The 89,880-nt window shown below is 70.5% G+C and carries 94 protein-coding genes; 74 read left to right on the top strand and 20 right to left on the bottom strand.

Going from position 1 to position 89,880, the window contains the following annotated elements:
- Window positions 1–61 precede the first annotated feature (61 nt).
- Window positions 62–2,536, bottom strand: coding sequence for a YfhO family protein (locus ACFWBF_RS16570; RefSeq protein WP_385601523.1), 2,475 nt, complete (start codon window positions 2,534–2,536; stop codon window positions 62–64).
- 456 nt (window positions 2,537–2,992) lie between these two features.
- Here ACFWBF_RS16570 and rpsL point away from each other — a divergent pair, with 456 nt between their 5' ends.
- The 4 genes from rpsL to tuf all read left to right on the top strand — a co-directional run bounded on the left by rpsL (window position 2,993) and on the right by tuf (window position 7,348).
- A complete protein-coding gene (gene rpsL / locus ACFWBF_RS16565) occupies window positions 2,993–3,364 on the top strand; it encodes a 30S ribosomal protein S12 (RefSeq protein WP_007265893.1) in 372 nt (123 codons plus the stop codon).
- Between the two features lie 2 nt (window positions 3,365–3,366).
- The gene (gene rpsG / locus ACFWBF_RS16560; protein ID WP_385601519.1) at window positions 3,367–3,837 is read left to right on the top strand and encodes a 30S ribosomal protein S7; all 471 of its coding nucleotides are present in this window, start codon (window positions 3,367–3,369) and stop codon (window positions 3,835–3,837) included.
- 39 nt (window positions 3,838–3,876) lie between these two features.
- Window positions 3,877–6,006: an elongation factor G gene (fusA, locus tag ACFWBF_RS16555; protein ID WP_385601517.1), complete on the top strand. Its 2,130-nt coding sequence runs from the start codon at window positions 3,877–3,879 to the stop codon at window positions 6,004–6,006.
- 148 nt (window positions 6,007–6,154) lie between these two features.
- Window positions 6,155–7,348, top strand: coding sequence for an elongation factor Tu (gene tuf, locus ACFWBF_RS16550; RefSeq protein ID WP_385601514.1), 1,194 nt, complete (start codon window positions 6,155–6,157; stop codon window positions 7,346–7,348).
- 115 nt (window positions 7,349–7,463) lie between these two features.
- Here the strand turns inward: tuf and ACFWBF_RS16545 are convergent, their stop codons facing one another.
- A complete protein-coding gene (locus ACFWBF_RS16545) occupies window positions 7,464–8,051 on the bottom strand; it encodes a Uma2 family endonuclease (protein ID WP_385601511.1) in 588 nt (195 codons plus the stop codon).
- Window positions 8,052–8,100: 49 nt separating this feature from the next.
- Entirely contained in the window at window positions 8,101–9,069 is a 969-nt protein-coding gene (locus ACFWBF_RS16540) for a helix-turn-helix domain-containing protein (protein ID WP_385601508.1), read from the bottom strand.
- Window positions 9,070–9,870: 801 nt separating this feature from the next.
- On the opposite strand from ACFWBF_RS16540, the gene rpsJ reads away from it, so the two are divergent.
- The 36 genes from rpsJ to glmM all read left to right on the top strand — a co-directional run bounded on the left by rpsJ (window position 9,871) and on the right by glmM (window position 32,720).
- The gene (gene rpsJ, locus ACFWBF_RS16535) at window positions 9,871–10,179 is read left to right on the top strand and encodes a 30S ribosomal protein S10 (protein WP_003948644.1); all 309 of its coding nucleotides are present in this window, start codon (window positions 9,871–9,873) and stop codon (window positions 10,177–10,179) included.
- A gap of 14 nt (window positions 10,180–10,193) precedes the next feature.
- The gene (rplC, locus tag ACFWBF_RS16530) at window positions 10,194–10,838 is read left to right on the top strand and encodes a 50S ribosomal protein L3 (RefSeq protein WP_215015311.1); all 645 of its coding nucleotides are present in this window, start codon (window positions 10,194–10,196) and stop codon (window positions 10,836–10,838) included.
- 4 nt (window positions 10,839–10,842) lie between these two features.
- Entirely contained in the window at window positions 10,843–11,493 is a 651-nt protein-coding gene (rplD, locus tag ACFWBF_RS16525; protein ID WP_030710344.1) for a 50S ribosomal protein L4, read from the top strand.
- The gene (rplW, locus tag ACFWBF_RS16520; protein WP_037792012.1) at window positions 11,493–11,816 is read left to right on the top strand and encodes a 50S ribosomal protein L23; all 324 of its coding nucleotides are present in this window, start codon (window positions 11,493–11,495) and stop codon (window positions 11,814–11,816) included. The genes rplD and rplW overlap by 1 nt, the downstream gene beginning before the upstream one ends.
- A 39-nt stretch (window positions 11,817–11,855) precedes the next feature.
- Window positions 11,856–12,692: a 50S ribosomal protein L2 gene (rplB, locus tag ACFWBF_RS16515; protein ID WP_008739715.1), complete on the top strand. Its 837-nt coding sequence runs from the start codon at window positions 11,856–11,858 to the stop codon at window positions 12,690–12,692.
- 12 nt (window positions 12,693–12,704) lie between these two features.
- On the top strand, window positions 12,705–12,986 hold the full coding sequence (gene rpsS, locus ACFWBF_RS16510) for a 30S ribosomal protein S19 (RefSeq protein ID WP_008739713.1): 282 nt from the start codon (window positions 12,705–12,707) through the stop codon (window positions 12,984–12,986).
- A 43-nt stretch (window positions 12,987–13,029) separates the two neighbouring features.
- A complete protein-coding gene (rplV, locus tag ACFWBF_RS16505; protein ID WP_037792011.1) occupies window positions 13,030–13,377 on the top strand; it encodes a 50S ribosomal protein L22 in 348 nt (115 codons plus the stop codon).
- The gene (rpsC, locus tag ACFWBF_RS16500) at window positions 13,377–14,219 is read left to right on the top strand and encodes a 30S ribosomal protein S3 (RefSeq protein ID WP_030230639.1); all 843 of its coding nucleotides are present in this window, start codon (window positions 13,377–13,379) and stop codon (window positions 14,217–14,219) included. Before rplV ends, rpsC begins: the two co-directional genes overlap by 1 nt.
- 5 nt (window positions 14,220–14,224) lie before the next feature.
- On the top strand, window positions 14,225–14,644 hold the full coding sequence (gene rplP / locus ACFWBF_RS16495) for a 50S ribosomal protein L16 (RefSeq protein WP_243629930.1): 420 nt from the start codon (window positions 14,225–14,227) through the stop codon (window positions 14,642–14,644).
- Window positions 14,644–14,868 carry a 50S ribosomal protein L29 gene (gene rpmC / locus ACFWBF_RS16490; protein ID WP_008739703.1) on the top strand — a complete coding sequence of 75 codons (225 nt, stop codon included), beginning with the start codon at window positions 14,644–14,646 and terminating at the stop codon, window positions 14,866–14,868. The genes rplP and rpmC overlap by 1 nt, the downstream gene beginning before the upstream one ends.
- Window positions 14,868–15,149, top strand: a complete 282-nt coding sequence (gene rpsQ / locus ACFWBF_RS16485) for a 30S ribosomal protein S17 (protein WP_136229680.1) — start codon at window positions 14,868–14,870, stop codon at window positions 15,147–15,149. Before rpmC ends, rpsQ begins: the two co-directional genes overlap by 1 nt.
- A 106-nt stretch (window positions 15,150–15,255) precedes the next feature.
- Window positions 15,256–15,624, top strand: coding sequence for a 50S ribosomal protein L14 (gene rplN, locus ACFWBF_RS16480; protein ID WP_008739701.1), 369 nt, complete (start codon window positions 15,256–15,258; stop codon window positions 15,622–15,624).
- Window positions 15,625–15,626: 2 nt separating this feature from the next.
- Window positions 15,627–15,950 carry a 50S ribosomal protein L24 gene (rplX, locus tag ACFWBF_RS16475; protein ID WP_214946845.1) on the top strand — a complete coding sequence of 108 codons (324 nt, stop codon included), beginning with the start codon at window positions 15,627–15,629 and terminating at the stop codon, window positions 15,948–15,950.
- Window positions 15,950–16,501 carry a 50S ribosomal protein L5 gene (gene rplE, locus ACFWBF_RS16470; protein WP_030008469.1) on the top strand — a complete coding sequence of 184 codons (552 nt, stop codon included), beginning with the start codon at window positions 15,950–15,952 and terminating at the stop codon, window positions 16,499–16,501. Before rplX ends, rplE begins: the two co-directional genes overlap by 1 nt.
- 5 nt (window positions 16,502–16,506) lie before the next feature.
- Window positions 16,507–16,692 carry a type Z 30S ribosomal protein S14 gene (locus ACFWBF_RS16465; protein ID WP_003956452.1) on the top strand — a complete coding sequence of 62 codons (186 nt, stop codon included), beginning with the start codon at window positions 16,507–16,509 and terminating at the stop codon, window positions 16,690–16,692.
- 223 nt (window positions 16,693–16,915) lie between these two features.
- Window positions 16,916–17,314 carry a 30S ribosomal protein S8 gene (gene rpsH / locus ACFWBF_RS16460; protein WP_007265911.1) on the top strand — a complete coding sequence of 133 codons (399 nt, stop codon included), beginning with the start codon at window positions 16,916–16,918 and terminating at the stop codon, window positions 17,312–17,314.
- A 20-nt stretch (window positions 17,315–17,334) separates the two neighbouring features.
- On the top strand, window positions 17,335–17,874 hold the full coding sequence (rplF, locus tag ACFWBF_RS16455) for a 50S ribosomal protein L6 (RefSeq protein WP_385601504.1): 540 nt from the start codon (window positions 17,335–17,337) through the stop codon (window positions 17,872–17,874).
- A gap of 2 nt (window positions 17,875–17,876) precedes the next feature.
- Window positions 17,877–18,260, top strand: a complete 384-nt coding sequence (gene rplR, locus ACFWBF_RS16450) for a 50S ribosomal protein L18 (protein WP_030008471.1) — start codon at window positions 17,877–17,879, stop codon at window positions 18,258–18,260.
- A 45-nt stretch (window positions 18,261–18,305) separates the two neighbouring features.
- Window positions 18,306–18,908, top strand: a complete 603-nt coding sequence (rpsE, locus tag ACFWBF_RS16445; RefSeq protein WP_053682615.1) for a 30S ribosomal protein S5 — start codon at window positions 18,306–18,308, stop codon at window positions 18,906–18,908.
- Window positions 18,908–19,090: a 50S ribosomal protein L30 gene (rpmD, locus tag ACFWBF_RS16440; RefSeq protein ID WP_053682614.1), complete on the top strand. Its 183-nt coding sequence runs from the start codon at window positions 18,908–18,910 to the stop codon at window positions 19,088–19,090. The genes rpsE and rpmD overlap by 1 nt, the downstream gene beginning before the upstream one ends.
- A 1-nt stretch (window position 19,091) precedes the next feature.
- Window positions 19,092–19,547, top strand: a complete 456-nt coding sequence (gene rplO / locus ACFWBF_RS16435) for a 50S ribosomal protein L15 (protein WP_053682613.1) — start codon at window positions 19,092–19,094, stop codon at window positions 19,545–19,547.
- A gap of 187 nt (window positions 19,548–19,734) precedes the next feature.
- Complete coding sequence (gene secY, locus ACFWBF_RS16430) at window positions 19,735–21,048, top strand: preprotein translocase subunit SecY (RefSeq protein WP_385601501.1); 1,314 nt, start codon at window positions 19,735–19,737, stop codon at window positions 21,046–21,048.
- On the top strand, window positions 21,048–21,695 hold the full coding sequence (locus ACFWBF_RS16425; RefSeq protein WP_385601497.1) for an adenylate kinase: 648 nt from the start codon (window positions 21,048–21,050) through the stop codon (window positions 21,693–21,695). Before secY ends, ACFWBF_RS16425 begins: the two co-directional genes overlap by 1 nt.
- Before the next feature lie 120 nt (window positions 21,696–21,815).
- A complete protein-coding gene (map, locus tag ACFWBF_RS16420; RefSeq protein WP_385601494.1) occupies window positions 21,816–22,667 on the top strand; it encodes a type I methionyl aminopeptidase in 852 nt (283 codons plus the stop codon).
- Between the two features lie 140 nt (window positions 22,668–22,807).
- Window positions 22,808–23,029: a translation initiation factor IF-1 gene (gene infA, locus ACFWBF_RS16415; protein WP_003956442.1), complete on the top strand. Its 222-nt coding sequence runs from the start codon at window positions 22,808–22,810 to the stop codon at window positions 23,027–23,029.
- A 71-nt stretch (window positions 23,030–23,100) separates the two neighbouring features.
- Complete coding sequence (gene rpmJ / locus ACFWBF_RS16410; RefSeq protein ID WP_003956441.1) at window positions 23,101–23,214, top strand: 50S ribosomal protein L36; 114 nt, start codon at window positions 23,101–23,103, stop codon at window positions 23,212–23,214.
- A 200-nt stretch (window positions 23,215–23,414) separates the two neighbouring features.
- Window positions 23,415–23,795, top strand: a complete 381-nt coding sequence (gene rpsM, locus ACFWBF_RS16405; RefSeq protein ID WP_008739674.1) for a 30S ribosomal protein S13 — start codon at window positions 23,415–23,417, stop codon at window positions 23,793–23,795.
- A 54-nt stretch (window positions 23,796–23,849) separates the two neighbouring features.
- Window positions 23,850–24,254, top strand: a complete 405-nt coding sequence (gene rpsK, locus ACFWBF_RS16400) for a 30S ribosomal protein S11 (protein ID WP_006376016.1) — start codon at window positions 23,850–23,852, stop codon at window positions 24,252–24,254.
- A 150-nt stretch (window positions 24,255–24,404) separates the two neighbouring features.
- On the top strand, window positions 24,405–25,427 hold the full coding sequence (locus tag ACFWBF_RS16395; RefSeq protein ID WP_008739666.1) for a DNA-directed RNA polymerase subunit alpha: 1,023 nt from the start codon (window positions 24,405–24,407) through the stop codon (window positions 25,425–25,427).
- A gap of 139 nt (window positions 25,428–25,566) precedes the next feature.
- Entirely contained in the window at window positions 25,567–26,031 is a 465-nt protein-coding gene (rplQ, locus tag ACFWBF_RS16390) for a 50S ribosomal protein L17 (RefSeq protein ID WP_215023458.1), read from the top strand.
- Window positions 26,032–26,134: 103 nt separating this feature from the next.
- Window positions 26,135–26,986, top strand: a complete 852-nt coding sequence (gene truA / locus ACFWBF_RS16385) for a tRNA pseudouridine(38-40) synthase TruA (protein WP_385601490.1) — start codon at window positions 26,135–26,137, stop codon at window positions 26,984–26,986.
- A 53-nt stretch (window positions 26,987–27,039) separates the two neighbouring features.
- On the top strand, window positions 27,040–28,659 hold the full coding sequence (locus tag ACFWBF_RS16380) for an ABC-F family ATP-binding cassette domain-containing protein (protein ID WP_385601487.1): 1,620 nt from the start codon (window positions 27,040–27,042) through the stop codon (window positions 28,657–28,659).
- Between the two features lie 67 nt (window positions 28,660–28,726).
- Window positions 28,727–29,983 carry a glycosyltransferase family 87 protein gene (locus tag ACFWBF_RS16375; RefSeq protein WP_385601484.1) on the top strand — a complete coding sequence of 419 codons (1,257 nt, stop codon included), beginning with the start codon at window positions 28,727–28,729 and terminating at the stop codon, window positions 29,981–29,983.
- A 235-nt stretch (window positions 29,984–30,218) separates the two neighbouring features.
- The gene (gene rplM / locus ACFWBF_RS16370; protein WP_073912858.1) at window positions 30,219–30,662 is read left to right on the top strand and encodes a 50S ribosomal protein L13; all 444 of its coding nucleotides are present in this window, start codon (window positions 30,219–30,221) and stop codon (window positions 30,660–30,662) included.
- Window positions 30,663–30,704: 42 nt separating this feature from the next.
- The gene (rpsI, locus tag ACFWBF_RS16365) at window positions 30,705–31,226 is read left to right on the top strand and encodes a 30S ribosomal protein S9 (RefSeq protein ID WP_361312420.1); all 522 of its coding nucleotides are present in this window, start codon (window positions 30,705–30,707) and stop codon (window positions 31,224–31,226) included.
- Window positions 31,227–31,361: 135 nt separating this feature from the next.
- The gene (gene glmM / locus ACFWBF_RS16360) at window positions 31,362–32,720 is read left to right on the top strand and encodes a phosphoglucosamine mutase (RefSeq protein ID WP_385601480.1); all 1,359 of its coding nucleotides are present in this window, start codon (window positions 31,362–31,364) and stop codon (window positions 32,718–32,720) included.
- Window positions 32,721–32,845: 125 nt separating this feature from the next.
- On the opposite strand, the gene coaA is transcribed toward glmM, so the two are convergent.
- Window positions 32,846–33,889, bottom strand: coding sequence for a type I pantothenate kinase (coaA, locus tag ACFWBF_RS16355; RefSeq protein WP_385601477.1), 1,044 nt, complete (start codon window positions 33,887–33,889; stop codon window positions 32,846–32,848).
- Window positions 33,890–34,186: 297 nt separating this feature from the next.
- Between coaA and ACFWBF_RS16350 the strand changes: the two genes are divergently transcribed.
- The 8 genes from ACFWBF_RS16350 to ACFWBF_RS16315 all read left to right on the top strand — a co-directional run bounded on the left by ACFWBF_RS16350 (window position 34,187) and on the right by ACFWBF_RS16315 (window position 42,008).
- Window positions 34,187–34,924, top strand: coding sequence for a hypothetical protein (locus ACFWBF_RS16350; protein ID WP_385601474.1), 738 nt, complete (start codon window positions 34,187–34,189; stop codon window positions 34,922–34,924).
- Between the two features lie 121 nt (window positions 34,925–35,045).
- The gene (gene glmS, locus ACFWBF_RS16345; RefSeq protein ID WP_385601471.1) at window positions 35,046–36,896 is read left to right on the top strand and encodes a glutamine--fructose-6-phosphate transaminase (isomerizing); all 1,851 of its coding nucleotides are present in this window, start codon (window positions 35,046–35,048) and stop codon (window positions 36,894–36,896) included.
- Between the two features lie 22 nt (window positions 36,897–36,918).
- A complete protein-coding gene (locus ACFWBF_RS16340) occupies window positions 36,919–37,287 on the top strand; it encodes a holo-ACP synthase (RefSeq protein WP_385601468.1) in 369 nt (122 codons plus the stop codon).
- An 85-nt stretch (window positions 37,288–37,372) separates the two neighbouring features.
- Window positions 37,373–38,764 (top strand): NAD(P)H-hydrate dehydratase, encoded by a 1,392-nt coding sequence (locus ACFWBF_RS16335; protein ID WP_385601466.1) that lies wholly within the window; start codon window positions 37,373–37,375, stop codon window positions 38,762–38,764.
- A gap of 52 nt (window positions 38,765–38,816) precedes the next feature.
- Window positions 38,817–39,956, top strand: coding sequence for an alanine racemase (gene alr, locus ACFWBF_RS16330; protein ID WP_385601463.1), 1,140 nt, complete (start codon window positions 38,817–38,819; stop codon window positions 39,954–39,956).
- 32 nt (window positions 39,957–39,988) lie between these two features.
- On the top strand, window positions 39,989–41,179 hold the full coding sequence (locus ACFWBF_RS16325) for an alpha/beta fold hydrolase (RefSeq protein WP_385601460.1): 1,191 nt from the start codon (window positions 39,989–39,991) through the stop codon (window positions 41,177–41,179).
- A complete protein-coding gene (gene tsaE, locus ACFWBF_RS16320; protein ID WP_385601457.1) occupies window positions 41,118–41,684 on the top strand; it encodes a tRNA (adenosine(37)-N6)-threonylcarbamoyltransferase complex ATPase subunit type 1 TsaE in 567 nt (188 codons plus the stop codon). Before ACFWBF_RS16325 ends, tsaE begins: the two co-directional genes overlap by 62 nt.
- Window positions 41,685–41,828: 144 nt before the next feature.
- Entirely contained in the window at window positions 41,829–42,008 is a 180-nt protein-coding gene (locus tag ACFWBF_RS16315) for a hypothetical protein (RefSeq protein ID WP_385601453.1), read from the top strand.
- 46 nt (window positions 42,009–42,054) lie between these two features.
- On the opposite strand, the gene ACFWBF_RS16310 is transcribed toward ACFWBF_RS16315, so the two are convergent.
- Window positions 42,055–42,618 (bottom strand): hypothetical protein, encoded by a 564-nt coding sequence (locus ACFWBF_RS16310; protein ID WP_385601450.1) that lies wholly within the window; start codon window positions 42,616–42,618, stop codon window positions 42,055–42,057.
- A 135-nt stretch (window positions 42,619–42,753) separates the two neighbouring features.
- On the opposite strand from ACFWBF_RS16310, the gene tsaB reads away from it, so the two are divergent.
- The 5 genes from tsaB (at window position 42,754) to ACFWBF_RS16285 (ending at window position 46,077) form a co-directional block, all read left to right on the top strand.
- Window positions 42,754–43,431, top strand: a complete 678-nt coding sequence (tsaB, locus tag ACFWBF_RS16305) for a tRNA (adenosine(37)-N6)-threonylcarbamoyltransferase complex dimerization subunit type 1 TsaB (protein ID WP_385601447.1) — start codon at window positions 42,754–42,756, stop codon at window positions 43,429–43,431.
- Window positions 43,432–43,457: 26 nt separating this feature from the next.
- Entirely contained in the window at window positions 43,458–43,955 is a 498-nt protein-coding gene (gene rimI / locus ACFWBF_RS16300; protein WP_385601526.1) for a ribosomal protein S18-alanine N-acetyltransferase, read from the top strand.
- Window positions 43,948–45,105 carry a tRNA (adenosine(37)-N6)-threonylcarbamoyltransferase complex transferase subunit TsaD gene (tsaD, locus tag ACFWBF_RS16295; protein ID WP_385601443.1) on the top strand — a complete coding sequence of 386 codons (1,158 nt, stop codon included), beginning with the start codon at window positions 43,948–43,950 and terminating at the stop codon, window positions 45,103–45,105. Before rimI ends, tsaD begins: the two co-directional genes overlap by 8 nt.
- Entirely contained in the window at window positions 45,102–45,374 is a 273-nt protein-coding gene (locus ACFWBF_RS16290; protein WP_385601440.1) for a hypothetical protein, read from the top strand. Before tsaD ends, ACFWBF_RS16290 begins: the two co-directional genes overlap by 4 nt.
- Window positions 45,375–45,450: 76 nt before the next feature.
- Window positions 45,451–46,077, top strand: coding sequence for a hypothetical protein (locus tag ACFWBF_RS16285; protein WP_385601437.1), 627 nt, complete (start codon window positions 45,451–45,453; stop codon window positions 46,075–46,077).
- Here ACFWBF_RS16285 and ACFWBF_RS16280 read toward each other — a convergent pair.
- On the bottom strand, window positions 46,067–47,278 hold the full coding sequence (locus tag ACFWBF_RS16280) for a methyltransferase domain-containing protein (protein ID WP_385601434.1): 1,212 nt from the start codon (window positions 47,276–47,278) through the stop codon (window positions 46,067–46,069). The genes ACFWBF_RS16285 and ACFWBF_RS16280 overlap by 11 nt on opposite strands.
- Before the next feature lie 170 nt (window positions 47,279–47,448).
- Between ACFWBF_RS16280 and ACFWBF_RS16275 the strand changes: the two genes are divergently transcribed.
- The 3 genes from ACFWBF_RS16275 to ACFWBF_RS16265 all read left to right on the top strand — a co-directional run bounded on the left by ACFWBF_RS16275 (window position 47,449) and on the right by ACFWBF_RS16265 (window position 49,845).
- Window positions 47,449–48,312 carry a polysaccharide deacetylase family protein gene (locus ACFWBF_RS16275; protein ID WP_385601431.1) on the top strand — a complete coding sequence of 288 codons (864 nt, stop codon included), beginning with the start codon at window positions 47,449–47,451 and terminating at the stop codon, window positions 48,310–48,312.
- Window positions 48,313–48,326: 14 nt separating this feature from the next.
- The gene (locus tag ACFWBF_RS16270; protein WP_385601427.1) at window positions 48,327–49,181 is read left to right on the top strand and encodes a polysaccharide deacetylase family protein; all 855 of its coding nucleotides are present in this window, start codon (window positions 48,327–48,329) and stop codon (window positions 49,179–49,181) included.
- Window positions 49,182–49,266: 85 nt separating this feature from the next.
- Window positions 49,267–49,845 carry a maleylpyruvate isomerase N-terminal domain-containing protein gene (locus ACFWBF_RS16265; protein WP_385601424.1) on the top strand — a complete coding sequence of 193 codons (579 nt, stop codon included), beginning with the start codon at window positions 49,267–49,269 and terminating at the stop codon, window positions 49,843–49,845.
- A gap of 15 nt (window positions 49,846–49,860) precedes the next feature.
- On the opposite strand, the gene ACFWBF_RS16260 is transcribed toward ACFWBF_RS16265, so the two are convergent.
- From ACFWBF_RS16260 to ACFWBF_RS16240, 5 genes are read right to left on the bottom strand one after another with little or no spacing between them, the layout of a single operon-like run.
- Entirely contained in the window at window positions 49,861–51,255 is a 1,395-nt protein-coding gene (locus tag ACFWBF_RS16260; protein ID WP_385601421.1) for an FtsW/RodA/SpoVE family cell cycle protein, read from the bottom strand.
- Complete coding sequence (locus ACFWBF_RS16255; protein ID WP_385601417.1) at window positions 51,243–52,484, bottom strand: LCP family protein; 1,242 nt, start codon at window positions 52,482–52,484, stop codon at window positions 51,243–51,245. The genes ACFWBF_RS16260 and ACFWBF_RS16255 overlap by 13 nt, the downstream gene beginning before the upstream one ends.
- 57 nt (window positions 52,485–52,541) lie before the next feature.
- Window positions 52,542–53,903: a sensor histidine kinase gene (locus tag ACFWBF_RS16250; protein WP_385601414.1), complete on the bottom strand. Its 1,362-nt coding sequence runs from the start codon at window positions 53,901–53,903 to the stop codon at window positions 52,542–52,544.
- The gene (locus ACFWBF_RS16245) at window positions 53,896–54,597 is read right to left on the bottom strand and encodes a response regulator transcription factor (RefSeq protein WP_385601411.1); all 702 of its coding nucleotides are present in this window, start codon (window positions 54,595–54,597) and stop codon (window positions 53,896–53,898) included. The genes ACFWBF_RS16250 and ACFWBF_RS16245 overlap by 8 nt, the downstream gene beginning before the upstream one ends.
- Before the next feature lie 10 nt (window positions 54,598–54,607).
- Complete coding sequence (locus tag ACFWBF_RS16240) at window positions 54,608–55,111, bottom strand: hypothetical protein (protein WP_385601408.1); 504 nt, start codon at window positions 55,109–55,111, stop codon at window positions 54,608–54,610.
- Between the two features lie 259 nt (window positions 55,112–55,370).
- Here ACFWBF_RS16240 and groES point away from each other — a divergent pair, with 259 nt between their 5' ends.
- Together groES and groL are read left to right on the top strand one after the other, a co-directional pair.
- On the top strand, window positions 55,371–55,679 hold the full coding sequence (groES, locus tag ACFWBF_RS16235) for a co-chaperone GroES (RefSeq protein WP_008739621.1): 309 nt from the start codon (window positions 55,371–55,373) through the stop codon (window positions 55,677–55,679).
- A 133-nt stretch (window positions 55,680–55,812) separates the two neighbouring features.
- Window positions 55,813–57,441 carry a chaperonin GroEL gene (gene groL / locus ACFWBF_RS16230; RefSeq protein WP_385601405.1) on the top strand — a complete coding sequence of 543 codons (1,629 nt, stop codon included), beginning with the start codon at window positions 55,813–55,815 and terminating at the stop codon, window positions 57,439–57,441.
- 66 nt (window positions 57,442–57,507) lie between these two features.
- Here groL and ACFWBF_RS16225 read toward each other — a convergent pair whose 3' ends face one another.
- The 3 genes from ACFWBF_RS16225 to ACFWBF_RS16215 form a co-directional block, all read right to left on the bottom strand.
- The gene (locus ACFWBF_RS16225; RefSeq protein WP_385601402.1) at window positions 57,508–58,197 is read right to left on the bottom strand and encodes an ester cyclase; all 690 of its coding nucleotides are present in this window, start codon (window positions 58,195–58,197) and stop codon (window positions 57,508–57,510) included.
- 74 nt (window positions 58,198–58,271) lie between these two features.
- The gene (locus tag ACFWBF_RS16220) at window positions 58,272–59,045 is read right to left on the bottom strand and encodes an SDR family NAD(P)-dependent oxidoreductase (protein WP_385601399.1); all 774 of its coding nucleotides are present in this window, start codon (window positions 59,043–59,045) and stop codon (window positions 58,272–58,274) included.
- 9 nt (window positions 59,046–59,054) lie between these two features.
- Window positions 59,055–59,828, bottom strand: coding sequence for an MOSC domain-containing protein (locus ACFWBF_RS16215; protein ID WP_385601396.1), 774 nt, complete (start codon window positions 59,826–59,828; stop codon window positions 59,055–59,057).
- Window positions 59,829–59,916: 88 nt separating this feature from the next.
- Between ACFWBF_RS16215 and ACFWBF_RS16210 the strand changes: the two genes are divergently transcribed.
- The gene (locus ACFWBF_RS16210) at window positions 59,917–60,825 is read left to right on the top strand and encodes a LysR family transcriptional regulator (RefSeq protein WP_385601391.1); all 909 of its coding nucleotides are present in this window, start codon (window positions 59,917–59,919) and stop codon (window positions 60,823–60,825) included.
- A gap of 228 nt (window positions 60,826–61,053) precedes the next feature.
- Here the strand turns inward: ACFWBF_RS16210 and ACFWBF_RS16205 are convergent, their stop codons facing one another.
- Entirely contained in the window at window positions 61,054–61,380 is a 327-nt protein-coding gene (locus ACFWBF_RS16205; RefSeq protein WP_385601388.1) for a WhiB family transcriptional regulator, read from the bottom strand.
- A gap of 381 nt (window positions 61,381–61,761) precedes the next feature.
- On the opposite strand from ACFWBF_RS16205, the gene ACFWBF_RS16200 reads away from it, so the two are divergent.
- The 4 genes from ACFWBF_RS16200 (at window position 61,762) to ACFWBF_RS16185 (ending at window position 66,286) form a co-directional block, all read left to right on the top strand.
- Complete coding sequence (locus tag ACFWBF_RS16200; RefSeq protein WP_003948568.1) at window positions 61,762–62,373, top strand: response regulator transcription factor; 612 nt, start codon at window positions 61,762–61,764, stop codon at window positions 62,371–62,373.
- Between the two features lie 367 nt (window positions 62,374–62,740).
- The gene (locus tag ACFWBF_RS16195) at window positions 62,741–63,370 is read left to right on the top strand and encodes a sigma-70 family RNA polymerase sigma factor (protein WP_356870938.1); all 630 of its coding nucleotides are present in this window, start codon (window positions 62,741–62,743) and stop codon (window positions 63,368–63,370) included.
- Window positions 63,371–63,505: 135 nt separating this feature from the next.
- Window positions 63,506–65,014 (top strand): IMP dehydrogenase, encoded by a 1,509-nt coding sequence (gene guaB, locus ACFWBF_RS16190; protein ID WP_385601385.1) that lies wholly within the window; start codon window positions 63,506–63,508, stop codon window positions 65,012–65,014.
- A 147-nt stretch (window positions 65,015–65,161) separates the two neighbouring features.
- A complete protein-coding gene (locus ACFWBF_RS16185) occupies window positions 65,162–66,286 on the top strand; it encodes a GuaB3 family IMP dehydrogenase-related protein (RefSeq protein ID WP_385601381.1) in 1,125 nt (374 codons plus the stop codon).
- A 133-nt stretch (window positions 66,287–66,419) separates the two neighbouring features.
- Here ACFWBF_RS16185 and ACFWBF_RS16180 read toward each other — a convergent pair whose 3' ends face one another.
- The gene (locus tag ACFWBF_RS16180; protein WP_385601378.1) at window positions 66,420–66,893 is read right to left on the bottom strand and encodes a hypothetical protein; all 474 of its coding nucleotides are present in this window, start codon (window positions 66,891–66,893) and stop codon (window positions 66,420–66,422) included.
- A gap of 118 nt (window positions 66,894–67,011) precedes the next feature.
- Window positions 67,012–68,241, bottom strand: a complete 1,230-nt coding sequence (locus ACFWBF_RS16175; protein ID WP_385601375.1) for a nucleotide sugar dehydrogenase — start codon at window positions 68,239–68,241, stop codon at window positions 67,012–67,014.
- 309 nt (window positions 68,242–68,550) lie between these two features.
- Between ACFWBF_RS16175 and ACFWBF_RS16170 the strand changes: the two genes are divergently transcribed.
- The 7 genes from ACFWBF_RS16170 to ACFWBF_RS16140 all read left to right on the top strand — a co-directional run bounded on the left by ACFWBF_RS16170 (window position 68,551) and on the right by ACFWBF_RS16140 (window position 83,790).
- Window positions 68,551–70,257 (top strand): glycerol-3-phosphate dehydrogenase/oxidase, encoded by a 1,707-nt coding sequence (locus ACFWBF_RS16170; RefSeq protein ID WP_385601372.1) that lies wholly within the window; start codon window positions 68,551–68,553, stop codon window positions 70,255–70,257.
- Between the two features lie 162 nt (window positions 70,258–70,419).
- Window positions 70,420–73,080: a serine/threonine-protein kinase gene (locus ACFWBF_RS16165; protein WP_385601369.1), complete on the top strand. Its 2,661-nt coding sequence runs from the start codon at window positions 70,420–70,422 to the stop codon at window positions 73,078–73,080.
- Between the two features lie 139 nt (window positions 73,081–73,219).
- Window positions 73,220–76,528, top strand: a complete 3,309-nt coding sequence (locus ACFWBF_RS16160; RefSeq protein ID WP_385601366.1) for a hypothetical protein — start codon at window positions 73,220–73,222, stop codon at window positions 76,526–76,528.
- A gap of 125 nt (window positions 76,529–76,653) precedes the next feature.
- Window positions 76,654–78,288 carry a serine/threonine-protein kinase gene (locus ACFWBF_RS16155; RefSeq protein ID WP_385601363.1) on the top strand — a complete coding sequence of 545 codons (1,635 nt, stop codon included), beginning with the start codon at window positions 76,654–76,656 and terminating at the stop codon, window positions 78,286–78,288.
- A gap of 161 nt (window positions 78,289–78,449) precedes the next feature.
- On the top strand, window positions 78,450–80,078 hold the full coding sequence (locus ACFWBF_RS16150) for a succinic semialdehyde dehydrogenase (RefSeq protein WP_385601360.1): 1,629 nt from the start codon (window positions 78,450–78,452) through the stop codon (window positions 80,076–80,078).
- A gap of 32 nt (window positions 80,079–80,110) precedes the next feature.
- Complete coding sequence (locus tag ACFWBF_RS16145; RefSeq protein ID WP_385601357.1) at window positions 80,111–81,961, top strand: GMC oxidoreductase; 1,851 nt, start codon at window positions 80,111–80,113, stop codon at window positions 81,959–81,961.
- Between the two features lie 179 nt (window positions 81,962–82,140).
- On the top strand, window positions 82,141–83,790 hold the full coding sequence (locus ACFWBF_RS16140; protein WP_385601354.1) for a peptidase: 1,650 nt from the start codon (window positions 82,141–82,143) through the stop codon (window positions 83,788–83,790).
- A 326-nt stretch (window positions 83,791–84,116) separates the two neighbouring features.
- Here ACFWBF_RS16140 and ACFWBF_RS16135 read toward each other — a convergent pair whose 3' ends face one another.
- Window positions 84,117–84,380 carry a chorismate mutase gene (locus ACFWBF_RS16135; protein WP_385225922.1) on the bottom strand — a complete coding sequence of 88 codons (264 nt, stop codon included), beginning with the start codon at window positions 84,378–84,380 and terminating at the stop codon, window positions 84,117–84,119.
- Between the two features lie 298 nt (window positions 84,381–84,678).
- Here ACFWBF_RS16135 and guaA point away from each other — a divergent pair, with 298 nt between their 5' ends.
- The 4 genes from guaA to ACFWBF_RS16115 all read left to right on the top strand — a co-directional run bounded on the left by guaA (window position 84,679) and on the right by ACFWBF_RS16115 (window position 89,044).
- The gene (gene guaA, locus ACFWBF_RS16130) at window positions 84,679–86,265 is read left to right on the top strand and encodes a glutamine-hydrolyzing GMP synthase (protein ID WP_385601350.1); all 1,587 of its coding nucleotides are present in this window, start codon (window positions 84,679–84,681) and stop codon (window positions 86,263–86,265) included.
- Window positions 86,266–86,388: 123 nt separating this feature from the next.
- On the top strand, window positions 86,389–87,183 hold the full coding sequence (locus tag ACFWBF_RS16125) for a class II aldolase/adducin family protein (RefSeq protein WP_385601347.1): 795 nt from the start codon (window positions 86,389–86,391) through the stop codon (window positions 87,181–87,183).
- A gap of 88 nt (window positions 87,184–87,271) precedes the next feature.
- On the top strand, window positions 87,272–88,534 hold the full coding sequence (locus tag ACFWBF_RS16120) for a hypothetical protein (RefSeq protein WP_385601343.1): 1,263 nt from the start codon (window positions 87,272–87,274) through the stop codon (window positions 88,532–88,534).
- Window positions 88,535–88,552: 18 nt separating this feature from the next.
- Window positions 88,553–89,044: a DoxX family protein gene (locus tag ACFWBF_RS16115; protein ID WP_385601340.1), complete on the top strand. Its 492-nt coding sequence runs from the start codon at window positions 88,553–88,555 to the stop codon at window positions 89,042–89,044.
- Here ACFWBF_RS16115 and ACFWBF_RS16110 read toward each other — a convergent pair.
- Window positions 88,990–89,214, bottom strand: coding sequence for a hypothetical protein (locus tag ACFWBF_RS16110; RefSeq protein WP_385225930.1), 225 nt, complete (start codon window positions 89,212–89,214; stop codon window positions 88,990–88,992). The two genes, ACFWBF_RS16115 and ACFWBF_RS16110, sit on opposite strands and share 55 nt — an antisense overlap.
- The coding region (locus ACFWBF_RS16105) for a LiaF domain-containing protein (RefSeq protein WP_385601337.1) at window positions 89,201–89,880 on the bottom strand (680 nt) is incomplete at its 5' end. The genes ACFWBF_RS16105 and ACFWBF_RS16110, both read right to left, overlap by 14 nt.

The raw sequence follows: 89,880 nt of genomic DNA, 5'->3' as shown, positions 1-89,880 counted from the left end.
CCGCCGCTCCGAGAGGAGCGGCGGGGGGCTTCTTCGTCTTCCCCCGAGGGGGCCGGGCCGGTCAGGCGCGGCGGCGGCGACGGACGGCGGTGAGGGAGACCCCGATGAGGAGCATCAGGCCGAGGGTGCCGCCCGCGAGGCCGGCCTTGAGGCCCTTCGGGGTGAAGGTGCAGGAGATCTTGTCGGTGCCCGGGGTCAGGGGGAGGGCCAGGAGGCCGTGGAAGTCCGCGGTCGGGGTCGAGCACTGCCAGCCGGGGACGGCCGTCGTGGCGATGACCGCGGTGCCCTTGGCGTCCTTGGGGAGGGTGGCCTCGATGGTGTGGCCGCCCGTGGTGACGTGGGTGGCGCCGGTGGCCTTGAGGGCGGAGACCGCCGCGTCGAGCTTGGCGGGGGCCAGGCAGCCGACGGGGTGTTCGCCGGCCGTGGCGCCCTGGGTGGCGGTCCTGACCGTGATGTCGAGCCTGCCCGACGCCGGGACCGGGCCGAGGCGCAGGACGCCCGTCATCCGGTCCTGGAGGGCCTGCTCGGGGCCGTCGCCGACGCGCAGGCTGCCGTAGACGGCGGGGGAGAACCAGAACGCCTCGGAGCCGGGGGAGCACTGGGCGGCGTACGTCTGCTCCGCGGCGGCGGTGCCGCGGGTGACCGGCGGGACCTGGTAGACGGTGGCGCCGAGGACGTTCTCCTGGCGGGCGTAGACGCTGTCCGCGGGGTTGGGGGAGGTGTACGGGCCGGGGCGGACCGTGACCAGGGGCGGGGCCGGGAACCTGCGGGCCGTCCAGCTGTTCTTCGCCGGGCCGGGCTCGACCCGCGCGCCGATGGAGAAGATCGCGTCGAGCACCGGGTTGTCGGCGCCGAAGAAGGTCCGGCCGTCGTTCTTGAAGCCGTAGCCGAGCGGCTCCAGGGCCTGGTAGGTGACCTCCGGCAGGTAGCTGCTGTAGTACTGCGGGCCCTCCGCGCGAAGCGCCAGGGCGTCGTTGTACGAGGACTGGGGCGCGCCCGAGTCGGTCCGGTATGCGGGCCAGCCGTCCACGCCTCGGACGGCATTGAAGTGTTCGGTGATCGACTTGCTGGACGTCACCGCCGGCTGCGCCCAGCGTTCGCGGGCGCGGCGCGAGTCCGCGCCGGCCGCGGCGACCGTGGACTCGGCGAAGACGACGCCGATCATGAGGACGGCCGCGAGGGGGATCAGGTGGCGATGCTTGTCCCCGTGGAAGAGCAGCACCAGCGCCAGCAGCGAGACCGCCCCGCCGCCGAGCACGGCGGGCCAGGTCCAGCCGCCGAAGTCGTTGGTGTGCCGGAGCACGAAGGTGGCGGCGACCAGCAGGGCGGCGACCAGGGCCAGGTGCAGCGGGCGCGGCCGGTTGGCCAGCGACAGCCAGGCGACGATGACGACCATCCCGCTGAAGACGAAGGCCTCGCGGTAGGGGTTGCCGTTCGGCACCGCCAGCCCGTGCCACACGTACTGGGTGGGCGGGAACTGGAACGAGGCGACCACGAGCACGGTCGCCGCCGCCCACACCAGGCGGGTCTTCTTCGCGATGCCCGAGTTGAGCACGAAGGCGCCGGCCAGGATCAGCCCGAGCGAGGCCACGTACAGCCGCGGCCGGCCGCCCCACAGGTAGGTCGCCGGGAGCATGCCGGTCAGGAAGATCTCGATCCGCACCGGGTCGAAGGCGCCGGCCTGGGTGGGCTGCGCGGAGCCGCTGGAGAGGAACGACGGCAGCAGGAGGGGAAGGGTGAGCAGGATGCCCGTCCCCGTGGCCGTCGAGGCCCGCCACAGGGCCCGCAGCCGCTGTGCGCCGGTCATGTCGCGGGTGATGAGGCGGATGGCGAGCAGGACGCAGGCGGCCATCGTGGCCATCATCGCGGTGTAGAAGTTCCCGAACCACGCGAGCGCCACGAGCGCGGCCACACCCGGCCAGCGGCGCCCTTCCAGGCACCATTCGACGGCGATGCCGAGGAGGGGGAGCGCGACGAGGCCCCACAGCCACATGGGGATGTACGAGGCGTCGCTGAGCGCCCAGCCGCAGAGGCCGTACGTGGCTCCCAGCACGCCCCGCTGCCACCACGGGCCGGGCTTCAGCTTCCCGAGGTACACGGTCATCACGGCGGCGGCGGTGCCCATGGTGATCGGGGTGATCGCGAAGACCGCGAGGTCGACGTGGGCGCGCGGGACGATCACGGCGAGCCAGGAGAAGGGGTTGCCGAGGTACGTGTAGTAGTCGGACAGGAACTGCTGTCCGAAGCCGCCGCGCCAGGTGAAGAGCACGTCGCCGGCGGCCTGGCCGTGGACCAGGTCCCACAGGGCGCGGTGGAAGGGCACGTACTGGTTGGCCTGGTCGTTGACGGCGCGGCCGGTGTTGCCGAAGGGGAACGTGCCGCGCAGCACCCAGGCGGCGCAGAAGGCGCCCGAGGTGATGAGGAAGGCGAGCAGGGGCCCGTACAGCCGGGAGAGCCGACGGCGGCGCCGGGCTGCGGGCCGGGGCGGGCGGGGCGGGCTGTCCGTGGCCGCCGGCTCGGTCGTGACCGTCCCCAATGTCCCGCTCCCTGATGTGCTCGTGCCGTTTGGGTTGAATCGTGGGCTGAATCGCAGGGCAGTGTAGTTCGCCGGGGGCGCGGCCCGGCCCGTGCGAGGGGTTCCCGTACTCCCGCGCGAGGTGTCCCCGTACCACATGTGCGCGTCGGCGGGACATCGGCGGGGCCACATGGGGGCCTCGCCCGTGCGGCGCATGGCCTGCGCGGGTCTGCCGGGGCCGGGGCCGGGGCTTTTGTTTTGACCGGAGTGGATGCGGTAGGTACGCTCAGACCTTGTGCCTGGGGTGTGCCTGGGCTCCCGTGCGTGTCCATCAACCGCAATGGAGCCCGTATCAGCCACCGCGATCCATGCGTTTCCGTGCTTGCGCGGAGGTCCGCCGGATCCGACACACCCGACCGCGTGGGTCGGCAAAGTTCCAGGTTAGCTCCACTACGGCACACAGAAACCGGAGAAGTAGTGCCTACGATCCAGCAGCTGGTCCGGAAGGGCCGGCAGGACAAGGTCGAGAAGACAAAGACCCCCGCGCTTGAGGCTTCGCCCCAGCGTCGCGGCGTCTGCACGCGTGTGTTCACGACCACCCCGAAGAAGCCGAACTCGGCGCTGCGCAAGGTCGCGCGTGTGCGTCTGACCTCTGGCATCGAGGTCACCGCTTACATTCCGGGTGAGGGACACAACCTGCAGGAGCACTCGATCGTGCTCGTGCGTGGTGGCCGTGTGAAGGACCTGCCGGGTGTTCGTTACAAGATCATCCGCGGTGCGCTTGACACCCAGGCTGTCAAGAACCGCAAGCAGGCCCGCAGCCGCTACGGCGCCAAGAAGGAGAAGTAAGAATGCCTCGTAAGGGCCCCGCCCCGAAGCGCCCGGTCATCATCGACCCGGTCTACGCATCTCCTCTGGTGACGTCGCTCATCAACAAGATCCTCCTGAACGGCAAGCGCTCCACCGCCGAGCGCATCGTTTACGGCGCCATGGAAGGCCTCCGCGAGAAGACCGGCAACGACCCGGTCATCACGCTGAAGCGCGCGCTGGAGAACGTCAAGCCGTCCCTCGAGGTCAAGTCCCGCCGTGTCGGTGGAGCCACCTACCAGGTGCCGATCGAGGTCAAGCCCGGTCGCGCCTCCACCCTCGCGCTGCGCTGGGTCGTGGGTTACTCCCGCGCCCGCCGCGAGAAGACCATGACCGAGCGCCTCATGAACGAGCTGCTCGACGCCTCGAACGGTCTTGGCGCTGCCGTCAAGAAGCGTGAGGACACGCACAAGATGGCCGAGTCCAACAAGGCCTTCGCGCACTACCGCTGGTAGTCCCAACCCACATCGAGACCGAGAGAAGACTGAGCCGATATGGCTACCACTTCGCTTGACCTGGCCAAGGTGCGCAACATCGGCATCATGGCTCACATCGACGCGGGCAAGACGACCACCACCGAGCGCATCCTGTTCTACACCGGTGTGTCTTACAAGATCGGTGAAGTCCACGACGGCGCTGCCACGATGGACTGGATGGAGCAGGAGCAGGAGCGCGGCATCACGATCACGTCTGCCGCGACGACCTGCCACTGGCCGCTCGAGGACGTCGACCACACCATCAACATCATCGACACCCCGGGTCACGTGGACTTCACGGTCGAGGTGGAGCGTTCGCTCCGCGTCCTCGACGGTGCCGTCACCGTGTTCGACGGTGTCGCCGGTGTGGAGCCGCAGTCCGAGACCGTTTGGCGTCAGGCCGACCGCTACGGCGTGCCGCGCATCTGCTTCGTCAACAAGCTGGACCGCACCGGCGCCGAGTTCCACCGCTGTGTCGACATGATCAAGGACCGCCTCGGTGCGGTTCCGATCGTCATGCAGCTCCCCATCGGCTCCGAGATGGACTTCCAGGGCGTTGTCGACCTGGTCACCATGAAGGCGTTCGTCTGGTCCGCCGAGGCGACCAAGGGCGAGATGTACGACATCGTCGACATCCCGGACACCCACAAGGAAGCCGCTGAAGAGTGGCACGCCAAGCTGGTTGAGACGGTCGCCGAGAACGACGACCAGATCATGGAGCTGTTCCTGGAGGGCGTCGAGCCCACCGTCGAGCAGCTGCACGACGCCGTGCGTCGCATCATCATCGGTTCCGGCAAGGGCACGGGCGCCACGATCACCGCGGTGTTCTGTGGCACGGCGTTCAAGAACAAGGGCGTTCAGCCCCTGCTCGACGCCGTCGTCCGCTACCTGCCGTCGCCCCTGGACATCGAGGCCATCGAAGGCCACGACGTCCGGGACGCGGAGCTCGTCGTGAAGCGCAAGCCGTCTGACGAGGAGCCCCTCGCGGCGCTCGCGTTCAAGATCATGCGCGACCCGCACCTCGGCAAGCTCACCTTCGTCCGGGTTTACTCGGGCCGCCTGGAGGCCGGCACTGCGGTGCTGAACTCCGTCAAGGGCAAGAAGGAGCGCATCGGCAAGATCTACCGCATGCACGCCAACAAGCGTGAAGAGATCGAAGCGGTGGGCGCCGGTGACATCGTCGCCGTCATGGGCCTGAAGCAGACCACCACCGGTGAGACGCTGTGTGACGACAAGGCACCCGTGATCCTGGAGTCCATGGACTTCCCGGCTCCGGTCATCCAGGTCGCCATCGAGCCCAAGTCCAAGGGTGACCAGGAGAAGCTGGGTGTCGCCATCCAGAGTCTCGCGGAGGAGGACCCCTCCTTCCACGTTCACTCGGACGAAGAGACCGGCCAGACCATCCTCGGCGGTATGGGCGAGCTGCACCTCGAGGTGCTGGTCGACCGTATGAAGCGCGAGTTCAAGGTCGAGGCCAACGTCGGCAAGCCGCAGGTCGCTTACCGCGAGACGATCCGCCAGACGGTGGAGCGTCACGACTACACCCACAAGAAGCAGACCGGTGGTACCGGTCAGTTCGCCAAGGTGCAGATCGCGATCGAGCCGATCCTCGAGGCCGACGGTCCGGCGTACGAGTTCGTGAACAAGGTCACCGGTGGCCGCATCCCGCGGGAGTACATCCCGTCGGTCGACGCCGGTGCGCAGGAAGCCATGAAGTTCGGCATCCTCGCGGGCTACGAGATGACTGGCGTCCGCGTCATCCTTCTCGACGGTGGCTACCACGAGGTCGACTCCTCCGAGCTCGCGTTCAAGATCGCCGGCTCGCAGGCCTTCAAGGAGGCCGCGCGCAAGGCTTCTCCCGTGCTCCTCGAGCCGATGATGGCCGTAGAGGTCACCACGCCGGAGGAGTCCATGGGTGACGTCATCGGTGACATCAACTCCCGCCGTGGCCAGATCCAGGCCATGGAGGAGCGTCACGGAGCTCGCCTCGTGAAGGGCCTCGTACCCCTTTCGGAGATGTTCGGCTACGTCGGAGACCTCCGCAGCAAGACCTCGGGTCGCGCCAGCTACTCGATGCAGTTCGACTCCTACGCCGAGGTTCCCCGGAACGTCGCCGAGGAGATCATCGCGAAGGCCAAGGGCGAGTAACTCTTCCGAGTACACGCTTTAGGCTTGTCACCGGAGCCTCTGGGGCAACAGGAGTAACCCTCCGTTGCCCCGGAGGGGCCGGCTATCCAGCAAAGATCACCTGGCGCCGATGAGTAAGGCGTACAGAACCACTCTCCAGGAGGACCCCGTGGCGAAGGCGAAGTTCGAGCGGACTAAGCCGCACGTCAACATCGGCACCATCGGTCACATTGACCACGGTAAGACGACCCTCACGGCCGCCATTACCAAGGTGCTGCACGACGCGTACCCGGACCTGAACGAGGCCTCGGCCTTCGACCAGATCGACAAGGCTCCTGAGGAGCGCCAGCGCGGTATCACCATCTCCATCGCGCACGTCGAGTACCAGACCGAGGCGCGTCACTACGCCCACGTCGACTGCCCGGGTCACGCGGACTACATCAAGAACATGATCACCGGTGCCGCGCAGATGGACGGCGCGATCCTCGTGGTCGCCGCCACCGACGGCCCGATGCCGCAGACCAAGGAGCACGTGCTCCTGGCCCGCCAGGTCGGCGTTCCCTACATCGTCGTCGCCCTGAACAAGGCCGACATGGTGGACGACGAGGAGATCCTGGAGCTCGTAGAGCTCGAGGTCCGTGAGCTGCTCTCCGAGTACGAGTTCCCGGGCGACGACCTTCCGGTCGTCCGCGTCTCCGCGCTGAAGGCCCTCGAGGGCGACAAGGAGTGGGGCGAGAAGCTTCTCGGCCTCATGGCTGCCGTCGACGAGGCCATCCCGACCCCGCCGCGTGACACCGAGAAGCCGTTCCTCATGCCCGTCGAGGACGTCTTCACGATCACCGGTCGCGGTACGGTCGTCACCGGCCGTATCGAGCGTGGTGTCCTGAAGGTCAACGAGACCGTCGACATCATCGGTATCAAGGAAGCCAAGACCACCACCACGGTCACCGGCATCGAGATGTTCCGCAAGCTGCTCGACGAGGGCCAGGCGGGCGAGAACGTCGGTCTGCTCCTCCGTGGCATCAAGCGCGAGGACGTCGAGCGCGGCCAGGTCATCATCAAGCCCGGTTCGGTCACGCCGCACACCGAGTTCGAGGCCCAGGCCTACATCCTGTCGAAGGACGAGGGTGGCCGTCACACCCCGTTCTTCAACAACTACCGCCCGCAGTTCTACTTCCGTACCACCGACGTCACGGGTGTTGTCACCCTGCCGGCCGGCACGGAGATGGTCATGCCGGGCGACAACACCGAGATGACCGTCTCGCTGATCCAGCCCGTCGCCATGGAGGAGGGCCTGAAGTTCGCCATCCGTGAGGGTGGTCGTACCGTGGGCGCCGGCCAGGTCATCAAGATCACGAAGTAATTTCGTGCTCTGACCTGGTAGCTCGCGCGAGCGGGCACCATGTTTGACAGAGGGGCCCCTGCCTTGTCGCTTCGGCGACGGGGGAGGGGCCCTTTGTCGTACCCGCGCGTCGCGGTCACGCGTAGCGGGGGAGCCCCTCGGTGGAGATGGTCCAGTCGGCGATGGTGACGTCCTCGCCGTAGAGGAAGTCCTTGCGGGTGGCGTAGCGGGGGCCCTCGGGCGTCTGGTGGATCTCGGTCATGACGGCGCCTGTGCCGGTGCGCGGGTCGAAGATCGCGTAGACCGGGATGCCGACCAGGGGGTAGTCCCGCATCTTGCTCACCCAGTCGTTGTCCGGGTTGGAGCGCGAGACGATCTCGACGGCCGCGATGAGGGTTCGCGGGTCGAACGAACCTGGGACTTCCATGTCCGCTTCGGCGATCACCATGATGTCGGGCAAGCGCAGGATGCCCTCGGAATCGTCCTCGACGTCGGGGGATCCGGTGTGTGCCACAAGTTCGTCCGGCATCACCTTCTCCATGCGCTTTCGCACCCGCAGCGCTGTCAATTCGTGGGGGCCGACGGGTGCCGTCATGTCGTGGACGAGGCCTTCCTTGGTGATCTCGATCTTGCCGGGAACGGTGTCTTCCAGCCGCTGCACGACGTCGCGCATCTGCTGGTAAAGGAGGGTCCCTTGCCGTTCGTCGTCCGGGGCGATGGTCATGGTGGCGGCTCCTCGTCCGTGCCCGTGGGCCCGAGTCATCACCTTCATGCTAGGCAGCCTCCGTCGTATTGGTGCGGCAGTCGCGGCAGTGGCCCGGGGTGGGGGCACGGAAGGCGAGGTCGCACTTCTCGCAGGTCTGGAAGGGGTCCGGCGGGACGTAGGCGGGTCTGACCGGTACGGGGAGCAGCTCGGGCGGCAGCTGGGCGGTGAGCCGGTGGGCGAGCAGGCCGGCCGGGTTGCGTGGCTGTGGGGGAAGGTTCGCGGTGAGGGCCGCGGTGATGGCGGCGGGGGAGGCCCCGCGCTCCAGCCAGGCCTCCACCGCGGGGGTGAGGCGTTCGATGTCGCGGGCGCTGAGGAGGAGGCGGGAGTCGATGCGGCGCAGCTCGGCGAGGAGCTCACGGGCGGCGAGGGTCCGCCAGGGGTTGGCGGTGTTCACGGGCCGGGGGAGCGGCGGCGAGACCGGCGGCGTCGGGGCCGCGGGCTCGGGCGGGGGAGCGGGCTCTGCCTCGGGCGGGACCTCGGGCGGGACCTCGGGCGGGGCGTCGGGCGGGGCGTCGGGCGGGACCTCGGGCGGGGTCGCAGGCTCGGCCGGGGGCGGCGGCTCGGGGGCGCGGGAAGGGCGCGGGTGGGCGGCCTCTTCGGCGGGGGACAGGAACCCGGGCCGGTTGTAGGAGACCGTACGGGTCACCACCTGGCCGCCGGGCAGCCGCTCGCGGGTGCGCTTGAGGTAGCCGTGCACCTCCAGCTCGCGCAGGGCGCGGGCGATGCGGTGCTCGCTCTCGGGGAAGAGGGGGGTCAGGTCCTTGATGCCGATGCGGACACCGGCCGGGACCGACTGGATGTAGAGGGCCAGACCGCGGGCGACGAGCGACAGCTCGGGGTGCTGGGCGAGGTGGTTGCCGATCACGGTGAAGCCGCGGGTGTGCCGCACGTTGAAGTGAACTACACCGGATCGGGGGGTCTCGGCGCGATTGCGGACCGAGGCGCGCGCGAGCACGCTAGGCTGCTGAACATCCATCGGGAAGCGGCTTTCTTCCTTGTTGGTAGGCCCTCGGCCGGGATTGCGAGTCCCGTCGGGGGCCGACGTATTTCTGGGGGTGGACGCGGCGAGCATATGCCAGCGAACCCCCTTGAAAGCCAGCCAAGTTGGCGCTGTTCACCCGTCCGAGGTACGGGCCCGCCGTGGCCGCCGGCGGGAGGCTGGAGGGGTCTGGCAAGGGTTCTTTGCTTCCCGAGTACTTAACCCAATACCCCCAGGACGACCGCGCCGCCGAAGACCGCGACGCGGCTGCCGCGTCCCGGTGTTTCCCCCGGGGCGCCGGGGTTTCCCCTGGGCGCGGACAGTGACCGCTCGGCCACGGCGCGAGGGCGGCACCCCCGGTGCCGGGCGTGGTGCGGTTTGACCACTCTGCGTGGCGGGGTATTGTCTTCGGCCCGATTAGCCAGGTACGTGCCTCGTATGGCAGACTACTCAAGTTGCTCGGCTGAGTGCCGATGCTGCGCGCCTCCCGCCGGGAGGACCGGAAGCGAGTCCCACAGTACTCGTCGCCCTATCTGCCTCTCGGGGCAGCAATGGGGCGGACGTACGGGAATCTTCTGGGAAGCGTCAGCACGGTCCCTGCCAGGCATTCGGTGGGTGTTTTCCCCCGAAGCGCGGTCTTGGGACCGCACCCCCTTGGAGAGGGAATTTCCGTATGGGAATTTTCTGTAGAGGGAGTGCGACACGCCCGACCGCGTGGGTCGGAGGAAAGCGGCGGAGTGATCCGCAGCCGACCGATTGCCAGAGCGTTTCCACAACAGACAGGACTACGGAGTAGCCATGGCGGGACAGAAGATCCGCATCCGGCTCAAGGCCTACGACCACGAGGTCATCGATTCGTCGGCGAAGAAGATCGTCGAGACGGTGACGCGCACTGGTGCGTCGGTCGCGGGCCCGGTGCCGCTGCCCACTGAGAAGAACGTGTACTGCGTCATCAAGTCGCCGCACAAGTACAAGGACTCGCGCGAGCACTTCGAGATGCGCACGCACAAGCGCCTGATCGACATCCTCGACCCGACCCCCAAGACCGTTGACTCGCTGATGCGCCTGGACCTTCCGGCCGGCGTTGACATCGAGATCAAGCTCTGAGAGGCGTCGAGAAGATGGCAAAGCAGATCAAGGGCGTCCTGGGCGAGAAGCTCGGCATGACCCAGGTCTGGGACGAGAACAACCGTGTCGTCCCGGTCACCGTGGTCAAGGCCGGACCCTGCGTCGTTACCCAGGTCCGTAAGAACGACATCGACGGCTACGAGTCGGTCCAGATCGCCTTCGGCGAGATCGACCCGCGCAAGGTGAACAAGCCCCTCAAGGGCCACTTCGCCAAGGCCGACGTGACCCCGCGCCGCCACCTGGTGGAGCTCCGCACCTCCGACGCCAGCGAGTACACGCTCGGCCAGGAGATCACTGCCGCTGTGTTCGAGTCGGGCGTCAAGGTTGACGTCACGGGCAACAGCAAGGGCAAGGGCTTCGCCGGTGTCATGAAGCGTCACAACTTCAAGGGCCTCGGTGCCGGACACGGCGTCCAGCGCAAGCACCGCTCCCCCGGTTCGATCGGTGGCTGTGCCACCCCTGGGCGTGTCTTCAAGGGCATGCGCATGGCCGGTCGTATGGGCAACGAGCGCGTCACCACCCAGAACCTGACCATCCACGCGGTTGACGCGGAGAAGGGTCTGCTCCTCATCAAGGGCGCAGTCCCCGGTCCGAACGGCGGCCTCGTCCTGGTCCGTACCGCGGCCAAGGGGGCTTGAGGTAATGAGCACCATTGACATCCTTTCGCCGGCAGGCGACAAGGCCGGTACCGTCGAGCTCCCCGCGGAGATCTTCGACGCGAAGACCAGCGTTCCGCTGATCCACCAGGTCGTTGTCGCCCAGCTGGCAGCTGCCCGTCAGGGCACGCACAAGACCAAGCGTCGTGGCGAAGTCCGTGGTGGTGGCCGCAAGCCGTACCGCCAGAAGGGCACCGGCCGCGCCCGTCAGGGTTCGACCCGCGCTCCGCAGTTCGTCGGCGGTGGCGTTGTCCACGGCCCGCAGCCGCGTGACTACTCCCAGCGGACGCCGAAGAAGATGAAGGCCGCCGCTCTCCGCGGTGCCCTCTCGGACCGCGCGCGTCACTCCCGCATCCACGTCGTCACCGGCGTGGTCGAGGGTTCCGCCTCCACGAAGGCCGCCAAGACGCTGTTCGGCAAGATCTCGGAGCGCAAGAACCTGCTCCTGGTCGTCGAGCGCGCCGACGAGGCCGCGTGGCTGTCCGCCCGCAACCTGCCCCAGGTTCACATCCTGGAGCCGGGCCAGCTGAACACGTACGACGTGATCGTCTCTGACGACGTGGTCTTCACTCAGGCCGCTTTCGAGTCCTTCGTGTCTGGCCCCAAGGCCGATGAGACCGAAGGGAGCGACGCCTGATGTCTGAGGCGACCGTTACCAGCAAGACCTTCACTGACCCGCGCGACCTGCTGATCAAGCCGGTTGTCTCGGAGAAGAGCTACGCGCTGCTGGACGAGAACAAGTACACGTTCATCGTCGCGCCCGGCGCCAACAAGACCCAGATCAAGCAGGCCGTCGAAGCGGTCTTCTCGGTCAAGGTCACCGGGGTCAACACGATCAACCGTCAGGGTAAGCGCAAGCGCACCAAGACCGGTTTCGGCAAGCGTGCGAACACCAAGCGCGCCATCGTGACCCTCGCTGAGGGCGACCGAATCGACATCTTCGGCGGCCAGGCCTCCTAACGGAGGTCTAGTCGTCCGGAATCGGACGAGGACTGAGAAATGGGTATCCGCAAGTACAAGCCGACGACCCCGGGCCGTCGTGGCTCCAGCGTCGCCGACTTTGTCGAGATCACGCGGTCCACGCCGGAGAAGTCGCTGGTTCGCCCGCTGCACAGCAAGGGCGGCCGTAACAACACCGGTCGGATCACTGTTCGCCACCAGGGTGGTGGACACAAGCGCGCCTACCGCGTGATCGACTTCCGTCGTCACGACAAGGACGGCGTGCCGGCCAAGGTCGCGCACATCGAGTACGACCCCAACCGCACTGCGCGCATCGCGCTCCTGCACTACGCAGACGGCGAGAAGCGCTACATCATCGCGCCGAAGGCTCTGAAGCAGGGCGACCGGATTGAGAACGGCCCCACGGCCGACATCAAGCCCGGCAACAACCTGGCCCTCCGTAACATCCCGGTCGGTACCACGATCCACGCGATCGAGCTCCGTCCCGGTGGTGGCGCCAAGTTCGCCCGTTCCGCGGGTGCCTCCGTGCAGCTGCTGGCGAAGGAGGGCACGATGGCCCACCTTCGTATGCCTTCCGGTGAGATCCGCCTGGTCGACGCGCGCTGCCGCGCCACCGTCGGCGAGGTCGGCAACGCCGAGCAGTCGAACATCAACTGGGGCAAGGCCGGCCGCATGCGCTGGAAGGGCGTTCGCCCGTCCGTCCGCGGTGTCGCGATGAACCCGGTTGACCACCCGCACGGTGGTGGTGAGGGCAAGACCAGTGGTGGTCGCCACCCGGTCTCCCCGTGGGGTCAGAAGGAGGGTCGTACTCGCTCGCCGAAGAAGGCTTCGAGCAAGTACATCGTCCGCCGCCGCAAGACGAACAAGAAGCGCTAGGAGCGGGTTTAGATGCCGCGCAGTCTCAAGAAGGGGCCCTTCGTCGACGACCACCTCGTAAAGAAGGTGGACGTCCAGAACGAAGCCGGCACCAAGAACGTCATCAAGACCTGGTCCCGTCGCTCGATGATCATCCCCAGCATGCTGGGTCACACCATCGCGGTGCACAACGGCAAGACCCACGTCCCGGTGTTCGTCACCGAGTCGATGGTCGGCCACAAGCTCGGCGAGTTCTCGCCGACTCGCACCTTCCGCGGCCACGTCAAGGACGACCGGAAGTCGAAGCGCCGCTAAAGGCGGGGTGGTTACGACTATGACTTACACCGAAGGGACAACCATGGAAGCCAGGGCCCAGGCGCGGTACATCCGCGTCACGCCCATGAAGGCCCGCCGAGTGGTGGACCTTATCCGTGGCATGGATGCCACGGAGGCTCAGGCGGTCCTGCGTTTCGCCCCGCAGGCCGCGAGCGTGCCGGTTGGCAAGGTGCTGGACAGCGCCATTGCCAATGCCGCACACAACTACAACCACCCGGACGCCTCCACGCTGGTCATCAGCGAGGCGTTCGTGGACGAGGGCCCGACCCTGAAGCGGTTCCGTCCGCGTGCGCAGGGCCGTGCCTACCGGATCCGCAAGCGGACCAGCCACATCACCGTGGTCGTCAGCAGCAAGGAAGGTTCCCGGTAATGGGCCAGAAGGTAAACCCGCACGGGTTCCGGCTCGGCATCACCACCGACTTCAAGTCGCGTTGGTACGCCGACAAGCTGTACAAGGACTACGTCAAGGAAGACGTCGCCATCCGTCGGATGATGACGTCCGGCATGGAGCGCGCCGGCATCTCGAAGGTTGAGATCGAGCGCACCCGTGACCGCGTGCGTGTGGACATCCACACCGCTCGTCCGGGCATCGTCATCGGCCGCCGTGGCGCCGAGGCCGACCGCATCCGCGGTGACCTCGAGAAGCTCACGGGCAAGCAGGTCCAGCTGAACATCCTCGAGGTCAAGAACCCCGAGCTTGACGCTCAGCTGGTTGCCCAGGCCGTTGCCGAGCAGCTCTCCTCCCGCGTCTCCTTCCGTCGCGCCATGCGTAAGAGCATGCAGGGCACGATGAAGGCCGGCGCCAAGGGCATCAAGATCCAGTGTGGCGGCCGTCTCGGCGGCGCCGAGATGTCCCGCTCCGAGTTCTACCGCGAGGGTCGTGTGCCGCTGCACACGCTGCGCGCGAACGTGGACTACGGCTTCTTCGAGGCCAAGACCACCTTCGGCCGTATCGGTGTGAAGGTCTGGATCTACAAGGGCGATGTCAAGAACATCGCCGAGGTTCGCGCCGAGAACGCTGCGGCCCGTGCGGGTAACCGCCCGGCCCGTGGTGCTCAGGGCGCTGGCGACCGTCCCGCCGGCCGTGGTGGCCGTGGTGGCGAGCGCGGCGGCCGTGGTGGCCGCAAGCCGCAGCAGGCTGCTGGTGTCGAGGCCCCCAAGGCCGACGCTCCCGCCGCCGCTCCGGCTGAGAGCACCGGAACGGAGGCCTGACCGACATGCTGATCCCTCGTAGGGTCAAGCACCGCAAGCAGCACCACCCGAAGCGCCGCGGTATGGCCAAGGGCGGTACTGAGGTCACGTTCGGCGAGTACGGCATCCAGGCGCTCACCCCGGCGTACGTGACGAACCGCCAGATCGAGGCGGCTCGTATTGCGATGACCCGCCACATCAAGCGTGGCGGCAAGGTCTGGATCAACATTTACCCGGACCGTCCGCTCACCAAGAAGCCTGCCGAGACCCGCATGGGTTCCGGTAAGGGTTCTCCCGAGTGGTGGATCGCCAACGTGCACCCGGGCCGGGTCATGTTCGAGCTGTCCTACCCGAACGAGAAGATTGCTCGTGAGGCGCTCACCCGCGCTGCTCACAAGCTTCCGATGAAGTGCCGGATTGTTCGGCGCGAGGCAGGTGAGTCGTGATGGCGACGGGAACCAAGGCGTCCGAGCTGCGTGAGCTCGGCAACGAGGAGCTCGTTGGCAAGCTGCGCGAGGCCAAGGAGGAGCTGTTCAAGCTCCGCTTCCAGGCGGCCACGGGTCAGCTGGAGAACAACGGCCGGCTCAAGTCCGTCCGTAAGGACATCGCTCGCATCTACACCCTGATGCACGAGCGTGAGCTCGGTATCGAGACGGTGGAGAGCGCCTGATGAGCGAGAACAACGTGACTGAGAAGACCGACCGCGGTTTCCGCAAGACCCGTGAGGGTCTGGTCGTCAGCGACAAGATGGACAAGACCGTCGTCGTCGCTGTCGAGGACCGCGTGAAGCACGCCCTGTACGGCAAGGTCATCCGCCGTACGAACAAGCTCAAGGCGCACGACGAGCAGAACGCTGCCGGCGTCGGCGACCGCGTCCTCATCATGGAGACGCGTCCGCTGTCGGCGAGCAAGCGCTGGCGCATCGTCGAGATCCTCGAGAAGGCCAAGTAATTATCTGAGGGGTTTCCCTCAGGTTCGTTCCGCCAGGCTCGGTGGGGGCGGTAGCTCTTCGGAGTGAGGCCCCCGCCGGGAACCGGCAGACAAACAGGAGATACACGTGATCCAGCAGGAGTCGCGACTGCGTATCGCCGACAACACTGGTGCCAAGGAAATCCTTTGCATCCGTGTTCTCGGTGGTTCCGGTCGCCGCTACGCGGGCATCGGTGACGTCATCGTCGCCACCGTCAAGGATGCGATCCCCGGTGGCAACGTGAAGAAGGGTGACGTCGTCAAGGCGGTCATCGTTCGCACCGTCAAGGAGCGTCGCCGCCAGGACGGCTCGTACATCCGCTTTGACGAGAACGCCGCCGTCATTCTGAAGAACGACGGCGACCCTCGCGGCACCCGTATCTTCGGCCCGGTGGGCCGTGAGCTGCGCGAGAAGAAGTTCATGAAGATCATCTCGCTCGCGCCGGAGGTGCTGTAAGCATGAAGATCAAGAAGGGCGACCTGGTTCAGGTCATCACCGGTAAGGACAAGGGCAAGCAGGGCAAGGTCATCATGGCCATCCCTACTGAGAACCGTGTCCTCGTCGAGGGTGTCAACCGGGTCAAGAAGCACACCAAGGCCGGTCAGACCGCTGGTGGTTCGCAGACCGGCGGCATCGTGATCGTCGAGGCGCCGATCCACGTCAGCAACGTTCAGCTGGTTGTGGAGAAGGACGGCCAGAAGGTCGTTACCCGCGTCGGTTTCCGCTTCGATGACGAGGGCAACAAGATCCGCGTTGCCAAGCGGACGGGTGAGGACATCTGATGGCTACCACTCCGCGTCTCAAGACGAAGTACCGCGAGGACATCGCGGGCAAGCTGCGTGAGGAGTTCTCCTACGAGAACGTCATGCAGATTCCCGGCCTCGTGAAGATCGTGGTCAACATGGGTGTGGGCGACGCAGCCCGCGACTCCAAGCTGATCGACGGCGCCATCAAGGACCTGACGACGATCACCGGTCAGAAGCCGGCCGTCACGAAGGCCCGCAAGTCCATCGCGCAGTTCAAGCTGCGCGAGGGTCAGCCGATCGGCTGCCACGTCACCCTCCGCGGTGACCGCATGTGGGAGTTCCTGGACCGTACGCTGTCGCTCGCGCTGCCGCGTATCCGCGACTTCCGTGGTCTGTCGCCGAAGCAGTTCGACGGCCGTGGCAACTACACCTTCGGTCTCACGGAGCAGGTCATGTTCCACGAGATCGACCAGGACAAGATCGACCGTACCCGGGGTATGGACATCACCGTGGTCACCACGGCGACCAACGACGCTGAGGGCCGCGCGCTCCTTCGTCACCTCGGCTTCCCCTTCAAGGAGGCGTAAGCGAGATGGCGAAGAAGGCTCTCATCGCGAAGGCTGCCCGCAAGCCCAAGTTCGGTGTGCGTGCGTACACCCGCTGCCAGCGCTGCGGTCGCCCCCACTCCGTGTACCGCAAGTTCGGCCTGTGCCGCGTCTGCCTTCGTGAGATGGCTCACCGTGGCGAGCTGCCGGGCGTGACCAAGAGCTCCTGGTAAATCCCCCTCGTCCGCAAGGACTTGGGAGCTACCAGGCACTCTCGGTAAGCATCTGGTCGGCGGATGCCCGGCCGCGCATGCCTTAGGCTTGTGTGGTTGGGCGTCCGCCGCCCATAACGACTTACTACGCCGTAGGTCCCCGCACCGCACCCGTCCCGCCACTGAGTGGGGAGAGGGATGGCGCATACAGGAAACCCCGGCGAGAGAGGCCGAAGGCCACTTCATGACCATGACTGACCCGATCGCAGACATGCTGACCCGTCTGCGTAACGCTAACTCGGCGTACCACGACACTGTCGTGATGCCGCACAGCAAGATCAAGTCGCACATCGCGGAGATCCTCAAGCAAGAGGGTTTCATCACCGGCTGGAAGGTCGAGGACGCCGAGGTCGGCAAGAACCTCGTCCTCGAGCTGAAGTTCGGGCCGAACCGTGAGCGCTCCATCGCGGGCATCAAGCGGATCTCGAAGCCCGGTCTGCGCGTGTACGCAAAGTCCACCAACCTGCCGAAGGTCCTCGGCGGCCTGGGCGTGGCGATCATCTCCACGTCCCACGGTCTCCTGACCGGCCAGCAGGCAGGCAAGAAGGGCGTAGGTGGGGAAGTCCTCGCCTACGTCTGGTAGTCGGGAACGGAGGAAAAGCAATGTCGCGAATCGGCAAGCTCCCCATCCAGGTTCCCGCCGGTGTGGACGTCACCATCGACGGCCAGACGGTCGCTGTGAAGGGCCCCAAGGGTTCCCTCGCGCACACCGTCAAGGCGCCGATCGAGATCGTCAAGGGTGAGGACGGCGTTCTGAACGTCACCCGCCCCAACGACGAGCGTCAGAACAAGGCCCTGCACGGCCTGTCCCGCACGCTGGTGGCGAACATGATCACCGGTGTGACCGCGGGATACGTCAAGGCTCTCGAGATCAGCGGTGTTGGTTACCGCGTCGCCGCGAAGGGCTCCAACCTGGAGTTCCAGCTTGGTTACAGCCACCCGATCCTGATCGAGGCGCCCGAGGGCATCTCCTTCAAGGTCGAGTCGCCCACCAAGTTCTCGGTCGAGGGCATCGACAAGCAGAAGGTCGGCGAGGTCGCCGCCAACATCCGCAAGCTGCGGAAGCCCGACCCGTACAAGGCCAAGGGTGTCAAGTACGCCGGCGAAGTCATCCGCCGCAAGGTCGGAAAGGCTGGTAAGTAGCCATGGCATACGGTGTAAAGATCGCCAAGGGTGACGCGTACAAGCGCGCTGCCAAGGCTCGCCGCCACATCCGCATCCGCAAGAACGTCTCGGGTACGGCGGAGCGTCCGCGCCTCGTCGTGACGCGTTCCAACCGCAACATCGTTGCTCAGGTCATCGACGACCTCCAGGGTCACACCCTGGCGTCGGCGTCGACCCTGGACGCTTCGATCCGCGGTGGCGAAGGCGACAAGAGCTCGCAGGCCCAGGCTGTCGGCGCGCTCGTCGCCGAGCGTGCCAAGGCTGCGGGTGTCGAGACCGTCGTGTTCGACCGCGGTGGCAACCGATACGCCGGGCGCATTGCCGCTCTGGCTGACGCCGCCCGCGAAGCCGGGCTGAAGTTCTAAGCCCCGGTTCCGGGACTCACGGACGTAACAGAGAGAGGTAATCCAATGGCTGGACCCCAGCGCCGCGGAAGCGGTGCCGGTGGCGGCGAGCGGCGAGACCGGAAGGGTCGCGACGGTGGCCCTGCCGCCGAGAAGACCGCTTACGTTGAGCGCGTTGTCGCGATCAACCGCGTCGCCAAGGTTGTCAAGGGTGGTCGCCGCTTCAGCTTCACCGCGCTGGTCGTGGTGGGCGACGGTGACGGCACCGTAGGTGTCGGTTACGGCAAGGCCAAGGAAGTTCCCGCGGCCATCGCCAAGGGTGTCGAGGAAGCCAAGAAGAACTTCTTCAAGGTTCCGCGCATCCAGGGCACCATTCCTCACCCGATCACGGGCGAGCGTGCCGCGGGCGTCGTGCTCCTGAAGCCGGCTTCCCCCGGTACCGGTGTTATCGCCGGTGGCCCGGTGCGCGCCGTTCTGGAGTGCGCCGGCGTTCACGACATCCTGTCGAAGTCGCTCGGCTCTTCGAACGCGATCAACATCGTGCACGCAACCGTGGCGGCCCTCAAGGGCCTGCAGCGTCCCGAGGAGATCGCGGCTCGCCGTGGTCTGCCCCTCGAGGACGTCGCCCCCGCGGCTCTGCTTCGTGCACGTGCTGGGGCGGGTGCGTAATGGCTCGCCTCAAGATCACGCAGACGAAGTCGTACATCGGCAGCAAGCAGAACCACCGCGACACTCTGCGTTCGCTCGGGCTCAAGCGCCTGAACGACGTGGTCGTCAAGGAGGACCGCCCCGAGTTCCGCGGAATGGTGCAGACCGTCCGCCACCTCGTGACGGTTGAGGAGGTTGACTAACATGGCTGAGAACAGCCCGCTGAAGGCCCACAACCTCCGTCCCGCCCCCGGCGCCAAGACCGCGAAGACCCGTGTCGGTCGTGGTGAGGCGTCGAAGGGTAAGACGGCCGGTCGTGGTACGAAGGGCCAGAAGGCCCGTTACCAGATCCCGCAGCGCTTCGAGGGCGGGCAGATGCCCCTCCACATGCGTCTGCCGAAGCTCAAGGGCTTCAAGAACCCGTTCCGCACCGAGTTCCAGGTCGTGAACCTGGACAAGCTCGGCGCTCTCTACCCCGAGGGTGGAGAGGTCACGGTGGCCGACCTGGTCGCCAAGGGCGCGGTTCGCAAGAACAGCCTCGTCAAGGTCCTGGGCCAGGGCGAGATCTCCGTGGCGCTGCAGGTTTCGGTTGACGCCGTCTCCGGCTCCGCCAAGGAGAAGATTGCTGCCGCAGGCGGCACTGTCACCGAGCTCGTCTAAGACGAACTCAGTGATTAAATAGCTGAAACCCGACCGGGGATGCCTCACATTTGGGGCATCCCCGGTTGGTCGTTCCACGGGGGGCAGTATCGCCGGTAAGGTGGCCTGCACCTTTAGCTTTGTCGTATACGTCGATCCCTCAGACCGTCACCTCTGACGCAGTAGCGCGGGGGTCGCAGGAGGCACCGTGCTCACCGCGTTCGCCCGGGCGTTCAAGACGCCCGACCTGCGCAAGAAGCTGCTCTTCACGCTCGGCATCATCATGCTGTTCCGGCTCGGGTCTCACATCCCGGTACCCGGCGTGAGCTACAAGAACGTTCAGATCTGTGTGGACCAGGCCGGGAGCAGCAACAGCCTCTTCGGTCTCGTCAACATGTTCAGCGGCGGTGCGCTGCTGCAGATCACGATCTTCGCGCTCGGCATCATGCCGTACATCACGGCGAGCATCATCCTGCAGCTGCTGACCGTGGTCATCCCGAAGCTGGAGAACCTCAAAAAAGAGGGTCAGTCCGGCACGGCGAAGATCACTCAGTACACCCGCTATCTGACGGTCGCCCTCGCGATCCTGCAGGGCACCGGCCTCGTCGCCACGGCCAAGAGCGGTGCACTCTTCCAGGGCTGCCCGGCCGCCACTCAGATCGTCCCCGACCGTTCGATCTTCACCATGGTCGTCATGGTCCTCACCATGACCGCCGGTACCTGCGTCGTCATGTGGCTCGGTGAGCTCATCACCGACCGCGGCATCGGCAACGGCATGTCGATCCTGATGTTCATCTCGATCGCCGCCGGCTTCGTCGGCGCCCTGTGGACCATCAAGCTCCAGGGCAAGATCGCCGACGGCTGGGTCGAGTTCGGCGTGGTCATCCTCGTCGGCCTCGCGATGGTCGCCCTGGTGGTCTTCGTCGAGCAGGCGCAGCGCCGGATCCCGGTCCAGTACGCGAAGCGCATGATCGGCCGCCGTGCCTACGGCGGTACGTCCACCTACATCCCGCTCAAGGTGAACCAGGCCGGTGTCATCCCGGTCATCTTCGCCTCGTCGCTGCTGTACATCCCGGCGCTGATCGTTCAGTTCAGCGGTTCGCAGGCCGGCTGGGCCGTCTGGATCCAGAAGCACTTCGTCAAGGGCGACCACCCGTACTACATCGCGGCCTACTTCCTCCTGATCGTCTTCTTCGCGTTCTTCTACGTGGCGATTTCCTTCAACCCCGAGGAAGTTGCAGACAACATGAAGAAGTATGGTGGGTTCATCCCGGGTATCCGCGCCGGTCGACCCACGGCCGAGTACCTGAGCTACGTACTCAACCGGATCACCTGGCCGGGGTCGCTGTACCTGGGTCTCATCGCTCTTGTGCCGACGATGGCGTTGGCGGGCTTCGGAGCGAACCAGAACTTCCCGTTCGGCGGGACGAGCATCCTGATCATCGTGGGTGTGGGTCTGGAAACCGTGAAGCAGATCGAGAGCCAGCTCCAGCAGCGTAATTACGAAGGGTTCCTCCGCTGATGCGAATCGTCCTCGTCGGACCGCCCGGTGCGGGCAAGGGAACGCAGGCCACCGTCCTTGCCAAGACCCTGTCCATCCCGCACATCTCCACGGGCGACCTGTTCCGGGCCAACATCAGCCAGGGCACCGAGCTGGGCCGCCGCGCGAAGGCGTTCATGGACGCCGGTGACCTCGTCCCCGACGAGGTCACCATCGGCATGGCCAAGGACCGCATGGAGCAGCCGGACGCCGTGAACGGCTTCCTGCTCGACGGCTTCCCGCGCAACGTCTCGCAGGCCGAGGCCCTCGACGTGATGCTCCAGGCCGCCGGCATGAAGCTCGACGCCGTCCTCGACCTGGAGGTCGAGGAGGACGAGGTCGTCAAGCGCCTCGCCGGCCGGCGTACGTGCCGCAATGACGGCGCGCACGTCTTCCACGTCGCGTACCACCCGCCGAAGGTCGAGGGTGTCTGCGACGTCTGCGGCGGCGAGCTGTACGTGCGCGAGGACCAGTCCGAGGACGCGGTCCGCAACCGGCTGGACGTCTACCACACGCAGACCGAGCCGATCATCGACTACTACAAGGCCCAGGGCCTCGTGTCGACGATCCCGGCGCTCGGTGAGGTCGCGGAAGTCACGCAGCGTGCGATGGACGCCCTCAAGAAGTAGTTCCCTCCTGCTGTGAAAGTTCGGCCGCGGTGTCCTTCGGGCGCCGCGGCCGTACTGTTGAAACGGCCCAGAAGACCCACAAGACCCAGAAGACCCAGTTCCGAAGGTGGAAGGCACGGCATGGTGCAGCTCAAGACCCCCGAGCAGATCGCGAAGATGCGTGAGGCGGGGCTGGTCGTCGCGGCGATCCACGCGGCGACCCGTGAGGCGGCCGTTCCGGGTGCCACGACGCGCGATCTGGACATGGTGGCCCGCAAGGTCATCGCGGACGCCGGAGCCAAGTCGAACTTCCTCGGCTACGGCGGCTTCCCCGCCACCATCTGCACCTCGGTGAACGAGGTCGTCGTCCACGGCATCCCCGACGACAAGACGGTCCTCAAGGACGGCGACATCATCTCGATCGACGCCGGTGCGATCATCGACGGCTGGCACGGCGACGCCGCGTACACCGCCTTCGTGGGCACCGGGCACGCGCCTGAGCTCGTGGAGCTCTCCCGGGTGACCGAGGAGTCCATGTGGGCCGGCATCGCCGCCATGAAGCTCGGCAACCGCCTCGTGGACATCTCGAAGGCGATCGAGACGTACATCAAGCGCCAGCCGAGGCCGACCACCGGTGAGCACAGCCTCGGCAAGTTCGGGATCATCGAGGACTACGGCGGTCACGGCATCGGGTCCGAGATGCACATGGACCCCCACCTGCTGAACTACGTCTCGCGCAAGCGGGGCAAGGGGATCAAGCTCGTCCCGGGCGTCTGCCTGGCGATCGAGCCGATGGTCTCCCTGGGCACGGCCCAGACCGAGGTCCTGGCGGACGACTGGACGGTCATCACGACGGACGGCACCTGGTCCTCGCACTGGGAGCACTCCATCGCGCTGACGGAGGCGGGACCGATCGTCCTGACCAGCCCGGACTGCGGCAAGGCGAAACTGGCGGAGTACGGAGTCACCACGGCTCCCGACCCTCTAGCTTAATGATCTAGTCTGTGGGGCACACTTTCCGGATTCGTCTTTCTGGGTGCCCTGACGTAGACTGACTCGTCGGCTCCTTTGCACCCGCATGTCCTCGTGCGAAGCGGGGAGCTGATCAAGGTAGCCGATTCGAAAGGCGAAGCGTGGCCAAGAAGCAAGGTGCCATCGAAATCGAGGGCACCGTGATCGAGTCCCTCCCGAACGCGATGTTCAAGGTGGAACTCCAGAACGGTCACAAAGTCCTCGCGCACATCAGTGGCAAGATGCGCATGCACTACATCCGCATCCTGCCCGATGACCGGGTTGTCGTGGAGCTCTCCCCGTACGACCTGACGCGTGGCCGGATCGTCTACCGATACAAGTAGATCTTGTCTTCACTCCGTCTGGGCGTCTTGTCCCGGCGGGTGGTGGCACTGACCCGGAGAACCTCACCAACATGAAGGTCAAGCCGAGCGTCAAGAAGATCTGCGACAAGTGCAAGGTGATCCGCCGTCACGGCCGGGTCATGGTCATCTGCGACAACCTGCGCCACAAGCAGCGCCAGGGCTGACGCACGCCGACCGACCTGCACTACGCAGTTCTTCGCGCGACGTAAGAAAACGTACATACGCAGAACCCGCCCAGCCCTGACCGGGGCCGGCGGCACCTCCGGCGGGGGCCGGGGACCCGGACGTACCATCACCCATCAGGCGTGGTCGGCGGCCGGGGTTCGGTTCTGCGGAAGACCCCCGAACACACAGGAGCCATTGAATGGCACGCGTTTCCGGTGTTGACATCCCGCGCGAAAAGCGTGTGGAGATCGCACTTACCTACGTCTTCGGTGTCGGTCGCACCCGGTCCAAGGAAATCCTTGCGGCCACCGGTGTGAACCCCGACACCCGCGTTCGTGACCTGGCCGAAGAGGACCTCGTCAAGATCCGCGAGTACGTGGACGCCAACCTCCGCACCGAGGGTGACCTCCGCCGCGAGATCCAGGCCGACATCCGTCGCAAGGTCGAGATCCAGTGCTACCAGGGCATCCGCCACCGTCGTGGCCTGCCGGTGCACGGTCAGCGCACCAGCACGAACGCGCGTACCCGCAAGGGCCCGCGTCGCGCGATCGCCGGTAAGAAGAAGCCGGGCAAGAAGTAGTCCTGTTCAGCGGTCTTGCGCTGTAGGACCGACCACCTCCCGTAGGAGATTTAGATGCCCCCCAAGGGTCGTCAGGGCGCTGCCAAGAAGGTGCGCCGCAAGGAAAAGAAGAACGTCGCTCATGGGCACGCCCACATCAAGAGCACGTTCAACAACACCATCGTCTCGATCACGGACCCCGCGGGCAACGTGATCTCCTGGGCCTCCGCCGGCCACGTCGGCTTCAAGGGCTCGCGCAAGTCCACCCCCTTCGCCGCGCAGATGGCCGCCGAGTCGGCCGCCCGTCGCGCGCAGGAGCACGGCATGCGCAAGGTTGACGTCTTCGTCAAGGGTCCGGGCTCCGGCCGCGAGACCGCGATCCGCTCCCTCCAGGCCACCGGCCTCGAGGTCGGCTCGATCCAGGACGTCACCCCCACCCCGCACAACGGCTGCCGCCCGCCGAAGCGCCGCCGCGTCTGACGCAGCGGACGCACCTGTGCGTTCTTGAGTGTCCGGGCGGTACGACCCCTTCGGGGGCCGTGCCGCCCGTACCCTTGCAGTAGCCGTACTCCGGTACGGCGTCCCGTCGGGCGTCAAATAGTGGGCGTCCACGAATGAAGGAACACAGACATGCTTATCGCTCAGCGTCCTTCGCTGACCGAAGAGGTCGTCGACGAGTACCGCTCGCGGTTCGTGATCGAGCCGCTGGAGCCGGGCTTCGGCTACACCCTCGGCAACTCCCTGCGCCGCACGCTCCTGTCCTCGATCCCGGGTGCCGCTGTCACCAGCATCCGCGTGGACGGCGTCCTGCACGAGTTCACCACCGTGCCGGGTGTCAAGGAAGACGTCACCGACATCATCCTCAACATCAAGCAGCTGGTCGTCTCCTCGGAGCACGACGAGCCGGTCGTGATGTACCTGCGCAAGCAGGGTCCCGGCCTGGTCACCGCTGCCGACATCGCGCCCCCGGCCGGTGTCGAGGTGCACAACCCGGACCTGGTCCTCGCCACGCTCAACGGCAAGGGCAAGCTGGAGATGGAGCTGACCGTCGAGCGCGGTCGCGGCTACGTCTCCGCCGTGCAGAACAAGCAGCTGGGCCAGGAGATCGGTCGCATCCCGATCGACTCCATCTACAGCCCGGTCCTCAAGGTCACCTACAAGGTCGAGGCGACCCGAGTCGAGCAGCGCACCGACTTCGACAAGCTGATCGTCGACGTCGAGACCAAGCAGGCCATGCGCCCGCGTGACGCCATGGCGTCCGCAGGCAAGACCCTGGTCGAGCTGTTCGGTCTGGCGCGCGAGCTCAACATCGACGCCGAGGGCATCGACATGGGCCCCTCGCCGACGGACGCGGCCCTGGCCGCCGATCTGGCGCTGCCGATCGAGGAGCTCGAGCTCACGGTCCGCTCGTACAACTGCCTCAAGCGCGAGGGCATCCACTCCGTGGGTGAGCTCGTGGCGCGTTCCGAGGCCGACCTGCTCGACATCCGCAACTTCGGTGCGAAGTCGATCGACGAGGTCAAGGCGAAGCTGGCCGGCATGGGCCTGGCCCTCAAGGACAGCCCGCCCGGATTCGACCCGACCGCCGCCGCCGACGCGTTTGGCGCCGACGACGACGCCGACGCCGGTTTCGTCGAGACCGAGCAGTACTGATTCATCCCGCCGCCGGCGGCCGAGGCCCCTTGGCCTCGACCGCCGGCCGGGCTTGATCTGATCTTTCCCGCGGCATCCGCCTCGGGGGAACTGACACCGGTACCTGACACGGCCGGTGCAGATATGAAGGAGTAACACCATGCCGCGTCCCGCAAAGGGTGCCCGCCTGGGCGGCAGCGCCGCGCACGAGAAGCACCTCCTCGCGAACCTCGCGAAGGCGCTCTTCGAGCACGGCCGCATCACCACGACCGAGGCCAAGGCCCGTCGCCTGCGTCCCTACGCCGAGCGTCTGGTCACCAAGGCGAAGAAGGGCGACATCCACAACCGTCGCCTGGTGCTGCAGACGATCACGGACAAGAGCATCGTGCACACGCTGTTCACCGAGATCGCCCCGCGCTACGAGAACCGCCCCGGTGGTTACACGCGCATCACCAAGATCGGCAACCGTCGTGGCGACAACGCCCCGATGGCCGTGATCGAGCTGGTCGAGGCCCTTACGGTCGCCCAGCAGGCCACTGGTGAGGCCGAGGCCGCCACCAAGCGCGCCGTGAAGGAGGCGGAGGCCGCCGAGGCTCCCGCCGCCGAGGAGACCAAGGAGGCCTGATCCCCTCCGGGATCACGCTGAACGGCTCTGAACGGGCCCGCCCCTCTCCGGGGCGGGCCCGTTTGCCGTTCGTCGGAAAGACGCAGCTGAGAGGATCGGTCACGTGAGTGACGAGGTGGAGCCCGGGCACGTCCGGGTGCGGCTGGACCTGAGCTACGACGGCAAGGACTTCTCCGGCTGGGCGAAACAGCGCGTGCTGCGGACCGTGCAGGGCGAGCTGGAGTCGGCCCTGCAGACCGTGATGCGGCTGCCGGACCCCGTCGAGCTGACCGTCGCCGGGCGCACCGACGCCGGCGTGCACGCGCGCGGGCAGGTCGCACAGTTCGACCTGGCCGAGGAGGTGTGGGCCGAGCACCACGACAAGCTGCTGCGCCGCCTCGCCGGCCGGCTGCCGCACGACGTACGGGTGTGGAGGGCCGCCGAGGCCCCCGAGGGCTTCAACGCGCGGTTCTCCGCCATCTGGCGCCGCTACGCCTACCGCGTCGGCGACCACCAGGCCGGGGTGGACCCGCTGCGCCGCGGGCACGTCCTGTGGCACCAGTGGCCGCTCGACGTCGACGCCATGAACGAGGCGGCCGCGGCCCTGCTCGGCGAGCACGACTTCGCCGCGTACTGCAAGAAGCGCGAGGGCGCCACGACCATCCGTACGCTCCAGCAGCTCAGCTGGGAGCGCGCCGAGGACGGGATCATCACCGCGACCGTCCGCGCCGACGCCTTCTGCCACAACATGGTCCGCTCGCTGGTCGGCGCCCTGCTGCACGTCGGCGACGGCCACCGGCCGACCGACTGGCCCGGGAAGGTGCTGGCCGCGGGCGTACGGGACTCCTCGGTGCACGTGGTCAAGCCGCACGGGCTGACCCTGGAGGAGGTCGGCTACCCGGCCGACGAGCTGCTGGCCGCCCGCAGCAAGGAGGCCCGGAACCTGCGCACCCTGCCGGGCGCGGGCTGCTGCTGAACCCCGGCTGATCCGTTTGGGCGGATCGCGGCCGGACCTGGACAATGCCCCGCATGGGACATCTCGAAGCCAGCCACCTGGAGTACTACCTTCCCGACGGGCGGGTTCTGCTCCCCGACGTCTCCTTCCGGGTGGGGGAGGGGGCGGTGGTCGCCCTGGTGGGGGCGAACGGGGCCGGCAAGACCACCCTGCTGAAGCTGATCTCCGGCGACCTCCAGCCGCACGGCGGCGGGGTCACCGTCAGTGGCGGGCTGGGCGTGATGTCGCAGTTCGTGGGCTCGGTCCGGGACGAGACGACCGTACGGGACCTGCTGGTCTCGGTCGCCCAGCCGCGGATCAGGGAGGCCGCGAAGGCCGTGGACCGCGCCGAGCAGCTGATCCTCACGGTCGACGACGAGGCCGCGCAGATGGCGTACGCGCAGGCGCTCAGCGACTGGGCCGACGTACAGGGCTACGAGGCGGAGACCCTGTGGGACGTCTGCACGATGGCCGCGCTGGCCATCCCGTACGACAGCGCGCAGTTCCGCGAGGTGCGCACGCTGTCGGGCGGTGAGCAGAAGCGGCTGGTCCTGGAGGCGCTGCTGCGCGGGCCGGACGAGGTGCTGCTGCTCGACGAGCCGGACAACTACCTCGACGTCCCCGGCAAGCGGTGGCTGGAGGAGCAGCTGAAGGCGACCCGCAAGACCGTGCTGTTCGTGTCGCACGACCGGGAGCTGCTGTCCACGGCCGCCGAGAAGATCATCAGCCTGGAGCCGAGCCCGATGGGCACGGACGTGTGGGTCCACGGCGCGGGCTTCGCCACCTACCACGACGCCCGCAAGGAGCGCTTCGCGCGCTTCGAGGAGCTCAAGCGGCGCTGGGACGAGGAGCACGCCCGCCTGAAGGCCCTGGTGCTGCGGCTGCGCAACCAGGCGGCGTCCAGCCCCGACATGGCCTCGCGCTACAAGGCGATGCAGACCCGCTTCCAGAAGTTCGAGGAGGCCGGTCCGCCGCCGGAGCCGCCGCGCGAGCAGGACATCCGGATGCGGCTCAAGGGCGGGCGTACCGGCGTGCGCGCGCTGACCGTGGAGAACCTGGAGCTCACGGGGCTGATGAAGCCCTTCTCGCTGGAGGTCTTCTACGGGGAGCGGGTCGCGGTGCTGGGCTCGAACGGTTCCGGCAAGTCGCACTTCCTGCGGCTGATGGCGGGCGAGGACGTCAAGCACAGCGGCACCTGGAAGCTGGGCGCCCGGGTGGTTCCCGGCCACTTCGCGCAGACGCACGCGCACCCCGAGCTGTTCGGGCGCACGCTCGTCGACATCCTGTGGACGGAGGCCGCCAAGCCGCTCGGCGCGGCCATGGGCGTGCTGCGCCGCTACGAGCTGGAGCGCCAGGGCGACCTGGCGTTCGAGAAGCTCTCGGGCGGCCAGCAGGCTCGTTTCCAGATCCTGCTGCTGGAGCTGGCCGGTACCACGGCGCTGCTGCTGGACGAGCCGACGGACAACCTCGACCTGGAGTCGGCGGAGGCGCTGCAGGACGGCCTGGAGGCCTACGAGGGCACTGTGCTGTGCGTCACGCACGATCGCTGGTTCGCGCGCACATTTGACCGTTACCTGGTCTTCGGTTCGGACGGTGTTGTGCGGGAGACTCAGGAACCCGTCTGGGACGAACGTAGGGTCGAACGCAAGCGCTAGGGGAGACCGCCTCCGGCGTGCGGAGCGAGGGGGAGGCGTCGTGGGGCTGCGGCCTAGCATCTGGCTCATGAAGTGGGACAGCCCGTCCTCGGGGAACCGGCTGGTGGACTGGCTGCTCCGGCCGGCGTCCCGCTCGTGGCGGGCGGTGTCCCTCGCCGTCCTCCTCGCCATCGCCGTCTCCACGAGCCTGCGGGCCAACTGGGGCTCGGACAACGCCTTCGTCGTGAAGGCCGCGGACTCGCTGCTGGCGGGCGTCTCCCCGTACGACGACAAGCGCTTCCTCTACCTCCCCAGCGCCGTGCTCATGGCGATCCCTGAGGCGCTGCTGCCGACGACCCTGCTGCGGTGGGTGCTCCCGCTGGGGATGACCGGGCTCGTGGGCATCGGCTGGTGGGCCTCGCTGAAGCTCTTCTCGGTGCCGCTGCGCTCACGCTTCGCGGTGGGCGGCTTCGCACTGTTCGCGCTGCTCTACAAGCCGTACCTGAACCTCGTGCTCATCGGGAACTGGACCGCCATCTCGGCGGCCGCGCTGCCGGTGGCGCTGCTGCTGGCGCACCGGCGGCACTGGGTGGCGGCCGGGCTGGTGGTGGGGCTGGCCATCGCCTGCAAGCCGATGCTGGTGCCGGTCGCGGTGCTGTTCGTCCTGGCCCGGCAGTGGCGGGGGCTGGGCGCGGCGGTGCTGGTGCCGCTGGGGTTGTCGCTGGCCGGCGCGCTGATAATGCCGAGCCCGACGCTGTTCTTCACCAAGACCCTGCCCTTCCTGCTCCAGGGGCAGGACGCGTACGCCCTGCCCTGGGACGCCTCGCCGATCGCGGTGCTGCCCCGGCTGGGGATGGCGCAGCCGCTGGCGGTGCTGCTCGCCTTCGGCGGGGCCGCGGTCGGGCTGTGGGGGGCCTGGCGGCGGTGGCGGCGCAGCGGGGCGGACACGGACGGGGGCGAGCTGCGGCTCGTCGAGACGGCCTGCATGGTGATGCTCGCCGCATTCCTGGTGTCGCGGCCGTCCTTCGACCACTACCTGCTGGTGGTGCTTCCGCTGCTGCTGGCGTCGGGGGTGCGGGCGGGTTCGATGCCGCGCTCGCCCTGGTTCTGGGCTGCCGTGGTGCCTCAGATGGCGGGGGTTCCGTGGCCCTCGGAGTTGGCGGCCAAGCGGCGGGCATTCAGGGACATGGTGACCCTCTGCGCGCTGGCCGGGCTGCTGGCGCGGCGGTGTTTGCGGCCGAGCCGGGTTACGCTGGAGCTCGTACGAACTGCGGGGTCCCCACCCAGGACCGATCCGGAGTGCACCGCGAAGCCAGTCGAGACGGCATCGCGGACCGCGTTTTGACCCTTCCAGGTCTTCACGGGTATCCTGCTGGTTCGTTATGCGTATTGGCTTGCTCATTCTCACGTGAATTGGCCTTACGCCGGTCCACCGGGCCGATGACCAGCGGTACACACGGGTTGCGTCCCCGATGTGAACCAGGGCTGTCGTGATCGTCCGTGGTGACCCATGTCAGGACCCGTCCCTTCGGGCTCACCCCCCGGGGATGACCCACCACTGAAGAAGCGAAGGCATACGCGTGCGTACGTTCAGCCCCAAGCCCGGCGACATCTCGCGCCAGTGGCTCGTCATCGACGCCCAGGACGTTGTCCTCGGCCGTCTGGCGACCCAGGCCGCTGCCCTCCTGCGGGGCAAGCACAAGCCGACTTACGCCCCCCACATGGACATGGGCGACTTCGTCATCATCGTCAACGCCGACAAGGTTCACCTGTCCGGCAACAAGGCGACCCAGAAGATGGCGTACCGCCACTCCGGCTACCCGGGTGGTCTCCGCTCGGTCCGTTACGACGACCTCCTGGCGAACAACCCGGAGAAGGCCGTCGAGAAGGCCATCAAGGGCATGCTCCCCAAGAACACCCTGGGCCGTCAGATGCTCTCGAAGCTGAAGGTCTACTCGGGCGACCAGCACCCCCACGCTGCCCAGCAGCCGGTGCCGTTCGAGATCACCCAGGTCGCGCAGTAGTTCCGGCCACCCCCTAAGACGTAGAAAATTCTGAGGAGCATCGTGGCCGAGACCACCGCCGAGACGACCCCCGTCGAAGAGTTCGAGGGCAACGTCGAGGAGTACACCAGCGAGTCCGAGGTTGTCGTCGAGGGCGACTACACCTCCGAGTCCCTTGCCGGTCGCTTCGGCGACCCCCAGCCGGCCGCCGGCCTGGGCCGTCGCAAGAACGCCATCGCCCGCGTCCGGATCGTTCCGGGCACCGGCAAGTGGAAGATCAACGGTCGCACCCTTGAGGACTACTTCCCCAACAAGGTGCACCAGCAGGAAGTCAACGAGCCGTTCAAGCTCCTTGAGCTGGACAACCGCTACGACGTCATCGCCCGCATCGCGGGTGGCGGCGTCTCCGGCCAGGCCGGCGCCCTGCGCCTCGGTGTGGCCCGTGCGCTGAACGAGGCGGACGTGGACAACAACCGCCCGGCGCTGAAGAAGGCCGGCTTCCTCTCGCGCGACGACCGTGCGGTCGAGCGCAAGAAGGCCGGTCTCAAGAAGGCCCGTAAGGCTCCGCAGTACAGCAAGCGTTAATCTGCGCCTGCTGTTCTGCAACGAAACCGCCCCGGCAGCACTCTCCGTGCTGTCGGGGCGGTTCGTTTACCGCCACAAGCGGCAAATTACTGTCACAAGCGGTCACAAGCGAAGTGTGAACTCGGGAGGACAACAGTGGGACGACTCTTCGGGACGGACGGTGTACGAGGCGTCGCCAACGCGGATCTGACGGCTGAGCTCGCGCTCGGCCTCTCCGTGGCGGCCGCACACGTACTGGCCGAGGCGGGAACCTTCGCGGGCCACCGCGCGACCGCGGTGGTCGGCCGTGATCCCCGGGCCTCCGGCGAGTTCCTCGAGGCCGCGGTCGTCGCGGGTCTCGCGAGCGCGGGCGTGGACGTCCTGCGCGTCGGTGTGCTGCCCACCCCGGCGGTGGCGTATCTCACCGGTGCGCTGGGCGCCGACCTCGGCGTGATGCTCTCGGCCAGCCACAACGCCATGCCCGACAACGGCATCAAGTTCTTCGCGCGCGGCGGCCACAAGCTCGCCGACGAGCTGGAGGGCCGGATCGAGGCCGTCTACGAACAGCACCGCACCGGTGCTCCCTGGGACCGGCCCACCGGCTCCGGCGTCGGCCGGGTCTCCGACTACACCGAGGGCTTCGACAAGTACGTCGCCCACCTCATCGGGGTCCTCCCCAACCGCCTCGAAGGCCTGAAGGTCGTCCTGGACGAGGCGCACGGCGCCGCCGCGTACGTCTCGCCCGAGGCCTTCACCCGGGCCGGCGCCGAGATCGTCACGATCGGTACGGAGCCGGACGGCCTCAACATCAACGACGGCTGCGGCTCCACCCACCTCGAACTGCTCAAGGCGGCCGTGGTCGAGCACGGCGCCGACTTCGGAATCGCGCACGACGGCGACGCCGACCGCTGCCTGGCCGTGGACGCCACCGGCGCCGAGGTCGACGGCGACCAGATCCTCGCGGTGCTGGCCCTGGCCATGCGCGAGGCCGGGCAGCTGCGCGAGAACACCGTGGTCGGCACCGTGATGTCGAACCTGGGCTTCAAGCTGGCGATGGAGTCCGAGGGCATCCACGTCGTGCAGACCGGGGTCGGCGACCGCTACGTGCTGGAGTCGATGAAGGAGAACGGCTACGCGCTGGGCGGCGAGCAGTCCGGCCACGTGATCATCCTCGACCACGCGACCACCGGTGACGGCACGCTGACCGGCCTGCTGCTGGCGGCGCGGGTCGCGGCCACCGGCAAGTCGCTGGCGGAGCTGGCCGGGGTCATGCGGCGGCTGCCGCAGGTGCTGATCAACGTCCCCGACGTGGACAAGTCCCGGGTCGGGACCTCGGCCGAGCTGGCCGCGGCGGTCGTCGACGCGGAGCGCGAGCTCGGCAGCACCGGACGGGTGCTACTGCGTTCGTCCGGTACGGAGCCGCTCGTTCGGGTGATGGTGGAGGCCGCCGACATCGAGCAGGCCCGCGCGGTGGCGGGGCGCCTCGCGGACGTCGTGAAGGCGGCGCTCGGCTAGGCCGTCCCTTTCGGGTCTTGCCTCGCACGAACCCCAGGAACCCCACGGCCCCGTCGCCCCGGACCCCATCCGGGACGGCGGGGCCGTCGTCGTCGGTTTCTGGCCGAGCAGCTCCGGTCACAGCACTAGAGCTTGCGCAGGCTCAGCTTCTGCACCTTGTGGTCCGGTCCCTTGCGTACGACGAGCGTGGCGCGGCCGCGGGTGGGGGCGACGTTCTCCAAGAGGTTGGGCTTGTTGATGGTCCGCCACATCGTCTGCGCGTACTCCAGGGCCTCCTCCTCGGAGACCTGGGTGTACTTGCGGAAGTAGGAGAAAGGATTCTGGAACGCCGTCTCGCGCAGCTTCCGGAACCGGTTGAGGTACCAGCGCTCGATGTCCTCGGGGCGCGCGTCCACGTACACGCTGAAGTCGAAGTAGTCGGCGAGGCCGACGCGGGTACGGCCGTCCTTGCCGGGCATGGCCGGCTGCAGGACGTTGAGGCCCTCGACGATCAGGATGTCCGGGCGGCGTACGACGAGCTGCTCGCCCGGGACGATGTCGTAGATCAGGTGCGAGTAGACGGGGGCCGTGACCTCGTCCTTGCCGGCCTTGATGTCGGCGACGAACCGGGTGAGCGCGCGGCGGTCGTACGACTCCGGGAAGCCCTTGCGGGCGGTGAGCCCGCGCCGCTGGAGCTCCTTCATCGGGTAGAGGAAGCCGTCGGTGGTCACCAGCTCCACGCGCGGGTGCTCGGGCCAGCGGGCGAGGAGGGCCTGGAGCAGACGGGCCACGGTGGACTTGCCGACGGCGACGGAGCCGGCGACCCCTATGACGAACGGGGTGCCCTGCTGAGCGCCGTGGCCGTTGCCGGCGTCGCCGAGAAAGGTGTTGAGGGTGCCGCGGAGGTTGCTGGTGGCGCCGACGTAGAGGTTGAGGAGGCGGGAGAGCGGCAGGTAGACGTCGCGGACCTCGTCGAGGTCGATGACGTCGCCGAGGCCGCGCAGCCGCTCCACCTCGTCGGCGGTCAGCGGCAGTGGCGTCCGCTCGCGCAGGGCGCTCCACTCGGCGCGGGTGAGGTCGACGTAGGGGGAGGCGTCGGCCTTGCGGTGGGCCGGGCGCCCGGTCCGGTCGGTCCGGTCGGTGCGCTCCGTTGCGCTGTCCGACGTGCTTCGTGGCGGCGAAGTGATCACACCGCCATTGTCGGGGGTCGCGGTCGGTTGTGGGTGGTGTGGTCGGTCACGTGGGGAGTGCCCGTATGTCCCGCGGCGGGCGGGTTGTACGCGGGGCGGTCTCGATTGGGGGCCTCCGGGGTCTCGTGGCGGTCACGATGCGTGGTGCGCGCAGATAATCCGGAGCCGATGGTTTCAGCGGCCCGTACATTGATGATCACCGCAGCTCGGCGATGCCGCTGCGCTCCTTTCGCTCCTTTCGCTCCTTTCGCTTGTTTCGCTTCTTTCGTTGATCATTTTCCTGTGGGGGGAACCATCGTGCGCACCGCACTCGTCCGCCGTACCGTCCTGACCGCCTCCGCGGTGTCCCTGGCGCTGCTCGCCACGGCCTGCGGCTCGGACACGTCCGACAAGAACGTGGACGGCGCCAAGCCGGCTCCCTCCGCCCCGGCGGCGTCGGCCGCGCCCGCCGCGAAGGCCAAGACGGACGCCGAGCTGGCCGCGCTGCTGGTGACGCAGGCCGACCTGCCGACCCACGGGGTCAAGGCGGCCACCCCGGCCGAACTCGCGGCGGCGGCCGGTGCCGGCTCCGACAAGCCCGAGTGCCTGCCGCTCGCCAAGGCACAGTCCACGGCCCCGGTCGGCACCGCCGTGGGGAAGGCCGGCACCAAGGCGGTCGCCAAGCCGAAGTCCGTGGACGAGGTCCTGGGCGCCACCGTCACCTCCGTCGCCCTCGCCTCGTACGAGGGCAAGGGCGCCGAGGAGGCCTTCGCCGCCATCAAGGCCGCGGCCACGGCCTGCGCCGGCGGTTACACGGGCAGCCAGGCCGGCGACTCGCTCAAGATCACCAAGGTGATCCCGGGCACCCCCGTCACCGCAGGCGACGCGGCGCTCGCCTACACCGAGCTGGGCGACGTGGACGGCGAGACGGCCGGCATGGAGCTCGTGGTCGTCCGCAAGGGCAACATCCTCGCCACCTTCTCGGCCGTGAGCCCGAGCGGCACCGCCGAGCAGCCGAAGGCCATCGTCGAGATCCAGGCCAAGAAGCTCGGCTGAGTCCCGGCCCGCTCGGGCGTTCGAGCACGCGTCAACCCCGCTCCGGCGCGTTCGCCGGGGCGGGGTTTTCGTCTGGTTCAGGTACGGGGCAGAGCGCCAACCACGGCGTACGCTGCGGCGTATGTGCGGAATTGTGGGTTACGTGGGAGCGCAGTCGGCGCTCGATGTGGTCATCGCCGGACTCAAGCGGCTGGAGTACCGCGGCTACGACTCGGCGGGTGTCGCCGTCCTCGCCGACGGGGAGCTCGTCTCCGTCAAAAAGGCCGGCAAGCTGGTCAACCTGGAGAAGGAACTGGTCGGGCATCGGATGCCCGCCGGCTCCACCGGACTCGGGCACACCCGGTGGGCGACCCACGGCGGGCCCACCGACGTCAACGCCCACCCGCACCTGGACAACACGGGGCGCGTGGCCGTCGTACACAACGGCATCATCGAGAACTTCGCCGTGCTGCGCGCCGAACTCACCGAGCGCGGGCACCGGCTGGAGTCCGAGACGGACACCGAGGTCGTGGCCCACCTGCTCGCCGAGCACTTCGCCTCGTCGGCCGGGGACCTCGCGGAGGCCATGCGGCGGGTGTGCCGGCTGCTGGACGGGGCGTTCACGCTGGTCGCGGTGCACGCCGACCAGCCCGATGTGGTCGTCGGCGCCCGCCGGAACTCCCCTCTGGTGGTGGGCGTTGGGGAAGGTGAGAACTTCCTCGCCTCGGACGTGGCCGCGTTCATCGCCCACACCCGGTCCGCGATCGAGCTGGGGCAGGACCAGGTCGTCGAGCTCCGCCGCGACGGTGTCTCGGTGACCAACTTCGACGGTTCGGCCGCGTCGGTGCGGGCGTACCACGTGGACTGGGACGCCTCGGCGGCCGAGAAGGGGGGCTATGACTACTTCATGCTCAAGGAGATCGCCGAGCAGCCGAAGGCTGTGGCCGACACCCTCCTGGGCAGGATCGACGCGAGCGGCTCGCTGACCCTGGACGAGGTGCGCATCCCCACCTCGGTGCTCAGGGAGGTCGACAAGGTCGTGATCGTGGCGTGCGGTACGGCGTACCACGCGGGCATGATCGCGAAGCTGGCCATCGAGCACTGGACCCGCATCCCGTGCGAGACGGAGCTGGCGAGCGAGTTCCGCTACCGCGACCCGATCCTGGACCAGCGGACGCTGGTGGTCGCGATCTCGCAGTCCGGCGAGACCATGGACACCCTGATGGCGCTGCGGCACGCGCGCGAACAGGGTGCGAAGGTGCTGGCCATCTGCAATACGAACGGGTCGACGATCCCGCGCGAATCGGATGCGGTGCTGTACACGCATGCCGGTCCGGAGGTCGCCGTCGCCTCGACCAAGGCCTTCCTGACGCAGCTGGTGGCCTGCTACCTGGTCGCCCTCTACCTCGGGCAGGTACGGGGCACGAAGTGGGGCGACGAGATCCAGGCGGTCATCCGGGAACTGTCCGAGATCGCCGCGGCCGTGGACACCGTCCTGGAGACCATGGAGCCGGTCCGGCAGCTGGCGCGCTCTCTGGCCGACAAGAACACCGTGCTGTTCCTGGGGCGGCACGTCGGCTACCCGGTGGCGCTGGAGGGCGCGCTCAAGCTCAAGGAGCTGGCGTACATGCACGCCGAGGGCTTCGCGGCGGGCGAGCTCAAGCACGGCCCGATCGCGCTGATCGAGAAGGACCTGCCGGTGGTGGTGGTCGTACCGTCGCCGCGCGGCCGGTCGGTGCTGCACGACAAGATCGTGTCGAACATCCAGGAGATCCGGGCGCGCGGGGCCCGCACCATCGTCATCGCCGAGGAGGGCGACGAGGCGGTCGTCCCGTACGCCGACCACCTGATCCGGATCCCGGCGACGCCGACGCTGCTCCAGCCGCTGGTGGCGACGGTGCCGCTGCAGGTGTTCGCGTGCGAGCTGGCGACCGCGCGGGGCAACGAGGTGGACCAGCCGCGTAATCTCGCCAAGTCCGTGACCGTGGAGTAGTGGCGTAGCTGGAGCTGTGGTTGTGATTATCGGCGTCGGGATCGACGTGGCGGAGATCGAGCGGTTCGGCGCCGCGCTGGAGCGTACGCCGGGCCTGGGCGGGCGGCTGTTCGTCGATGCCGAGTTGACGCTGCCGAGCGGCGAGCGGCGCGGGACCGCCTCGCTCGCCGCGCGGTTCGCGGCCAAGGAAGCGCTGGCCAAGGCGCTCGGCGCGCCCGGCGGGATGCTGTGGACCGACGCCGAGGTGTACGTCGAGGACAGCGGGCAGCCCCGGCTGCGGGTGTCGGGGACGGTGGAGGCGCGGGCGCTGGCGCTGGGGGTGAAGTCCTGGCACGTCTCGCTGAGCCACGACGCCGGGGTGGCCTCCGCCGTGGTGATCGCCGAGGGATAGCCGGCACACGAACGGCCTCGACGGCCTCGACGGCCTCGACGGCCTCGGACCGCCTCGAACGGCCCTCGTCGGGCAGGCTGGTGCCATGCGTACTGCTTACAGCGTGGAGACCGTACGGGCCGCCGAGCGGGAGCTGATGGCCCGGCTGCCCGAAGGCGCCCTGATGCAGCGGGCCGCGGCCGGGCTGGCCGCCGTCTGCGCCGGGTTGCTCGGGAAGGTCTACGGGGCGCGCGTCGTGCTGCTGGTCGGGCCCGGGGACAACGGCGGTGACGCGCTGTACGCCGGTGCGCGCCTGGCGCGGCGCGGGGCCGGGGTGACCGCGGTCCCGATGGATCCGCAGCGGGTGCACGCGGGCGGGCTGGCGGCGCTGCGGGCCGCCGGGGGGCGCGTGGCGGCGGCCGTACCCGAGCGGGCGGACCTCGTACTGGACGGGCTCGTCGGGATCGGCGGGCGGGGCGGCCTGCGGCCGGCGGCCGCCGCGCTGGTGGAGCGGATCCCCCCGGGTGCGGTGGTGGTCGCCGTGGACCTGCCGAGCGGGGTGGACGCGGACACCGGGGAGGTGGCGGGGGCGGCCGTACGGGCCGACGTCACGGTGACCTTCGGGGCGTACAAGCCGGGGCTGCTGGTCGACCCGGGGGCGTCGCGGGCGGGCGCGCTGCGGCTGGTGGACATCGGGCTGGCGCTGGGCGCGCCCGACGCGGAGGCCTTGCAGCACGCCGATGTGGCGGGGCTGCTGCCGGTGCCGACGCCGTCGAGCGACAAGTACCGGCGGGGCGTGGTCGGGGTCGTCGCCGGGTCGGCGCAGTATCCGGGGGCGGCGGTGCTGGCGGTGGCCGGGGCGCTGCGGGGCGGTGCGGGGGCGGTGCGGTACGTGGGGCCGGCGGCGGAATCCGTACTCGCCCGGTACCCCGAGACGCTGATCGGGCGGGGCCGGGTGCAGGCGTGGGTGGTCGGGCCGGGGCTGGGCGAGGGGCGGGGCGACGAGGTCGCGCGGTGCCTGGCGGATCCGGTGCCGGTGCTGGTGGACGCGGACGGGCTGCGCGGGCTGGACGCCGCCGGGCTGCGGGTGCGCTCGGCGCCGACGGTGCTGACCCCGCACGCGGGGGAGGCGGCGGCGCTGCTGGGGGTGCCGCGGGAGTCCGTGGAGGCGGGGCGGCTGGCCGCGGTGCGAGGGCTGGCGGAGCGGTACGGGGCGACGGTGCTGCTGAAGGGGTCGACGACGCTGGTCGCCTCCGGCGGGGGGCCCGTTCGGGTGAACCCGACGGGTACGCCGTGGCTGGCCACCGCCGGCAGTGGCGATGTCCTGTCCGGCCTGGGCGGCTCCCTCCTGGCGGCGGGTCTGTCCGCGGTGGACGCCGCGTCCGTGGCGGCGTACCTCCACGGCCTGGCGGCCCGCCGTGCGGCCTCGGGTGCGCCCCTCCTGGCCCATCAGGTCGCGGAGGCCCTCCCGGCCGCGTGGCGTGACGTCCCCCGCTGACACCGCGCGGCCCCGCCGGGCCCGGGCGGCGGGTTCTGAGAGACTGTGGGGGATGAACGAGACACCGACGCGCGTGTACGCCGAGATCGACCTGGACGCCGTCCGGGAGAACGTGCGCGCCTTGCGCGAGCGCGCCCCCCGGGCCGCAGTGATGGCCGTGGTCAAGGCGGACGCCTATGGGCACGGGGCCCTGCCCTGCGCCCGGGCGGCCCTCGACGCCGGTGCCACCTGGCTGGGAACCGCCACCCCCGAGGAGGCGCTCGCGCTGCGCGCCGCCGGGATCGGCGGCCGGATCATGTGCTGGCTGTGGACCCCCGGAGGGCCCTGGCGGGAGGCCGTCGAGGCCGATCTGGACATTTCCGTGAGCGGGATCTGGGCCCTGGAAGAGGTCCGCGCGGCCGCCCGCGCGACCGGCCGTACGGCCAGGATCCAGCTCAAGGCCGACACCGGCCTCGGCCGCAACGGCTGCCAGCCCGCCGACTGGGCCGACCTCGTCGGCGCGGCCGTCGCCGCGCAGGCCGAGGGCACGGTCGTCGTCACCGGGGTCTGGTCGCACTTCGCGTGCGCCGACGAGCCCGGCCACCCCTCCATCACGCTCCAGCTCGCCGCCTTCCGCGACATGCTCGCGTACGCCGAGAAGGAGGGCGTGGAGCCCGAGGTCCGGCACATCGCCAACTCGCCCGCGACCCTGACCCTGCCCGAGAGCCACTTCGACCTGGTGCGCTGCGGGCTGGCCGTCTACGGGGTCTCGCCGGCCCCCGAGCTCGGCACCCCCGAACAGCTCGGACTGCGGCCGGCCATGACCCTGAAGGCCTCAGTGGCCCTGGTCAAGGGCGTGCCGGCCGGGCACGGCGTCAGCTACGGGCACCACTACGTCACCGAGTCCGACACCCGTCTCGCGCTCATCCCCGCCGGCTACGCCGACGGCGTCCCGCGGCACGCCTCCGACCGCGGCCCGGTCCTGGTCGGCGGCACGATCCGGCGGGCCGCCGGACGCGTGGCGATGGACCAGTTCGTCGTCGACCTCGACGGAGACGACCGGGTACGGGTCGGCGACGAGGCCGTCCTCTTCGGCGACGCCCGCCGCGGCGAGCCCACCGCCGAGGACTGGGCTCAAGCGGCACACACGATCGCGTATGAGATCGTCACTCGTATCGGGAGTCGCGTACCCCGGGTGTACCGAAACGGCTGAAACGGCCCGGTCGACGGCTGAGTGAGGACGGCGTGAGCGAGAACTGGCGCAAGGCGGGCTGGGCCGGCGCCGCCATCGGCGTGATAGCCGCGGGCGCGGCCGCCGGTGTCGCGGTAGAACGGATCACGGTCGGGAGGGGCATGCGGATGAAGGCGCGTCTCGCACTGGACTCCACCGGGGACTACGGGTCCCTGCGCGGCACCGAGGGCTCCGCGTGGGCCGAGGACGGCACCGAACTCCACTACGAGGTCGACGAGCTGCCCGAGGAGGGCAAGCGCAGCCGGCTGCGCCGCAAGGCCCCCGCCCCGGCGACCGTGGTGTTCTGCCACGGCTACTGCCTCGGCCAGGACGCCTGGCACTTCCAGCGGGCGGCCCTGCGCGGTGTGGTCCGCGCCGTCTACTGGGACCAGCGCAGCCACGGCCGCAGCGCGCGCGGCCTCGGTCAGGCCGACGGCGAACCGGTGAGCTTCGAGCTGCTGGGCCGCGACCTGAAGACCGTCATCGACGCCGCCGCCCCGGAGGGTCCGCTGATCCTGGTCGGTCACTCGATGGGCGGTATGACCATCATGGGATTTGCCGAGCAGTTTCCCGAGCTCGTACGTGACCGCGTGGTCGGGGTGGCGCTCGTCGGCACCTCCAGCGGCCACCTCGACGAGGTGACGTACGGGCTGCCGGCCGTCGGGATGGGTGCCGTACGACGCTTCCTGCCCGGCGTGCTCAAGGCGCTCGGCTCGCAGGTGGAGCTGGTGGAGAAGGGCCGCCGGGCCACCGCGGACCTCTTCGCCGGCATGATCAAGATGTACTCGTTCCGCTCGCGCGACGTGGACCCGGGCGTCGCCCGCTTCGCCGAACGGCTCATCGAGGCCACCCCCATCGACGTCGTCGCCGAGTTCTACCCGGCCTTCCAGGCGCACGACAAGACGGCCGCGCTCCAGCGGTTCGCGGACATCCCCGTCACGGTGATCGCCGCCGACCACGACATGGTCACCCCGGCCGCCCACAGCCAGGCCATCAAGGAAGCGCTGCCGTCCGCCGAACTGGTCGTCCTGGAGAACGCCGGGCACCTGATGATGCTGGAGTACCCGGACACCGTGACACGGCTGCTGGCCGAGCTGCTGGCGCGCACCGGGGCGGTCTCCGTACCGGCTAACGTTGGCGGGCATGGAAGAAGTACCGCGGGAAGCACAGCCCAGCCCGGCTCCGGAGCAGGGTCAGAGGCCTGACGCCGAGGCCCACATCACCGTCGACTCTCCCGATGCCATGCGGGAGCTCGGCCGCAGGATCGCCGGCCTGCTGCGCCCCGGCGATCTCGTCCTGCTGACCGGCGAGCTCGGCGCGGGCAAGACCACCCTGACCCGCGGCCTGGGCGAGGGCCTCGACGTGCGCGGGGCGGTGACCTCGCCGACCTTCGTCATCGCCCGGGTCCACCCGCCCCTGGGCGGCGGACCGGCACTGGTGCACGTGGACGCGTACCGGCTGGGCGGCGGCCTGGACGAGATGGAGGACCTGGACCTCGACGTCTCGCTGCCCGAGTCCGTGGTCGTCGTGGAATGGGGCGACGGCAAGGTGGAGGAGCTGTCCGACGACCGTCTGCACGTGGTGATCAAGCGTGCGGTCGGCCACGAGGAGGTCTTGGACGACGTACGCGAGGTCGTGGTGCGCGGGGTCGGCACGCGCTGGTCGGGTGCGGGGGCTCTGGTGGCCCTGGCTCCCGCACAGGCGGAGTAGCGCGTACCGGCAGGACGTACCGGCAGGACGTACCGACAACTCGTCGGCAAGACATTGCGCTGACAGAGGCACACGTGGTGACATGGTACCGAGGGCTGGTTAGGCCTACCTAAGTGCAGGCCGGCCCGGGCCAGGAGGCACATCATGTCGGCAGCCGCAGGAGTAGAGCGCGACCCCCGCCCGTCCGCCGTGTCCATGGGGGCGCTGCTCGCCGCCGGCGTGGCCGCCACCGCGGTGTCGACGCCGCCCGTGCGCGCACGCCTCGACGAGCCGGCGGATGAAGACGACACGGATCAGGCGGCCTCGGGATCCGAGGCCGCCTGAGGTCCCACGTCCGGGTGAAGTCCGCTGTGCGGTGCCGGTCAGGGCGTCAGGGGACGACGACGACCTTCGAGTTGATCGTGGCGAAGTTCCACATCGCGTCGCCGTCCGCGCGCGCCATGCGGATGCCACCGGTCTTCTTGGCCGGGTCGGGCTGCGGAATCTGGCCGTCCACCCGGGCGCTGAAGCCGACCGAGACCCCGTCCGTGCTGGCGAAGCGGACGACGTGCTCGATCGGCACCCCGTCCGAGCCGGTGACCGCGCCCGAGCGCGAGCCGACCGCGTAGGTACCCGCCTTCGGGTGCACGGTGCTCGGCGTCACCGCGAACGACTTCGGCTCCTGCCCGGCGGTGTCGCTGACCAGCCAGACCCGCTTGAGGCCCACGGAGTAGACGACGCGCACACCGGTGCCGGATCCGGCCGGCAGCGGTACCGCCTTGGCCGGCTCCTGCTTGGCGGGGGCGGGCTGGCTGGGGGCCGGGACCGGGCTCTGCGCGGCGGCCTTCGGCGGGTGCGCGGGCGCGGTGGCGGAGGCCTGGTAGCCGAGGAAGCCGACCGCTGCGATTGCCGCGGCGGTGAGCCCGGCCACGATTCCCGAGCTGCTGCGTGCCACCTTGCTCCACCTCTCCGCGCTTCCCCTGGAAACACCTGTCGGATCACCTGAGGATCACCTGCGTCGAAGGTAGCAGCCGGGTCGCCCGGACACCGGCCGCAAGGCTGCCCGCCCCCGGAGTCGTAGGCTGTTCGCGTGCTCTTGCTCGCTGTAGATACCGCCACGCCCGCCGTCACCGTCGCCCTGCACGACGGCGAGTCCGTCCTCGCCGAGTCGAACCAGGTCGACGCCCGCCGCCACGGGGAGCTCCTGCTGCCCTCCGTGGACAAGGTGCTCGCCGAGGCCGGGCTGAAGCTCGACGCCGTCACCGGCATCGTCGTCGGCGTCGGCCCCGGCCCCTACACGGGGCTGCGGGTGGGCCTCGTGACCGCCTCCACCTTCGCCGCCGTGCTCGGCGTACCCGTGCACGGACTGTGCACCCTCGACGGGCTCGCGTACGCCGCGGGCCTCGCCGGGGTCGAGGGCCCCTTCGTCGTCGCCACCGACGCGCGGCGCAAGGAGGTCTACTGGGCGCGCTACGAGGACCCGCGCACCCGGGTCGACGGGCCCTCGGTGGACCGCCCGGCCGAGATCGCCGAGCGGGTCGCCGGCCTGCCCGCCGTGGGGCAGGGCGCGCTGCTCTACCCGGACGTCTTCCCGGACGCGCGGAGCCCCGAGCACCAGTCGGCGGGGGCTCTGGCCGCTCTCGCCGCGGAGCGACTGGCGGCGGGGCAGGCCTTCGAGAACGGCGACGGTCTGCCCCCGACGCCCCTCTACCTGCGCCGGCCCGACGCCGAGGTGCCCAAGAACTACAAGGTGGTCACCCCCAAGTGACCTCCTCGCCCGTGGTCCTGCGCGAGATGCGCTGGTGGGACATCGAGCCGGTGCTGGAGCTGGAGCACGAGCTGTTCCCGGAGGACGCATGGTCGGCCGGGATGTTCTGGTCCGAGCTCGCCCACGCCCGCGGCCCGCAGGCCACCCGCCGCTACGTCGTCGCCGAGGACGCTGCCGGACGCATCGTGGGCTACGCCGGGCTGGGCGCCGCCGGCGACCTGGCCGACGTACAGACCATCGCGGCCGCCCGCGACCAGTGGGGCACCGGGCTCGGCGCCCGGCTGCTGACCGATCTGCTGCGCGCGGCCACCGCGTTCGAGTGCGCCGAGGTGCTGCTGGAGGTGCGGGTGGACAACACCCGGGCCCAGAAGCTCTACGAGCGCTTCGGCTTCGAGCCGATCGGCTTCCGGCGCGGCTACTACCAGCCCGGCAACGTCGACGCGCTCGTGATGCGCCTGTCCGACCCCGCCACTTCCCTGCCCCCGACCTTCCAACACGCCGTAAGAAGTGAGACCCATGGCTGACGAACCCCTCGTCCTCGGCATCGAGACCTCCTGCGACGAGACCGGCGTGGGCGTGGTCCGCGGTACGACCCTGCTCGCGGACGCGATCGCGTCGAGCGTGGACGAGCACGCGCGCTTCGGCGGAGTCGTGCCCGAGGTGGCTTCCCGCGCGCACCTGGAGGCGATGGTCCCGACCATCGAGCGCGCCCTGAAGGAGGCCGGGGTCAGCGCCCGCGACCTCGACGGCATCGCCGTCACCGCGGGCCCGGGGCTCGCGGGGGCGCTGCTGGTGGGCGTCTCGGCGGCCAAGGCGTACGCGTACGCGCTCGGCAAGCCGCTGTACGGGGTGAACCACCTGGCCTCGCACATCTGCGTCGACCAGCTGGAGCACGGGCCGCTGCCCGAACCGACGATGGCGCTGCTGGTGTCGGGCGGACACTCGTCGCTGCTGCTGGCGCCGGACATCACGAGTGACGTACGGCCGCTGGGCGCGACCATCGACGACGCGGCGGGCGAGGCCTTCGACAAGATCGCTCGCGTGCTTCAGCTGGGCTTCCCGGGCGGTCCGGTCATCGACCGGCTCGCGCGCGAGGGCGACCCGAAGGCGATCAACTTCCCGCGCGGGCTGACGGGGCCGCGCGACGCGGCGTACGACTTCTCCTTCTCCGGGCTCAAGACGGCGGTCGCCCGCTGGATCGAGGCGAAGCGGAAGGCCGGCGAGGAGGTGCCGGTGCGCGATGTGGCGGCGTCCTTCCAGGAGGCGGTGGTGGACGTGCTGACGCGCAAGGCGATCCGCGCGTGCAAGGACGAGGGCGTCGACCACCTGATGATCGGCGGCGGTGTGGCGGCCAACTCCCGGCTGCGCTCGCTCGCGCAGGAGCGCTGCGACGACGCGGGGATCATCCTGCGGGTGCCGCGGCCGGGGCTGTGCACGGACAACGGCGCGATGGTGGCGGCGCTGGGTGCGGAGATGGTCAAGCGGAACCGGGCGGCCTCGGACTGGGACCTGTCGGCGGACTCCTCGCTGCCGGTGACGGACCCGCATGTTCCGGGCACCGCGCATGCGCACGGCCACGATCACGATCACGATCACGATCACGGCGACGGTCATGGCCACGCGCACGACCACGACCACGTGCATGAGCTGAGCAAGGACAACCTGTACTCATGAGCACCGTCGCGCTGATGTGGGAGGCCCGGGCGGTGCCGGGCCGGGGCAACGAGCTGCTGGAGTGGGCCCGTTCGCAGGTGCTGGCCCGGGAGCCGCAGCGTCGCGAGGTGTTCCGGGCCCCGCAGGACCGGGTGCTCGTGATCACCTGGTGGCAGGCGCCCGAGGGGGTGGCGGCCGAGCTGCCCGAACTCCCCGAGCCCGCCGCCGACTTGATCACGCGGGCCGTGCACCGCTGGCGGTTCGAGTCGGTGGAGGCCGACGGAGGCTGAGCCCGCGCGGCGGCCGTCCGCCGCCCGGAGCAGGGCCTCAGGCGAATCTCGACGCCCTGCCGCTATGGTCATGCACATGCCTCGCCGTGACCTGCCGCCGCCGCCACCTCCCGCGCACCTGCGCGACTGGATGGACGAGACCGTCGTGCGGGCCGACCGGGCCCGCTTCCTGCGGGACCTCGGCCAACGCAGCCTGGGGCTGGGGCGGTTGCTGCTGCTCTGGGCCGTCTCGGCGGTCTTCGCGCTCGGCTGGTCCTTCGTCGGCATGGCCCTGATGGCCTTCGAGGAGGAGGACCCGGTCTCCTTCCTCCTCGGCCTCGTCTTCGTCGTGCTCGGGGCCGGCGTACTGGTGCCGGCCGGGTTCTGGCTCGCCTCCGGCGCCCGGCGCGACCGCCAGGTCCGCCAGCTGATGTGCGCCTGGGCGGAGTGGGACCGGGATCCGGCCGCCGACTCCCGGGTGCGCGCGCCGGGGCGGAGCCTGACCTGGCTGCTGGCCTCCTTCGTCCTGGGCGCGCTCGGGCTCTGGGTGACCTTCGGGGTCGCGGTGTCGGCGCGGCCGGGCGAGGACACGTACGGCGAGGTCGCGTACTACATGGGCCTCGGCCTGATCCTGTGGATCACGGGCCTGCTGGGGCTGGGCAAGGCGGGCGCGCACTACCGGTGGGCGCTGCGCGCCTTCCGCGGCCGCCGCCCTACGGCGTAGAGGTGGGCGCCGGGGCCGGGGCGGGCGCCGGCGAGCCGATCAGCATCGAGGGGGCCCCGGCCACCCGGGTCAGGAAGACGGTCGCGGAGTTCGGCCCCTGCGGTTTGACCTTCCTGCGCAGTTCCTCCGGCTCGATCGCGGAGCCCCGCTTCTTCACGGTCAGGATGCCGACCCCGCGCTCGCGCAGCAGGGCCTTGAGCTTCTTCAGGCCGAAGGGCAGCACGTCGGTGATCTCGTACGCCGTCGCGTACGGCGTCGCGCGCAGCTCGTCGGCGGTGACGTAGGCGATGGTCGGGTCGATCAGCCGGCCGTCGAGCTGCTCGGCGACCTCGGCGACGAGGTGGGCGCGGATGACGGCGCCGTCGGGCTCGTAGAGCCAGCGGCCCACGGGTCCGGCCTCCGGGTCGGGCAGCGGATCGGTGGTGTGCAGGGCCCGTGGGCCGGGCAGCAGGGTGGCGCGGATCTCGCCCGGCGCGGTGCCGAACCAGAGCACGGCCTCCTTGACGTCCCCCTGGTCGGAGATCCACTCGGCCTCGGCCTCCTCGGGGACGGCCTCGTGCGGGATCCCCGGGGCGATCTTGATGGCGGCGTACTTGGCGCCGCGGGCGGTCTCGACGGCCCACGACAGCGGGGGCGAGTAGCTCTCCGGGTCGAAGATCCGGCCGCGTCCGCCGCGCCGGGCCGGGTCGATGAAGACGGCGTCGTACGAGGACACGTCGACCTCGGTCACGTCCGCCTCCCGGACCTCGATCAGGTCCGCGAGCCCCAGCGCCTCGGCGTTGGCGCGCGCGACGGCCACGGTCAGCGGGTCGTGGTCCACCGCCAGCACCCGGATGCCGAGCCGGGCCAGGGCGAGGGCGTCGCCGCCGATGCCGCAGCACAGGTCCGCGAGGTTCCGTACGCCGAGGGCCGCGAGCCGCTCGGCGCGGTACGAGGCCACCGACGCGCGGGTGGCCATCTCGCCGCCGCCGGGGGTGAAGTACATCCGGAACGCGTCCTCGGCCCCGAACTTCGCCACCGCGCGCTGCCGCAGCCGGGCCTGCCCGAGCGCGGCGGAGACCAGTGCGGCGGGGTGCTCGCGGCGCAGCCGGGTGGCGAGGGCGAGCTCCTGGGCGGGGTCGTGGTCGCGGAGCGAGTCGAGGAGGGCGAGGCCCTCGGGGGTGAGGAGTGCGGCGAAGTCTTCGGGGGTCACGGGGTCCATTGTCGTCCCCTGTGGGCCACTCGGAGGAAGGTCGGATTCCGTTCGCGGTGTCGGCCCTGACGGGGGCGTGTCGGATGCCAGGATGCGCTGCTATGCAGCTAGTCGGACAAAAGGAACATAAGACGCTACAGGGTCACCGGTTCGCGGCGGGTCCGCGCGGCCGGTTCGGGGTGGCACTGGCCGCACTGCTGGTCGCCGCCCTCACGGCGGCGTGCGGCGGGCAGTCGGGGGCGCCGGACAAGGCGGCCAAGGCGAAGGGCGCCGACGCGGGCGCGGCCGGCGCGCTCGCCAACCACGCCGAGAAGATGAAGGCCGCCCGGCAGGCGCGGATCGTCGCCGCCAAGAAGTGGGGCCTGGTCAAGCCGCCGCTGATGGCCCCGGCGGCACCGAAGGCCAAGCCCGAGATCACCACCCGCGAGGGCTTCGAGGTGGAGGACCAGGAGAACCTGCCCCCGGTCTTCACCACCGTCCCGACCGAGGACAAGGTCGTCTTCCTGACGATCGACGACGGTGCGGAGAAGGACCCCGAGTTCCTGAAGATGATGCAGGAACTGAAGATCCCGTACACGGCGTTCCTCAGCGACTACCTCGTACGGGACAACTACCCGTACTTCAAGCAGATGCAGGCCGCCGGCGTCACCCTGAACAACCACACCCTCAACCACCGGTACATGCCGGCGCTCTCGTACGAGAAGCAGCGCCAGGAGATCTGCGGCCAGCAGGACACCATCCAGAAGGAGTTCGGCAAGCGGCCGACGCTCTTCCGGCCGCCGTACGGGAACTACAACGAGGACACGCTGCGCGCGGCCAAGTCCTGCGGCATCAAGGCCGTGCCCCTGTGGAACGAGGAGGCCTTCCCGAACCGCATGGACTGGCGGGAATGGGACCGCGATCTGCACGCCGGTGACATCATCCTCACGCACTTCCGGGGGCGGGAGGACTGGAAGGGCACCATGCCTGACATGATCCGGCATGTCATGAAGACCGTCACGGACAAGGGGTATGCCGTGGCCCGCTTGGAGGACTACTTGTGAGGTACGCGCGCCGGTTGGTAGCCGGAACGCTGGCGGCCGGCGCGATCGCGCTGTCCCTGTCGGGGTGCGGGGACAGCGTCGAACCAACCGAGAGGCTGGGCCGCAAGACGGCCGAGGAGAAGCCGGCTTCGCCGTCCCCCTCGGCGCCGGCCTCGTCCTCGGCGGCGACTGCGGCTGACGAGGCGTACAAGAAGTGGGGGCTGACCGGCCCCGTTCAGTACGCGCCCAAGCCTGCCGTCAAACCCCAGCTTCCGCCGGGCAAGCCGGGCAAGGTCCCGGTGACGGACCGAATACCCGTGCCGGGCGGGGAGAAAACAGTCTTCCTGACCTTCGACGACGGCGCCGAGAAGAACCCCGAGTTCCTGAAGATGGCGGCCGATCTGAAGCTGCCGATCAGCATGTTCCTGACGGACAACATCGCTTCGTCGGACTACGGCCACTTCGAGAAGCTCCGCGACAACGGCTCCGGCAGCACGATAAACAACCACACCCTGACGCACCCGAACCTCCGGACCCTGCCCTTCGCGGCGCAGAAGAAGGAGATATGCGGCCAGCAGGAACGCCTGGAGAAGCGCTTCGGCACGAAGCCGCAGTGGTTCCGCCCGCCGTACGGCAACTACAACGACGACACCCTCAAGGCCGCCGCCGAGTGCGGCATATCGCACCTGGTCCTGTGGCGCGTGTCGATGCAGATCAACAACTTCCAGTACGCCGAGGGCTCCGCCCTCAAACCGGGCGACATCATCCTGGCCCACTTCCGCGGCCCCGCCGAGCTCAAGGGCGCGACGGAGATCGAGATGACGACGCGCATGCTCCAGCGGATCCAGGAGCAGGGGTACAAGATCGGGCGGCTGGAGGACTACCTCTAGTACTGCGACCAGTACTGCGACCGGATGGCCATCGCGGTGACGTCTCACCACCACGATCCCCGGGCCACGGCATTAGCATCCCGGGATGCGCTACCTGGACGCACGAGACGTTGACAAGGCCGTGGCCGAGATGGCGCGGGTACTCGGCGCGCACGACACGGCGGACTGGTCGGTTCCGGCGGGTTCGCTGGAGTGGAGCTGCTGGACGACGGCCGCCCACATCGCGCACGACCTCCTGGCCTACGCCGGGCAGGTGGCGGCTCGCCCCACCGACGCGTACCTCCCCTTCGACCTGGCCGTCCGCCCAGGCACCGCCCCGCATGAGGTGCTCCAGGTGGTGACCGCCTGCGCAGGGCTGCTCGGCAGCGCTCTGGACGCGGCCGATCCGGGGCTGCGGGCCTGGCACTGGGGGCCGTGCGACCGGGCGGGTTTCGCGGCCATGGGCGTCGCCGAGGTTCTCCTGCACACCTACGACATCACCCAGGGGCTGGGCGTGCCCTGGCTGCCACCGGCGCCGTTGGCCGCGGCGGTGCTCCACCGTCTCTTCCCCGACGCCCCGCCCGGCGACCCGACCCAGGTCCTGCTTTGGTGCACCGGCCGGGGTGAGCTGGACGGCCGCCCCCGTCGTACCTCGTGGAACTGGCAGGCAGCAGTGCCCAACTGACCGGGCGGGCACCCCTCAGACCGTCACCGCCGGCGTGATCGTCGTTTCCACCGGGTCCCGTGCGTCCGCCTCGCGTTGGCGTTCGGCGCTGTCGCTGATGCGCAGGAGCAGGGCGATCATGATCCAGTTGGCCAGCAGGGACGAGCCGCCCTTCGCCAGGAAGGGCAGGGCCTTGCCCGTCAGGGGGATCAGGCCCGTCACGCCGCCCGCCACCACGAAGACCTGGAGGGCCAGCGCCGAAGCCAGGCCCACCGCCAGGAGTTTGCCGAAGGGGTCGCGGGCGCCGAGTGCCATCCGCAGGCCCCGCTGCACGAGGAGCGCGTACAGGAGCAGGACGGCCATGACCCCGGCCAGGCCGAGCTCTTCGCCGACCGTGGTCAGGATGAAGTCGCTGCGCCCCGCGAACGCGATCAGCTCGGGGTGGCCCACGCCGAGGCCCGTACCGGAGATGCCGCCGGTGCCGAAGCTGAACAGCGCCTGCGCCGACTGGTCCGAGGTGACCCCCGGCGGACGGTCCTTCCAGTAGTACGACAGCGGCTCCAGCCAGGCGGCCACGCGGGCCTTGACGTGCGGTTCGGTCGAGCCGACCGCGAAGGCGCCCACCGCCGCCATGAACACGCCGAAGACCACCCAGCTGGTGCGCTCGGTCGCGACGTACAGCATCACCACGAAGACGCCGAAGAAGATCAGCGAGGTGCCGAGGTCGCGCTCGAAGACCAGCACGAGCATCGAGACGATCCACACCGTGACGATCGGGCCGAGCTGGCGCATCGGGGGCAGCCGCATGCCCATGAACTTCCGGCCGGTCAGGGCCAGCGAGTCCCGGTGGACGACCAGATAGCCGGCGAAGAAGACCGCGATCGTCAGCTTCACGAACTCGCCGGGCTGGAAGGAGAGCGCGCCGAGTTTGATCCAGCGCTTGGCGCCGTACGCGTCCGCGCCGAAGAGCGCGGGCGCGATCAGCAGCACCAGCGAGACGGCCATCGTGATGTAGATGAACCGCTGCAGCAGCCGGTGGTCACGCAGCAGCGCCACCACCACGATGCAGGCGGCGACCCCGACCACCGTCCACAGCAACTGCCCCGGCGCGTTCGCCACCGACCCGTACCGCTCGATGTACCCCTGGTCGAGGCGGTGCAGCAGCACCAGCCCGAGCGAGGTCAGCAGCATGGCCAGGGGGAAGATCAACGGATCCGCGTACGCCGCGAACCGGCGGATGCCCAGGTGACCCACCAGCGCCAGCAGCGCCAGGCTCACCGTGAAGCCGGCAAGGTTGGGCGGCAGCGCGTTGTTCATCGCCAGGCCCGCGGCGACATGGCCGAAAACGGCTATGGCGACGACGAAGACCAGCAGCAGTGCTTCGGTACGGCGGCGGGCGCCCGACGCCGTCTCGGGCCTCAGTCCACGCACGGGATGCCGCCGCCGTCAATCGCGGGGCTCGGCTTGCCCGCGGGCGCGGGCGCGGGCGGTGCGGTCGTCCCCGGGGCGGCCTTCCCCGGTGTGGTCGTCCCAGGTGAGGAGGGAGCGGCGCCCGGTGCGCTCGGGCTCGCAGTGCCCTTGGGTCCTATCTGCTCGGCAATGAGGCGCTTTATCTTCATATCGTCTACGACGTTTATCTCGGCGCCATGGTTCCTCGCGAACCCCTCGATGGGCAGTGTCGTGAAGTCCACATTGCCCCCGGACAGGTTCTTCGCCTGCTTGATGAAGGACAGCAGATCCCATCCCTTGTCGGTCACCACGTCCTCCTTCGCCGTGTTGACCAGCTTGAGCAGCTTCACCGGATCCGCGAAGGTCCCGGCCTGGTTCAGCTTGTACGTCGCCCCCGCCAGGAAGGCCTGCTGGCGCTTCGTCCGGTCCAGGTCGCCCATGGTCAGACCGTGCCGCTGCCGTACGAAGGCCAGTGCCTGCGCGCCGTCGAGGGTCTGCTTGCCGGCCGGGAAGTCGGCCCCCGAGAACGAGTCCTTCGTCGCCTTGTTCAGGCACACCGGTACGCCGTCCAGGGCGCCCGCCAGGTGGTAGAAACCGGCCAGGTTCAGCTCGGCGAAGTGGTCGATCGGGACGCCCAGGAAATTGCGCACCGTCTCGATCTCGGCCCTGCGCCCCGCCTCGCGGCCCTCGTGTTCCAGCTCCTGCTTGTCCTTGACCCCCTGGGCGGTGAGCTGGTCCTCGCGCTTGGCCTTGGCCAGCCCGTACGCCTCCTTGATCTTGCTCTTCCCGGTGAACCCGGGCACGCCGTACAGCGTCACGAAGTTGTCGCGCGGCACCGAGAAGGCCTTCGCCTTGCCGCCGTCGCCGGGGACGTGCAGGAGGATCAGGGTGTTCGTGTTGTACCCGCCGACGGCCGAGCTGTTGCCGGCGTGCAGCTTCTCGAGGATCTCCTTCGGCAGGTCCTCGCCGTTCTGGCCGCGGCGGCTGTCCAGGCCCATCAGCAGGATGTTCGTATCGCCGTGCTTCGACTTCTCGGCGCCCTCCAGCGCCTTGGAGCTGCCGATGCTGGAGACGAGGTCCTTGTACACGTACCAGGCGCCGCCGCCCGCCATCACGGTCAGCGCGCACCCGGTGATCAGCAGCGTGCGCATGAGCCTGCGGCGGCGTGTCGGCGGCTTGCGGCGGCTGGTCTTCCTCCGTTGCGCAGTCATGCCTGTCGATGCTGGGGGCGTGGGGCTGAAGGAGACCTGAAAGTCCTGAATCCGCCTTCAGGTCCGCGCACGCCCCGGCAGGCGCAGCACCATCCGCGCGCCCCCGGCGGGCGCCGGCAGCGCCCGTACGTCGCCCCCGTGCGCCCGCGCGATCTCCCGGGCGATGGCCAGGCCCAGCCCGCTCCCGCCGCTGGCCCGGCCCCGGTCCGCGTCCAGCCGCACGAACCGCTCGAAGACCCGGCCCCGGTCGTCCTGCGGGATGCCCGGGCCGTCGTCCACGACCTCCAGCACCGCCCAGCCGTCCTCGGCGGCGGCCCGTACGACCACCTCCGCACGGGCGTACCGCAGGGCGTTGTCCACCAGGTTGGCCAGCGCCCGCTCCAGCCGCGCCGGATCCCCGGCCACCGGTACGGGCGCCCGCGCGTCCAGCCGCAGCGCGACCCGGGGGTGCGGGCGCCGCGCCGCGTCCTCGGCGGCCAGCAGCGCGAGGTCCACCGGCTCGGTGCGCGGCGCCGGACCGCCGTCGAGCCGGGCCAGCAGCAGCAGGTCCGCCGCGATGCGCTGGAGCCGCTCGGTGTCGGCCAGCGCGGCCGCCACCGACTCCCGGTCGGGGCGGTCCATGGCCAGCGCCACCTCCAGCCGGGACCGGACGGCCGCGAGGGGGTTGCGCAGCTCGTGCGAGGCATCGGCGGTGAACTGCCGCTGCCGGGCGTCGCTGCGCTCCAGCCGGTCGAGCGTGTTGTTGACCGTGCGGGCCAGCTGTGCGATCTCGTCGGCGCCGCCCGGGTCCGGAACCCGCCGGTCCAGCTCGCTCGCGGTGACCGCCGCCAGCTCGGTGCGGATCGCGGTGACGGGGCGCAGCGCGTGCCCGGCCACCCACCAGGCCAGGGCCGCCGCGAAGGCGATCAGCGGGGGCGAGCCCGCGAGCAGCCCGACGGCGACGGCCCGGGTCGCGTCGTCGACGTCGCCGAGCACCGTCATGGCGTACACGAAGTGCGGGTCGTGCGCCCCCGGCGGGCCGGGCGACTCGACCACGACCACCACGCGCCGTTCCGCGCCGGGGCGCGCGGCAGGCAGCACCGCCGAGCGGGAGTCCTGCCCGGGCCCGGGGCGCAGCTCCCCGAGGTCGGGGGAGTCCTTGGGCGCGCCCGCCGTGCTGTTGACGGTGCGGCCCTGCCCGTCCCGTACGAGGACCAGGTCCACCCCGCTCTCGGGCGCGGGCAGCCGGGCGCCGGGCGGGAGGGCGCGGGTGTCGAGCTGGGCGGCGACCTTGCGGGCGGCGAGCTCGGTGCGGCCGGTGGTGTTCTCCAGCAGGTTGGCCCGCAGCAGGGCGTGGAGCCACAGCCCGCCTGCGGCCAGGACGGCGGCCATCGCGAGGGCGGCGGCCGCGGCGGCGCGGGCGCGGACGGTCCTAACCACCGTCGGGCGCCATCCGGTAGCCGGTGCCGTGGACGGTGAGGATGGAGCGGCGGCCGAAGGGGGCGTCGATCTTCTTGCGGAGCGAGGAGACGTAGACCTCGACGATGTTCGGGTCGATGCCGTGCGGGGTGTCCCAGACCACGTCGAGGATGTCCTGCTTGGCGACGGCCCGGCCGGGCTGCTCCATCAGGCAGGCGAGGACGCCGAGCTCGCGGGCGGTCAGCTCGATCTCCTGCGCGCCGCGGCGGCAGCGGCGCCCCTGGGGGTCGAGGACGAGGTCGCCGGCCTGGAGGGTGGCGCCGCGGTCGGGGGCGCCGGCGCGGCGGGCGAGTGCGCGCAGGCGCGCGGCGAGGACGACGAAGGAGAACGGCTTGGTGAGGTAGTCGTCGGCGCCGGAGTCCAGGCCTTCGGCCTCGTCGTACTCGCCGTCCTTGGCGGTCAGCATCAGGACGGGGGTGGGGTCGCCCTGGGCGCGCATGCGGGTGCAGATCTCGTAGCCGGTGAGGCCGGGGAGCATCAGGTCGAGGAGGACGACGTCGTACCCGGCGCCGCCGCCCGTGGCTCCGCCGGCGAGGGCGAGTTCCAGGCCGCGGTGGCCGTCGTGGGCGACCTCGACCCAGTGCCCCTCGGCGGACAGGCCGCGCCGCAGGGATTCGGCGAGGCCGACTTCGTCTTCGACCACGAGGATGCGCATCGCTCCAGCGTCACATATCGGACGCGTCCCCTGCCTTCGCCCCGATCGGCGGGGCCGGAAGCGGCGCCGGTCCGGCGGCGGTCCGGCGCCGGGCGAGGGCGTCACGGGTGGCCGCGGTCAGGGCCCAGGCCGGGAAGGCGAAGCCTGCCAGGCCCAGGCCCATGGGGGCCAGCGAGCCGGCTATGCCCGGGCGTACGGCCTTGTCGGCCGACGGGCCGCTGACCCGGGAGGCGACCGGTCCGGTCGGCGGGGTGTCGAACGGGGTCTCGGCCTCGATCCGGCGGATCGTGAACGATCCGTCGGACGCGGTGAAGGACCCCTCGCACGCCGCCTGCCGGTCCCCGTGCGAGGCCGTCTCCCACGTGCACCGCTCCGCGCGGAAGGTGCCCTCCACCCCCGACAGCTGGGTCACGAGCCGCGGTACGGCCAACGAGAACGCGTAGATCCCGCAGGCGAGGCCGACGGCGATCGGAATGGCGTGCACCCAGCGCACACCGGAGTTTTTCCTGGTCATGGGGCGGACAGTAGCGCCCACGAACCGCCCGCGCGCGCGGATTTGCGCGGGCCGCGGGGCTCGCTCCGCGCAACGCCGACGGTCGTGAATTGGCACTCCGCTTGACCGAGTGCTAATCGCCGGAATAGTCTCGCGTCTGGCACTCGCCCCTGGTGAGTGCCAACACAGCGACAGGCAGATCCGGCACCCGCGACGACGGATCGACCTGGTCGCCACCTCAGACAGTTGACCCCGGATCTCCGAAGGGGGAGGTCGGATCGTGACGACCACCAGCTCCAAGGTTGCCATCAAGCCGCTTGAGGACCGCATTGTGGTCCAGCCGCTCGACGCCGAGCAGACCACGGCCTCTGGCCTGGTCATCCCGGACACCGCGAAGGAGAAGCCCCAGGAGGGCGTCGTCCTCGCGGTGGGCCCGGGTCGCTTCGAGGACGGCCAGCGTCTCCCGCTGGACGTCACCGTCGGCGACGTCGTGCTCTACAGCAAGTACGGCGGCACCGAAGTGAAGTACAACGGCGAGGAATACCTCGTCCTCTCGGCCCGCGACGTGCTCGCGATCGTCGAGAAGTAAGTCACTTCTGCAGTTTTGTTTTGAGCTACGCCCCTGGTCACCCCTGCTGATGCCGGGCGGCGAGGGGCGTAGTTCGTTCTAGGCGGTCGCGGTGAGCGGCCGGGGATCGCAACGAGAGGGCTGAACCGCTCCCATGCCGAAGATTCTCAAGTTTGACGAGGACGCCCGTCGCGCCCTCGAGCGCGGCGTCAACAAGCTTGCCGACACGGTCAAGGTGACGATCGGCCCCAAGGGCCGCAACGTCGTCATCGACAAGAAGTTCGGCGCACCCACCATCACCAACGACGGTGTCACCATCGCCCGCGAGGTCGAGCTGGACGACCCGTACGAGAACCTTGGCGCTCAGCTCGTGAAGGAGGTGGCGACCAAGACCAACGACATCGCGGGTGACGGCACCACCACCGCCACCGTGCTGGCCCAGGCGCTGGTCCGCGAGGGTCTGCGCAACGTCGCCGCGGGTGCTTCCCCGGCCGCCCTGAAGAAGGGCATCGACGCCGCGGTCAAGGCCGTGTCCGAGGAGCTCCTCGCGACCGCCCGCCCGATCGAGGACAAGTCCGACATCGCCGCCGTCGCCGCGCTCTCCGCGCAGGACCAGCAGATCGGCGAGCTCATCGCCGAGGCGATGGACAAGGTCGGCAAGGACGGTGTCATCACCGTCGAGGAGTCCAACACCTTCGGCGTGGAGCTGGAGTTCACCGAGGGCATGGCCTTCGACAAGGGCTACCTCTCCCCGTACATGGTCTCCGACCAGGAGCGTATGGAGGCCGTCCTCGACGACCCGTACATCCTGATCAACCAGGGCAAGATCTCCTCGATCCAGGACCTCCTGCCGCTGCTGGAGAAGGTCATCCAGGCCGGCGGCACCAAGCCGCTCCTGATCATCGCCGAGGACGTCGAGGGCGAGGCGCTCTCCACCCTCGTCGTCAACAAGATCCGCGGCACGTTCAACGCGGTGGCCGTCAAGGCCCCCGGCTTCGGTGACCGCCGCAAGGCGATGCTCCAGGACATGGCCACCCTCACCGGTGCCACCGTCATCGCCGAGGAGGTCGGCCTCAAGCTCGACCAGGCCGGTCTGGACGTGCTGGGCACCGCGCGCCGCGTGACCATCACCAAGGACGGCACCACCATCGTCGACGGTGGCGGCAACTCCGAGGACCTGGTCGGCCGCGTCAACCAGATCAAGGCCGAGATCGAGTCCACGGACTCGGACTGGGACCGCGAGAAGCTGCAGGAGCGCCTGGCGAAGCTCGCCGGCGGCGTCTGCGTCATCAAGGTCGGCGCCGCCACCGAGGTGGAGCTCAAGGAGCGCAAGCACCGCCTCGAGGACGCCATCTCGGCGACCCGCGCCGCGGTCGAGGAGGGCATCGTCTCCGGCGGTGGCTCCGCGCTCGTCCACGCCGTCAAGGTCCTCGAGGGCAACCTCGGCCTGACCGGCGACGAGGCCACCGGTGTCGCGGTCGTGCGCCGCGCCGCCGTCGAGCCGCTGCGCTGGATCGCCGAGAACGCCGGTCTCGAGGGTTACGTCATCACCGCGAAGGTCGCCGAGCTCGACAAGGGCCAGGGCTTCAACGCCGCCACCGGCGAGTACGGCGACCTGGTCAAGGCCGGCGTCATCGACCCGGTCAAGGTCACCCGCTCCGCGCTGGAGAACGCCGCTTCCATCGCCTCCCTGCTGCTCACGACCGAGACCCTGGTCGTCGAGAAGCCGGCCGAGGACGAGGGCGACGCCGGTCACGGCCACGGCCACGGTCACAGCCACTGATCGCGTACCGCACTGGGGAAGGCCCCGTTCCGCATCTGCGGAACGGGGCCTTCCCGTGTGTGAGGGCTACATCGCGCCCAGTTGACGCATCAGGCCCATGGCGTCGTAGTGCCACCAGCCTTCCTTGATCATTCCGTCCTCACACCGGAAGACCGTCGTGCCGGTCATCGTGCAGGTCTTGCCGGTCGGGGCGATGCCCATGAACTCGCCCTTGTGCTTGCCGGTCCAGGTCCACAGGGTGGTGACGTAGTCGTCCTGTGCCATCTGGGCGTCCCGCTTGAAGTTGAAGTCGAAGCCGGACCGCCACCCCTCCACGTCCTCGCGGATGCCCGCGCGGCCGAGCTTGTCCTCGGGGTTGCCGATGTCGTGATCGCGGTAGTCCTCCGCGAAGATCTCCTCGATGACGGACATGTCGCCCTTCATCGCGACGTCCTCGTACATCCGGTTCACGAGCAGGGTGTTGAGGTTCTCGTCCCGGACGACGTCCAGGTTGGTGAAGCTGGGCATCCCGTCGCAGAGGGCCATCATCTCTTGGAACATCTTGTCCGTTTCCGGGAGATGGGAGTTCTTCATGGCGTCTTCGTACGAGGGGAATTCGACCAAGTCCATGTAGTGGTTCTCGTCGTCGCGGTCCTGGCCCACGATGCTGTGGGTAACGGTGCGCTTGCCCTGGCTCTGCGAGACATACCGGTCGAGCAGCTCGTTGAGGGCGTCCTGCTGACTGGTCTTGTAATCGATTATCTGTACGAATGTCATGGCGGTCTCCCGGGCTGGATGCGGACATGTCCATTTTAGGGAGATTTCACCCACTTGGCCGATCGGGCGGCGCGTTACTGAGGCCCGTACTTGCGGCCCGTACGCGAGGACACCCCGCCCAGCAGCCCGCGCGGCGTCAGCTTCACCACGCCCATCAGCGCCTTGTACCGGGGATCCGGGATCGACACCGTCTTCCCGCGCGCCAGATCGGCCAGCGCCGCCGCCACCAGCTTGTCGGCGTCCAGCCACAGCCAGCCGGGGATGTTGTCCGTTCCCATACCCGCCCGCTGGTGGAACTCGGTGCGCACGAAGCCCGGGCACAGCGCCATCAGCCGCACCCCGGACCCGGCCAGGTCCTTCGCCGCACCTTGCGTGAACTGCACGACCCACGCCTTGCTCGCCCCGTACGTACCGCGCGGTACGAAGGCGGCCACCGACGCCACGTTGATCACGCCGCCGCGCCCGCGCGAACGCATGGACCCGGTGGCCGCCGAGGTCAGCCGCAGCACGGCCTCGATGTGCACCTTCAGCATGGTCAGCTCGTCGGCCATGGAGACTTCCAGGTACCGGCCCTTGTTGCCGAAGCCCGCGTTGTTGACCAGCAGGTCCACCGGGTGCGTGCGGTCGCCGAGGCGCGCCTCGACCGCCGCGATGCCCTCGTCGGTGGAGAGGTCGGCGGCCAGCACCTCGGCCTCGATGCCGTGCCGGTCGTGCAGTTCGGTGGCCTGCTCACCGAGCCGCTTGGTGTCGCGGGCCACCAGCACGAGGTTGTGGCCCTGGGCGGCGAGCCGCCGGGCGAAGGCGGCGCCGATGCCCGCCGTGGATCCCGTAATCAACGCAGTCGTCATACGCGCAACCTAGCTGCCCCGGGTGACGGCCCCGCGCGGTGTCCCGCCACCGGCCCCGTCGGGTGGCTGCTTCCCGTCCGGCGCACCGTACTTCTCCACGTACGTCCGTACGATCTCGTGCCCCTCCGGCTCCATCGCCGCGCCCGCCGCCAGCGTGCGCGGGAGCAGTGCGCGCTCGGTGGTGAAGGCCCGGAACCAGAACCCCACCGTCACCTCGTGGTCCGGACGGTGGATCACCTCGATGGTGTCGCCGGGGGTGATCGACCCCTCCTCGATGACCCGCAGGTACGCGCCCGGGCGGGCGGCCCGCGTGTACCGCTTGACCCACGCCTTCTCGCCGACCGCGCCCTGGAAGGTCCGGCAGGGGATGCGGGCCGAGGCCACCTCCAGGACCAGGTCCCCGCCGATGCGCCAGCGTTCGCCGAGCAGCGCGCCGTTCACGTCGAGGCCCGAGGTGGTGAGGTTCTCGCCGAAGATCCCGCCGGGCAGGTCGCGTTCCAGCTCGCGCTCCCACCAGTCCAGGTCCTCGCGGGCGTACGCGTACACGGCCTGGTGGTCGCCGCCGTGGTGGCGCAGGTCGCAGACGTCGTCGCCCTCGACACCGCTCGCCGCGATGCCCTTGGGGCCCGGGGCGAAGACGCGGACCGGGCCGGGCGCGGGGCGCTTGCCGATACCCGTCAGTCCGCCCTTGGCGTCGGTGTGCTCGGACGGGGTCGCGCGGCCGACGTTGACGGAGATGAGGTGCGTGGAGGGCATGGAGGGCATGGAGGGCACGGATGGCATCGGTGGCATGGTCCGACGCTAACCCAGCCGCCTCAAAGTGGCACTGGAGTATTCGCTCCCCGGTCAAAGCAGGCCTTATGCTCAGAGGGTGATCGAGGCACGTCATCTCCGGGTTCTGCGCGCTGTCGCCGGGACCGGGTCCTTCTCCGCCGCCGCCCGCGAGCTCGGCTGCACCCAGCCCGCCGTCTCCCAGCAGATGAAGGCGCTGGAGCAGTCGGCCGGCACCCCGCTGCTCATCCGCACCGGACGCGAGATGCGGCTCACCCAGGCCGGTGAGGCGCTGGTCCGGCATGCCGCCGGGATCCTCGCGGGGCTCACCGCCGCGGAGGAGGAGGTCGCGGCCATCGCCGGGCTGCGCGCGGGCCGGGTGCGGCTGGTGTCCTTCCCCAGCGGCAGTTCCACCCTCGTGCCGACCGCGCTGGCGGCGATGCGCGCCGCGCACCCGGGCACCCGGATCTCGCTGGTCGAGGCGGAGCCGCCGCGTTCGGTGGAGATGCTGCGCGAGGGCGACTGTGACGTGGCGCTGGCCTTCCGGTACGGCGGGGACGGTGACGGACGGGGCTCCGCGGCCGAGTGGGAGGACCTCGTGGTCCGGCCGCTGCTGACCGACCGGCTCGTCGGCTTGGTCCCCGAGGGCCACCGGCTGGCCGGGGCCGGGCGGGTGGGCATGGCGGAGCTGGCGGACGAGCCCTGGATCGCGGGCTGCCCGCGGTGCCGCCGCCACCTGGTGGAGGTGTGCGAGGGGGCGGGCTTCACCCCGCGCATCGACTTCGCCACCGACGACTACCCGGCCGTGGTCGGGCTGGTCGGCGCCGGGCTCGGGGTCGCGGTGCTGCCGGAGCTGGCGGTGGAGTCCGTACGGGCCAAGGGCGTGAGCACCCTGGTGGTGGAGCCGGCCGTGGAGCGCGAGGTGGTCGCGCTGACCCTGCCCGACCTGGCCCGGGTGCCGGCCGTGGCCGCGACCGTGGCCGAGCTGGAGCGGGCCGCGACGCGCTGAAGCCGACCGGCGGCCCGCCGCACGGGCGGGCTCGCCGGGCGCCACGCCGGGCGAGGTGCGCCCGTACGAGTGAGGCGTACGGGTGATGCGTACGGCCGGAGCGGGTGCGAGCGCCGGGGCGGGCCGCCACGCGGGAGACCGTACGGCGGTACGGCCGATCGGGTGGCGCCCCGGGCCCGGGACGCGCGACGACGGGGAGAAACGTTCCTTCGGACGTTTCGGCGGCGGCTACTGCGGAGCGATCGGTCCGATCGCAGTCGACGCGGGGATCAGGCGGTGCCGGGCGCGGCCCATCAGCTCTTCGCGCTCGTCCTCGGTGAGGCCGCCCCACACCCCGTAGGGCTCGCGGACGGCGAGTGCGTGCGCGGCGCATTCCGAACGCACCGGGCAACGCATGCAGACCTCTTTAGCCGAGGCCTCGCGCGCGCTCCTGGCCGCACCCCGCTCGCCTTCCGGGTGGAAGAAGAGGGAGCTGTCGACCCCGCGGCAGGCAGCCAGCAGCTGCCAGTCCCAGAGGTCGGCGTTCGGTCCGGGGAGGCGGGAGAAATCTGCCATTGGTAGTCCTCTTGGTGCCGGTACTGAGGCGGATACGGTCCATGTCTCCACACCTACTGTCGGAGTAGATGTAAATATGACTCATTGGGAATCTAGCCTCAGACACATGCCAAACGGAAGAAAAGCCGCCAAATAGGGCATAGCTCCAGATGGAGGACACCTGCCGAGCGCGGCATCTGCGCCGTGATCGCTTCCTCACGTAGAGTGCCGAAGGTGTCCGTCCGACCCGTAACTCTTTCGAGTGACCATCGTTGAGAGAGCGAGTGCGGTTGAACCAAGAAGTTCTCGGACAGGTGTCCGGGGGCATCGATCGCACAGGTGACGATACGTACCAGCCTGGAGGCTCAAGGTGACGCGCATCAGCAGCTGCGGAGGGCGGTCATGACATCCGTCCTCGTCTGCGACGACTCCCCGCTTGCCCGAGAGGCGCTCCGTCGCGCGGTTGCCACCGTGCCCGGCGTCGAGCGTGTGACGACGGCTGCCAACGGCGAGGAAGTCCTCCGCCGCTGGGGTGCCGACCGCTCCGACCTGATTCTGATGGATGTACGGATGCCCGGACTCGGCGGTGTGGAGACGGTTCGCCGGCTGCTCTCGGCCGACCCCGGCGCCCGCATCATCATGCTGACGGTCGCCGAGGACCTGGACGGCGTGGCCCTCGCGGTCGCCGCCGGCGCCCGGGGCTATCTGCACAAAGACGCCTCGCGCGCCGAACTGCGGGCCACGGTCACCCAGGCCCTCGCCGACCCGACCTGGCGGCTGGCCCCGCGCCGGCTGCGCTCGGCCGAGATGGGCGCCGCGCCCACGCTCACCGCGCGCGAGATCCAGGTGCTGGAGGGCATGAGCCACGGCCGGTCCAATGCGGAGATCGGGCGCGAGCTCTTCCTCTCCGAGGACACCGTCAAGACGCACGCCCGCCGGCTCTTCAAGAAGCTGGGCGCCTCGGACCGCGCGCACGCGGTGGCGCTCGGGTTCCGCTGGGGCCTGGTCCGCTGAGGGTCCGCTGATCCGGGGCCCGTCCGCCCCGGCCCCGTCGTCCCCCTCCGCTGATCACCGGCCGCCCGGAGCAGTCCCGTCCGCCATCGGCGGGCGGGGCGGCGAGCTGGTGCCGTACTCGGGTCCGCCCGGTGTCGCCCGGCGGTCCTGTCGTACCCGGTGCGCACCCGGGATCGGCGGGGCACAATCCAAGGGGCGTGTCGCTTCGTGCGCGATGCCGCATCCTTGAGGGTGTGGCGACAGTTCGGCCGAGCGGGAGGGGAGGGCGCAGACGATGAGTACCGGCGCACCCGCTCCGCATAACGCTTCGATGCACAACACGGGCCGCAGTGCCGCGAATGCTCCGGCGCCAAGGCACCATGGATTGATGCGCGACGACGAGGCCCTGGGGTCACCCGCGGCCACAGGCCCCACCGGCGCCGCCAAAGGCGGCAGTGCCGGGGCTGTCAGCGCGCTCGTACGCCGTGCGGTGGACGGCGACGAGCAGGCCACGCACGACCTGCTCGCCTTCGTGCACCCCCTCGCCATCCGCTATTGCCGTACGCGGCTGTCGCGACTTCCGGGTGATGCTCGTCACTTCGTCGAGGACCTGGCGCAGGAAGTCTGCGTCGCCGTCCTGATGGCCCTGCCGCGCTACCGCGACACCGGGCGCCCCTTCGAGGCCTTCGTCTTCGCCATCGCCGCGCACAAGGTCGCGGACCTGCAGCGGGCCGCCATGCGGCATCCGGGCAGTACGGCCGTGCCCTCCGACGAGATGCCCGAGCGGCCCGACGACTCGCTGGGGCCGGAGGAGCGGGCGCTGCTGAGCAGTGACGCCGCGTGGGCCAAGAAGCTGCTGGCCAACCTGCCGGAGAACCAGCGCGAACTCCTCGTACTGCGGGTGGCCGTCGGGCTGACCGCCGAGGAGACCGGGCAGATGCTCGGGATGTCGCCCGGGGCGGTGCGAGTGGCCCAGCACCGGGCTCTCAGCCGGCTCCGCGCGCTCGCCGAGCAGTAGGCTCGACGCAGGGAGTGTCGTAGAGCGTCGTAGGAAACTACGAAACTTCCGGTTGACCTTGGTCGTGGAATGAGACGCTTCGGGATCCCGTTAGCATGGACATCCGCGCTGAGCAAGACCATTTGGGAAGGTGTCATGACTGACAGCGGTTCGACTGGAGTGCCCGACAAATTCGCCACGCTCGGACTGACCTACGACGACGTGCTGCTGCTGCCGGGCGCGTCGGACATGTCGCCTGACGCCATCGACACCTCCTCCCTCATCTCGCGCAACGTCCGTGTGAACGTTCCGCTGCTCTCCGCCGCCATGGACAAGGTCACCGAGGCCCGCATGGCCATCGCGATGGCCCGCCAGGGCGGCGTCGGCGTCCTGCACCGCAACCTCTCCATCGCCGACCAGGCCAACCAGGTCGACCTGGTCAAGCGCTCCGAGTCCGGCATGGTCACCGACCCGATCACGGTGCACCCCGACGCGACGCTGCGCGAGGCCGACGAGCTCTGCGCGAAGTTCCGCATCTCCGGCGTCCCGGTCACCGACCCGGCCGGCAAGCTGCTCGGCATCGTCACCAACCGCGACATGGCCTTCGAGTCGGACCGCAGCCGCCAGGTGCGCGAGGTCATGACCCCGATGCCGCTGGTCACCGGCAAGGTCGGCATCACGGGCGTGGACGCCATGGAGCTGCTGCGCCGGCACAAGATCGAGAAGCTTCCGCTGGTCGACGACGCGGGCATCCTCAAGGGCCTCATCACGGTCAAGGACTTCGTCAAGGCCGAGAAGTACCCCAACGCCGCCAAGGACAAGGACGGCCGGCTGCTCGTCGGCGCGGCCGTCGGCGTCGCCGGCGACGCGTACGAGCGCGCCCAGGCCCTGATCGAGGCGGGCGCCGACTTCATCGTCGTCGACACCGCCCACGGCCACTCCCGCCTGGTCGGCGACATGGTCGCCAAGATCAAGTCGAACTCCACGGTGGACGTCATCGGCGGCAACGTCGCCACCCGCGACGGCGCCCAGGCGCTCATCGACGCCGGCTGCGACGGCATCAAGGTCGGCGTCGGCCCCGGCTCCATCTGCACCACCCGCGTCGTCGCCGGCATCGGCGTCCCGCAGGTCACCGCCATCTACGAGGCCGCGCTGGCGGCCAAGGCCGCAGGCGTCCCGGTCATCGGCGACGGCGGCCTGCAGTACTCCGGCGACATCGCCAAGGCCCTGGTCGCGGGCGCCGACACGGTGATGCTCGGCTCGCTGCTCGCGGGCTGCGAGGAGTCCCCGGGCGAGCTGCTCTTCATCAACGGCAAGCAGTTCAAGTCGTACCGCGGCATGGGCTCGCTCGGCGCGATGCAGTCCCGCGGCGACCAGCGCTCCTACTCCAAGGACCGCTACTTCCAGGAGGGCGTGGGCGGCGACGACAAGCTCATCCCCGAGGGCATCGAGGGCCAGGTGCCCTACCGCGGCCCGCTCTCCGCGGTCGTGCACCAGCTCATCGGCGGCCTGCGGCAGTCGATGTTCTACGTCGGCGGCCGCACGGTGCCGGAGCTCCAGGACCGCGGCCGGTTCGTCCGGATCACCTCCGCGGGCCTCAAGGAGAGCCACCCGCACGACATCCAGATGACCGTCGAGGCCCCGAACTACTCCCGCAAGGGCTGAACGGTGTGATCGTATGAAGGGGCGGGTCCGCTTCGGGCCCGCCCCTTCGCCGTGCCCGCGCGTGCGTCCGTACAGCGGTCACCGGAACGCGAGCCGCCGGGGTTCGGGGATACTGGACGGGCAGACCCAGAGGAAAGGCCACCACACGTGACTGAGATCGAGATCGGGCGCGGCAAGCGCGGCCGCAGGGCGTACGCGTTCGATGACATCGCCATCGTCCCCAGCCGCCGCACGCGAGACCCGAAGGAGGTCTCGATCGCCTGGCAGATCGACGCCTACCGCTTCGAGCTCCCGTTCCTGGCCGCCCCCATGGACTCGGTCGTCTCCCCGCAGACCGCCATCCGCATCGGCGAGCTCGGCGGCCTCGGCGTGCTGAACCTCGAAGGCCTGTGGACCCGGTACGAGGACCCGCAGCCGCTGCTCGACGAGATCGCGGAGCTGGAGGAGGAGTCCGCCACCCGTCGGCTCCAGGAGATCTACGCCGCCCCGATCCAGGCGGACCTGATCCGCCAGCGGATCAAGGAGGTGCGCGACGCCGGCGTCGTCACCGCCGCGGCGCTCTCCCCGCAGCGCACCGCCGAGTTCTCCAAGGCCGTCGTGGACGCGGGCGTGGACATCTTCGTGATCCGCGGCACCACCGTGTCGGCCGAGCACGTCTCCGGCGCCGCCGAGCCGCTGAACCTCAAGCAGTTCATCTACGAGCTCGACGTCCCGGTCATCGTCGGCGGCTGCGCCACCTACACCGCGGCCCTGCACCTGATGCGCACCGGCGCCGCGGGTGTCCTGGTCGGCTTCGGCGGCGGCGCCGCGCACACCACGCGCAACGTCCTCGGCATCCAGGTCCCGATGGCCACCGCAGTCGCGGACGTGGCCGCGGCCCGCCGCGACTACATGGACGAGTCCGGCGGCCGCTACGTGCACGTCATCGCCGACGGCGGCGTGGGCTGGTCCGGCGACATCCCCAAGGCCGTCGCCTGCGGCGCGGACGCCGTGATGATGGGCTCCCCGCTGGCCCGTGCCACCGACGCGCCCGGCAAGGGCAACCACTGGGGCATGGAGGCCGTCCACGAGGACGTGCCGCGCGGCAAGAAGGTCGACCTCGGCACGGTCGGCACCACCGAGGAGATCCTCACCGGCCCGTCGCACATCCCGGACGGCTCGATGAACATCTTCGGCGCGCTGCGCCGCTCGATGGCCACCACCGGCTACAGCGAGCTCAAGGAGTTCCAGCGGGTCGAGGTCACGATCGCGGACTCGCAGCACAGCCGCTGACCGTCCGTCCGAACGCGCGTACGCCGGAGGGCCGGCACCCACTCGGGGTGCCGGCCCTCCGGCGTAGCGGCGCAGGTACTCGGCGCAGGGACCCAGCGCAGAGCCTGCGGGGCCTGTCGCGGCGAGCTGCGGCTCAGGCTGCGATCTTGCGGGCGGTCTGGAAGGCCGTGTAGCCGCCGATGGCGAGGAAGAGGAAGGTGAGCGGGTCCGAGTCTTCCTTCCAGGCGTCGAAGAGCAGCGAGACGCCGAGGTTCAGCACGTCGAGGGTGCCCACGCCGAGTTCGTCCGCGCCGATCATGGCGATGCCGAGGATCTGACCCGCGAGGACGGCGACCAGGGAGAGCAGGGCGCCGACGACCGGCAGGAGCGGGTTGCGGCCGCCCAGCTTGCCCGCGGCGAAGCCGATCACGAAGCCGACACCGACGGCGGCGTAGCCGATCTGGTACTTCGTGGCACCGATGATCGCGCCGTAGATGCCGGCGGTGACCAGGGCCGCGACGACGGCGGCGACGAGGCCGAGGCCGATGTTGCCGGCGCGGGCGGGGGCCGGGGCCGCGGGGGCCTCGGTGTAGGAGCTGGGCGCGGGCGGCTGGAAGTTCTGGCTCATGTGGGAAATCCCCCCCAGGGATTTGAGACGCACGTGTGCCCGTAGGTCATAAGTGCGAGATAAGTGACGCCGCAGGCTAGCAGCCGGGTCGGACATCCACAGGGGGTATTTCCCGGCTTCAGAGCCGGTGGGCCGCGCCCGCGGGGCTGGCGCCGCGGGTGTCGAGCAGCAACTGGGCCTTCACCGCGAGGCCTTGGAGGTCGTACGTGCGGTGGTGCTGGAGCAGGATCGTCAGGTCGGCATTGGCCGCGGCCTCGTACAGCGACTCGGCGCGGGGGACGGGCCGGTCCCGTACGCGCCATCCGGCGATGAAGGGGTCGTGGTAGCTGACCAGGGCCCCGAGGTCGAGCAGGCGGCTGGCGATCTCGCTCGCCGGGGAGCCCTCCTGGTCGGCGAGGTCGGGCTTGTACGTGACCCCGAGCAGCAGGACCCGGGCCCCGCGGGCGGATTTGCCGTGCTCGTTGAGCAGGGTGGCGGAGCGCTGGATGACGTACTGCGGCATCCGGTTGTTGATCTCCTGGGCCAGACCGACCATGCGCAGGGGGTGACCGGGGGTGCGGGTGGTGTGGGGGAGGTAATTGGGGTCGAGCGGGACGCCGTGGCCGCCGACCCCGGGGCCGGGGCGGAAGGCCTGGAACCCGTACGGCTTGGTCTCGGCGCAGCGGATGACGTCCCACAGGTCCACGCCGAGGTCGTGGCAGAGCACGGCCATCTCGTTCATGAGGGCGATGTTGACGTGCCGGTAGTTCGTCTCGAGGAGCTGTACGGTCTCCGCCTCGCGCAGGCCGCGGGCGCGGACCACCTTCTCGGTGAGCCGGGCGTAGAAGGCGTGCGCGGACTCGGTGCAGGCGGGGGTGAGGCCGCCGATGACCTTGGGGGTGTTGGCGACGCCGTGGGTGCGGTTGCCCGGGTCGAGGCGGCTGGGGGAGTAGGCCAGGTGGAAGTCCCGGCCGGCGAGCAGTCCGGAGCCGCTTTCGAGGATGGGCCGCAGGTAGTCCTCGGTGACCCCCGGGTGGGCGGCCGATTCGAGGATGACGGTGGTGTGCGGGCGCAGCCGTGCGGCGAGCGTGCGGCCGGCCTCGCCGACCGAGGAGAGGTCGAGCGCGCGGTCGGCGCCGAGCTGGGTCGGGGCGCAGATGACGGCGGTGCGGACCCGGCCGAGTTCGGCGGGGTTGGTGGTGATCCGGAAGCCGGCCGCCGACATGCGGCGGATCTCGGCGGCGGTGAGGGTGGAGTCCGTGGCCGGACCGCTGTCGTAGCCGACCGTCTCGATCCCGGCGGCGACGGCTGCCTGGGCGAGCGGGAGACCGAGATGGCCGAGTCCGATGACGGCGAGATCTGCGGGCATGGGGGTGCCGTCCCTTCCCTTCCCTGACATGCACGAGGGGGCGGTGCGCGCAAGTCCTGTGGATGCGTGGAGCTGGCGCAATGTCAGACTAGGCGTATATATGACAGATATGTCGCATTGCGCGGTGGTGGCCACTGTTGTGTTGTCCACAGGCGGTGGCTGATGTCGGTGCGGCCGGTCAGAATCATGAACGGGCGATGTGAGCGGGATCACCCGCAGCGGGCGGGAACACCTGTATCGAGCGGGACATCCGCATCAGGCAGGACATCTGCATCAGGCGGGACACATCCGCATCAACGGGAGGCAGCCGTGAGGACAGCGACACTGGGGCCCGCGCAGCGCGCGGAGGCGCTCGCCGCGATGGCCGAGCGGGAATTGGACGTGCTGGTGGTCGGCGCGGGCGTGGTGGGGGCCGGCACCGCCCTCGACGCCGTGACCAGAGGTCTCGCGACGGGGCTGGTGGAGGCGCGGGACTGGGCGTCCGGCACCTCCAGCCGCTCCAGCAAGCTGATCCACGGCGGGCTGCGCTATCTGGAGATGCTCGACTTCGCCCTGGTGCGGGAGGCGCTGAAGGAGCGCGGCCTGCTGCTCGAGCGGCTGGCCCCGCACCTGGTGAAGCCCGTGCCCTTCCTCTACCCGCTCCAGCACAAGGGCTGGGAGCGCTTCTACGCCGGCTCGGGCGTCGCGCTGTACGACGCGATGTCGGTGTCCAGCGGCCACGGGCGGGGGCTGCCGACGCACCGGCACCTGTCACGGGCGCGCGCGCTGCGGATCGCGCCGGCGCTGCGCAAGGACGCACTGGTGGGCGCCCTGCAGTACTACGACGCCCAGATGGACGACGCGCGGTACGTCGCGACCTTGGTCCGTACGGCCGCGGCATACGGGGCACACTGCGCCAACCGGGCGAGGGTGGTCGCCTTCCTGCGCGAGGGCGAGCGGGTGGTCGGGGCGCGGGTGCAGGACGTCGAGGGCGGCGGAGAGTACGAGATCCGCGCGAAGCAGGTCGTGAATGCGACGGGCGTGTGGACGGACGACACCCAGGCGCTGATCGGGGAGCGCGGGCAGTTCCACGTACGCGCCTCGAAGGGCATCCACCTGGTCGTGCCGAAGGACCGGATCCATTCGAGCTCCGGGCTGATCCTGCGGACCGAGAAGTCGGTGCTGTTCGTCATCCCGTGGGGCCGGCACTGGATCGTGGGCACCACCGACACCGACTGGGACCTCGACAAGGCGCACCCGGCGGCGTCGAGCGCGGACATCGACTACCTGCTGGAGCACGTGAACTCGGTGCTGGCGGTGCCGCTGACGCGGGACGACGTCCAGGGGGTGTACGCGGGCCTGCGGCCGCTGCTGGCCGGGGAGTCGGACGCGACGAGCAAGCTCTCGCGCGAGCACACGGTGGCCCACCCGGTGCCGGGGCTGGTGGTGGTCGCGGGCGGCAAGTACACGACGTACCGGGTCATGGCCAAGGACGCGGTGGACGAGGCCGTGCACGGGCTCGACCAGCGGGTGGCGCCGTGCGTGACCGAGGACGTGCCGCTGGTGGGCGCCGAGGGGTACCGGGCGCTGTGGAACGGGCGGGCGAGGACCGCGGCGCGGACGGGCCTTCATGTGGTGCGGCTGGAGCACCTGTTGAACCGGTACGGGTCGCTGACGGAGGAGTTGCTGGACCTGATCGCGGGGGACCCGGGGCTGGGCGAGCCGCTGACGGGCGCGGACGACTACCTGCGGGCGGAAGTGGTGTACGCGGCGTCGCACGAGGGGGCGCGGCACCTGGACGACGTGCTGACGCGGCGGACGCGGATCTCGATCGAGACCTTCGACCGGGGGACGCGGTCGGCGCGGGAGTGCGCGGAGTTGATGGCGCCGGTGCTGGGGTGGGACAAGCAGCAGATCGAGAAAGAAGTGGAGCACTACGAAAAGAGGGTGCAGGCGGAGCGGGAATCGCAGCGCCAGCCCGACGACCAGACGGCGGACGCGGCCCGGTTGGGGGCACCTGACATCGTTCCGTTGTAACTCCGCGATGCGGAAGGCGGAACCGGCGGACCCGGGGCTCCCGTCCGTTGCGGAGTGAGGGACAATGAGGGTTCTGCCGGGGCGGGTTACCGCGCGGGTTCTGCCGGGGCTGCCGGGGCAGCGGGGCAGCCGGAGCAGGCGGCACGATCGCAGAGGGGACGCATGTCGAAGCCGGAGCACACCGAGTCACCTGCCGAGTCGCCTGCGGCGCAGCAGGGCCGGGCAAAGCCTGGGTCGGCGGCGCCGGGGTCGTCTGAGTCGCCTGCCGCGTCGCCTGCCGCGTCGCCTGCCGCGTCGCCTGCGGCGAAGCCGGACCTGGCCAAGCCTGCGGCCGGCGCTGCGAAGCCTGCCGCGTCGCCTGCGGCGAAGCCGGACCTGGCTAAGCCTGCGGCCGGCCCTGCGAAGCCTGCCGCGTCGCCTGCGGCGAAGCCGAGCCTGGGCAAGCCGGAGGCCGGGGGTGCGAAGTCGGCTGCCCGTGTGTCCGCGGCGGAGCCTCAGGACGCGAAGCCTGCCGGGGCGGCCGCGGCGAAGCCGGACCTGGGTAAGCCTGCGGCCGGCGCTGCGAAGTCGTCTGCCGGGGCGGCCGCGGCGAAGCCGGATCTGGCGAAGGCCGCGGCTGCGAAGGCGGGCGCGGCCGTGTCGGCGGAGGCGGAAGACGCGAAGCCTGCGCCTGCGGTGGGTCAGGGCGCGGGCGGGGCTGCGAAGGCGGCTGGTGGTGTGCCGGCGGCGCGCAAGCCCGTATCGGCTTCGGCGGAGCCTGAGGACGCGAAGCCTGTGTCAGCGTCTGCGCCTGCGGTGAAGGCCGCGCCCAAGACCGGGGCCAACCCTGTTGTGGAGAAGGCCGACGCGGTGGCGGCCGCCGTCAAGGCGGCCGCGGCCAAGGCTGCCGGCGGACAGGACGAGGGGCGGCTGCTCGCGCGTCGGTACCGGCTGCGCGAAGTGCTCGGCAAGGGCGGCATGGGCACCGTGTGGCGCGCCGAGGACGAGATGCTCGGCCGTACCGTCGCCGTCAAGGAACTCCGGTTCAGCACCGGGGTCGACGAGGACGAGAAGCGCCGGCTCATCACCCGTACGCTCCGCGAGGCCAAGGCCATCGCCCGCATCCGCAGCGGGGGCGCCGTCACCGTCTACGACGTCGTCGACGAAGACGCCCGGCCGTGGATCGTCATGGAGCTCATCGAGGGCCCCTCGCTCGCGGAGTTCATACGCGAGCAGGGCCCGCTGACCCCGCGCCGCGCCGCCGAGGTCGGCCTCGCCGTGCTCGACGTACTGCGCGCCGCGCACGGCCAGGGCATCCTGCACCGCGACGTGAAGCCCTCCAACGTGCTCATCGCCGACAACGGCAACGGCCGCGTCATCCTCACCGACTTCGGCATCGCGCAGGTCGAGGGCGACCCCTCCGTCACCTCCACCGGCATGCTCGTCGGCGCCCCCTCGTACATCTCGCCCGAGCGCGCCCGCGGCCACAAGCCCGGCCCTCCGGCCGACATGTGGTCCCTCGGCGGGCTGCTGTACGCCGCCGTCGAAGGCGTGCCCCCGTACGACAAGGGCTCCGCGCTCGCCACCCTCACCGCGGTGATGACCGAGCCGGTGGACCCGCCGAAGAACGCCGGACCGCTGACCGAGGTCATCTACGGCCTGCTCGCCAAGGACCCCGCCCGCCGTCTCGACGACAACCGTGCGCGTGCCATGCTCACCGCCGTCATCGACGCGCCCGAGGAGCCGGCCCCGGAGCCGACCCCGGCCGCCGAGGAGACCCGGCAGATCTCCCTCGCCGAGGCCAACGAGGCCGCGGAGAAGGCGGCTGCCGAAAAGGCCGCGAAGGCGGCCGAGCGGGCGACCGAGAAGGCGGAGAAGAAGGAGCGCGACCGGCGCGAGCGCGAGCAGCGCGAACGGGCCCGCGCGGCGCTGAAGTCGGCCCGCAAGGCAGCGGCGGCGAGCGCGGCCGCCGCGGCGGCAGCCACGGCCGCCGAGGCCCCGGCCTCGCGGCCCTCGCCCGTCCCGGCGCCGCTCACCGACGTCATGCAGCGCCGGACCATCGCCCTGGCGATAGCCGGGGTGATCGTCGTCCTCGCCGTGATCGGCTCCCTCATCGCGTACGCGGTCAGCGGCGACGACAAGGACGACCAGGAGGGCAAGGGCAAGGGCGGCAAGAACCCGACCGCGGCCGGCAGCCCGTCGCCGGGCGGCTCCGCGAAGGCGCCCGAGCCCAACGGCGCCTCCGGCGGCGGCAGCACCCCGAGCCAGGGGCAGACGCCGAGCGGCAACACGAGCCAGGGCCAGGGGCAAGGTCAGGGCCAGGGCCAGACGGCGGGGCAGAGCAGCCAGGGCCAGGGCGCCACGCCCGGGGGCCCCGGGGCGGGACTTCCGCCGGGGTACGCCGTCGTGACGGACCCAGGGTTCCACTTCTCGATGGCGATGCCCGAGGGCTTCAAGCTGGCGGACATAGCCGGCGAGAACTCGGGCGGGATATACAACCGCGACGGCGGTTTCCCGCGCATCCAGGTCGACTACAACGCCAAGCCGGGCGAAGACGCCCGCGCCGCGTGGGCCGAGCTGGCTCCGTCCACGGCGGGGAGCAGCAAGAACTACCACCTGATCCGGCTCGACGTGGTGGACTACCGGGGCTACCCGACCGTCGCCGACTGGGAGTTCGAGCGGGATCAGAAGGGCCAGCGGGTCCGGGTGCTGAACCGCGGGTTCAAGCTGGACGCGAAGCACGGCTACGCCATCATGATCAGCTGCGTCGCCGACCAGTGGGACGGCCCGGAGTGCACGCAGATGCGCAACACCGCCTTCCAGACCTTCCAGTCGCTGGGCTGACGGCCGGCGGTCGGCGGCGGTCGGCTGACGGCTGACGGCTGACCCGAGCGAGCCTTGTCAGGCCCGGGACGCGGGCGGCCCGGGCGTCGTATCGTGGCTCCGGGGCCATGGGGGGCCCACCGCACTCGGGGGAGGCGAAGTGGAGGACTACGCGGGCCGGATCCTGGCCGAGCGGTACCGTCTGCCGCTGCCGCCGTCCGACGAGTACGAGCTGGTGGAGACCCGGGCCTTCGACACGCGGAGCGGCCAGGAAGTCCTGGTACGGCAGGTGCCGTTGCCGGAGGTCGTCGACGCGGAGCTGCTGGACGGATCGCGTGGGCCCGCGGCCGGGCCGGTGGCCGGGCGGCGCCCGGCGGGGGAACTGCCGGCCGTGCGGCGGGCCATCGCCGCGGCGCAGGCGGCCGCGTCCGTGCCGGACCATCCCAGGCTGGACCAGGTCTTCGACGTGTTCGCCGAGGGCGGGTCGCTGTGGATAGTGAGCGAGTTGGTCCCGGCCAGGCCGCTGGCGGCACTGGTCGCCGATGAACCGCTGAGCCCGTACCGGGCGGCGGAGGTGGCGTCCGACGTGCTGACCGCGCTGCGGGTGCTGCACGCGCACGGCTGGACGCACCGGAACATCACGATGCGGACGGTACTGATCTGCGAGGACGGGCGGGTCGTGCTGACCGGGCTGGCCGCGGGGGCGGCGGAGGAAGCCCTGTGCGGGTACGACCCGGTACCGGACGCCTCCGGCGGTGGCGCGGGCTGGGGCGGCTACGCCGGGGCGACGCCGCCGCGCGGGCCGGGCCCCGACGGATTCCCCGGCGCGGCCACGGAACTGCTGCCGGCCCAGGCCGGCCCGGGCCCCGACGGCCCGGCCGCCGCTCCTGCGGCCCGCGCCCCGGCGGACACGGGCGATTCCGGCCCGGCCGCGCCTGCGCCCGCGGTTCCCGTCGCCCCGGAACTCCCACCGGCGCAGCTGCGCGGACCGGGCCCTGATGCGGTGCCGGGTGCGGCCGCGGTGCAGTGGCCCGGGGCGGGCTCTGACGGGCGTGGCGGTGGGGCTGCGGGGCAGCAGCGAGGGCTGGGCTCTGACGGGGTGCCGGGTGCGGCGGCGGGGGAGTGGCTCGGAGTGGGCCCTGACGCGGTGCCGGGTGCGGCCGCGGTGCAGTGGCCCGGGGCGGGCCCTGACGGGCGTGGCGGTGGGGCTGCGGGGCAGCAGCGTCCTGACGGGAATGCCGGGGCGGGGGACGGGCCCGGGGTGGGATCCGGGGAGTTTCCCGGTGCGGGAGCGGAGGCCGGGTTGGCCGTGCGGGGACCGGAGGCCGGGGCGCCCGGGTACGCGCCGCTCGTGGCTCCCGGGTACGACACCGGGCCGCGGTACGACGACCACATCACCCCCGGGAGCGGTGAGAGCCGGCCCGATCTGAAGGCCGCCGCGCGGGCCGGGGCGATCGCGGCGTACCGCGCCGGTGCGCAGGCCGCCGCCCGCGTCGCCGAGCAGCGCAAGGCCGGGCCGGGGTCCGGGCCCGCCCCCGAGCTCGAGCAACGCCCGGAGGGGTCGAACCTCCCGCAGGGGTACTCGTACCCGTACGGCGGCCCGGGAGCGGGCGCGGGCGCGAGCTGGCACGGCGCCACCCCGCGCCGCCAGCAGCCGCCGGAGCCGCCCCAGAACCCGCCCCCGGCCGCGATTGCGGCCCCGGCCGGAACCCCGAGCCCGCCCCCGAGCCCGACGGCGCCGACCGCGGTTCCGGGCCGCCCCGCCCTGCCCGCACAACTCGCCCTCCCGCAGGGCTACCACCAGGCGGACCCCCCGCCCCCCGCAGCCGGTTCGGCCCTGGACGCCTTAGGCCAGACCCCGCAGGTCCGCCCCGCCCCGTCGGGCCCCGAGGGCCCGGGGCAGTCGCCCTCGGGCGCCGGGTACGGCTCACCGCAGGCCGGCGCCCCGGCGGGTGCTCAGCCGACCGCCGGCTACGCGTACCTCGACACCGCGGGCACCGAGCCGGGCCCCGGGCAGCCCCGCCCGGCCGCCGGGTACGCGTACCCGCAGGTCGGCGCCGCGCCGTCGGGTCCCGAGGGCCCGGGGCAGTCGTACCCGGCCGCCGGGTACGGCCATCCGCAGCCCGGGCCCGCGCCGTCGGGCACGGAGCCGGGCCCCGGCTACGGGTACCCGCACGTCGGCGCCGCCCCGGTCGGTGGTCCGCCCGGGGGCCGGGCAGCGGGGGTTGGGCAGCCGGGGCCGCAGGGCGGGGGTGCGGCCGGCGGGGGGCCGCGGAGCGGGCTGGACGCCGAGCGGGCGCGGCAGACGCGGATGGCCGTGGTCGGGGCCGTCACCGAGCGCTGGGCGCCCGAGCAGGCCGGGCCGGTGCACGGGCACTGGCAGCTGGCCGCGCCCGTCGGGCCCGCCACCGACCTCTGGGCGCTCGGCGCACTCCTGTACCGGGCCGTCCAGGGCCACGCCCCGTACCCCGAGGACAGCGTCGCCGAGCTCGTGGAGATGGTCTGCGCCGAGCCCCCCGCCTTCGCCGAGGAGTGCGGCCCGCTCCGCCCGGTCGTGGAGTCCCTGCTGCGTCAGGACCCCACCGAGCGGCCCGACTTCGAGGAGCTCCGCGGCTGGCTGCGCTCCCTGGTGCGCTCCGCCCCGGAGCCCGACGGCGCCGGCCTCGGCTTCGGAGTGCTCCCGATGCCCGAGCCGGATCCCGCGCGGCTGCCCGTCGTACGCCGGCGCGGCGACCTGCACGGACGCCACCGCAATCCCGCCGCCCCCCGCAGGCCCCGCTCCCTCGGCCGGAGCCTGCTCGTCGGCATCCTGGCGCTCCTGGCCGGGGCCGTGGCCTACGCGATGTTCTTCATGCCCCGGGCCGCGGACCAACAGGACCGGCAGGACACGGCGTCCAAGCAGCCGGTGCAGCAACAGACCCCGCAGACCCCGCAGACCCGGCAGCCCGCCAAGAGCCCGGCCCCGTCGGCGAGCCCGCCCGAGTCGCGGCCCGCGCCGCAGACGAACGCCCCGGCCCCGCCCGGCTACACGACCCAGCAGGACGCCGAGCACTTCGAGATCGTCGTCCCCAACGGCTGGGAGCGCCGCGGGGTCAACGAGTCCGGGCAGGTGCGCTACACCGACGGGGACTTCGCCCTGACCGTCGTGCCCGGCCGGGACAAGGTCGAGGGGGCCAACCCCGACCCGGCGACGTACCAGAAGGACAAGGAGCCGGAGCTGGGCCCGTACCGCTCCTCCACCTGGTCCAGCGTCAGCGACATCCGCTCGACCAAGGTGGGCAACCAGCTCCGCGTCACCGGCCGGTACACCTGGATCGACGGCAACGGCCGGTCCGTCGTGGCCCGCAATTTCGTCGTCGCACTGGGCGGCAGCTATCACATCGTCCTGGTCACGGGGCCGCAGGACCAGGAAGGTAAGGTCACCGAAGTCTTCGAGAAGGCCACGGCCAGTTACAAGTCGGGTGGCTGAGGCCCGACTGACGGGGGATCAGTACGGCAATTGCGTCACAGTGCTGTCTCACCGCCCCCGCGTGGTTCCGGCAGTGCCCGGGCGCTCCGTAATCTGGCCCGAAGTGCACAGAGTGGCGGGGATTCGTGGAACAGCAGACAGGTGCGGGTGCGGTGCTCGCGGGCCGGTACCGGCTCGTCGAGCCCATCGGCCGTGGCGGCATGGGCAAGGTGTGGCGCGCGCATGACGAGCTGCTGCACCGGACGGTCGCGGTCAAGGAACTGACAGCGGGTCTGTACGTGGCCCAGGCCGACCGGGACGTCCTGCACGCCCGGACGCAGAAGGAGGCCCGGGCGGCCGCGCGGATCCAGCACCCGGCCGTCGTCACCGTCCACGACGTGCTGGAGCACGACGACCGGCCGTGGATCGTCATGGAGTACATCGACGGCCCGTCCCTCGCGGAGGCGGCCAAGTCGGCCGGCCGGATCGAGCCCCGCGAGGCGGCCCGGATCGGGCTGCACGTGCTGGGCGCGCTGCGGGCCGCGCACGCGGTCGGCGTACTGCACCGGGACGTGAAGCCCGGGAACGTGCTGCTGGCCAAGGACGGCCGGGTGCTGCTCACGGACTTCGGGATCGCCGCGATCGAGGGTGACTCCTCCATCACGCGCACGGGCGAACTCGTGGGCTCCATCGACTACCTGGCCCCCGAGCGGGTCACCGGCGGGGCGCCGGACCCGGCGTCCGACCTGTGGTCGCTCGGCGCGACGCTGTACACGGCCGTCGAGGCCCGCTCGCCGTTCCGCCGTACCTCGCCCATCTCCAGCCTGCAGGCCGTCGTCAACGACGAGCCGCCCGCGCTGCGCCAGTCCGGGGCGCTGGGGCCGGTCATCACGGCCCTGCTGCGCAAGGATCCGGCGCAGCGGCCGTCGGCCGTGGAGGCCGAGCGGATGCTGCTGGAGGCGATGGAGGGCCGGGAGCCGAAGGCGGCCCAGGCGTACGTGCCGACGCGCGCGGTGTCCCCCGACGAGCTGGCCCCCGCGCAGCCGCAGCGGCCGCAGCGGGCCGTCCCGGTACAGGAGTACGCGCCGGTGCAGGAGTACGCGCCGACGGCCGCCCTGCCGGAGCCGCCCGCGCCCGCGAACCGGGCCCGGGGCCGGGTCAAGCGGGCCGCCGCGGTCGCCCTGGTGGCGGCGCTGCTCGGCGGCGGCGGGGTGTTCGGGGTGCTGAAGTACACCGGCGACGACGGCAAGGACGGGGAGCGCACCTCGGCCGGGGCTCCCGATACGCCCGTCGGCGGCGCGGACGCCAAGGACGGCGGGGCGGAGACCGTTCCGGACGGCTTCACCGAGGTCACCGACCCGGAGGGCTTCACGCTGTTCGTCCCGGACGGCTGGAAGCGGCAGATGGACGGCAACCAGATCGACTACACCGCCGACAACGGCAGGCACTTCATCCGCATCGCGGCGGGGAAGCCGGCCTTCGAGAACCCGTACATGCACCTGCTCGACCTGGAGAAGCAGCTGCGGCTGCGGACGGACTACAAGCGGCAGAAGCTGAACCCGAACACCTTCCGGGACCAGACGAAGGCCGCCCTGTGGGACTTCACCTGGACCGAGAAGGGGACCCACGCCGGGCCCCGTCGGGCCATCGAGCAGATGTACGTCGCGCCGAACGGGACCGAGTACGCCGTCTACATGTCGGGCCCGGCCGCCGACTGGACCACGACGCGCGCCCAGTTCGACACGGTGCTCAGCGGGTGGCTGCCCGCCGGGGAGCACTGACCGGGGCGACCGGGGCGACCCGGGGTGACCGGGGTGACCGGTCGGCCGGGGGAGGTGACCGGGGCCTTTCCCGTCATCCTGCCAGCGATCACTGGCGGAAATGGCAAAATCCGGTTACCCACGGGTACCCAAAGCCCCGCGGGCGGAATACGCTCACCGCCATGACGGACTCGCAGGCCCCGGCCCCCCTCCGCACCGCCCCGCAGCCCACCAACCCGGTCGCAGCCGCCCCGGCCGGTGCCCGCACCGCCGCCGACGTGGTGACCCCCGACCTGGTCGCGCGGCTGACCCGCGGAGTGATCGGCTCCGGCCGCACCGCCAACCACACCCCCTTCACCGGGGCCAAGCTGGCGGACCTCCCCGAAGCGACCCCAGAGGACGTGGCCACCGCCTTCGAGAGGGCCCGCGCGGCGCAGCCCGCCTGGGCCGCCACGCCCGTCCGGGCGCGGGCCGCCGTACTGCTCCGCTTCCACGACCTGGTCCTTCAGCGGCAGGCCGAGGTGCTCGACCTGATCCAGCTGGAGACCGGCAAGGCCCGTCTGCACGCCCACGAAGAGGTCCAGGCCGTGGCCATAGCCGCGCGCCACTACGGCCGCAAGGCCGCCTCGTACCTGCGGCCCAAGGGCCACGCGGGCGCCATGCCCACCCTCACCAAGGTCACCGAGCTGCGCCAGCCGCGCGGGGTCGTCGGCCAGATCGCGCCCTGGAACTACCCGCTCGAACTCTCCGTCGGCGACGCCCTGCCGGCCTTCGTGTCGGGCAACGCGCTGGTCATGAAGCCCGACACCGAGACCGCGCTCACCGCCCTGTGGGCCCGTGACCTGCTGATCGAGGCCGGGCTGCCCGCCGAGGTGTTCCAGATCGTGCTCGGCGAGGGCCCGGTCGTCGGCCCCGAGGTGGTCCGGCACGCCGACTACGTGTCCTTCACCGGCTCCACGCGTACCGGCCGCGAGGTCGCCCAGGGCGCGGCCGCCCGCCTCGTCGGGGTCTCCCTCGAACTCGGCGGCAAGAACGCCATGCTCGTCCTGCGCGACGCCGACATCGAGAAGGCCGCCGCCGGAGCCGTCCGCGCCTGCTTCTCCTCCGCCGGCCAGCTCTGCATCTCCATCGAGCGGCTGTACGTGCACGCCTCGATCGCCGACGAGTTCGTGGCCCGGTTCGCGGCCCGCACCAAGGCCATGCGCCTGGGCAGCTCGCTGGCCTACGGCGCCGACATGGGCTCCCTCGTCGGCGATCGCCAGCTGGAGACCGTACAGCGGCACGTGGACGAGGCCGTCGCCAAGGGCGCCACCCTCGTCGCGGGCGGCACCGCCCGCCCCGACATCGGCCCGCTCTTCTACGAGCCCACCATCCTCGACGGCGTCGAGGCCCCGATGGCGGTGTGCGGGGAGGAGACCTTCGGCCCGGTCGTCTCGATCTACCGCTTCACCGACGAGGACGAGGCCGTCGCCCAGGCCAACGCGACCGCGTACGGCCTGAACTCCAGCGTGTGGACGAAGGACGCGCGCCGGGGCCACGCCGTCGCCGCCCGCCTGCGCACCGGCACCGTCAACATCAACGAGGGTTACGCCCCGGCCTACGGCAGTGCCCAGGCGCCCATGGGCGGCATGAAGGACTCCGGCCTCGGCCGCCGCCACGGCTCCGAGGGCATCCTCAAGTACACCGAGGCCCAGACCGTCGCCCACCAGCGGCTGCTGCCGATGGGGCCCTCGCTGGGCATGGACGACGAGAAGTACGCCGCGTTCATGACCCGCAGCCTCAAGGTCATGAAGGCTCTCCGCTTGCGCTAGCACCTGTCGGGTACCGCCTAGGAGGCACAGCAGTGTCGTACGACAACGCCCACGACAACGACTACGACTACGACGTGATCGTCATCGGATCGGGCTTCGGAGGGGCGGTCTCGGCACTGCGGCTCACCGAGAAGGGGTACCGGGTCGGCGTCCTGGAGTCGGGGCGCCGGTTCACCCGCGAGAGCCTGCCGAGGAACAGCTGGGACCTCCGCAACTACCTGTGGGCCCCGGCCCTCGGGTTGTACGGGATCCAGCGGATCCATCTCCTCGGCAATGTGATGGTGCTCGCGGGCGCCGGCGTGGGCGGCGGCTCGCTCAACTACGCCAACACGCTGTACGTGCCGCCCACCGCCTTCTTCGAGGACCGGCAGTGGGCGTCCATCACCGACTGGCACGCGGAACTCGCCCCGTACTACGACCAGGCCAAGCGGATGCTCGGCGTCCGGCTCAACCCGACGATGACCCCCTCCGACGTCCACCTCAAGGCGGCCGCCGAGAAGATGGGCGTCGCGGACTCCTTCCACATGGCTCCGGTCGGCGTCTTCTTCGGCGACGGCGAGGACGCCGAGGGGCAGCCGAAGGTCGGCCCCGGGAGCGAGGTCCCCGACCCGTACTTCGGCGGCGTCGGCCCCGCCCGCAAGGCCTGCACCGAGTGCGGCGAGTGCATGACCGGCTGCCGGCACGGCGCGAAGAACACCCTGAACGAGAACTACCTGCACCTCGCCGAGCGGGCCGGCGCCGTCATCCACCCGATGACCACCGTCACCGCGCTCTCCGAGCACCCCGACGGCGGCCACCGGGTCCGCACCGTCCCCACCGACCAGCGCCGCAGGCGCGTCAAGGACCGCGTGAAGGTGCTGCGCTCCCGGTACGTCGTGGTCGCGGCGGGCACGTACGGCACCCAGACCCTGCTGCACACGATGAAGGACCGCGGCGAGCTCCCGCACCTCTCGGACCGGCTCGGCGACCTGACCCGGACCAACTCCGAGGGCCTGGTCGGCGCCCAGACCGACGACCGCCGCTACCGCAGGCGCCGCGGCGCGGGCCCCGGCGAGGAGCAGCGTGCCGACTTCACGCGGGGCGTGGCGATCACCTCCTCCGTGCACCCGAACGCCGACACCCACATCGAGCCCGTCCGCTACGGCAAGGGCTCCAACGCCATGGGGTTCCTGACCGTCCTGCAGGTCCCGTACGACAAGCACCGGGTACGGGCCTGGCTGGGGCGCACCGTCCGCCACCCGGTCCAGCTGGCGCGTTCGCTGTCCAACCGGCGCTGGTCGGAGCGGACCATCATCGGCCTGGTCATGCAGTCGCTGGACAACTCCCTGACCACCTACCGCAAGCCCGGCGGCCTCGGGAAGGGCCTGCTCACCGCCCGCCGGGGCCACGGCGCGCCGAACCCGGTGCAGATCGCCGAGGCCACGCAGGCGGCCACCCTGCTGGCGCAGGAGATCAACGGCTTCCCGGGCAGCAACGTGGGCGAGCTGATGGGCACCCCGCTCACCGCGCACTTCCTCGGGGGCTGCCCGATCTCCGCCTCGCCCGAAGAGGGTGTGGTGGACCCGTACCACCGGCTCCACGGGCATCCGGGCATCTCGGTGGTGGACGGCTCGGCGGTCTCGGCGAACCTCGGGGTCAACCCGTCGCTGACGATCACCGCGCAGGCGGAACGGGCGATGTCCTTCTGGCCGAACAAGGGCGAGCGCGACCCGCGGCCGGAGCAGGGCGAGGAGTACATCCGCCTGGCGGCGGTGGAACCGGCCCGTCCGGCGGTGCCCAAGGAGGCCTTCGGCGCGCTGCGCCTGCCGTTCCTGGCGGTGCCCGAGGTGCCGCCGCGGCACTCTCACCCGACCGAACCGGAACCGGCCGGACCGGCCGGATGACACCGGCCGGATGACACGGTGGGTACCGCGCTCCCCCTCCGAGCGCGGTACCCACCGAGGTACATAGGTGACAGATGTTCAACCCTGATGGTTGTACCGGAATCCGGTAGCGGGGACTGTGGTGTCCATCACAGAGTGAGCAGCGCAACTGAGACGGGCATTCGAAGGTCAAGGGGGGCATGAGAAAGCGCATCTCCCTGCTGGCGGCAGCCGGCCTGGTGGCCGTGGGTCTGGCCGCCACCCCCGCGAACGCCGCGGACCCCGTCTTCACCCTCACGAGCCCGGCCCAGGTCGGGCTGCGCCCCCACCCCGGGCAGGGCGGTGAGGCGCAGAAGACCTCGGTCGACTTCCGGGTCGGCAACGAGACCGGGTCGGTCTTCGACCACGAGAGCACCTTCACGATCGACCTGACCGGGCTCAAGGGCGTCGCCGACGTCGCGCTGAGCAAGGACCAGGCCAGCTCCTGCACGCTCAGCGCCACCAGCCTGACGTGCAAGGAGTACGCGCTCTGGACGCACGACAGCGGCATCGTGGCCCTGGACCTGAGCGCGGCCAAGGACAGCAAGGTCGGTACGACCGTCGACCTGACGATGACCGGCAAGACCGACGGCGCCACCTTCAAGGCCGCCACCACCAAGGTCAAGGTCGGCGGCCCCGACCTGGTGCTGGAGGAGGCCCCCCTCAAGCGGGACATGGTCCCGGGCGGCACCCAGCCGCTGCCGGTCGTCTTCTCCAACGCGGGCACCGAGTCCGTCCAGGGCGTGGCGCTGGAGATGAACACCACGCACGGCATCAGCCTCGTCGAGAAGTACGACAACTGCGTCTACAGCGAGGACAACGCCCCCGGCCAGGCCTGGAACATGGGCTGGGGCAAGACGGTCTGCACGCTCGAAGGCGAGTTCAAGCCGGGCGTGGTCTACGAGGTCTCCGGTGCGCTGACCCTCAAGGCCGCCCCGCACGCCTTCATCGACGGGATGACCTACGCGGTCCACGAGGCCGGCGCGCAGCCGAAGTCCGCGCAGAAGCTCGGCAAGCCCGCCACGGGCAAGAAGCTGGAATTCAAGGAGCGCCCGGCCAAGGCCGCGCTGCGCTCGGCCGACCTGGACCCGTGGAACAATTACCACGAGTTCGACTTCTCGGTGAAGAACTCCGCCGACCTGGTGGCCGCCGCCACCTCCGTCAAGGGCAAGGCGGGCGAGACGGTCAAGGCCGAGCTCGGCTTCCAGAACAACGGCCCGGCCTGGGTCGCCTACATCCGCTCCGGTGAGGACGTCGCCACGACGGACATCGTGATCCCGGCCGGTGCGAAGGTCACCAAGGCGCCGGAGCAGTGCCGTGGCGTCACGGCCGACGGCAAGTACCGCGAGGAGAACCTGGGCGCCCCGCGCTACTTCTGCTCGACGCCGCACATCATCGGCGAGAAGCAGAAGTTCGCCTACCCCTTCGAGCTGAAGATCGAGAAGGTGGTGGCGGACGCCACCGGCTCCGTCACCGTCGGCCAGTGGGCCCAGGACGGCACGGCGCCGCAGAGCTGGGACCCGAACCACGCGAACAACAAGGCCGGCTTCGTGATCAACGGGAAGGACGGCGGCACCAAGCCGACCCCGGGTCCCTCCGCCTCCACGGGCACCGGCACCCCGACCCCGGCCGTCTCCGCCTCGGCCTCCGCGTCGGCCTCCGCGTCCGCCGGCAGCGGCGCCACGCCGCACGGCGGCCTGGCCTCCACCGGCAGCACCGTGGGCCCGGTCGCGGCCGGCGGGGCAGCCCTCGTCGCCGCGGGTGGCGTGCTGTTCCTGGTGTTCCGCCGCCGGGCCGGGGGCCGCGCGTAACGGCGTAGGCACACGGCACACAGGCAAGAAGAACGGCCGGTCCGGGGCGTCCCCCGGGCCGGCCGTCCTCTTTGTGGATGACCGGCCTGCTGTCCCCTGCCGTCCGGTCACGCCGGTGGAGCGAGGTCCCACGACGCACACCCCACGGGGCGTACGTCTCATCGCTCCGGCGGAGCCACGCGTGGTGTTGCGATCCCGCCCCTGGCTGGCGCGGACACCCTCACCAACGAAGGCCCGCAGGGTCGGTCACGGTCCCGAAGGGTGACGAACACGGGTGACGAACGCGAGTGACGGACACGGGTGACGAACCCCCTCGGGCACGGCCGTCAGACGCGGCCCCGGCACAGCTCCAGCAGGGTCATGGCCAGGGTGGTGCCGGGCTTGCCGAGGGCGTCGCTCCAGTGCGAGAGCACCTCCATCTCGCGCGAGAGGTGCACCCGGCGGCCGCCGGAGGTGATCCGGGCCTCCTGGATGACCGTGGAGACGGCCATGCGCTCCTGGATCAGGCCGATGATCCGGTCGTCGAGGGCGTCGATGCGCGCGCGGGAGTCGGTGATCAGCTGCTCGGGGGTGGTGGTGATCGTGTTCACGGTTCTTCTCTCCTGTCGGGTGGGGCCCGCAGGTCCGGAAAACGCCAGAGCGCCCCGGTCCTGTCGGACCGGGGCGCTCTGGGAAGTCAGCGGCTCAAGCGAGCATCACGAGGACCCATGGCGACCGGACCGGCCGGTGCCATAGGTAAAGAGGAAGTTCAGCTGCTTGCGCATGGAACGGATTATTGCCTTACGTCCCCCTCCCGGCCAAGCCGGTTCGGATGGTGAGACGAAGAGGCAGGTAGGTCCCCCGTTAGAATCGACAAAACAGCCACCTCTTCCGCCGGAAGGCCGCCCCGTGCCAGAAGCACCCTCCGCCGCCCACGACAGCGCCCCGGACACGGTTCTCGTCGTCGACTTCGGCGCCCAGTACGCCCAGCTCATCGCCCGCCGCGTCCGCGAGGCACGGGTCTACAGCGAGATCGTGCCGAGCTCGATGCCCGTCGACGAGATGCTGGCCAAGAACCCCAAGGCGATCATCCTCTCCGGCGGCCCGTCCTCCGTGTACGAGGCCGGCGCCCCGCAGCTCGACCGTTCCCTGTTCGAGGCCGGGGTCCCCGTCTTCGGCATGTGCTACGGCTTCCAGCTGATGGCGGTCACCCTCGGCGGCACCGTCGACAACACCGGCGCCCGCGAGTACGGCCGCACCCCGCTGGCCGTCTCCAAGGCCGGCTCCACCCTCTTCGAGGGCACCCCCGAGAACCAGTCGGTGTGGATGTCCCACGGCGACGCCTGCTCCGCCGCCCCCGAGGGCTTCACCGTCAGCGCGTCGACCAACGTCGTACCGGTCGCGGCTTTCGAGAACGACGAGAAGAAGCTCTACGGCGTGCAGTACCACCCCGAGGTGATGCACTCCACGCACGGCCAGCAGATCCTGGAGCACTTCCTCTACCGCGGCGCAGGCCTGGCCCCCACCTGGACCACCGGCAACATCGTCGAGGAGCAGGTCGCGGCCATCCGCGAGCAGGTCGGCGACAAGCGCGCCATCTGCGGCCTCTCCGGCGGCGTGGACTCCGCGGTCGCCGCGGCCCTCGTCCAGAAGGCCATCGGCTCCCAGCTCACCTGCGTCTACGTCGACCACGGCCTGATGCGCAAGGGCGAGACCGAGCAGGTCGAGAAGGACTTCGTCGCCGCGACCGGCGTGCAGCTGAAGGTCGTGGACGCGCAGGAGCGCTTCCTGAACGCGCTGGCCGGTGTCTCCGACCCGGAGACCAAGCGCAAGATCATCGGCCGCGAGTTCATCCGCGTCTTCGAGCAGGCCCAGGCCGAGATCATCGCCGAGGGCGGCGCGGACGTGGCCTTCCTGGTCCAGGGCACCCTGTACCCGGACGTCGTCGAGTCCGGCGGCGGCACCGGCACCGCGAACATCAAGTCCCACCACAACGTCGGCGGGCTCCCCGACGACATCGAGTTCGAGCTCGTCGAGCCGCTGCGCCAGCTGTTCAAGGACGAGGTCCGGATGGTCGGCCAGGAGCTCGGCCTGCCCGACGAGATCGTCCAGCGCCAGCCCTTCCCGGGCCCGGGCCTGGGCATCCGCATCGTCGGCGAGGTCACCAAGGAGCGCCTGGACCTGCTCCGCGAGGCCGACGCCATCGCCCGCCACGAGCTCACCGCGGCCGGCCTGGACCGGGAGATCTGGCAGTGCCCGGTCGTCCTGCTCGCGGACGTCCGCAGCGTGGGCGTCCAGGGCGACGGCCGCACCTACGGCCACCCGATCGTGCTGCGCCCCGTCTCGTCCGAGGACGCCATGACCGCGGACTGGACGCGCATGCCGTACGAGGTCCTCGCGCGGATCTCCACCCGCATCACCAACGAGGTGCCGGACGTGAACCGCGTGGTCCTGGACTGCACGAGCAAGCCCCCGGGCACCATCGAGTGGGAGTAGCCCCCACGGGCCCCGCCGTCGCGTGAACGAAGCCGCCGCTCCCCGCGGAGCGGCGGCTTCGCCGTTCCTCTGGCCACTTCGCGGGGGCCCGGGTACCTTGCGCCGCGACCCGAAGGAGGCCCCATGCCCGTGCCGGACCAGCCAGCACCCGCGCCCGTGCCCGTGGAGCGGCTGGGCTTCGAGATGCCGCCCGTGCACGCGGACCCGGCCGACGAGCGCGCCCACCGCAAGGAGCGGCTCGCCGGGGCGCTGCGGCTGCTGGGGCGGCTCGGGTACGAGGACGGGGTGACGGGGCACGTGACCGCCCGGGATCCGGAGTTCGAGGACTGCTACTGGGTCAACCCGTTCGGGCGGGCCTTCGGCGCCCTGACCCCCGAAGACCTGCTGCTGGTCGACGGGGACGGGCGCGTGGTGCGCGGGGAGCGCAGGGTCAACCAGCTGGCCTTCGCCGTGCACGCGGCCGTCCACCGGGAGCGCCCCGAAGTGGTGGCCGTCGTCCGCACGCAGGCCCCGTACGGCAGGGCGCTGGCGGCCCTCGGCGAGCTGCTCGCCCCGATCACCCAGGAGGCCTGCGCCTTCTACGAGGACCACGCGCTGCTCGACGAGTACGCCGGAGCCGAGGACGCGAGCCGCATCGGGCGCGCGCTCGGCCCGTACAAGGCGCTGATCCTGCGCAACCGGGGGCTGCTGACGGTCGGGGACTCGGTGGACGCCGCCACCTGGTGGTTCATCGCGGCGGAGCGGGCCGCGCAGGTGCAGCTGATCGCGCGGGCCGCCGGGAAACCGGCGACGATCGACCACCGTGCCGCGGTCGCCACGCGCGAGCGGTTCGGGTCCGATCTGGCCGCCTGGGTGAGCTACCAGCCGCTCGGCCCACAGGGCGGCACACACGGTGGCGTCAACATCATGAACGGTTAATCACCTGCTCTGACATCGTGCGCAATCCGGAACACTGCCGCAGTGGTGCACAATTCGCTGGCATTGCACCGTAGTTCAGAGAGGCGGCATGTACGTGGCTGTCCAAGAGATGTCCCGAGGCACTCATACCGCCGCCTGCACCTGTGAGGAGTGCGCCCGTGAGGGACACCGCCGGGCGGTCACAGCGTTCGTGGAGAAGCGCGACGAGTTCGCGGCCGGGCAGGGAGTGCCGGCCGCGGTGGCCCACTCGCTGGGCGCTTCCCGCCAGTGGGTCTCCGACGAGCTGACCCTGTCCGCCCGCACGGTCGCCGACCGGGGCCGCGAGGCCGGGCACTCCTGGCTGTACCTGCTCTCGCGGCGGGCCGTGCTCGCCGTGTGGATCGCCGCCGGGGTGCTGCTGGTCGTCCAGGTCGGTACCGCGTTCGGCACCGGCTGGTCCACCGCGCGCACCGCCGGACTGCTGGCGGCCCTCGTACTGGCCGGGCTGCTGACCGTCGCCGCCCGCGCCCAGACGCTGCGCGGCGGGCTGCTGGCCCCGCTGGTCGGCGAGGACAACCGGCTGTCCACCTCGAAGACCGTGCCGAGCGCCTGGCTGGTGCTGACCGCCTTCGCCACGCTGCTGCCCGCGCTGCGGCTGGCCGCCTCCTCGCCCGGGCCCGAACGCCAGGCGCTGTACGCCGGGCTCGCGTTCGACCGGGCGCTGCCGCTGCTGGCGGTGCTCGCGCTGACGTCCGCGGTGGCGGTGCTGGTGCGCCGGGTGGTCTGCGTACGGATCCTGGGGCAGCGGCTGCAGAAGCTCCCGGCGGACCGGCCCACCGGCGCCGACCTGCTGACCGACGATGCCGGGCGGGGCTCCTTCCCGGACGCGCAGTACGTGCTCGTCTCGATCGTGGTGCTGGGTTACGCGGCGGTGTCGCTGGCCCGCTTCCCCGACCGGCTGCCGCAGCTGCCCTGGGCGCTGGCCCTGCTGGTGGCGCTGTCGGCCGCGGTGTACCTCGCGGCCAAGTACGCGGAGGGCACCCGCCCGCTCGTCCTGTCGGTGGTGCGCAGACGCGAGCCCGGGGACCTCGACGCGGCGGTCCGGCCCGGTGACGACATCGAGATCCGGGGCGTGGGCTTCGTGCCGCCCGGGGCGCAGACCCCGGAGATGCTGGCCCGGCTGGTGGTGCGGATCGGGGTCGTGCACGTGCACGTGCCGTTGGTCCCGGTGGCGGGCGGGTTCACCAACCCCACCGACGCGGTGCTGACCGTACCGGTGCCGGCGGAGGTGGAGCCGGGGCGGATCGAGGTCCAGGTGGTCACGGCGGCCGGGGTGGAATCCAACCGGTGCAGCATCGACGTGGCCGAGTGAAACGGGTACACATGTCGAGTGACCCGAACTGATGTCCCTTCAGGGCTGCGGGAACTCGCCGCCCGCCACGCCCTCCTGCCCCTGCGGATCTTCCTCGGTGTGACCTTCGTCTACGCGGGTCTGGACAAGCTGACGGACTCCGCCTTCCTCTCCGCCACCGGCGAGGGCTCCATCGGAGACCTGATGCGCGGGGTGCGCGACACCTCCGCGATCCCGGCCATGGTGGACATGGCCCTGAAGGCACCCGTCGGCTTCGCCGTCACCCTGGCCATCGGGGAACTCCTGGTCGGCCTGGGTGTCCTGGCCGGTCTGCTGACCCGCGTCGCGGCCGTCGGCGGGGCGCTGATCTCGCTCAGCCTGTGGCTCACGGTGTCCTGGGCCGTGACCCCGTACTACTTCGGCAACGATCTGATCTACCTGATGGCCTGGCTGCCGCTGATTCTCGCCGGAGCGCCCTACCTGTCGCTGGACTCGGTGATCCGGTCGCGCCTGTCCCGGCGTACGGCGTAGGTCACCATCCCGACCACCGCGGCGAACGCCAGCCCGCCCATGGCCATCGGCAGGACGATGAACCACGGCGGGTCCGCCTCCCCGGCCGCGTCGAGCAGGTAGAGCACGCCCGCCGCGATCAGGACCAGGCCCGCGATCAGTCGGCCCGGCTGGAACTCATGACGCCGCACGGGCCACCTCCACCTGTCCCACACCCGCGTTCAGGTGCAGCTCGATCGTCCCGCCGGCCTCGGTGCCGGCGGACGGGGGCAGGGTCGCCTGCCGGGTTTCGCCGCCGCTGCGGACGCGTACCTGCTGACTCGTCTCCCCGGGCAGCTGGATGTCGCCCAGGCGGATCGTCACATCGGCCTGAGCGGTGACCTCCCGGGGGACGATCACCTTCAGCCGGCCCGCCTCGATACGGGCGTGCACGGAGACCGTGGTGCCCTTCTGCACGTCCAGCCGGCTCAGGTCCAAGGTGGCGAGCCCGGTACCCGACTCGTACGCGGGCCGTACGTCGGCCACCGCGGCCGGCCGCCACTCCGCGTTGTGCCAGTCGGTGCCGATCTCCTTGGGCAGCACGGCCGCCCCCGCCAGCAGCCCCGCGGTGAGCAGCGACAGCACGATGGTGCCGAAGCCGGTACGCCCCTTCACGGAGCTCACCGCGAGGCCGAGCCCGAAGGTCACCAGCGCCGCCGCGAAGGCCACCTGGAGCGCATGGCTCAGCGTGCTGCCCTCCCAGACGGCCGCGCAGGAGATGCCCCCGGCGAGCAGCGCGAGGACGAAGACCCGGCCGCCGATGCCGCCGCGCGCCGCGACCGGGGCGGCCGACGCGGGCGCGGGCGCCGCCACCGCCC

Source organism: Streptomyces sp. NPDC060028 (assembly GCF_042736725.1).
Lineage (GTDB): Bacteria > Actinomycetota > Actinomycetes > Streptomycetales > Streptomycetaceae > Streptomyces.
Note: the sequence above shows the minus strand (reverse complement) of the source record. Positions and strands in the feature narration are given on the sequence as shown.

Excerpts from the sequence above, each read along its gene's own strand:
- rpsG (WP_385601519.1), top strand. The coding sequence starts at position 3,367 with ATGCCTCGTAAGGGCCCCGCCCCGAAGCGCCCGGTCATCATCGACCCG.
- fusA (WP_385601517.1), top strand. The coding sequence starts at position 3,877 with ATGGCTACCACTTCGCTTGACCTGGCCAAGGTGCGCAACATCGGCATC.
- ACFWBF_RS16545 (WP_385601511.1), bottom strand. The coding sequence starts at position 8,051 with ATGACCATCGCCCCGGACGACGAACGGCAAGGGACCCTCCTTTACCAG.
- ACFWBF_RS16540 (WP_385601508.1), bottom strand. The coding sequence starts at position 9,069 with ATGGATGTTCAGCAGCCTAGCGTGCTCGCGCGCGCCTCGGTCCGCAAT.
- rpsJ (WP_003948644.1), top strand. The coding sequence starts at position 9,871 with ATGGCGGGACAGAAGATCCGCATCCGGCTCAAGGCCTACGACCACGAG.
- rplC (WP_215015311.1), top strand. The coding sequence starts at position 10,194 with ATGGCAAAGCAGATCAAGGGCGTCCTGGGCGAGAAGCTCGGCATGACC.
- rplD (WP_030710344.1), top strand. The coding sequence starts at position 10,843 with ATGAGCACCATTGACATCCTTTCGCCGGCAGGCGACAAGGCCGGTACC.
- rplW (WP_037792012.1), top strand. The coding sequence starts at position 11,493 with ATGTCTGAGGCGACCGTTACCAGCAAGACCTTCACTGACCCGCGCGAC.
- rplB (WP_008739715.1), top strand. The coding sequence starts at position 11,856 with ATGGGTATCCGCAAGTACAAGCCGACGACCCCGGGCCGTCGTGGCTCC.
- rpsS (WP_008739713.1), top strand. The coding sequence starts at position 12,705 with ATGCCGCGCAGTCTCAAGAAGGGGCCCTTCGTCGACGACCACCTCGTA.
- rplV (WP_037792011.1), top strand. The coding sequence starts at position 13,030 with ATGGAAGCCAGGGCCCAGGCGCGGTACATCCGCGTCACGCCCATGAAG.
- rpsC (WP_030230639.1), top strand. The coding sequence starts at position 13,377 with ATGGGCCAGAAGGTAAACCCGCACGGGTTCCGGCTCGGCATCACCACC.
- rplP (WP_243629930.1), top strand. The coding sequence starts at position 14,225 with ATGCTGATCCCTCGTAGGGTCAAGCACCGCAAGCAGCACCACCCGAAG.
- rpmC (WP_008739703.1), top strand. The coding sequence starts at position 14,644 with ATGGCGACGGGAACCAAGGCGTCCGAGCTGCGTGAGCTCGGCAACGAG.
- rpsQ (WP_136229680.1), top strand. The coding sequence starts at position 14,868 with ATGAGCGAGAACAACGTGACTGAGAAGACCGACCGCGGTTTCCGCAAG.
- rplX (WP_214946845.1), top strand. The coding sequence starts at position 15,627 with ATGAAGATCAAGAAGGGCGACCTGGTTCAGGTCATCACCGGTAAGGAC.
- rplE (WP_030008469.1), top strand. The coding sequence starts at position 15,950 with ATGGCTACCACTCCGCGTCTCAAGACGAAGTACCGCGAGGACATCGCG.
- ACFWBF_RS16465 (WP_003956452.1), top strand. The coding sequence starts at position 16,507 with ATGGCGAAGAAGGCTCTCATCGCGAAGGCTGCCCGCAAGCCCAAGTTC.
- rpsH (WP_007265911.1), top strand. The coding sequence starts at position 16,916 with ATGACCATGACTGACCCGATCGCAGACATGCTGACCCGTCTGCGTAAC.
- rplF (WP_385601504.1), top strand. The coding sequence starts at position 17,335 with ATGTCGCGAATCGGCAAGCTCCCCATCCAGGTTCCCGCCGGTGTGGAC.
- rplR (WP_030008471.1), top strand. The coding sequence starts at position 17,877 with ATGGCATACGGTGTAAAGATCGCCAAGGGTGACGCGTACAAGCGCGCT.
- rpsE (WP_053682615.1), top strand. The coding sequence starts at position 18,306 with ATGGCTGGACCCCAGCGCCGCGGAAGCGGTGCCGGTGGCGGCGAGCGG.
- rpmD (WP_053682614.1), top strand. The coding sequence starts at position 18,908 with ATGGCTCGCCTCAAGATCACGCAGACGAAGTCGTACATCGGCAGCAAG.
- rplO (WP_053682613.1), top strand. The coding sequence starts at position 19,092 with ATGGCTGAGAACAGCCCGCTGAAGGCCCACAACCTCCGTCCCGCCCCC.
- ACFWBF_RS16425 (WP_385601497.1), top strand. The coding sequence starts at position 21,048 with ATGCGAATCGTCCTCGTCGGACCGCCCGGTGCGGGCAAGGGAACGCAG.
- map (WP_385601494.1), top strand. The coding sequence starts at position 21,816 with ATGGTGCAGCTCAAGACCCCCGAGCAGATCGCGAAGATGCGTGAGGCG.
- rpmJ (WP_003956441.1), top strand. The coding sequence starts at position 23,101 with ATGAAGGTCAAGCCGAGCGTCAAGAAGATCTGCGACAAGTGCAAGGTG.
- rpsM (WP_008739674.1), top strand. The coding sequence starts at position 23,415 with ATGGCACGCGTTTCCGGTGTTGACATCCCGCGCGAAAAGCGTGTGGAG.
- rpsK (WP_006376016.1), top strand. The coding sequence starts at position 23,850 with ATGCCCCCCAAGGGTCGTCAGGGCGCTGCCAAGAAGGTGCGCCGCAAG.
- ACFWBF_RS16395 (WP_008739666.1), top strand. The coding sequence starts at position 24,405 with ATGCTTATCGCTCAGCGTCCTTCGCTGACCGAAGAGGTCGTCGACGAG.
- rplQ (WP_215023458.1), top strand. The coding sequence starts at position 25,567 with ATGCCGCGTCCCGCAAAGGGTGCCCGCCTGGGCGGCAGCGCCGCGCAC.
- ACFWBF_RS16380 (WP_385601487.1), top strand. The coding sequence starts at position 27,040 with ATGGGACATCTCGAAGCCAGCCACCTGGAGTACTACCTTCCCGACGGG.
- ACFWBF_RS16375 (WP_385601484.1), top strand. The coding sequence starts at position 28,727 with ATGAAGTGGGACAGCCCGTCCTCGGGGAACCGGCTGGTGGACTGGCTG.
- glmS (WP_385601471.1), top strand. The coding sequence starts at position 35,046 with ATGTGCGGAATTGTGGGTTACGTGGGAGCGCAGTCGGCGCTCGATGTG.
- ACFWBF_RS16335 (WP_385601466.1), top strand. The coding sequence starts at position 37,373 with ATGCGTACTGCTTACAGCGTGGAGACCGTACGGGCCGCCGAGCGGGAG.
- alr (WP_385601463.1), top strand. The coding sequence starts at position 38,817 with ATGAACGAGACACCGACGCGCGTGTACGCCGAGATCGACCTGGACGCC.
- tsaE (WP_385601457.1), top strand. The coding sequence starts at position 41,118 with ATGGAAGAAGTACCGCGGGAAGCACAGCCCAGCCCGGCTCCGGAGCAG.
- ACFWBF_RS16315 (WP_385601453.1), top strand. The coding sequence starts at position 41,829 with ATGTCGGCAGCCGCAGGAGTAGAGCGCGACCCCCGCCCGTCCGCCGTG.
- rimI (WP_385601526.1), top strand. The coding sequence starts at position 43,458 with ATGCGCTGGTGGGACATCGAGCCGGTGCTGGAGCTGGAGCACGAGCTG.
- tsaD (WP_385601443.1), top strand. The coding sequence starts at position 43,948 with ATGGCTGACGAACCCCTCGTCCTCGGCATCGAGACCTCCTGCGACGAG.
- ACFWBF_RS16290 (WP_385601440.1), top strand. The coding sequence starts at position 45,102 with ATGAGCACCGTCGCGCTGATGTGGGAGGCCCGGGCGGTGCCGGGCCGG.
- ACFWBF_RS16285 (WP_385601437.1), top strand. The coding sequence starts at position 45,451 with ATGCCTCGCCGTGACCTGCCGCCGCCGCCACCTCCCGCGCACCTGCGC.
- ACFWBF_RS16280 (WP_385601434.1), bottom strand. The coding sequence starts at position 47,278 with ATGGACCCCGTGACCCCCGAAGACTTCGCCGCACTCCTCACCCCCGAG.
- ACFWBF_RS16265 (WP_385601424.1), top strand. The coding sequence starts at position 49,267 with ATGCGCTACCTGGACGCACGAGACGTTGACAAGGCCGTGGCCGAGATG.
- ACFWBF_RS16255 (WP_385601417.1), bottom strand. The coding sequence starts at position 52,484 with ATGACTGCGCAACGGAGGAAGACCAGCCGCCGCAAGCCGCCGACACGC.
- ACFWBF_RS16245 (WP_385601411.1), bottom strand. The coding sequence starts at position 54,597 with ATGCGCATCCTCGTGGTCGAAGACGAAGTCGGCCTCGCCGAATCCCTG.
- ACFWBF_RS16240 (WP_385601408.1), bottom strand. The coding sequence starts at position 55,111 with ATGACCAGGAAAAACTCCGGTGTGCGCTGGGTGCACGCCATTCCGATC.
- groL (WP_385601405.1), top strand. The coding sequence starts at position 55,813 with ATGCCGAAGATTCTCAAGTTTGACGAGGACGCCCGTCGCGCCCTCGAG.
- ACFWBF_RS16225 (WP_385601402.1), bottom strand. The coding sequence starts at position 58,197 with ATGACATTCGTACAGATAATCGATTACAAGACCAGTCAGCAGGACGCC.
- ACFWBF_RS16220 (WP_385601399.1), bottom strand. The coding sequence starts at position 59,045 with ATGACGACTGCGTTGATTACGGGATCCACGGCGGGCATCGGCGCCGCC.
- ACFWBF_RS16215 (WP_385601396.1), bottom strand. The coding sequence starts at position 59,828 with ATGCCATCCGTGCCCTCCATGCCCTCCATGCCCTCCACGCACCTCATC.
- ACFWBF_RS16205 (WP_385601388.1), bottom strand. The coding sequence starts at position 61,380 with ATGGCAGATTTCTCCCGCCTCCCCGGACCGAACGCCGACCTCTGGGAC.
- ACFWBF_RS16200 (WP_003948568.1), top strand. The coding sequence starts at position 61,762 with ATGACATCCGTCCTCGTCTGCGACGACTCCCCGCTTGCCCGAGAGGCG.
- ACFWBF_RS16195 (WP_356870938.1), top strand. The coding sequence starts at position 62,741 with ATGCGCGACGACGAGGCCCTGGGGTCACCCGCGGCCACAGGCCCCACC.
- guaB (WP_385601385.1), top strand. The coding sequence starts at position 63,506 with ATGACTGACAGCGGTTCGACTGGAGTGCCCGACAAATTCGCCACGCTC.
- ACFWBF_RS16180 (WP_385601378.1), bottom strand. The coding sequence starts at position 66,893 with ATGAGCCAGAACTTCCAGCCGCCCGCGCCCAGCTCCTACACCGAGGCC.
- ACFWBF_RS16175 (WP_385601375.1), bottom strand. The coding sequence starts at position 68,241 with ATGCCCGCAGATCTCGCCGTCATCGGACTCGGCCATCTCGGTCTCCCG.
- ACFWBF_RS16165 (WP_385601369.1), top strand. The coding sequence starts at position 70,420 with ATGTCGAAGCCGGAGCACACCGAGTCACCTGCCGAGTCGCCTGCGGCG.
- ACFWBF_RS16150 (WP_385601360.1), top strand. The coding sequence starts at position 78,450 with ATGACGGACTCGCAGGCCCCGGCCCCCCTCCGCACCGCCCCGCAGCCC.
- ACFWBF_RS16140 (WP_385601354.1), top strand. The coding sequence starts at position 82,141 with ATGAGAAAGCGCATCTCCCTGCTGGCGGCAGCCGGCCTGGTGGCCGTG.
- ACFWBF_RS16125 (WP_385601347.1), top strand. The coding sequence starts at position 86,389 with ATGCCCGTGCCGGACCAGCCAGCACCCGCGCCCGTGCCCGTGGAGCGG.
- ACFWBF_RS16120 (WP_385601343.1), top strand. The coding sequence starts at position 87,272 with ATGTACGTGGCTGTCCAAGAGATGTCCCGAGGCACTCATACCGCCGCC.